This window comes from Rhizobacter terrae (genome assembly GCF_003852895.1).
GTDB lineage: Bacteria > Pseudomonadota > Gammaproteobacteria > Burkholderiales > Burkholderiaceae_C > Albitalea > Albitalea terrae.
Genome location: NZ_QUSW01000001.1, coordinates 1,295,288 through 1,405,244, shown reverse-complemented (window position 1 = coordinate 1,405,244; position 109,957 = coordinate 1,295,288). Strand labels below are relative to the sequence as shown.

The window sequence follows — 109,957 nt, the reverse complement described above, 5'->3', positions numbered from 1 at the left end:
CGCCTGCCGCCGCTGCTCAAGACGCTGCGCGACGGCATGCACAACGCCGGTCTGCCGCAGGTCAAGCAGGACGAGCACATCCAGAAGCTCAACAACTCGCTGGCGGCGGCCTTCACCGCCAAGGCGGCAGCGATTCCGCATGACCGGCTCGAAGACCTGATGGCGCGGCTGGAGACGCTGGAAGAGCTGCTGCCGGACGCGGAAGACGTGGAGATCGACGAGTCGCTGGTGCTGGACCTGTCCGGCCACGAGAGCTCTGAGCTCGAAGTGGTGGGCGAGGGCGGCTCCATGCCGACGCCGGCCATGCTGTCGTGGGCGCGCGAGCTTCAGGTGGGCAGCTGGTTCATGCTGGATTACCGCAACCGCAACGAGCAGGTGCAGCTCGCGTGGCAGGGCCTGCGCAAGCAACTGTCGCTGTTCGTGTCGCCGCAGGGACGCGGCATCCTGTTCCAGCAGCATCGCCTTGCGGCGTTCCTGCAAGCGGGCCTGCTGGTGCCGGCGCAGGACGAGGCGCTCACCGTGCGCGCCACCCGCAGCGCGCTGGCCAAGCTGGACGTGGACCCGGGCCGCCTGCTGAACTGAACCGGCTCCACTGGATCCGCCAAAACGAAAAGGCCGCTGAGAGCGGCCTTTTGCTTGGGAGATGAATCGTGGGTCAGTGGATCAACCGATCCGCTTCATCCACGAACAGCTCGTCAAGAATCAGTGCATCGGGCTCCTCGCCCAGGCTCCAGAACACCATCAGCACGATGATCTTCAGGTCTTCGAGCTCCAGCGAGCCGCCTGAGATGGCGTTCGCCCGGTCGATGACGATCTCGCGCATCGGCGGCGGCAGCACGCCGGCGGATTCGAGGAAGCTGATGAAGCCGATGGAGGCTTCGCCCAGGTGCTCCTGCTCGGCGCGCGAATAGACGCGCAGGCTGTTGGCACCCTGCTCGCCGACGTAGGACTCGGCAGCGCCGGCCAATCCGTCCAGCCAGTTGAGGGCTTCCTGGATCTCATCCGACTCGAAGCCCACGGCGGACAGCTTGCGGGTCAGCTGCGCGTGGTCGGGGCAGGCGTCGGGTCGCCAGTAGTTTTCGTACAGGTACACGAGCACGTCGAACATGAAACCACTATACCGCAGAGAGTTTGTCACGAGGTGTGTAAAGGCGGCCTTTCGTCACCCGAGACCGATCCTCTGGAACAGCTGGCCGGCCAGCCGGGCCACCTTGCCGTCCAGCTCCAGTTCGAGAAGCCGGCCGGTGATCTCCGTCGGACAGGTGCCGGTGCGGGCGACCAGGGCGTCCAGGCTCACGGGCTCATAGCCCAGCGCGGACAGCAGCGGATCATCGTTGGCGGCTTCGGGCAGGGCATTCGGCTCAGCGGGTGCGAGTTCCTCGAGGATGTCCTGTGCCGAATCGACCAGCTTGGCGCCTTGCTTGATGAGCCAGTGGCAACCTCTGGCCTGAGGCGAATGGATGGAGCCTGGTATGGCGAAGACCTCGCGGCCAGCCTCCGTTGCCAGCCGGGCGGTGATGAGCGAGCCGGACTGCATCGCGGCCTCCACGACCAGCGTGCCTCGGGTCAGGCCCGCGATGATCCTGTTGCGGGCAGGGAAGTTCTGGTTCAACGGTTCCATGCCAAGCGAGTACTCGCTGAGCAACAGGCCATCACGTGCAATGCGATGCGCCAGGTCGTGGTGCCGCTTGGGATAGACCCGATCCAGCCCGGTCCCGACCACGGCGATGGTGCTCCCGGGGCCGGTCAGGGCGCCCTCGTGTGCCCCCCCGTCAATGCCCAGCGCCAAGCCTGACACCACCGTGATGCCGCCGGCGCTCAGTGCACCAGCGAAGGCCCGGGCGTTCTCCACCCCTTGTGGCGTCGGATTGCGGCTGCCGACGATGGCGATTCCCGACGCAGCGAGCAATTCGGCCCGGCCTTGCGAGTACAGCAGGAGCGGCGGATCAGCCGTTTCCAGCAGCATGCGCGGGTAGAGCGGGTCACCCAGCGGAATCACCCGCCGGGGAATCTCTTCGTTGCCGGCTGCGAGCCAGGCCATCGTGGCATCCGTCAGGGCATCGAGGTGCTCCGGCGGCTTGTCCAGCGATGCCGCCTTGGGCGGGCCGACGATTTCCTGCCGCGCATCGATGCCGGCATCGAACACGCCCTGGGGCGATCCGAACGCGGAGAGAAGTTTTCGTGCATGAACCCGGCCGATGCCGGGTGTTTCGAGCAGGCGCAGCCACGCTGCGAGCTCATCGCGCTCGATCAAGATGGGAAACCTATGACAGAGAGGGATCAGGGCTGCGAGAAGCGGTCACCCGGCTTGACCGGGTCCTTCACCGACAGGATGAGTGCGTACGACACGCGGTCGAACACGCGGAAGACGAAGAGCATGCCGTGGCGCTCGTCGGGCAGCTTGATCGTTGGACGCGACGGGTCGGTCTTGTCGATCACCTTGACGCCGTCACGCCACAGCGCCAGCACGTGGCCGCGTTCGACGCCGTCGCGGGCACCCCGGTTGATGGCGACGATCTGGTTCTGGCCCGCGGTCAGGGCATCGCCGTACAGCGAGACGATGCGTCCGCCGATGGGAGATGCCGGCGCGTGCGGTGCGTAGTTGGCGAACTCGCGCTGCGGCACGGGGGCCAGTCGGTCCCCGACATTCGCTTCCTGGCGAATCATGGTCACGTTGAACGTGGCCGGGATGATCTCAGGCTTGCCGTCCGACCCGGTGCGGGTCTCGCCGGCACGCACGGCTTCGGTAGCGCCGACGTACACGGCTTCGAAGCCGAGCACTTCACCGGTTTCCGGGTCCTTCAGCGGCTTGGGCTCGCGGAAGATGCGGAAAGCCGTGTTGCCGCCCAGCTCGCCACGGACGTAGGCCGTGTCGCCGCGCGACAGCAGCACGCGGCCTTCTTGCGTGGCAACGATGCGCGGTGCACTGGCCAACTCGTTGGTGTTGAACACCACCGCCTCGTTGAGGAAGGGCTCGATCAGGTTGAACGGGATGGAGGGGATGGCATCGCCATCGAGCGCGGTGCCGCGCACGCGCGGCGACAGCTTGTTGGTGCCCGAGGGAACCGCATCGCCTTCACCCATGCGCAGGCGGGCGCGGCCGTCGATCTTCTCCAGGTGCAGGACCTGCCCCGGGTAGATCAGGTGCGGGTTGCGGATCTGGTCCATGTTCATGCCCCACAGCTCGGGCCAGCGCCAGGGCGAGGTCAGGTAGAGCTTGGAGATGTCCCAGAGCGTGTCGCCGCTCTTGACGGTGTAGACGTCGGGCGCGTTGGGCGAGAGTTCCGACAGCGGCACGCCGGCGGACGCCACGCGCTGTGCGGTGTCGCGTTGCTGCCCGGTGATCGGATAATTGCCGGCTGCGTTGGCGGCGCCGCACAGTGCGGTTCCCACGGCCAGTCCCAGTGCCAGGGTGGCGGCGGACCGGATCGATCGCAGGGCCGGGCGGTTCTGGGAGGCAAATCGGGTGCGACGCGTCATCAGCTTGAGTCTCCGGGGGCGCAAGAGGTGAGGCGCCTGCGCGAAAGTTGTCACATGGGGTTGTTCCACCGATTCCGCCCAACCCGGCTCAATTCGGCGAAAATTCCTCATTCAGTTTCGTAGATTCTGCCTCTAAACCCTTGATATCGCAACGAAAGTGACCCGAGGCATCCGGCAGCGTGAGACTCATCACGGCCGCCTGCGTTGCGTGGTATCCACATGTTCGCGTTCCCCCTGAGGGCGCGGAAACCTTCACTTACCAATGGCCAAACTCAACATCCTTCGCTACCCCGATCCCAAGCTGCACATCGTGGCCAAGCCGGTGGAGGTGGTGGACGACCGGATCAAGACCCTGGTCGACGACATGCTCGAGACCATGTATGCCGCCGACGGCGTGGGTCTGGCGGCCACGCAGGTGGACGTGCACGAGCGGGTGATCGTCATCGACACCTCCGAAGCGCGCGACGACCCGCGCGTGCTGATCAACCCCGAGCTCATCTACCGCAGCGAGGAGATGAGTTTCAGCGATGAAGGTTGCCTGTCCGTCCCGCAGATCTATGACAAGGTCAAGCGCCACGCGAAGGTGCGCGTGCGGGCACTGGGCCGGGACGGCGAGTCCTACGAATTCGATGCCGAGGGCTTGCTGTCGGTGTGCGTGCAGCATGAGATGGACCACCTCATGGGCAAGGTCTTCGTTGAATACCTGAGTTCGCTCAAGCGCGACCGCATCAAGACCAAGATGATCAAGCGCACGCGTGACGAGGAGCGGACCTGAGGCATGCGCGTCGCTTTCGCCGGAACGCCCGAATTCGCCCTGGTGGCATTGCGCTCGCTGCACGCGGCGCGCTTTGAGATCCCGCTCGTCCTGACCCAGCCCGACCGGCCCGCAGGCCGCGGCATGAAGCTGCAGGCCTCGCCGGTGAAGGCCTTCGCGCAGGAGCATGGCATTTCCGTGGTGCAGCCGCGCAGCCTCAGGCTGGACGGCAAATACCCCGACGACGCTGCGGCCGCGCGCGAAGCCCTGCAATCGGCCAAGCCGGATGTGCTGGTCGTCGCGGCCTACGGCCTCCTCCTGCCGTCCTGGGTGCTTGAACTGCCTCGCCTGGGCTGCCTGAACATCCACGGCTCGCTCTTGCCGCGCTGGCGCGGTGCGGCCCCCATCCACCGGGCCATCGAGGCGGGCGATGCACGCACCGGCGTCACCATCATGCAGATGGACGCCGGCCTGGACACCGGCGACATGCTGCTGGTGGAGTCGATTGCCATCGGTCCGCAAGACACGACGGCGACCGTGCACGACAAGCTCGCCGCGCTTGGCGGCCGGCTGATCGTCGAGGCCTTGGAAATCGCCGCTTGCGGCACGCTGAAGCGAACGCCGCAGTCCGAAGAGGGCGTGACCTATGCCCACAAGGTCGACAAGGCCGAAGGGCAGATCGACTGGAGCCAGCCTGCGCAGGTCATCGAGCGCCGCATCCGCGCCTTCGACCCCTTCCCCGGCGCCAGCACCAGCCTGGACGGTGAGCAGGTCAAGGTCTGGAAGGCACTAGCCGGTTCGACAAACGGCAGTCCGGGCGAGGTCGTCCATGCGTCCGGCGACCTCCTGGCCGTGACCTGCGGCACGGGTTCCGTGCAATTGCTGGAGCTGCAAAAGGCCGGCGGCAAGCGGGTGACTGCCCGGCAGTTCCTGCAGGCGCATCCGGATCTCCTGGGCCGCCGCCTCGGGACCTGAGCCGGCAAACCCACACGCTCAAGTCGGGCGCCGGGCGGCCGATATCCGCAGCAGAACTCCGTGTGACCCGACCATGCTGCGCCCTGCCATCCTCGCCGTGTCTCTTGCAACCGCCCTGCTGGCGGGATGCGACATGCTGGGCATCGAATCGCCCGAGAAGGTGGCTGCGGCACGCGATGCGGAGGGGCGCGCCATCGGCGGCGCCTGCCGCCATGCCGGCCGGGCCATCGAGGACTGCTATGCGTTGAACCGGCGTGCCGACAAGGCGGCCATCTTTGCCGGCTGGCGCGACATGAACGACTACATGCGCGAGAACAAGATCGAGCCGGTGACGCCGGTCATCGTCCAGCAGCAGCCGACGACCAAGGTTGTGGCCGATTCCAAATCCGACAAATCCGACAAGGATGCGAAGGACAAGGACGCCGATGCCGAAAAGCCGGCCAAGCCCAAGCTCAAGGAAGCGAAGGAAGCCAAGGAAAGCAAGGACGCCAAGCCCTCCCACGCGTCCTGAGCCGTTCCAGCCGGCGTTTTCTGCAGTTCATCGCAAGCCCCGCGACCGCTCGCGGGTGGCTGGGCACCATCGCGGCATTCCAACTGACGCCGACGGAGGTCCCATGCTTGCACTCGCCTACTTCACCCCGCGCCGCTACATCCTGGGTGCCTTCGCCGCGGCGATGGTGGCCTCCGGTGCCGCCGTGGCTGACGAGAAGGGCAGCTGGAGTGAACGGTCCTGGGGCCCGATGGTCAAGGGCTCGGGCCAGGTGGTGACCGAGGCCCGCCAGGTCAGCGGCTACCAGGGCGTGCACCTCAAGGGCTCGATGAAGATCGTGCTGCGCCAGTCCGGCCGTGAAGGCGTGCAGGTGGAGGCCGACGACAACCTCATCGGATTGATCGAAACGGCGGTCACCACCCGCGACGGCCTGCCCACGCTGGAGATCGGCACGAAGAAGGGCGCCAGCTACACCACCCGCAACCGCATGACGGTGACCGTGGACCTCATCGACCTCCAGTCCGTGGCCATCAGCGGCTCCGGCGATGTGTTGGGCAACGGCATCAAGTCGGGCGAGCTTCGGCTGTCCATCGTCGGCTCGGGCGATGTGCGCCTGACCCAGCTGGCCACCGGGACGATGGCCGTGAATGTCTCCGGCAGCGGCGACGTGGCGCTCGGCGGCAAGGCGGACAAGCTCAGCGTGTCCATCGCCGGCAGCGGCGACGTGGTGACGCGCGAGCTGCAGGCCGAGGAAGTGAGCGTGAGCATTGCCGGCAGTGGCGATGCCAAGGTGAATGCCCGCAAGACGCTGAACGTGTCCATCGCCGGCAGCGGGGATGTCGACTACACCGGCGATCCGGTTCTCAAGACTTCCATCGCCGGCCATGGAAACGTGAAAAAGCGCTGATTTACGCAATCACCCCGCCTCGCAGGGTTTTCCCGTAGCGAGGACAATCGCCGGATGCATTTCCTCCGCGCCGCCTGGCGGCACCCCCAGTACCAGGCCGGCGTCAAGGACATCGCCGGCGTCAGCCTGGGTGTGGCCGCCTGGGGCCTGGTGACCGGCGTGGCCATGGTGAAGTCGGGCCTGAGCGTGCCGCTGGCCCTGCTGATGAACCTGGTCGTCTATGCCGGCAGCGCGCAGCTCGCGACGGTGCCGCTCATCGTGATGAACGCGCCCATGTGGGTCGTCTGGGCCACCGCCCTGTGCGTGAACCTGCGCTTCGTCATCTTCAGCGCCCAGTGGCGGCCCTACTTCAAGCAGCGCCCGCGCGGCGAACGCGCCTTCCTCGGCTACATCAGCGGCGACCTGACCTACGTGCTGTTCATGAAGCGTTTCGCCGAGCCGCGCGAGGACGAGGGCCAGATCGAATACTTCCTCGGCGCCTCCAGCCTGAACTGGATGGCCTGGCAGGTGCCGTCCATCATCGGCATCGTGCTGGCCGACGTGGTGCCCACCCAATGGGGCCTGGGCTTCGCCGGCGTGCTGGCGCTGCTGGGGCTGACCTACTCCCTGGTTTCCGACCGGGCCACCCTCTTCGCCGCCGTGATCGCGGGATGCGCGGCCGTGGCGGCCTTTGCGCTGCCTTTCCGCCTGCACATCGTCGTGGCCATTGCCGCCGCGGTCTGCGTGGGGCTGATGATCGATGGCGGTGGCGATGCCGGCCGGCGCATCCGCAGCCTCCTGGCCGGCACAGGCCCGCGCCTCAAGCGCGATGGCGTCGCCAAGGAGATGCTGGCATGAACAGCCTCGACACCGTGCTGACCATCCTTGGCCTGACCGTCATCACGGTCATCACGAGGTCCTTCTTCCTGCTGTCCGACAGGGAGCTGGTGCTGCCGGCCTGGGTGCAGCGCGGGCTGCGCTACGCCCCGCTGGCGGCGCTTGCCGCGGTCATCGTGCCCGAGGTGGTGATGACGCAGGGCCACCTCATCGACACCTGGAAGGATGCGCGAATCTACGCGGTGGCTGCGTCCACGGCGTACTTCTTCTGGCGCCGCGGCATCCTGGGCACCATCCTCACGGGCATGGCCGTTTTGGTGCCGCTCAAGCTGTTGCTGGGCTGGTAAGTCCCTCGGCGAAACCGTTTCGTTCCGGCTGCGGAATCGGCGATCCCTAAAATCGCCGGGTTGAATCCACCAACCCCCGCACACCATGAACGTTCTCCGTTTTGAAGACCTGATTGCCCAGGGCAAGGTCGCAGGCCAGCGCGTGTTCATCCGCGCCGATCTCAACGTGCCGCTGGACGACGCCGGCCACATCACCGAGGACACCCGTGTGCGGGCCTCGGTGCCCTGCATCGAGATGGCCCTGAAGGCCGGTGCCGCGGTGATGGTCACCTCGCATCTGGGCCGTCCGACCGAAGGTGAGTTCAAGCCCGAGGATTCGCTCGCGCCCGTCGCCAAGCGCATGGGCGAGCTGCTGGGCCGCGAGGTGCCGGTGCTGCGCAACTGGGTCGATGGCGTTGACGTGAAGCCCGGCCAGGTGGTGCTGCTGGAGAACTGCCGCGTCAACAAGGGCGAGAAGAAGAACAGCGAGGAGCTGAGCAAGAAGATGGCCGCGCTGTGCGACATCTTCGTGCACGACGCCTTCGGCACGGCCCACCGCGCGGAAGCCTCCACCTACGGCATCGCGCAGTTCGCGAAGATCGCCTGTGCCGGCCCGCTGCTGGCCGCCGAGATCGATGCCATCAGCAAGGCGCTGGCCAATCCGAAGCGCCCGCTGGTGGCCATCGTGGCGGGCAGCAAGGTCAGCACCAAGCTCACCATCCTGCAGTCGCTGGCCAAGAACGTGGACCAGCTCATCGTGGGCGGTGGCATCGCCAACACCTTCATGCTGGCTGCCGGCCTGCCCATCGGCAAGTCGCTGGCCGAAGCCGACCTGGTGGGCGATGCCAAGGCGGTCATCGAAGCCATGAAGGCCCGCGGCGCCGCAGTGCCGATTCCGGTGGACGTGGTGACGGCCAAGACCTTCGCCGCCGACGCGCCGGCCACCGTCAAGGCGGCTGCGGACGTGGCGGCCGACGACATGATCCTGGACATCGGCCCCAAGACCGCTGCCCAGTTGGCCGACCAGCTCAAGGCAGCCGGCACCATCGTCTGGAACGGCCCGGTGGGTGTGTTCGAGTTCGATGCCTTCGCGCATGGCACCGAAACCATCGCGCGCGCCATTGCGGCATCGAGCGCCTTCAGCATCGCCGGCGGCGGCGACACGCTGGCGGCCATCGCCAAGTACGGCATCGAGAAGGACGTGGGCTACATCAGCACCGGTGGCGGCGCGTTCCTCGAAGTGCTGGAAGGAAAGACCTTGCCGGCGTTCGAGATCCTTCAAAAACGCGCCCAAGGCTGACGTTCAGGCAGAGAATCGGTGCGGCCGAGCGGGGCCGATGAGCCCCGCACGCCGTAACTGCATGAAACTTCCCGCGCCCATAATCGCGGGCTTTCGAACACAGGAGACTCCATGTCCCGCGCCACCAAGATCGTTGCGACCCTCGGCCCTGCCTCCAGTTCTCCCGAGGTCTTGACGCAGATGATCCTCGCGGGCGTGGACGTGGTGCGGCTGAACTTCTCGCACGGCAAGGCGCAGGACCACATCGACCGCGCCAACCTCGTGCGCGACGTGGCGCGCCAGGCCGGCAAGGAAGTGGCCATCATGGCCGACCTGCAGGGCCCGAAGATCCGCGTGGGCAAGTTCGAGAACGGCAAGATCATGCTGGAGGCCGGGCAGAAGTTCGTGCTCGACGCCGCCTCCACCACGCTGGGCACCAATGACCGCGTGGGCCTGGACTACAAGGAGCTGCCGCGCGACGTGAAGCCCGGCGACACGCTGCTGCTCAACGACGGCCTGCTCAAGCTGACGGTGGAAGCGGTGCGCGGCGAAGAGGTGCACACCGTCGTCGTGATCGGCGGCGAGCTGTCCAACAACAAGGGCATCAACAAGGCCGGTGGCGGCCTGACCGCGCCGGCGCTGACCTCCAAGGACATGGAGGACATCAAGACCGCGATGTCCTTCCAGTGCGAATACCTGGCGGTGAGCTTTCCCAAGAACTCCACCGACATGGAGATGGCACGCCAGCTGGCCAATGTGGCCGGCGAGCCGTGGCGCCACAAGCCCGGCATGATCGCCAAGATCGAGCGCAGCGAAGCGATTCCGGTGCTGGAGGCCATCCTGCGGGCGTCCGACGGCATCATGGTCGCGCGCGGCGACCTCGCGGTGGAAGTGGGCAACGCCGCCGTGCCGGCGCTGCAAAAACGCATGATCCGCATGGCGCGCGAGATGGACAAGGTCGTCATCACCGCCACGCAGATGATGGAGTCCATGATCGTCAACCCGGTGCCCACCCGTGCCGAGGTGAGCGACGTGGCCAACGCCGTGCTCGACGGCACCGACGCCGTGATGCTCAGCGCCGAGACCGCGGCCGGCAAGTACCCGGTGGAGACCATCGAGCAGATGGCCGCCATCGCCCTCGAAGCCGAGCGCGCCGAGGACGTCACGCTGGACTCGGACTTCACGAACAAGCACTTTGGCCGCATCGACCAGTCCATCGCCATGGGCGCGCTGTTCACCGCGCACCACCTGGGCTGCAAGGCCATCCTCGCGCTGACGGAGTCGGGTTCCACCGCGCTGTGGATGAGCCGCCACAAGATCAAGGTGCCCATCTACGGCCTGACGGCACAGCCCATCAGCCAGCGCAAGATGGCGCTGTACCGCAACGTCAGCCCGCTGCTCATGCCCACCTACACCGACCGCGACGAGGCCCTGCGCCGCGCCGAGGCCCTGCTGGTGGAGCGCGGCGTGCTCAAGCCGGGCGATACCTATGCCATCACCTGCGGCGAGCCCATGGGTTACCCGGGCGGCACGAACATGCTGAAGGTCTGCCGGGTCGGCTGAGATCCTTCACGGGTCGGGTGCCACCGATCCGGATTTCATGCGGACCGGCGCCCCACAAGCCTGAGGTTCATCGGCGGCAACCCGTTCACAATAGCCGCCCATGAGCCTCACTGCCGCCGACATCCACGCCGCCGCTCAACGCTTGCAGGGCCAGGTGCTCGACACGCCGTGCATGCCCTCGCGCACGCTGTCGTCCATCACAGGCTGCGAGGTCTTCCTCAAGTTCGAGAACCTGCAGTTCACCGCGTCCTTCAAGGAGCGCGGGGCGCTGAACAAGCTGCTGCAACTGACCGAAGACGAGCGCTCGCGCGGCGTGCTGGCGGTGTCGGCCGGCAACCACGCGCAGGGCGTGGCCTACCACTCGCAGCGGCTGGGCATTCCGGCCACCATCGTGATGCCGCGCTTCGCCCCGGCCGTGAAGGTGGAGAACACCCGGCGCTTCGGTGCCAACGTGGTGCTGCAGGGCGACACCTTCGACGACGCACGCGCCCACGGGCTGGCACTGGCGGCGGAACGGGGCCTGACGGTGGTGCATCCCTATGACGACCTGGCCGTCGCGGCCGGGCAGGGCACGATCGGGCTGGAGATGCTCAGGCAGCAGCCCGACATCGACACGCTGGTCGTGGCCATCGGCGGTGGCGGACTGATCAGCGGCATCGCCACGGCGGCAAGGTCCATCAATCCGGAGCTCGAGGTGATTGGCGTCCAGACCGAGCGCTTCCCCGCGGTGTGGAACGCGATGCACAGCGCCGCCAACGAAAGTGCGCAGGCGACCATCGCCGATGGCATTGCCGTCAAGCAGCCGGGCGCCCTCACCGTGCCCTTGATCCGCGAGCGCGTGGCCGATGTGCTGCTGGTCAGCGAAGACGACATCGAGCAGGCCATCCTCATGCTGCTGGAGATCGAGAAGACGGTGGTCGAAGGCGCCGGTGCGGTGGGCCTGGCTGCACTCATGAAGCACCGCGCACGCTTTGCCGGCCGCAAGGTCGGGCTGGTGCTGTCGGGCGGCAACATCGAGCCGCTGGTGCTGGCCGAGATCATCCAGCGCGGCATGGTGAAGTCCGGCCGCATGGCGCGGCTGCGCTTCGACGTGCGGGACGTGCCCGGTGCGCTGGCCGACCTGGCATCGTGGCTGGGCAAGCTGGGCGCGAACATCGACGAGGTTCAGCACCAGCGGGCCTTCACCTCGCTGTCGGTGGAGCGCGCGCAGATCGAGGTGGTGGTGCAGACGCGTGGCGTCGCCCACATCGAGGAAATCCTGACGAAGATGCGCGAGCAGGGCTACCACGCAGAACGCGTGGGCTAGAGGTGGGCCCCCCAGTCGCTACGCTCCTGCCCCAGGGGCCGCACAGAGGCCCCTTCGTGGCCCTTGGGCGCCACCCAGCGGACCGGCGAAGCCGGATCCGCGGGCGTGGCTTGAAGGGGGCACTCGCGGGGCTCGTGCCCTCTACGCTGCGCAGCGGATGCTCTGCACCATGGTCGCCACGTCCGGCGACATGTTTACCGGCACGAGCTCGAATTCCGGTTGCTGGCTCGCGAACACGCGGAACAGCTCGTCGGCGAAGCCGTGCCCGATGTTGGGCACGCCCGCGAAGTCGACCTCAGCACGGCGGAATTGATTCAGGCGGGCCGCGACGCGGCGCGCCTGTGCACGTGATTCCAGCCCGGCGAGCGTCGAGGTGATCAGCCGCAGCGGCACCACGGTGCGCTCGAAGGCCATGCCATGGCCGTCGGCGCTGTAGGCGCGCAACACGCCGTCCAGCGTGCGGGTGGTGTCCAGCGCGATGGCGGCGAAGATCGACGTGCCCTGGCGCTTGAGCGCCCGGCCAGGCGTCCAGCCCGCGGCATCCCACTCGCGGCGCTGGAAAGCGCGCTCATTGGCATGCAGGTCGAACACGTCGGCCAGCTTGGAAGTGAAGAACAGCCCGCGGCCGGTGTGGCGCTGGGGCTGGCTGGTGAGCTTGCCCTTGCTCAGTTCCAGCATGGCCAGCGTCGGGTCTTCGAGCGAGAAGGCCTCGTTGATCTTGTCGAACACGCCGCGCCCGTCGTCGGACACCAGCAGTTGCACATGGCTGGGCGTCTGGCGCAGCGAGACGGTCACCGCCGTGCCCTCGCTGTGGTCGATGGCGTTGTTCAGCAGCTCGCAGAAGGCGTGCTGGGCCATGCGATGCACTTCGCGCGGCAGGTTGAAGTAGGGCGCGAAATCGCGCACCCAAGGCAGATCTTCCTCCAGCCCGGCGAGCGGGTAGGTGCGGGCCACCTGGCGCAGCAGCCCGGGCCGGTAGCGCGGCTTGCTGCGGCTGCCTTCACGCACCAGCCACTGCAGCTCGACCAGCCGCGTGAGCGCCTTGTTGGCGGTGCGCCGCGTCACTTTCATCTTCGCCGCGACGTGGTCGGCCAGGTCGGTGGGGTGGTCGAGCGCTGCCGGCGTGATCCAGAGCGTGAGCGTGTTGATGTCCAGTCGTGCCATGGGAAATCCCTTCTCGCAGGGGTCCAGTGTCGGACGCCGGCCGTCCGGCTTGAGCCGGAAAAGCGGGGGGTTCCCGGCCCAGTTCTTTTCCGCGGCCCCGGAGTGGTCCCAGGTTGACGAAATCGCGCCCAGGGTGCACAACCCCCCTGCTTGGGCGTGGTTCATGTCCGGTGGCGCCCGAGTGCGCCCCGGTAAACTCATGGAGTTACGGCGCGGTTACGGCGGATTCGTCCGCCCCCGGACTCGCGACCTGAAGTTCTTTCTCAACTTCCTGGAACCACACCATGCCACTCGTTTCCATGCGTCAGCTGCTGGACCACGCCGCCGAAAACGGCTACGGAATCCCGGCCTTCAACGTCAACAACCTCGAGCAAGTGCAGGCCGTGATGTCGGCGGCCGATGAAGTGGGTGCGCCGGTCATCCTGCAGGCCAGCGCCGGTGCGCGCAAGTACGCGGGCGAAGCCTTCATCAAGCACCTCATCCAGGCGGCGGTCGAGGCCTTCCCGAAGGTGCCGCTGGTGATGCACCAGGACCACGGCCAGAACCCCGAGGTCTGCAAGGGCGCCATCGACCTGGGCTTCACCTCGGTGATGATGGACGGTTCGCTTCAGGCCGACGGCAAGACCATTGCCAGCTACGATTACAACGTGGACGTGACCCGCCGCGTGGTGGACATGGCCCACGCGCTGGGCGTGACGGTGGAAGGCGAACTCGGCTGCCTGGGATCGCTCGAGACCATGAAGGGCGACAAGGAAGACGGCCATGGCACCGAAGCGACCATGACCATGGACCAGTTGCTGACCGACCCCGAGCAGGCCGCCGACTTCGTCAAGCGCACGCAGCTCGACGCCCTGGCCATCGCCATCGGCACCAGCCATGGCGCCTACAAGTTCAGCCGCAAGCCCACGGGCGACATCCTCGCCATCGGCCGCATCAAGGAAATCCACAAGCGCATCCCCAACACGCACCTGGTGATGCACGGCTCGTCCAGCGTGCCGCAGGACCTGCTGGAAGAGATCCGCAAGTACGGCGGCAACATGAAGGAAACCTACGGCGTGCCGGTGAGCGAGATCCAGGAAGCCATCAAGCACGGCGTGCGCAAGATCAACATCGACACCGACATCCGCCTCGCGATGACCGGCGCCATCCGCAAGTTCTTCGCCGAGAACCCCGAAAAGTTCGACCCGCGCGAATACCTCAAGCCCGCGCGCGAAGCGGCCAAGAAGATCTGCCGCCAGCGCTACGTGGAGTTCAACTGCGAAGGCCAGGCCGGCAAGATCAAGGTCGAGACCCTCGCGGTCTATGCCGCGCGCTACAGCAAGGGCGAGCTCGCGCAGCAGGTCACGGCCTGATCCGGCGATGCTTCCAGACAGGGCGCCCGCGAGGCGCCCTTTTTGCTGGTGGGCTTACACGAAATCCATCGGGGGCAAGACTACAAAACACGCGGCTCCGAGCGGCATCCCGCTCACTACAATCAAGTTCCGTTGGATCGCGCACGCCCCTTTTCGTTTACAAGAACACCATGTCAGACGCACTGCTCTCCTCGTCCCTCACTTCGCTGCCGCTGCTGGCCCGCGGCAAGGTCCGCGACAACTATGCCGTCGGCAACGACCGCATCCTCATGATCGCCAGCGACCGGTTGAGCGCGTATGACGTCGTGATGGGCGAGCCGATCCCGGGCAAGGGTGAGCTGCTCACGCAGATGGCGCTGTTCTGGTTTGCCCACCTCGAAGGCATCATTGCCAACCACCTCACCGGCGACGACCCTGTCAGCGTCGTGAAGCCGGAAGAGCGCGCGCAGGTGCGTGGCCGCTCCATGCTGGTCAAGCGCCTGAAGGGCCTGCCCATCGAGGCCGTGGTGCGCGGCTACCTGGCCGGCAGTGGCTGGAGCGAATACCAGCAAAGCCAGTCGGTGTGCGGCGTGGCACTGCCGCCTGGACTGAAGAACGCGAGCAAGCTGCCCGCACCCATCTTCACGCCGGCCACCAAGGCTGAGATGGGCGACCATGACGAGAACATCAGCTTCGAGCGCATGAGCGAGATCATCGGCGCCGAGTTGGCCGCCAAGGTCCGCGACACCTCCATCGCGCTTTACTCCAAGGCCGCTGAGATCGCGCTGCGCAAGGGCATCATCATTGCCGACACCAAGTTCGAGTTCGGCCTGGACGACCACGGCCAGCTGGTCCTGATGGACGAGGTGCTCACGCCCGACTCGTCGCGCTTCTGGCCGGTGGAAGGTTACGAGGCGGCGTTCACCGAAGGCCGCAATCCGCCCAGCTACGACAAGCAGTTCGTGCGCGACTGGCTGGAGTCGGTGCGCATCGACGGCAGGCCGTGGCCCAAGAAGGCGCCTGCGCCCACCCTGCCGGCCGACGTCATCGAGAAGACGGCCGCCAAGTACCGTGAAGCGCTGCAACGACTGACGGCATGAACGCGCGCGCCCCCCATTCCCGGCTGCTGGCGCGGCTGGATGCGGACATTGCGCGGACGCGCAACCTGGTCGATGCGGCCTGCCTGCGCGCCGAACGTGCGGGCTTCCTCGCGCGGCGCGGGCAGTTCGCCGAGGCGAAGGCCGAGCTGGATGCCTTGCATGTGCATTTCGCCGATCGTCCGCACCCGGCGGTCAGTGCGTGGCTGTGCATGGTCGAAGGCTGGATGCTGCACTTCGGCAGCCTGAGCGCCGGCGCCCGTGACAAGCTCAAGCGCGCGCAAGCCCTGAGCGCCGCAGCGGGCCTCGCCCAGCTGCAGGCGCTGAGTTCGGCCTGGCTCGCCCACATGGACTACTCGCACAACGACCTCGACGGCCTGGTGCGCAACCTCACGCTGGCCCTGCAGCTGGCCGCGCCCGACAACCACGCGGCGCGGGCGCGGGCCTGCATGGTCGTGGCCCTGTCCTACGACTTCTGCGACCGCATGGACCTCGCACAACCCTGGTACGTGCGCTCGCGAGAGCACGCGCTGGCCGAGGGCGACGAGACCACGCAGAGCGCGCTGAACTACAACATCAGCGCGCACCGCGTGCACCATGCCATGCAGGCGGCGGTCTTCGGTGGCGACGTGCAGGGCCAGGCGCGCTACGCAGAGGCGGGCGCCGAGTGCGCGAGCAACTTCGACGACTGGGTGGGCACCGAATCGCTGGACGCACTGATGCCCATGCAGCGCGCCTGCATTGCCTCGGTGCAGGGGCAGTACGGCGATGCGTTGGCCTTGTACGAGAAGCACCTGGAAGACGCACGGCAGCAAGGCCTGGCGCGGCTGACGGGCAACTACCTCGCGGACATGGCGTGGTGCCGCTGGCACCTGGGCGACCGCACCGGCGCGCGTCGAGACGGCCATGCGGCGGCGCAGTCCATCGACTCGTCGATGCACGTGGACGACCAGGCCACCACTCATGCGCGACTGGGCCTGTTGTTCGGGCTACTGGGCGAAGAGGAATTGCGCACCGGGCACGGCGCACGGGCCCAGGAGTGCTGGGCGCGGCACCGCGCCTACCAGGACGAGATGGTGCGGGCCTTCGAGGCGGCCCAATTGGTCACCTACCGGCCGGGCCAGGAGCCGCAGGACCGGGTGCCGGTGAAGGGTTGATGACCCGGGCGAGGCAGAGCCGCTTGACGCGGCCCTGCTGCGACCATCAGAACAAGGCCATGCTCAGCTTGCGCCGGTACTGATCCACCACCGGATCGGCCGGCGCGGTGGTGACGCGGCTGGCCACTTCCAGCGTGCCTTGCGGTGTGGCCGCCTCGGCCTTCTTGGCCGGCGCGGGCTTGGTCATCAGCTCGAGGATGGCCACGTAGTTCTTGCGCGGCAGTTCCTCGTTCCAGGCCTTGTCGCGCATGATGATTTCCAGCAGTTCGTCCAGCGCCTGCGTGAAGCGCTGCGCGGCGAAGTGCAGCTGGGCCAGTTCCAGGCGCGCCGCGAAGTCGCGCTTGTTGGCGGCGATGGCCTGCTCCAGCGCCTGCGGCGATCGCGCCTGGCGCGCGACCTTGCAGGCGTCGATCCACAGGCCGCAGGCGGTCAGGCGCGCATCGGGAATGACCTTCCCGGCGACCGGCTCGTAGGCGCGGATGGCGTCGTCCACGCGGCCGGCCGTCAGCAGTGCGCGCAGGTAGTCGTAGCGCGCCGCGTCGTTGCCGGGGTTGATGGCCACGGCTTCCTGCAGCCGTTCCAGCGCGCTGTCGGTGTCGCCCTCGGCCAACAGCTCGGAGGCTTCGGCCAGCTCTTCTTCCGCCGCGGTTTCTTCCGCGCTTGGCACATGCTTGTCCAGGAACTTGCGCACCTCGCCTTCGGGCAGGGCGCCCACGAAGCCGTCCACCGGCTGGCCGTCCTTGAACAGCACGCAGAACGGGATGCTGCGCACGCCGAACATCTGCGACAGCTGGCCGGCGATTTCCTGCTGCTCGTCGGAATTGAGCTTGGCCAGCCTGAAGCGGCCGGCGTAGGCGACCTCCAGCTTTTCCAGCACCGGGCCGAGCGCCTTGCAGGGCCCGCACCAGGGGGCCCAGATGTCCAGCAGCACGGGTTGCTGCATCGACGATTGGATGAGCTCGGTCTGGAAGTTCTGCAGCGAGATGTCGATCATGGTTGAGGCAGGAGTCGGGCAGGCGCGGAAGGTGATGGCGCGCCGCCTACAATTCAAGGTTCATCAGTACCTGGAGCGGCCCTGTGAGCAGCGCCCCTGTGGTCGTGGGTGTGGTGATGGGTTCCAGCAGCGACTGGGAAACCCTGCGCACCGCGACCGAGATTCTCGCCGAGTTCAATGTCCCTTTCGAAGCACGTGTCGTGTCGGCACACCGCATGCCCGATGACATGTTTGCCTACGCCGAGAGCGCAGCCTCGCGCGGGCTGAAGGCCATCATCGCCGGCGCCGGCGGCGCCGCCCACCTGCCGGGCATGCTGGCGGCCAAGACCACGGTGCCCGTGCTGGGCGTGCCGGTGGCCAGCCGCCACCTGCAGGGCGTGGATTCATTGCATTCCATCGTGCAGATGCCCAAGGGCATCCCGGTGGCGACCTTCGCCATCGGCACGGCCGGGGCGGGCAACGCCGCGCTCTTCGCCGTGGCCATGCTGGCCAACGAGAATCCAGCCCTGCGCGCACAGCTCGATGCGTATCGTGCCCGCCAGACCGAGGTCGCGCGCGCCATGACCGCCGACCTGAAATGACCGCTGAATCCAAGGCTCCGGGAACGACAACCATGCAGTACATCGCTCCGGGTGCCACGCTGGGCGTGATGGGCGGCGGTCAGCTCGGCCGCATGTTCGCCCACGCCGCGCAGCAGATGGGCTACTTCACCGCGGTGCTTGATGCCGATGCGGACAGCCCGGCCGGGCTCATCGCGCACCACCACGTTCGCAGCGGCTACCTGGACGAAGCCGGCCTGGCGGAACTGGCCAGGCACAGCGCCGCCATCACCACTGAATTCGAGAATGTGCCGGCGCAGGCGCTGGCCGCGCTGGCGAAGACTCGCCCGGTCGCACCGGGCGCGGCCGCCGTCGCGGTCTGCCAGGACCGTGCCGCCGAGAAGGCGCATTTCGTTTCCTGCGGGGTGCCGTGCGCACCGCACGCGCTCATCGAGACGGCCGGGCACTTGGCGGGCATCGATGTCTCCCTGCTCCCGGGCATCTTGAAGACCGCCCGCCTGGGCTACGACGGCAAGGGCCAGGTGCGGGTGCGCACCCGCGAAGAGCTGGCCGCCGCCTGGGCCGAGCTGAAGCAAGCGCCCTGCGTGCTCGAGAAAATGCTGCCGCTGGCCTACGAGGTGAGCGTCATCGTCGCCCGCGGCCACGACGGACAGGTGGTGCACTTTCCGCTGCAGCAGAACCTGCACCGCGACGGCATCCTCGCCGTCACGCAGGTGCCGTCGCCCGACCTCACGCCGCCGGTGCAGCAGCGTGCCATCGAGGCCGCCGAGACCATCGCTTCGGCGCTCAAGTACGTGGGCGTCCTGTGCGTCGAATTCTTCGTCCTCGCCGATGGCAGCGTGGTGGCCAACGAGATGGCGCCGCGGCCCCACAACTCCGGCCACTACAGCATCGATGCCTGCGATGTCTCGCAGTTCGACCTGCAGGTGCGTGCGATGACCGGCACGCCGCTGGTGGCGCCGCGCCTGCATTCGCCGGCGGTGATGCTCAACCTGCTGGGCGACCTGTGGTTCCGCCATGGCGACACGGAAGTGGCGCCGCCCTGGGACCGCATCCTCGCGTTGCCGGGCACGCACCTGCACCTGTACGGCAAGGCCTCGGCGCGGCCTGGCCGCAAGATGGGCCACCTCACCATCACCGGCGCGATGGCGCAGCAGGCACGCGACACCGCGCTGGCCGCCTGCGACCTGCTCGGCCTGGAGCGGTTCTGAGCATCGGCGTGAAATTGGAGCAGCAGGCGTGATCCTCGATGGCCGCGATCCTTCGGTGATTGAACGCGCCGCCTTGGCGCTGGCGGCGGGCGAGTTGGTCGCCATGCCCACCGAGACGGTGTACGGCCTGGGCGCCCGGGCCGACGACGACGTGGCGGTGGGCAAGATCTTCAGCGCCAAGGGCCGGCCGGCGGACCATCCCCTCATCGTCCACGTGGCCGACGCCGACAGCGTGCGCGAGTTTGCGTCCCACGTGCCGCCGGTGGCGGTGCGCCTGGTGGCGCGATTCTGGCCGGGGCCGCTGACCATCATCGTGCCGCGCGCTGCCGGCGTGGCCACGGCGGCAGCCGGCGGGCAATACAGCATCGGGCTGCGCTGCCCGTCCCATCCGGTGGCGCATGCGCTGCTGGCGGAGGCGCGCTCGGCCGGCGTTCCGGGTGTCGCCGCGCCCAGTGCGAACCGCTTCGGGCGCATCAGTCCGACCACGGCGGCCCACGTGGCCGGCGAATTCGGCGATGAGCTGATGGTGCTCGATGGCGGCCCCTGCGACGTGGGCATCGAGTCCAGCATCGTCGACTGCACCCGCGACCATCCCGTGCTGCTGCGCCCAGGCGTCTTGACCCGGGCGGAGATCGAGGCGGCCGCTGGCGAACCGCTGCGCGACCGCGACGAGGCTGCGCCACGCGCCTCCGGCACACTGGAAGCCCACTACGCCCCCACCGCGCCGCTGCGCCTCATGCCTGCCGGGCAGCTTCAGCAAGCTTTGCAAATGCTGACCGGGTCTACCCTGAAGCTGGCGGTATATTCCAGGGTCGCGCCTTCGGGCGGGATCCAGGGCCTGCGCCACCGTGCGATGCCCGCGCGGGCTGCCGAGGCGGCCCATGAATTGTTTTCCGTGCTGCGCTCGTTCGACGACGAAGGCGCGCAGCTCATCTGGGTCGAGGAACCGCCTGCCACCCCCGAGTGGGAAGGCGTGCGGGACCGGCTTCGTCGCGCTGCGGCGTCCCGTTAATCGGCCCTCCCTTTCGGTTGCTGGAGAGTTCGTGATGTTCAAGGGTGTGGGTGTGCGTGCGGCGCTGACCGCGACGGGCGCGGTGGTGTCGGCGCTGATGCTGGCGTCATGCGGCGGCGGCCAGCAGGTGGAGCGCTTCGTGCCTACGCGGCTCATCTCGTTCGGCGATGAGAACAGCATGGTCGTGGACGTGAACAGCGACCACAACGGCGCGAAGTACACCATCAACCTGCTCAAGGACCCCACCACCACCGGTGGCGCGGCGGTGCTCGACTGCGCCAGCAACCCGGTGTGGAACCAGTACCTGGGACAGTACTACACCCTGCCGTTCCCCGAGTGCAACCCGGCCAGCGTGGCCACGAACAACCGCAACCTCTCGGCCGTCGGTGCCCTGGCATCCGGCGTGAGCGGCAGCGTGCGCGCCCAGATCGACACCTTCGTCGCGGCCGACCAGTTCACCGGCAAGACGCTGGTGACCGTGCTGGCGGGCCAGAACGACGTGCTGGCCCAGTATGCGGCCTACAAGGCGGGCACCATCGACATCACGCAGGCCCAGGCCAACGTGGAGCAGGCCGGGACCGACCTGGCGGCCCAGGTCAATCGCATCGCCGACCTGGGCGGCAAGGTGCTCGTGGCCACGATTCCCGACCAGGGCACCACGCCCTTCGGCATCGCGGAAGAGGCCGCGTTTGCCGGTCGCGCCGCCATCCTCACGATGCTGACGAGCCGCTTCAATTCCAAGATGCGCATCGGCCTCGTCAACGATGGCACCCGCATCGGCCTCGTGCTCGCTGACGAAAGCATCACCGGCACCATCAAGAGCACGACGACCACCATCACCAACGTGACCCAGGCCGCCTGCGACTCGACCAAGATCACCTCGGTGCTGCAGTGCACGGGCTCCACGCTGGTGACCGCCGCCGGCACGACCGGCGAGAACTACCTCTGGGCCGACGACCGGCACCTCAGCGGCGCCGGCCAGCGCATCGTCGGCAACCTTGCCACCACGCGCGCCACCGGCAATCCCTTCTGAACCTGACGGTTTCTTGACTTAGGCAGACCCGTCCAGGAACGAGGCGGGTTTCCCCGGCTGCGTCGGGTTTGGGACGCAACCTATAGTGAATGACCAAAAAGCGAACGACCGTTCGCTTTGTTGTTTTCACAAGGGGTATGCATGAAGAACGTGAGGTCATGGGGTGTCTCCGCGGTTGTCGCGGTATTGCTGGTCGCCTGCGGCGGCGGCGATCCCGACGTTCCAGGCACTGGCTCGCCCGCTGGTGCACCCACTACCAAGGGCACATTCACGGCTGTGGTGTCTTTCGGCGACAGCCTCAGCGACGTGGGGACGTACGCGCCCGCCACGTCCCTGGCCGGGAACGGAACTGCACCGTATTTCGGCGGCAAGTTCACGACCAACAGCGCCACCGGCACGGTGTGGGTGGAGAACCTCGCCACCTCGATGGGCATCGTCGTGACGCCGGCTGAAGTCGGCTTTGGCGCGTCGTCGGTGAAGTGCCCTGCGGCCGCCACGCCGGCGCTGGCAGGCACCTGCACGGCCTATGGCCAAGGCGGTGCGCGGGTGACCGATCCGAACGGCATCGGCCATGCCGGCGGAGCGTTGACCGTACCGGTGGTGACGCAGATCGCCAACCACCTGACGCGCTTCACGAGCTTCAAGGATTCCGACCTCATCCTGGTGTACGCCGGCAACAACGACGTCTTCACGCAGTTCGGCACCTTTGCCGCGACGGCTGCGCAAGTCCAGGCCGATGCAGCCGCGGGCAAGCTGACCGCCGACCAGGCCAACGCGGCGCTGTTCAACGCGCAGACGCTGGCCCAGGGCGAGATGAAGAAGGCGGCCCTCGAGCTGGCCGCGCTCGTGCGCACGCAGATCCTTGCCAAGGGCGGCAAGTACGTCGCGGTGATGACACTGAGCGACATCGCTGACACGCCGTTCGGCAACTCCCTTCCCGCCAGTGCGCGGCCGGTGCTGACCGACCTGTCGCGCATCTTCAACCTCTGGCTGCGTGACGCGCTGACCAACCAGCCCGTCCAGCTGATCGACACCTTCACCATCTTCAAGGACGGCTACGCCAACCCGGGCAAGTACGGCATCGTGAACAACACGGTCCCGGCCTGCGACGCGACGAAGATCAGCGCCATCACGAGCGGGGCCGTGACCGATGGCTCCTCGCTGTTCTGCAACAGCACCCCGGGAGCCCCCTACAACGGCCTGCGCACCGGCGCGGACGTCAACACCTGGCAGTTCGCCGACGGCGTGCATCCGACCACCGGTGGCCACAAGATCATCAGCGACGCCTTTGCGGCGCAGCTGCATGCCTTCGGCTGGATCTGACGCGGCGCAACAAGGAGCAATCGAATGAAAAGCAAACTCCAGACGCTGGCCGTGGCATTGGCAGCAACCTGCGGCACCGGCCTGGCCGTCGCCGACAACAACACCTTCAAGTTCGGCGTCACCGACTACACGACGCATTCGCGGACTAACGGCGTGACCGGTGTCGGCGTGCCCCCCGGCGCGGATGCCGAGACCGGCGATGCGACCACGGTCATCTTCGTGTACGAGCGGCTCATCACCCCGAACGTGGGCATCGAGCTGGTGCTGGGCATTCCGCCGAAGATCAAGGCGAAGGCCACCGGCAGCGTCGCCTTCCTGGGCGACGACGTCCTGTCGGCCCACAACCTCGCGCCAACCCTTCTGGCGAACTACCACTTTGGCCAACCCGGCGACAAGTTCCGCCCATATGTCGGCGCCGGCATCAACCACACGAAGTTCACCGGCATCGAGTCCAAGCTCGCCACCGATGTGAAGATGAGCGATTCCACCGGTTGGGTCGTGCAGGCCGGCGTGGACTACGCGCTGGACAAGCAGTGGGGCCTGTTCGCCAGCGTGGCCGCATTGAAGGTCAAGAGCAAGCTGGTCGCCTCGGGCACCACGGTGCTGCAGACCACGATCGACTTCCGGCCGATCGTGTACTCCTTCGGAGCGTCGTACAGCTTCTGACCCGCGACGAAAATCCCGGCAATGAAAAAGGCCCCGCATGCGGGGCCTTTTTCTTGGGTGCTGCGGATCAGCCGATCACAGCCCCAGCTTCGACACGAAGCGGTTCGTGAAGCCCCAGGTTCCCGCTTGGCCGTAGCTGTTGCAGGTGGCCGAGGCCGATCCCGCCGGGCAGTCCACGTCGCGGTCCAGTGACCAGAAGTGCACGCCGGCCAGTCCGTTGCCCTTCGCCCAGGCCGACAGCGTGTCGACGTCGGTGAGGGTGAACACCTCGTCTTGCGTGTCGTTGCCGCCGACCATCGGCGTCAGCTCGATCTGGCTGTACGGCACGCCATAGAAGTTGTGCAGGCTCTGGGCTGCGGCGATCGCCGACTTGCCCATGTCGCACTTGCCGTTGCTGCCGATCGTGCAGTTCGTCGCCGTCGTGCTGCCGTAGTCCATCACCATCAGGTTGATGATGTAGTTCTTCATGCCGAAGTTCTTGATCGCCGTCATCACGTTGGCACCGGCGCTGCCCAGGCTGTTGGCCGCGTTGCCGCCCAGCGTGGCGATGGTGAAGCTGAAGCGCAGCTTCGGATACTTCGACTGTGCCGCCATCGAGCGCTGCACCAGGTTGTTGATCACATCCTGCGACTGGCCACCCTCGATGTCGAAATCGACGCCGATCATGTTGGCCGAGTTGTAGGTGTTGATGAACTTGGTGAAGTTCGGGTCGCTGCCGCAGGTGAAGGTACCCGCCGCACCACCGGTGGAGATGATGTAGGTCTTGCCCGCATCAATGAAGCGCTGGACGTTGGCCGCGGCCAGCGCCGCAGGCTGCACGCCGGCCCACGTCTCGCTGCCGCACTCGCCGCTGGCGAAGGCCCAGGTCACGGTCTTGGCGCGTGCAGGCATCACGCTCACGGCCGGCTGGCGGGAACCCGTCACCATCGTGCTCATCACGTTGGTGTTCCAGTCCATGTTGATGGTGACGTCCTTGTACGGACCGAAGACGAAGCCGCTCGGCGCGGGGGCGGGCGCCGGTGCCGGAGCAGGCGCGGGAGCCGGTGCAGGCGCCGGGGCGGGAGCGGGGGCCGGCGCGCAGGTGTTGACCTGGGTCCACGGCTGGCCGCTGCCGCTGGGGCCATTGTTGGTCGCCGGGTTCTGGCCCTGCGTCCACCAGTTGGCCTTGTAGTTCACGCCGTTGACGCTGGCTTGCTGGCCTTGGGTGTAGGCGGTGGAGGCGTTCCAGGCCGGCTGGCAGCCCGGGGCGGGTGCCGGGGCAGGGGCGGGAGCCGGTGCGGGCGACGGGGCGGGTGCGGGGGCCGGGCTCGGAGCCGGCGCGGGGGCAGGTGACGGGGCCGAATCAGGTCCGAGGTCTTTCCACAGGCTGGTGGTGGTCGGGTTCCAGCCGGTGCTCGAGTAGTCGGTCTGGTCCACCAGGGCCTGGTAATCGCGGCCGTTGTAGTAGACCTTGGTGCCGGCAGCGTAGAAGGTGTCGGGCTTCCAGGCGGGGTAGTTGGCGGCGTAGATGGAGGTCGCGGCCAGCGCGGCGGTCAATGCGGACAGCACCCGCAGCGTCTGCAGGCGGGTCGAAGCGGTTGTCGTCATGTCGTTGCTCCAGTGGATATGAATGGCGGACAGCCTCTTCCGGGCCGCCCGTGACACAAGCGCCGACACAATTTCCCTGCCTCTCTGAGAGCGTTTTCACACCCTTCCCGCGCCTGCGCGACAAATCGTATTGGTATGCAATTTGTCCGCAATAAGTAAATACCAGTTGAGTACCATTCATTCGCGGGGGTATCCCGCGTAAGTGCGGTCTCGAAAGGTATCAATCGGCTGTCGGCGGTGCGGATTTGGCGTCCGCGGCGGTCCACTGGAGCAGGGCTTCGATGGCCGGCCGACCCCCTTGTGCATTGGGGTGATTGACCATCGCGACGAACACGTAGCGCCTGCCGCTGGCGGCGAGCACGTAGCCCGCCATGCCCACCACGTCGCGCAGCGAGCCGGTCTTCAGGTGTGCGCGGCCGGTCTGCGTCTGCACGCGGCGCAGGGTGCCATCCAGGCCCACCACGGGCAGCGAGCTTGCGAGCTCGGGCATGGACGGCCCCGACCAGGCGGATTGCAGCAGCCGTGCCAGCAAATCGGCGCTCACGCGCGTCTCGCGCGACAGGCCCGAGCCGTTGTCGATCACCAGTCCCTTGGTGGCCGTGCCGAAGCGGGTCTTCGCCCACTGGCCCAGCACGTCGCGCGCATTCTCGGGGGTGCCCAGGCCGCGCTGCGTCAGCGCCAGCGTGAGGAACAGCTGCTGCGCCATCGTGTTGTTGCTGTACTTGTTGATGTCGCGGATGACCTCCGCCAGCGCGGGCGACTGCACGGTGAAGGTCGGCAGCGTCGTGGGCGCGATGCCGTCCTTCACGCTGCCGGTGAGCACGCCGCCCATCTCGCGCCACATGCCGGCCAGCAGGCGCTCGTTGTAGCTCTTGGGGTCGGCATAGGCGATGGGCCAGTTCAGTTCGCCGCACACCACCGGGTAGTTGCCGGTGAAGTGGATGCGGGCCGGGTCCTGCAGCTCGGCCTTGAGCCCGGCGCGCCAGTCAGCGCAGGGGCCGCTGGTCAGCGGCACGGTGGTGTCGACGCGCACGCCATTCAGCGGTGCGTCGGCGCTCACGATGGCCACGCCGCGCGGGATGTCGGGCGTGAACGTGAGGATGACCGAGCGCTGGCTGAACAGCAGCGCATCGGGCTGCACGTTCTGCGGCTTGCTGGCCTCGCCGTCGAAGTCGCCGGGGTTTTGCTCGCCCGCCTTGAAGGCGCTGCGGTCCAGCACGATGTCGCCGCGGATCTCGTGCACGCCCAGTTGCTGCACGCGCCGCAGCAACAGCCAGGTGCGCTCCATCACCAGCTTCGGATCGCCCGACCCCTTGATGACGAGGTTGCCTTCCAGCACGCCCTGCGGCCCTGGGTTGTTCACTGTGCCCTGCAGCCAGACCGGCGTGAGCCAGAGGTAGGCCGGCCCCAGCGTTTCCAGTGCCGCTTCGGTGGTCAGCAGCTTCATGAGCGATGCAGGATTCATCGGCTTGTCGGGCTGCCACGACAGGCGCACCGCGGGCTTGCCGACCTCCTGCACCACCGCGACCATCGCATCGCGCGGCAGCTTGGCGCGATCCAGTGCGGCCTCCACTTCGGTGGGCAGGCCGCGGGCCTGGGCGCAGGCGCCGGCGAGCAGCAGTGCAAGGGCGGGAACGAGAGCGAATCGTTGTGTGATGGAAGGCATCTTTCGATGATCGCATGGCATGCCTGCGCGGCCCGAAGACCGGGTGCGGTGACCTAAACTCGACGGATGACGACGCTGTTGGCCTTCGATACCGCGACCGAGCGCATGAGCATCGCGCTGGCGCACCAGGGACGGACCTGGGTGCGCGAATCGGCCGGTGGTGCGCAGGCTTCGGCGCTGCTGATCCCTGGCATCATGGGCGTGCTCGATGAAGCCGGGGTGGAGCTCGCACAGGTCGATGCCATCGCCTTCGGCCGCGGGCCGGGCGCCTTCACCGGGCTGCGCACCGCCTGCTCGGTGGCGCAGGGCCTGGCCTTCGGTGCGAACAAGCCGGTGCTGCCGGTGGACACACTGCTGGCCGTGGCGGAAGACGCGCGGCAGGGCGAAGCGCCGCAACGCATCTGGGTGGCGATGGATGCGCGCATGAATGAGATCTACGCGGCGCACTACCTTTATGAAAATGGACACTGGAGCACACTGGTGGCGCCGTGTCTCATCGACGTGGCCATGCTGAACGAGCACTGGGCCGCGGAGGCACCGCAGGCCGTGGCCGGCTCGGCGCTCACGGCCTTCGCCGGCCTGCAGACCGGCCAGGCGCGGCTCGCGCCCGATGCATCGCCCCATGCCCGCGCCATGCTGCCGCTGGCCTTGACGATGTGGAACGATGGTGCCGCCGTCGATGCAGCACTCGCCATTCCGCTGTACGTGCGCGACAAGGTGGCGCAGACGACCGCTGAACGCGAGGCGGCGAGGCTGGCGAAGGAAAGCGCGGAGGTTTCCCGATGAGCGCCTTGGTGCGTGACGACTTCCTGCCGCAGCGCATGATGGTGAGCGACCTCGACGAAGTCGCCGCCATCGAGTGCGCCGCCTACGACTTTCCCTGGACCCGCGGCAACTTCATCGATTCGCTGGCCGCCGGCTACCACGCCCGGGTGCTGCGTGCGCCCGAGGGCGAACTCATCGCTTACTTCGTCGCCATGAAGGGCGTGGACGAGATGCACCTGCTGAACATCACCGTGGCGCCGCTCGAGCAGGGCAAGGGCTTCGGACGGCGCATGCTCGACGAGGTGGCCAGCCTATCGCGCCTGCACGGGGCCGACCGCCTGTGGCTGGAGGTCCGCCTGAGCAACCAGCGCGCGCGCGACCTCTACCTGCAATACGGATTCCGCCACATCGGCGTGCGCAAGGGCTACTACCCCGCATTGCACGGCAAGCGCGAGGATGCCAACGTCATGAGCCTGGAACTGGGGAGGCTGCATGCCGTGGAGTGAGCGACAGATCGCGATGTTGGGTGAAATGGGTCTGCGGCTTCCGCCGCAGACCCATTTCGTCGAACAGGATCGCTCCCCCCTGCCCCCCTCCGCGAGGGGGGAGGGCGAGGCCGTGGCCTCGCCAGACGCCGGCGGCGTGGCGCCGGTGCGTGCTGCACCCATCGCCGTTCGGGCTGAGCTGGTCGAAGCCTCGAACCCGATCGTCACACCCACCCCTGTCGTCGCCCGCGGCAACCGCCCCACTGGCATCGACACCATGGACTGGCCCGCGCTGCGCGAGGCGGTGGTCGCCTGCACCGCCTGCAAACTGTGCGAGACCCGCCGGCAGACGGTCTTCGGCGTCGGCAACCAGCAGTCGCATTGGATGGTGGTGGGCGAGGCGCCGGGCGAGCAGGAGGACATCCAGGGCGAGCCCTTCGTCGGCAAGTCCGGGCAGTTGCTGGACAACATGCTCAAGGCGCTGGGCCTGGGCCGCAAGGACGCGACCCCGCCCGATCCGTCGCGGCAGGTGTACATCGCCAACACGCTGAAGTGCCGGCCGCCGGGCAACCGCAATCCGCAGCCGGAGGAGCTCGCGCAGTGCGAGCACTTCCTCATCCGGCAGATCGAGCTGGTGAAGCCGCGCATCATCCTCGCGATGGGGCGCTTCGCGGTGCAGAGCCTGCTGCGCAGCACCGAACCCATCGGCCGGCTGCGCGGACGCGTCCACAGGTACCAAGGGGTACCACTGATCGTCACCTACCACCCGGCCTACCTGCTGCGCAACCTTGAAGACAAGGCGCGGGCCTGGGACGACCTGTGCCTCGCCGCTGAGACGGCCTCCGGCTGAACCGGCGAACACGATGAACGCCCCCGAGCCCGTCCCCGGCGATGCCTCGGCAAGCAATGCGCTGCTGCGGCTGATCTCCGACAACGTGCCGGCGGCCATCGCCTACTACGACGCCAGCACCTGGCAGTGCCTGTTCGCCAACAACCGCTACGCGCAGACCTTCGGCTGGACCACGGAGAACATCGTCGGCCACACCTTCGCCGACGTGATCGGCGAGGCGGCGGCACGACAGATCGACCCGCAGGTGCAGCAGGTGCTCAAGCAGCGTGCCAGCGTCACCTACGAGCGCCAGCTGGACGCGGCCGACGGCATGCACCGGCTGGAGGTGAACCTGTTGCCGCACCTGGGCGAGCAAGGCGAGGTCATCGGCTGCTTCGTGCTCATCTCGGACATCACCAAGTTCCGCCGCACCGAGGCCGCCCTGCGCGAGTCGGAGGAGCGGCTGGCCAAGTTCATGCAGGCCAGCTGCGAAGGCATCGTCTTCCACAAGGACGGATTCATCACCGACGCGAACCCGCCCGCGCTGTCTCTCGTGGGCTACGAATTGCACGAGCTGCTGGGCCGCAAGACGCTGGAGTTCATCGCGCCCGACCACGTGGCCAAGGTGGCCTCGGTCATCGCCTCGGGGCAGGAGACGGCCTACGAGAGCGTGCTCATCAACAAGCACGGGCAGCGGCTGCCGGTGGAATTCATCGTGCGCACGATGATGCACCACGGCGAACGCGTGCGCATGACCATCATCCGCGACCTGCGTGACCGGCATGCGGCGCAGGCGCGCATCCACCACCTCGCGCACCACGACACGCTCACCGGCCTGCCCAACCGCAGCGCCTTCATGGAGTACCTGGAGCACCTGCTCGTGGCCGCGCGCGACGGCGGGAGCCAGCTCGCAGTGCTGTTCATCGACCTGGACCACTTCAAGCGCGTCAACGACTCGCTGGGCCACCTGGTGGGCGACACGCTGCTGCGCACCGCCGCCTCGCGCATCACCGGCAACCTGCGCACCACCGACGTGGTGTCGCGTTTCGGTGGCGACGAATTCATGGTGCTGCTCACCCACGTGGCACACCGCAACGACGTGACCGAGGTGGCGCAGAAACTGCTGCTGGCGATCGAGGCGCCACTGCATGCAGAAGGGCGGCCGTTGTCGGTGACCGCGTCCGTGGGCATCGCGATGTTCCCGAACGACGGGCTCACGGCCGAGGAACTCATCAAGCACGCGGACACCGCGATGTACCTGGCCAAGGCGCGTGGCCGTGCGCAGTTCCGCTTCTTCGATCCGGCGATGGCGAGTTCCGCCTACGCCGCGATGGTGATGGAAGGCGAACTGGGCCAGGGCCTGGAGCGCGGCGAGTTCGAGTTGTATTTCCAGCCGCAGGTGAGCGCGCGGGACGGTTCGGTGGTGGGTGCGGAGGCGCTCATCCGTTGGCACCACCCGGCGCGCGGCCTGCTGCTGCCCGGCGAGTTCATTCCCGTGGCCGAGCAGCAGCGGCTCATGCTGGCCATCGGCCAGTGGGTGCTGCGCGAAGCGGCACGCTGCGCGGCGCGCTGGCATGCGATGGGCCTGAATGTCGCACCCATCGCGGTGAACCTGTCGAGCATGCAGTTCCAGGCACCGTTCTTCGCCGAGACGGTGGCGCAGGTGCTGCGCGAGGAGGGCGTGGACGGCCGGCTCATCGAGCTGGAACTCACCGAGCGCATGCTGATGGACGACCTGCCCGAGGTCAGCGGCAAGCTGAAGCAGTTGTCTGCGCTGGGCATCCGGGTGTCGGTGGACGACTTCGGCACGGGCTACTCGTCGCTGGGCCACCTGAAGGAGCTGCCCATCGACAAGATGAAGATCGATGCGTCCTTCGTGAAGGACCTGCCCGGCGACCGCGGATCCACCGCCATCACGCGGGCCATCATCCAGATGGCCAGCAGCCTGGGTATCACGGCGATCGCGGAAGGCGTGGAAACGGAGTCGCAGCGCTCGTTCCTGGCGCTGAATGGCTGCGATGAGCTGCAGGGCGACCTGATCAGCAAGCCGCTGAGTGTGAAGGACTTCGAGGTTTGGGTGCGCGACCGCCGGGCCGCGCCCCATCTGCTGAACGCCTGACGAACTACTTCTTCGCCTTGACCGGCCGCTTCCAATTGGCGAGCGAGACCTGCTTCGCTCGCGCCACCGTGAGCTGCCCGGGCGGCGTGTCCTTGGCGATGGTCGAGCCGCCGCCGATGGTGCCACCGTCGCCCAGCGTTACCGGCGCCACCAGCACGCAGTTGCTGCCCACGTGCACGTCGTTGCCGATGACGGTGCGGTGCTTGTTCGCGCCGTCGTAGTTGGCGGTGATGCTGCCCGCGCCGTAGTTGACGCGCTCGCCGACTGTCGCATCGCCCAGGTAGGCGAGGTGGTTGGCCTTGGCGCCCTTGGCGAGCGTCGAGTTCTTCACCTCGACGAAGTTGCCGATGTGCACCTCTTCGCCGAGTTCGGCACCCGGGCGCAGCCGCGCGAACGGGCCGATCAGCGAACCCGCGCCGACCTTCACGCCCAGCTTCTCGCCGTCGATGTGGGTGTACGGATGGATCACCGCATTCGCACCGATGACCGCATTGCGGATACAGCAGTTCGCGCCGATGCGCACGCCCTCGGCCAGCTCCACGTGGCCTTCGAAGATGCAGTTCACGTCGATCTCCACCTCCGCGCCGCACACCAGCGCGCCGCGCACATCGAAGCGTGCCGGGTCGGCCAGGCGCACACCGGCTTCCATCAGCGCCTCGGCCCGGCGGCGCTGGTAGCGGCGTTCCAGGTCGGCCAGTTGGGACGGGCTGTTCACGCCCAGGATCTCGGTGTCGCTGCCCGGCTGTGCCGTCACCACCGGCACGCCGTCGGCCACGGCCAGGGCGACCACGTCGGTGAGGTAGTACTCGCCTTGGGCGTTGTTGTTCTTCAGCTGGGACACCCAGCGCTTCATGAGCTTCGTGGGCCCGGCCATCACGCCGGTGTTGATCTCGCGGATCTGCCGCTGCTCGGGGGTTGCATCCTTCTGCTCGACGATACCGATGACCTGGCCGTTCTCGCGCACCATGCGGCCGTAGCCGGTGGGGTCGGCGAGGTCGATGGTCAGCACCGCCAGCTTGTCGCCGCCGCTGGCCGCCAGCAGCGTGCGCAGCGTCCTGGCCTCGATGAGCGGCACGTCGCCGTACAGCACGAGGGTGGTGCCTTCGTCATGCAGGTGCGGCACCGCCTGCTGCAGGGCGTGGCCCGTGCCCAGCTGGGGCATCTGCCGTGCGAAGTGCAGACCGGGCGCGCCGATTGCTGCTTCCACTTCGTCGGCGCCATGGCCGGTGATCGTCACAATGCGGTCGGCGCCCAGCGACGAGGCCGTGTCGATCACGTGCTGCACCAGGCTTCGCCCGGCGAGCGCGTGCAGCACTTTCGGCTTGGCCGACTTCATGCGGGTGCCCTTGCCCGCGGCCATGATCACGATGTCCAACGCCATGAAAAAGTCCTTAGTCAGAATCGCGATTATCGGCGCCCTGACCCTGGTCCTGGCCGCCTGCACCGCCGTGCGCTTCGGCTACAACCAGGGCCCGCAGCTGGCCTTCTGGTGGCTGGACCGGTACATCGACTTCGACGATGCGCAAGAGGTGAAGGCACGCGAGGCGATCGGCGAGTGGTTCCGCTGGCACCGCGCCACCCAGCTGCCGGACTACGCGGCCCTGCTGGCCAAGGCCCAGGCGGAGGTGGCCGAACCTCTCACCGGTGCGCAGATCTGCCAGTGGACCGAGGCCATCCAGCAGCGCATGGACACTGCCTTCGAACATGCGCTGCCCGCGCTGGCGGACTCGGTGCGCGCGCTCACGCCGCAGCAGCTGGAGCACCTGAAGCACAAGTACGAGAAGAACCTGAAGGAGTACCGCAGCGACTTCCTGCAGGATGACGCGGACGATCGCCGCAAGGCGCAGATCAAGCGGGTGGCCGAGCGGGTCGACATGGTCTATGGCCGTGTCACCGATGCACAGAAGGCGCGCATTGCGCAGCTCACGGACGAGTCACCGCTGGACCCGCAGGGCTGGTACGTGGAGCGCAAGAAGCGGCAGGACGAGGCGCTGGATGCGATGCGCAGGCTCAGCGCGCAGCAGGCGTCGCTGGATGACGCGAAGGGCGTGGTTCGTGGCCTGTACAAGGACATGCTCCAGTCCCCGCGCCCGGCCTACCGTGCGTACCAGCAGCGGCTCATCCAATACAACTGTGAGTTCGCGGCGCAGGTCCACAACCTCGCCACGCCCGAGCAGCGCGCGCACGCGGTCAAGCGCTTCAAGGGCTGGGAGGAGGACGCGAGGGTGCTGGCGAGCCAGCGCTGACTCGCCAGGTTCAGGTGCGGTTCAGGACGCGCCGATCTGCGTCACCACGCGGCGCGGATTCGGTCCACCGGCCGGGAAGTCCTTCAGCCCGGCCTGGAACATCGCGCCGAGCAGCGAGTTGATCGACGACGAATACCCGTCGTTCGTCACGCGCACTTCATACAGCGCCTGCCCCGACTTGCGGTCGCGGATCAGCATCGCCACCTCGCGCTCATAGCTGGCCGGCTCGTAGCCGAAGCCGCTGTAGAAGCCGGGCCGGTAGAAGCCCGGGCGGCCGTAGAAGCGGTGGGTGTAGAGACCGCCGTGCCACCAGAAGGGGTTGTCGAAAGGCGAGGGCTCGTTCGGGCTCACCCGTGCGCCCAGGTTCACGCTCACGTCGGCCGTCTTCGGGTCGGTGGCCAGCTGGAATCCGGCGCTTTCCATGGCGCGGTGGGCGGCGTCTTCGAGCAACTGCATCTGCTGCGGGTTCTGCTCCTGCGAGGGCAGCCGCTCGAAGGTGTAGGTGCTGGGCTTGCGGTCGGCCGGCCACTGGCTGAACGTGGACACGTCGCTGCTCAGATCGCGCAGGCCGCTGCAGGCGGTGAGCGCAGCGGCGGTGATCAGGATACTCAGGGCTCGTTGCATGATGTCTCTCCTGTCATTCGACGGCCGGGACGAAGGCTTTCAGTCGTCGCGGTGCAGCTTGATGGCCGTGCTGGACGGCGTGGGCCCGCAGTCGTCGTCATCGTCGAACGCGCGGTCTCCCTCGGGGTTGACCACCCCAGTGGTTTTGAGCGTGGTGAAGGGGTACAGGTTCCGGTCCATCATGTGGCTGGGAACGATGTTGCCCATGGCGGTGAACAGGTTGTCGATGCGCCCGGGGAACTGCTTGTCCCACTCGCGCAGCATCTTCTTGATCTGCACCCGCTGCAGGTTCGCCTGGCTGCCGCACAGCGTGCACGGAATGATCGGGAACTGCCGGTGCGCTGCCCAGCGCTCGATGTCGGTCTCGGCCACGTAGGCCAGCGGGCGGATGACGATGTTCTTGCCATCGTCACTCACGAGCTTGGGCGGCATGCCCTTCATGCGGCTGCCGAAGAACATGTTCATGAACAGCGTCTGGATCATGTCGTCGCGGTGGTGCCCCAGGGCCACCTTGGTCGCACCCAGCTCGCCTGCCACCCGGTACAGGATGCCCCGGCGCAGGCGCGAGCACAGGCTGCACATCGTCTTGCCCTCGGGAATGAGTCGCTTGACGATGGAGTAGGTGTCCTGGTTCTCGATATGGAAGGGTACGTGCAGGCTCTTCAAATATTCCGGCAGCACGTGCTCGGGGAATCCCGGCTGCTTCTGGTCCAGGTTGACCGCGACGATGTCGAAATTGATGGGTGCGCGCTGGCGCAGGTTGATGAGGATGTCCAGCAGCGTGTAGCTGTCCTTGCCGCCGGACACGCACACCATCACCTTGTCGCCGTCCTCGATCATGTTGAAGTCAGTGACCGCCTGCCCGACCAGGCGGTGCAGCCGCTTGGACAGCTTGTTGATCTCGTGCGCGGCGCGCTTGTCTTCCTGGTCGAGTACGGCACTCATGTCTTCAACTTTCTTTACTTCTTGGCTTCGGCCGAGGTTTGCGAAATACCGAAGACTTCGCAGCCAACTGCCTCGCAGTCGGGGTACACATCGGGCTTCTCGGTGGACACACGCGCTGCCCTGACCCGCGGGTGGGCCAGCATCAGTGCGAGGATGTCGTCACACAGCGTTTCCTGCAAGTGGATGTGCCCCTGCTTCACGCGCATCGCGATGGTGCGGCGGATGAAGTCATAGTCCACCACCTCGTCCAGGTCGTCTTCCTTGGGCGTGGACAGCGACAGCGGGATGTACAGGTCCACGTTGATCAGCACCCGTTGCTCGCCCTTCTTCTCGAAGTCGTGCACGCCGATGTTGATCCAGACCTCGTAGTCGCGCAGGAACAGCCGGCGGCAGTCCATCAGGCTCGGGTGGTGCAGCAGGCTGTGCATGTCAGTGTTCCTTGGCAGGGTTGGCGATGAACAGCACGTCGCGCGATTGCGCCTGCAGGTGCTGGCCGCCATCGACCATCAGCGTGGTGCCGGTGATGGCCGGGGATTCGATGAGAAAACGCACCGCGCGGGCGATGTCCGACGGCGTGGACGAGCGCTGCAGCGGGGTGAGCGTGCGGGCCTGGGCGAACTCGCCCTCGGTCATGGGACCGGAGACCAGGGTGATGCCTGGCGCCACGCCGCAGACGCGGACCTTGGGCGCCAGGGCCTGGGCCAGCATGACGGTCGCGGATTGCAGGGCCGCCTTGGAGAGCGTGTAGGAGAAGTAGTCCGGGTTGGGGTTCCAGAGCTTCTGGTCGATCAGGTTCACCACGCAGCCGGTCGTGCCCCCGGCGAGCTGGTCGTGCAGCGCCTGGGAGAGGATCACGGCTGGAGCGACGTTCGCGCGCCAGTGGCGGTCCATGGTTTCGAAGCCGAAGCTGGCCGGCTTGTCGTATTCGAAGATGGAGGCGTTGTTGACGACGCCGTCGAGGCGGCCGAAGCGCTGGACGACCGCGGGCACCAGGGCGCGGCAGGCGGATTCGTCGGAAAGATCGGCCTGGAAGGTCTCGGCGCGGGTCCCTTTGCGGCGCAGCTCATCGGCCGTGGCTTCCGCCTCCTCGCGCGAGCCGCGGTAGTGAACGCCAACGTCGAAGCCGCCCGCCAGCTCCAGCGCGATCTCGCGCCCCAGCCGCCTGGCGGCGCCGGTGACGAGGATGACGGGGCGGGAAGCCATGGTTTCTACAATCCGGCGATGCAATCCAAGGAACCCTCCAGTGTATCGGGCGCCCTCGCGTCGCTGATTCGCCGCGCGATCGTCCGGGACGGCGGATGGTTGCCCTTTGACCGCTTCATGGCCATGGCCTTGTACGCGCCGGGGCTGGGCTACTACTCGCGTGGCGACCGGCAGTTCGGCAGCCTGCCCTCGTCCGGCAGCGATTTCGTGACGGCGCCGCAGTTGTCGCCCTTCTTCGGCCGCGCGTTGGCGCAGCAGGTGGCGCAGGCGCTGGTAGGTTCCTCCAGCGACGAGGTGTTCGAGTTCGGCGCCGGCACGGGGGCCTTGGCCCTGCAACTGCTGCAGGCGCTGGGCGACCGCGTGCGGCAGTACAGCATCGTCGACTTGTCAGGGACCTTGCGTGAGAAGCAGCGCCAGACCCTGGGCGCGCTGGCGTCGAAGGTACGCTGGCTCGATGCGCTGCCCGAGCGCATGAGCGGCGTGGTCATCGGCAACGAGGTGCTGGACGCCATGCCGGTGCAGTTGCTTCACTTCGACGGCCGCACCTGGTTCGAGCGCGGTGTGTCGCTGGACGGCGAGCGTTTCGCGTGGGCCGACCAGATCACCGACCTGCGTCCGCCGGTGGACAGCCCGTTCGTGCCCGGCACCACCACCGAGATCCATCCGCAGGCCAAGGCGTACATCGCCACGCTGGCCGAGCGGCTGGAGCGCGGTGCAGCCTTCTTCATCGACTACGGATTCCCCGAGGCCGAGTACTACCTGGCCCAGCGCACGGGCGGCACCTTGATGTGCCACCGGGCCCACAAGGCAGACACCGATCCGCTGTCCGATGTCGGCGACAAGGACATCACCGCCCACGTCGACTTCACCGGCATCGCCATGGCCGCGCAGGATGCCGGCCTCGACGTGCTGGGCTACGCCACGCAGGCGCGCTTCCTGATGAACTGCGGCATCCTGCAGATGCTGCAAGGCGAGGGCGTGGCGGCCGTCGCCAACGCGCAGAAGCTGCTCAACGAGCACGAGATGGGCGAGCTGTTCAAGGTGATCGGCTTCGCAAGGAACTGCGACGCCGCGTTCACCACCAACCCCGTCGGCTTCACGAGCGGCGACCGGACGCACACGCTGTGATCCGCTGGCTCATCGTCATGTGCGTGGCCTTGCTGATCTTCAGCGGGCTGCGCACCTGGCTGGAGAAGATCGGGCTGGGCCGTCTGCCGCTGGACTTGCGCTTCCGGCTGTTCGGCCGCGAGGTGTTCCTGCCCATCGGCAGCTGCGTGCTGATGAGCTTCTTCGCGATGCTGCTGGCGAAGGTGTTGTAGGCCTCAGCCCAGCCCGTCCGCGATGGCCTTGGCCCGAGCCTGGTAGATCGCCTGTCCGATCGCGGGGCCGGCCAATCCCTTCTGGGTGGCTGCGGCGGAGATGGTCCGCGTGTCCACCGCGAGCGCGAGGTCCAGCGCCTTCTGCAGCCTCGGACGCTGTGGATACGGATCGTCCTCCATGCCCAGCCGTCCGCGCGCATCGCATTCGCAGGCCAGCAGCATCTGCGAAAAGCGCGCCGGCCGGCGGATTGCATCGCAGCGCTCGATGAGCCGCATGATGGCCGCGGCGTTCAGCTCGCCGCTGCGGTGCACGTTGCCGTGCTCGCGCGCCACCACCTCGGCCAGCTCGCGGCATTCCACCGGCACCTTCCAGCGCTCGCACACCTCGAGCACCAGGTCCACGCTGCGTTCCTCGTGCTTGATGTGCCGCGGTAGCACGTCCTCGGGGGTGGTGCCCTTGCCCAGGTCGTGGCCCAGGCAGGCGAAACGCACGGGCAGCGGCGCGTCCAGCTTCGCGCTCATGTCCAGCACCATCATCAGGTGCACGCCGGTGTCCACCTCGGGATGATGCTGCGGCGGCTGCGGCACGCCCCACAGGCGGTCCACCTCGGGCAGCAGCCGGGCGAGCGCGCCGCATTGGCGCAGCACCTCGAACATCTTCGAGGGATGCTTCTCCATCAGCCCGCGCGACACCTCCTGCCACACGCGCTCGGCCACCAGCGCATCGACTTCGCCGGCAGCCACCATCTGCTTCATCAGCTCGACCGTTTCGGGCGCGACGCTGAAGTCGCCATAGCGTGCCGCGAAGCGTGCCAGCCGCAGGATGCGCACCGGGTCTTCGGCGAAGGCGGGCGACACGTGGCGCAGCACGCGCGCTTCGAGGTCCTTCTGCCCGCCATGCGGGTCCACCAGCACGCCGTTCTCATCGCGCGCCATGGCATTGATGGTGAGGTCGCGCCGGGCGAGATCGTCTTCCAGCGTGACGCCGGGGTCCGCATGGAACGCGAAGCCGTGGTAGCCCGGCGCCGTCTTGCGCTCGGTGCGCGCCAGGGCGTATTCCTCCTTCGTCTGCGGATGCAGGAAGACCGGAAAGTCCTTGCCCACGGGCAGGAAGCCCTGGTCGATCATCTGCTGCGGCGTCGCGCCCACGACCACCCAGTCGTGGTCGTGCACGGGCCGCCCCAGCAGTTCATCGCGGACTGCGCCGCCGACGACGAAGCTCTTCATCTTGCGTGAAACGTGAAGGGTGAAACGTGCGAATGGTCGCACGTCACGCCTCAGCCCGCGCGGGAGGTGCGGTAGGGCTCGTCCTCGGCAATGAAGTCGTGCTCTGCCTTCGCGTCGCGGATCCAGGACTGCATCGCCGGCAGGGCGTGGATGCGGTCCACGTAGGCGGCGATGCGCTGTGGCACCGGCAGCGCATAGGTGGCAATGCGCGAGCACACCGGCGCGTAGTAGGCGTCGGCGATGGAGAAGCTGCCGAACAGGAAGGGTCCGCCGTGTTCGTCGAACTGCTTCTCCCACATCTGCACGATGCGCTTGAAGTCGCGAGCCGCGTCGGGCTGCTCGGCCAGCACGCGTTGGCCGATCTCCGGCAGGTGTGCTTCGATGTTCATGCCGAAGTGGTTGCGCAAGGCGCCGAAGCCCGCATGCATCTCCGCACACAGGCTGCGCGCACGGGCACGGGCCAGGGGCTGCACCGGCCACAGGTTCTTGCTCGGGTACTTCTCGGCCAGGTATTCGGCGATGGCCAGCGTGTCCCACACCGCGAAGCCTTCGTCGACCAGCACCGGCACGCGTCCGGACGGTGCGATCTTGGCCAGCGTCTTCTTGAAATCCGACTCATCGGTGAAGGACAGGCGCAGCTTGATCTCCTCGAACTGGATGCCCGACTGCGTCATCAGGAGCCAGGGGCGAAGCGACCAGGACGAATAATTCTTGTTGCCGATGTAGAGCTGCATGGTGGTTCCTCGGTGTCTTGTCGTGTTGTGGAAAGAGCCGCCATGCTAGGTCGCGCGAGGGGCTTGGCGGATGACGAATGTTCATCGGTTTCATGCCGATGGCGCATCCGCCCGCTCTGCGGAGATCAGCGCCGCCCGGCCTGCGTCCGCCATGGGTCGAGCCGTGCGGGCCCATCGGTGCCGGCCAGCAGGCCGGGCATCACGCTGTCCACCGACCGGGGACGGATGCCGAAATTCGTCAGGCCGGGCAGCGTTCCGCTGGCCACGTTGTCGATCTTCATCGCGTCGACGTTGTCACGCGACATGAGCGGCGCGCCGGGCAGCAGTTCCAGCAGGGCGGCCTGCAGCCGGCCGACGGCATGCGGCAGCCCGATGATGGGCCGCGGGTGCCCCGACCACAGGCCCGCCATGGCGACCAGCTGGCGCAGCGTGTAGACCTGCGGCCCGGTGCATTCGATGGTCTGGCCGATGGTGGTGCGGTTGTCCAGCGACTGGACGATCAGCTGCGCCACGTCCTCCACCCACACTGGTTGGAACTTCGCGTTCGCGCCGGCCAGCGGCATCACCGGGAAGATGCGCTGCAGCCGGGCGAACAGGTTCAGGAAGTGGTCGTGCTCGCCGAAGATGACCGAGGGGCGCGCGATGGTGAGGTCCAGCGGCGCCTGCTTCAGCGCCGCTTCGCCCGCGGCCTTGGTGCGTTGGTACAGGGCCGGCGAGTTCTCGCCCGCGCCCAGGGCGCTCACATGAATCATCCGCTTCACGCCACAAGCCGCGCAGGCATCCGCCAGGCGTTTCGGGAACTCGACGTGCGCCCGCTGGAATTCGGCCGGCCGGCCATGCAAGATGGCGATGAGCTGGATCACCGCATCCTTGCCGCGCAGCAGCCGGCGCAGCGTGGCGTCGTCGTGCACGTCGGCGCGCACGATCTCCACCGTCGGCAGCGCCTGCAGGCTGCCCACCCGTCCCGGGAAACGCGTGGGCACCACGATGCGCCCGCCCGCCCCGCCGGAGCGCGTCACGAGCTTGTCGCAGACGCTGTTGCCCACGAAACCGGTACCGCCCAGGACGAGGATGTTGTTCATGTGATCGAGGTCAGGTCAAGGCAGGTCTTTCTCGGGTTCCGGCGCGTTCGCGTCGCGCGGGCCCACCACCCGGCCCAGCCGCGTGCGCAGCACCGGGGCTTCGCCGTTGAGCAGCGCAGCGTAGATGGTGGCGTTGGACATCACCTTTTTCACGTAATCACGCGTCTCGGGAAAGGGGATGTTCTCCGCCCAGGCCGAGGTGTCGAGCACCGGGCCTTCGCGCCAGCGGCGCGGGCGGCCGGGCCCGGCGTTGTAGGCCGCGGCGGCCAGCGGCTGCGAGCCCTCGAAGGCATCGAGCACGTGGCGCAGGTAGCCGGTGCCCAGGCGCAGGTTGGTGCCGGGGTCGTTGATGAGTTCAGGCCGGTATTCGACGCCGTACTTGCGCGCCGTCCATTTCGCGGTCGCGGGCATGAGCTGCATCAGCCCCGAGGCACCGACGTGCGAGCGCAGCGTCGCCATGAAGCGCGTCTCCTGGCGGATCAGGCCCATCACGTAGGCCGGGTCCAGGCCCAGTTCCTTGGCGCGGGCCACGATGTCGTCGCGGTAGGGCGTCGGGTAGCGCTGCGCGACGTCGATTTCGGCCTTGGTGCGCTCGCTGGTGTTGATGCACAGCTGCCAGTCCTGCGCGTCGCAGGCCACTTGCGCAGCGGCCAGCAACTGGCGGTCGCTCATGCCGCGCAGGGTGTAGTTCCACTCGCGGCGGCCTTCGTCGCGCAGGCCCAGGGCCGCGAGCTGCAGGCCGCGGGCCAGGCCGGGCGTGGCGGTCGCGGCTGCACGCTCTTCCGCGGTCAGCGGCTGCGGCGCGGCGGGCAGGGCAAACGGCTGGCCGATGGCTTCGGAGGCCAGCGCGCCGTAGAAGCTCAGCTGTCCGGCGATGGAGGCGAACATCTGCCGCGACTGGTCGCGCATCGCGTCGCCGGACTGCGAGTTGCGGGCCAGCGACTGCAGGCCGCGCGCCTTCCAGTAGATCCACGACGGGTCGCGCTGCTCCTCGGGACTCATGGCATCGATGGCCTGCACCACCTGCTGCCAGCGGCCCTTGCCGTCGTTGGCACGCAAGGCGGCACGTGCCTTCCAGGCCATGGTGTCGTCGGGCCAGTCGAGTTCGCGGTTCTTGTCCTTGGCGAAGACGAGTTGGGCGTGCTGGTAGTGGTCGGCGGCTTCGGGCAGCAGCTTCATCGCCGACTGCTTGGCCACGCTCGCCCAGGCCCAGGAGGCGAGATCCGGAGGCAGGGTCCGCTCCCAGCGGTCGGTGAGGGCGCCGGCAGCGGCGTCGGGATCATTGGACGCCATGCGCATGAGCGCGAGCGTGGCGATCTCGGCATTCGCGCGGCCGCCCGCGGCGCTGGCCTTGCGGGTGATGAACTTGGCGGGGCTGTCCGACAGGTCCTGCACCAGGCTGGCGGTGGGAATGCTGATGAGCGCTGCGGCTTGCCTGGCCACGCGCACGCGGCCGGCTTCCATCGCCAGCCGTGTCTTGCGCCACACGTCGGCGGAGTCGAACAGCTTGGCATCGATGAGCGTGGCCGCCAGCAGGTTGCAGCCGTCGTCGGCCTCGCGCTGCGCGAACCAGGCGGCGCGGGCGGCATCGGCCACCTCCTTGCCGGCGAGGTGATTGGTCAGCAGCGCATAGCAGGTGACCTCACGGTCGTCGTTCATGCGGAACTTGGGGAAGTCCGCCGCGAAGTTGGTCCAGTCGCGGCGGTGGCCCAGCTCCAGCAGCCAGTCGTTGCGCAGCCGGTCCTCGACGTAGGTGTTCTTCCAGCGGGCGTAGAAGCCGTCGACCTCGGCCTGCGTGGCCTCGCTCAGCCGGTTGCTCAGCTCCCAGTAGTCGGCCCACATCGCCAGCGGATGCTGGCTGGAGATCGCCGCAGCGCGCGCCGCTGCCAGGCGGTTGCGGTCCTTCTTGCGGAAGGCCTCGCGCGCATCGGCGACAGGGTCGGGCGTGGATTGCGCATGGGCCGGCATGCAGGGCGCCATGGCCCCCACGCTCACGAGCACGCTGCTTGCCAAGGCCGCGAGCCTGCCGCGGGCACGCCCATATACTGAACTGCAGGTCTTCAACTGCTATGCCTTCCTGAGATTGTGGCCAGCCATCCCGACGAATCCGCCGCGCCGCCGCGCAAAGCCCTGCGCGACCGGCTGCATCAGACCCGCGACCGATTCGTCGCGGCATCCGGCACCGAGGCATCGCCCGCATTGGCCGCTCACCTGAGCGACGTGCTGGCCGAACTGATGCCCGAGTGCCTGGGGTTGTACTGGCCGCTTCGATCCGAATTTAACGCAGCGGTTGCATGCCTCGAAGACAGAAATCTCGATGACCTTGCGCTGGCTCTACCCTTCGCCACGAAATCGCCGGTGCGAATGCACTTTCGCGCATGGGATCGGCACACGCCTGAAGCGAAGGACGAGTGCGGGATTCCCTCGCCGCAGGGCAAGCCGGCCGAGCCGGATGTGGTGCTCGTGCCTTGCCTGGGTTTCACGCGAACGGGCTTCCGCCTCGGTTACGGCGGCGGCTACTACGACCGCTGGCTGGCCGAGCATCCGCACGTCACGGCGGTGGGCCTGGCGTGGGCTTGCTGCGAGATCGACGAAGCCGAACTCGGGCCGCAGGCGCATGACCATCCGCTGATGCTGGTGGTGACCGAGCAGGGCGTGATCGGCGGCTGAGCGCCGCTCAGTCCGATTCGGTGTTGAGGTCTTCCTCGCTGACCTCGCCGATGGCATGCCGGGTGTCGGCCGCCCGGTCGTTCACCCAGTCGGCGAACTGCTTCACTTCCTCGCGGCCCTGGCCGGCATTGGTGGTGATCAGCCAGTAGGCATAGGGGCTGCTGGTGCGGCCCTCCTGGCCGAAGGGCTCCACGAGATCGCCGCGGCCCAGTTGTTCGGCCACGAGCGCGAGCCGTGCCAGCCCCACGCCTTGCCCGGCGAGTGCCGCCTGCACCTGCTGGTAGGTGTAGTTCAGGTAGAGCCAGCGCCGCGGCTGCAGCTTGCGGTGGCCCATGGCGGTGAGCCAGGGTCGCCAGCTCAGCAGTTCGCCGCTCGGGCGGTGGTCGTCTTCCTCGATGAGGGTGAAGTCGGCAAGCTGCGAGGGGTTGTCCAGCTTCGGGGCCTTGCCCTGGCGGATGTCCTCGGCCAGGGCGCGGCTGATGACCGGCGTCATCACCTCGCCGAACATGCGCTGGGCGCCGGCCGGTGCCGCCTGCGGCGTGCAGTGGCGCAGGGCGATGTCGATCTCAGGGTCGTCCAGGTCCACCAGGCGGTCGTTCGCCGAGACGCGGATGTCCAGGTCGGGGTGGTCCCGCTGGAAGGCCTCGATCTGCGGCAGCAGCCACAGCGAGGCGAAGGACGGGAAAGTCGTGAGGTGCACCGCCCGCCGGCCGCGCGACTGGCGGATCTGCCGCACGCTGGCATCGAGCCGGTCCAGCCAGGGCGCCACCACCCGCAGCAGCATGGTCCCGCTGCTCGTGAGCTCCACATGCCGGGTGCCGCGGGTGAACAGCGGCGCGCCCAGCTCGTCTTCCAGGCCCTTGATCTGCCGGCTGATGGCCGACTGCGTGACGTGCAGTTCCTCGGCAGCCTCGCTGAAGTTCAGCCGCCGGGCGACGGCCTCGAACGCGCGCAGGTTGCCCAGCGACAGGGCGCGGTGCCTCAGCGTATTCATATCAATTCCGCATTAAACGGCCTGTTCGAATTCATTGGAGTAAACCCTGGGTCTTGCCGATGATACAGGGGCAGTCACAACAAAACAGCAGTTTCGGCCTACAGGAGATTGATGATGAGAACGCAAGTCTTCCCCCAAGCAGGTGCGGCGGCGGTGCAGTTTGACGCCCCGGTTCGTGTCGAGCGGCTGGCCGGCGAATTCGCCGTGCTGAGCGGACGTGTGTGGGTGACCCGGCAAGGCGACCTGGACGACTACGTGGTCGAGCCGGGCCAGCGCTTCTTCATCGAGCCGGCGGATCACGTGGTGGTCGAGCCGTGGACGGCCGGTGAATCCGTCGAGGTGGCCTGGACGGCCTATCCCCGGCTTCCGCGCGCCGAGGCCTTGCCCCGCGGTGCAGCCGCTTTCGCCTTGCGCGGCTTGGCGGCTGGCGCGGCCTCCGTGGCCTTCGGCTTGCGGCGGGTCGAGCTGGGCTTGGACGCCCTGGCACGCAGCGCAGCAGCGATGGCCAGGCGGGCCCAGGGTTGCATCAGGGCGGGCGACTCCATCGCTTCGGCCGGCACGGTCCAGTAAGCCGAGACGGTGACCGGCTTGCCGGACGCCTCGTAGACGAACGGCTCGCCACCCGCGCCTTCGAACTGGGCGCGGGTCTGGTCATCCGTCTTGAGGAAGAGCTGGTCGAAGGCGATCAGCGCGATGAACAGGTCATCGACGTAGATGCCGTGCCCGCCGAACATGCGGCGCAGTTTCACGGCGCCCAGGGGCGCCAGCAGTTCCGCGCTGTGCGCGGCGAGTTCTTCGTAGGCCATGCGCGGCATCTTGCACAATGGGCCCATTCGCGGCAACGGCCTTCACGAAACGAATGGAATCCGACAAGAGCGATGACGAACAGGCGGCAGCGCTTCGCAAGAAGCTGATCGCCGCGCGCCAGGCGCTGCCCGACCGGCTGGAGCGTGCGGTGGCGCTGCAAAGCGTGCTGCGCGTGTGGCTGGTGGGCCGCAAGGAGATGACCATCGGCGCCTACTGGCCCATCAAGGGCGAGTTCGACCCCCTGCCGGCGCTGTATCGGTGGTCAGAGACCGACGACAAGCGCCGCATCGGCCTGCCGGTGGTGGACCGCGAGGCCGGCTCCCTGAAGTTCCACGTCTGGTACCCCGGCTGCCCGACGGAGCTGGACGCCTACGACATTCCCAAGCCCAAGGGCACCGAGGTCTTCGAGCCGCAGCTGCTGCTCGTGCCGTGCGTGGGCTACGGCCCGGCCGGCGTGCGGCTGGGTTACGGCGGCGGCTTCTACGACCGCACGATGGCCACCATCACGCCGCGGCCGAAGATGGTGGGCCTGTGCTATTCCAATGGCTTCCTGCCGCTGCTGCGCTCCAAGCCGGGTGACCTGCCGCTGGACGCCCTCATCACCGATGACGGCGTCGTCTGGGAGGCCGAGGGCTGATCAGCCCAGGTTCAGCCGCTTGCACAGCTCGATGGTGAGCGCCGACTGGTTCATCGTGTAGAAGTGGATGCCCGGCGCGCCACCGGCGATGAGCCGCTCGCACAGCTCGGCGACCACATCCAGGCCGAAGGCGCGGATGGACGCGGAGTCGTCCATGAAGCCTTCCATCTTCAAGGCCACCCAGCGCGGGATCTCGATGCCATCGCGCTGCGCGAACTGCGCGATCTTGGCGTAGTTGTGGAAGGGCATGATGCCCGGCACCACCGGTGCGTCGGCGCCCATTTTCTTCGTCTCCTCGACGAAGTGGAAGTAGCAGTCCGGGTTGAAGAAGAACTGCGTGATCGATGAGCTGGCGCCTGCGCGCACCTTGTCGACGTAGTGCTGAAGGTCGCGCCGCGCATAGCGCTGCTCAGGGTGGTACTCGGGATAGGCGGCGACCTCGATGTGCCAGTCCTTGCCCTGCGTCTCGCGGATGAAGCGCACCAGCTCCGCGGCGTAGCGGAACTCGCCGGCCATGGCCGTGCCGCTGGGCATGTCGCCGCGCAAGGCGACGATGCGGTGGATGTCCTGTGCGCGGTAGGTGTCGAGGATCTCCTTCAGCCCCCCGCGCGTGGAGCCCACGCACGACAGGTGCGGCGCCGCCTCGAAGCCGGCCTTGGCGATCGCCATCACCGTGTTCAGCGTCTTCTCGCGGGTGGAACCGCCCGCGCCGTAGGTGACGCTGAAGAACTCCGGCTTCATCGCGCCGAGTTCCTGCACCACGGTCCTGAGCTTCTCGTCGCCCACCGGCGTGTTGGGCGGGAAGAACTCGAAGCTGATCGGCACTTGCTTGGTGTTGCTCATCGATGCCCCTTCATCGGGTCTGTCCACGCCGCGCGTGGACGAAGAATTCATGGTTGCCGTCGCCGCCGGCGATCGGGCTCGGGAAATAGTCCTGCACCTGCAGGCCTGCATCGGTGCAGGCACGGCGGATGCGTGCTTCGACCATCACGAACGACGATTCATCCTTCACCAGTCCGCCCTTGCCGATGAACTCCGGCTGCAGCTCGAACTGCGGCTTCACGAGCATCAGCAACTGGCCGGATGAAGCCATCAGCGGCGCCAGTGCCGGCAGCACCAGCGACAGCGAGATGAAGGACAGGTCGCCCACGACGAGGTCGAAGCCGGCCTCGGGCATGGCGTCGCCCAGGATGGCGCGGTCGAGGTGGCGTGCGTTGACGCTTTCGAACGCCCTGACGCGGGCATCTTGGCGCAGGCTGTCGTGCAGCTGCGAATGGCCCACGTCCACACCCACGACCTGCACCGCGCCCCGCTGGAGCAGGGCATCGGTGAAGCCGCCGGTGCTTTGGCCGACGTCCAGGCAGGTCATGCCGGTGACGTCGATGCCGGCGCGAACGAGTGCGCCTTCCAGTTTCAATCCGCCGCGGCCGACGAAACGCAGTTCCGCATCGTCGGTGAGCCGCAGCTCGCAGCCTTCAGGCAGGTCCTCGCCCGCCTTGCGTGGTGCCGCCCAGCCCTTGGGGCCGAGCCAGTGCACGGCACCGGCGGCGATCAGCCGTTGTGCGGCAGATCGCGTGGGGGCCATGCCTCGGTCGACGATGAGTTGGTCGGCTCGCACTGAAATGTCCAATCACGGCCCTCATCAAGCACGCACCGTGGAGCCGGCTGTGCCGGGCCACTGGTGCGGCCACCTCGAGGGGGCGGCCGAAGGCCGCAGGGGGTGGGCTTAGTAGCGATACGTGTCGGGCTTGTACGGACCGTTCTTGTTCACGCCGATGTAGGCGGCCTGCGCATCGGTCAGAACGGTCAGCTGCGCACCCAGCTTGGACAGCTGCAGGCGTGCCACCTTCTCATCGAGATGCTTGGGCAGCACATACACCTTGCCCGCCTTGTACGCGTCAGGCTTGGTGAACAGCTCGATCTGCGCGATCGTCTGGTTCGCGAAGCTGGAACTCATCACGTAGCTCGGGTGGCCCGTGCCGCAGCCCAGGTTCACCAGGCGGCCCTTGGCCAGCAGGATGATTCGCTTGCCGTCAGGGAAGATCACGTGGTCGACCTGCGGCTTGATCTCGTCCCACTGGTACTGCTCGAGCGACGCGACGTCGATCTCGTTGTCGAAGTGGCCGATGTTGCAGACGATGGCCTGGTCCTTCATGGCCTTCATGTGGTCGTGCGTGATGACGTCCTTGTTGCCGGTGGTCGTCACGAAGATGTCGGCCTTGTCGGCGGCGTACTCCATGGTCACCACGCGGTAGCCTTCCATCGCGGCCTGCAGGGCGTTGATGGGGTCGATCTCGGTGACCCACACCTGGGCGCTCAGCGCGCGCAGCGCCTGGGCCGAGCCCTTGCCCACGTCGCCGTAGCCGGCCACGACCGCGACCTTGCCGGCGATCATCACGTCGGTGGCGCGCTTGATGCCGTCCACCAGCGACTCGCGGCAGCCGTAGAGGTTGTCGAACTTGCTCTTGGTGACCGAGTCGTTCACGTTGATGGCGCGGAACAGCAGCGTGCCCTTGGCGCTCATCTCGTTGAGGCGGTGCACGCCCGTGGTGGTCTCTTCCGTCACGCCGATGATCTTGGCGGCCTTGCGGGTGTACCAGGTCGGGTCTTCGGCGAGCTTGGCCTTGATGGAGGCGAACAGGCAGCGCTCTTCCTCGCTCTTGGGATCGCTGATGAGCGACGCATCTTTCTCGGCCTTCTGGCCCAGGTGCATCAGCAGCGTCGCGTCGCCGCCGTCGTCCAGGATCATGTTCGGGCCTTCGTCATCGGCACCCTTGGGGCCGAAGTCGAAGATGCGGTGGGTGTAGTCCCAGTAGTCGGCCAGCGTCTCGCCCTTGACGGCGAAGACCGGTGTGCCGCCCTCGGCGATCGCGGCGGCGGCGTGGTCCTGCGTGGAGAAGATGTTGCACGAGGCCCAGCGCACCTTGGCGCCCAGCGCCTGCAGCGTCTCGATGAGCACGGCGGTCTGGATGGTCATGTGCAGCGACCCGGTGATGCGCGCGCCCTTGAGCGGCTGGGTCTTGGCGAATTCGTCGCGGATGGCCATGAGGCCGGGCATTTCGGTCTCGGCAATCCTGATTTCCTTGCGGCCCCAGGCGGCAAGGGTGATGTCCGCGATCGCGTGGTCGGCGGTGGTCTTGAGGACGGCAGCGTTCATGTGTGGCTCCTAGTTCGTTCAGGAACCCGCGGACGCGAAGGTGGGGGAGATCTTGGAACTCACCCACGCCGGACACGTCGTGCGGGTGAGCGCGGTTGCAGTTCGATGTTCCGAGCCTGGGGACCTGTGGCAGGTGCCTTGCAACGCTCCTCGGAAAGTGGGACGCATTGTAGCGGAGCAGTTACCCGCCGTTGCCAAAGCTGCGTGATTCATCCCACGAACGCAGGGGTGGCTCCGGTGGGACGGCTCCTAGAATTCCCCTTCGCCCGTGACGGGCAACCACGAGGGAGATTTGCGTGAAACAAGCCATTCGAACCGCGGCCGCCTGCGCCGTCCTCGCATTCGTGGCCGGCTTGGCCGGCTGCCAGAAAGCCTCCGAAGCCGTGACCGAAAAGGCGATGGAAAAGAGCATGGAGGCGCAGATGAAGAAGGATGGCGCCACCGAAGCCAAGGTCGACCTGTCGTCGGGCACGATCAAGAGCGTCACCGTCGACAAGGACGGCACGAAGAAGGAGTTCGAGATGGGCAATGCCTCTGCCGTCTCGGAGGCTGACCTCGGGCTGCCGTTCTACCCGGGCGCCAAGATCGACAACAGCCACGTCATGAAGGTGGTGAACAACAACGAGATGGGCATGATGGTGCCGCTGGAAACGACCGACTCGCCGGAGAAGGCGGCTGCGTTCTACCGCGAGCGCCTGAAGGCGATGTCGAGCGGCCGCCAGTTCATGGACATGGCCGAAGGCAGCAGCACGACGCTGATGCTCGTCAACGAGGCCAAGAGCGAAGTCATCCAGGTCATGGTGTCCGCCGGAAAGAACGGCGAGGCGGCGACGTCGATCCTGCTGAACGTCTCGCGCAAGAAGCCAGCCTGATCCCACGCCGGCTGTGCCAGACTGCGGCACATGAATGTGCTGCCCTCCAGGCCCTGGACGGCCCTGTCCGAGCATGAAGCCCGGGCGGTGGCCGGTGTCCTGACCGACATCGACGACACCCTCACGACCGCCGGTGCGATCACCGGCGATGCCATGCTGGCGCTGGAGGCCTTGCGGGCCGCAGGCTTGCCGGTGATTGCCATCACCGGCCGCCCGATGGGATGGAGCCTGCCGTTCGCGCAGTCCTGGCCCATCGATGCCATCGTGGCGGAGAACGGGGCCGTGGCCTTGTTCAAGCAGGATGGGTCGCTGCTGGTCGAGTATTCGCAGGACGAGGCCACGCGCGCAGCGAACGCGGTGCGCCTGAAGGCCGCGGCCGCTCGCGTGCTGGCCGAGGTGCCTGGCACCAGCCTGTCGCGCGACAGCGAAGGGCGCGTCACCGACATCGCCATCGACCATTCGGAATTCGCGCAGCTGTCGCAGTCGCAGATCGACGAGGTCGTTCGCGTGATGCGTGACGAAGGCATGCACGCCACGGTGAGCTCCATCCACATCAACGGCTGGTATGGCGGACACACCAAGCTCAGCGGCGCGCGCTGGATCGTTCAGAGGCTCCTCGGGCGCGACATCGAGGCCGAGCGATCGGCCTGGGTGTACGTGGGCGACTCCACCAACGACCAGCAGATGTTCGGGCACTTCCCGCTGAGCGTGGGTGTGGCGAACCTGCTGGCGTTCGCGGACCAGCTCGACGTGTGGCCGGCCTACGTCACCGCCTCCGAGCGTGGAGCGGGCTTCGCGGAGATCGCGCAGCGGCTGGTGGCCGTGCGGCGCACGATCTGAAGCTCAGAGATCGAGGAACAGCTTGAGCCGGTCGACCTCGTCGGCCAGGGCCGAGCGGAATGCGCGATCCCGCGGGGCGCGTCCCTCGACGTAGCCGAAGCTTGCTTTCAGGCGGCCGCTGTCCGTGTTGGCGTTGCACCAGCCGACGACCTGGTCGCACCACAGCAGGGGCAAGGCGTAGTAGCCGAGCTTGCGCTTGGCTGCAGGTGTGTACGCCTCGAACCGGTAGGCCCATCCCCAGAACAGCTCGAAGCGGCGGCGGTCCCAGACGATGGGATCGAAGGGCGCGAGCAGGCGGACTTCGTCTTTCAGTGCGTGCCGGGACGATGACGGTTTCTCGTCGGCCGGCCAGAACCAGTCGACGCCGTCGATGCGTGCATGCGACAGCCGTTGCCTCGCGCGCTGGATGGCCGCGGTGAGGTCGGCCTGCCACTGCGGCGTGCCGTGGCGCAGCCGGCGCACGAGGTTGCTCAGGCTGGCCGCCGGCAGCGGGGCGTACTTGCGAATGATCACGTCGACCAGCGCATCGAGCTGCTCCCTGCGCTGGGCCGCGTCCAGCGGCGCGTCGGCATGCTCGTGGGCTGCGTAGATGCGGATGCCGTTCTCGCGACGCGCGACGCGGATGAGGCCGCGGTAGTGCATGCCGTCCAGCAGGTGCGTGGTGGCGCTGGACGAACCGCCCCAGTAGTTCTCCACGCTGCCGTGCGCGAAGTGCGCATCGACCTCGCGGGGATGGACCTCGCCGCGTTCCCGGATGAAGTCAAGCAGTGCCTGCGACCGCTTGCGGGTCGCAGCCGGCCAGGCAGCGCGCGGCGTGCGCGGATGCATCAGGCGCTGCAGGTCGGCGCTGAGGAAACCGTAGTTGACGAAGAAGTCCTCTTCCACCTGCAGCCGTGGATACCGGCGTTCGAGGTCGCCGGCGCGATAGTCCTTCACGCGGTGGCGCAGCGTGAGGTCCTGCGCGCGGGCGGGCGCCCGGATCGGGTCGGCCTGGATGAAGCCGAGCCTGCGGATCGCTGAATGAAGCGTCGTCGGCTTGAAGAGGGACCGCGCCACCGCATGGCGGCGCAGGTCGTCGAGCTGGGGAGGGGGCAGGGCCATATGCCCGAGATGATGCCCCCTCGGACGCCAGGCCGCTGGCCTCAGGGCTTGAGCGAGCTCTTGCCGATGTTCTTGTCGAGGAAGTCCAGCACCTGGGTGTACAGGTCCACGTTGTTTTCAAGCTTGGCGAAGCCGTGGCCTTCCTCTTCCTTGGCGATCCACACCACGCTCTTGCCTTCCTTTTCCAGTGCGGAGCGCATGTTCTTCATCTGCTCCAGCGGCACGCGGATGTCGTCGATGCCGGCATAGATGAGGATGTTGGCCTTCATGCGCTTGGCCAGGTTGACCGGGGACACTTCCTTCAGCATCGCGGCGTCCTTGTCCGGATCGCCGGCCATCGCCTTCCAGATCTTCAGGCCGATCTCGCTGCGGGGGATGTCGCCGTAGGTGGAGGTCATGATCAGCTCGAGATCGGTGACCGCGAGGCCGGACACGCCGCACTTGTACTTGGCCGGCGTCTTGGCCAGGCCCATGAGGGTCGAGTAGCCGCCATAGCTTGCGCCCGACAGGCACACCCGACCGGCATCGGCATAGCCTTCCTTGATGGCCCAGTCGGTGGCGTCCTCGATGTCGTTCTGCATGTTCTTGCCCATCTGGTGCACCGAGCTCGTGTACAGCTTGGTGCCCAGGCCCGTGGTGCCGCGGAACTGCGGCACGAGCACGGCGTAGCCACGCGAGGCGAAGAGCTGGCCTTCGCGCTCGCCGAAGCCCATGGTGCCCCACATGTCGGCACGCGCCCACGGGCCGCCGTGGATGTGCACGACCATCGGCAGGCGCTCACCGGCCTTGCGGTCTGCCGGCACGAACAGGTAGGCCATCTGTTCCTGGCCATCGCGCGTCTTGTAGAACACCGTCTGCATCGGCACGAGCTTGTCCGGCGTCAACCAGGGGCGGCTGGTGAACAGATCCTCGAGCGACTTCTTGTCCTGGTCGAGGATGTACCAGCGCGCCGGCTTGCGGTCGGAGTAGGAGGTGATCAGCAGGCGGTTGCCGTTGGGAATGCGCCGGAAGGTGTTGATCGTGTCAGGCAGCGCGGCGTCGATCGACTTCTGCAAGGACGCGTAGGTCGGATCGATCCAGACTGTCTCGTACTTCGCGCCGGCCACCGCGAAACCTGCGACCTGGCGGGTCTTCGGGTCCACGATGATGCCGGGCAGCCGTTCGCCGTTGGCGGCGGCGCCCATGTCGAAGCGCGGATGCTGCGCCAGCAGTTCGCCCAGCTGCTTCTTCTTCGGGTCGTACTTGAAGATGCCGGTCGTGGCGCGGCCGACGTTCGAGGCGACGATCAGCGTCTGGTTGTCGTCGTCGAAGTACATCGGGATCATGCCTTCGCTTCCGATGTTGAAGCGGGTCAGCTCCTGCCACGGCGACTTCGCGTCCTCCCGGTAGTTCACGATGACCACCGGTTCATCCTTGAGGAAGGCGGTCGCGACGCGCGGAACGTCGTTGCGATCGAGGACGTAGCTTTCGGTGAGGTCGGGCCTGCCTTGCGTGAGGAGTTCGCGCTTGCCCGTCTTCACGTTGACCTTGTAGAGGTCGTTCGACCGCACGCTGGGCTCGTTGGCCGTGGCGAAGATTTCTTCCTCGCTGCCCTGAACGCGTCCGGCATATTCCCAGGACCGCAGGGTCATCTGTCCTGAACCGATCTGCTGCTTGATGCTGGGCGAGATCACCCGGAATTCCTTGCCCTCGCGCGTGATGGTGAACAACCCGCCCTGGCTGAGTTGCGCCGCGTCACCCACCGGCTTGTTCAACTGGCCGATGGAGAACACCAGGCGCTCGTTGCCCACCCAGCTGACGTCCACCACATCGTCGCCGTCGAAGTTGGTGATGATGGAGGCCTTGCGCGTGGCGAGGTCCACGATGGCGAGGTTCATGCGCTCCTTCACCGCCATCGTGACCGCCATGTACTGGCCGTTGGGCGACAGCGTGGGACTGCGGAACTGCGGCGCCTTCCAGATGTCCTCGATGCTCAGGGGGGCGGCCGCTGCCGGCATGGACGCGAGCGTCCACGTGGCCATCGCAGCGACGAGCCATGTTTTCAGGAATCTCATTCGACGAACTCCGTTGATGTGGGGGCGCAGGCAGCCGTGGAAAAGCAAATGGCGCCGCGAGGGCGCCATTTTTATCAGACTCCGGGGTGTGAAAAGCGCGGGTTTCGCCTCTAACTTCCCCGAGTTCCTCAGAGACCTGCCGCTGCGCGCAGGGTCTTGGCCTTGTCCGTGCGTTCCCAGCTGAACTCCGGCTCTTCCCGGCCGAAGTGGCCGTAGGCGGCCGTCTTGCCGTAGATCGGACGCAGCAGGTCCAGCATCTGGATGATGCCCTTCGGACGCAGGTCGAAGTACTCGTTGACCAGCGCGGCGATCTTGTCATCGGAGATCACGCCCGTGCCTTCGGTATAGACCGTCACGTTCATCGGCTTGGCCACGCCAATGGCATAGGCCACTTGGATCTGGCACTGGCGGGCCAGGCCCGCCGCCACGATGTTCTTGGCCACGTAGCGCGCGGCGTAGGCGGCCGAACGGTCGACCTTCGTCGGATCCTTGCCGGAGAACGCACCACCGCCGTGCGGGCAGGCGCCGCCGTAGGTGTCGACGATGATCTTGCGGCCGGTCAGGCCACAGTCACCTTGCGGGCCGCCGACGACGAAGCGGCCGGTCGGGTTGATCAGGAACTTGGTGTCCTTGAGCCACTCCTTGGGCAGCACCGGCTTGATGATCTCCTCGATCACCGCTTCGGTGAACTCGGGCTTCATCTTCTTGCCGTCGCTCATCTCGGGCGCGTGCTGGCTGGACAGCACGACCGTGTCGATGCTGTGGGGCTTGCCGTTGACATAGCGCATCGTCACCTGGCTCTTGGCGTCCGGGCGCAGGAAGGGCAGGCGGCCGTCCTTGCGCAGCTGGGCCTGGCGCTCCACGAGGCGGTGGGCGTAGTAGATCGGCGCGGGCATCAGCTCGGGCGTCTCGTCGCAGGCGTAGCCGAACATCAGGCCCTGGTCACCGGCGCCGGTGTTCAGGTGATCGTCGGACGCGTGGTCCACGCCCTGGGCGATGTCGTTGGACTGCTTGTCATAGGCCACGAGCACGGCACAGCCCTTGTAGTCGATGCCGTATTCGGTGTTGTCATAGCCGATGCGCTTGATGGTGTCGCGTGCGACCTGGATGTAGTCGACATGCGCGTTGGTGGTGATCTCGCCGGCCAGCACCACCAGGCCGGTGTTGCACAGCGTTTCAGCGGCCACGCGTGAACGCGGATCCTGCGCGAAGATCGCGTCGAGGATGGCGTCAGAGATCTGGTCGGCGACCTTGTCGGGATGCCCCTCGGACACCGACTCGGACGTGAAAAGGAAATCGTTCGACGACACTCGTAAACTCCCGTCAGGTTGCACACAGATGCGTTGCCGCCCTGATTGGGTGAGATTCGGCGAACGCTTTAGCGGTATGTGGGCCGGATGCCCTCGCCCCGCAAGTAGTTCAATAACTCGGCGATACGCGCATTATAAGAAACATGCAGACCCTGTTTCGCTGGCTCTCGCGATGCCCTTTGTGGTTTCTGCACGTTCTAGGGGGGACGCTCGGCTGGGCCAGCTACCTGCTGTCGGGCAGCTACCGCCGCCGTTTTGACGCCAATGTCCGGCAGGCCGGCGTGCCGCCTTCGCGGGCGCGCCGTGCCATCGGCCATTCCGGGCGGCTCCTGATGGAGTTGCCGTACCTGTGGATGCGCCCGGCCACCGTTGCGCTCGGCCGCCGGCTGAGCTGGGAGGGCGACGAACTGATCCGCGCCGCGCATGCGCAGGGCAAAGGCATCCTGTTCCTCACGCCCCACATGGGGTCGTTCGAGGTCACGGCGCAAGGCTACGCCGAGCGCTTCTCCGCGGCGCAAGGCCCCATCACCGTGCTCTACCGTCCGGCGCGCAAGGCCTGGCTGCGCGAACTCGTCGACACCTCGCGCGGGCGGCCGGGCCTGGCGACGGCGCCAGCCACCCTGGCGGGCGTTCGCCAGATGATCCGCGCCCTGCGGCGCGGCGAAGCGGTGGGCCTGCTGCCCGACCAGGTGCCGCCGGCGGACATGGGCGTGTGGGCGCCCTTCTTCGGCCGTCCGGCCTACACCATGACCCTCGCCGCCCGGCTGGCGCAGCAGACCGGCGCGGTGCTCCTGCTGGCCTGGGGCGAGCGGCTGCCGCTTGGCCGGGGCTGGGTCATCCACCTTGCGCCCTTCACCGAACCGCTGCCAGAGGGCGCGGCCGCTCAGGCAGAATCGGCCGCCGCCGTGAACCGGGCCATGGAAGCCGTCATCCGCCAAGACCCCGGGCAATACCTGTGGGGCTACGACCGCTACAAGGCACCGCGACCGGAGATGGCGCTGGACGGCACGGCCGCCGCTGCTGAAAACCACAAGGATTGACGTTGGGCTCTCGCATCCTCCTCGGGCTGTTCTGGGTGCTGCACTGGCTGCCGCTGCCGCTGCTGGCGGCCGCCGGGCGCGGGCTCGGCCGGCTGCTGCATGCGCTGGCTGGGTCGCGCCGGCGCATCGCATTGCGCAACATCGAACTGTGCTTCCCGGAGATGTCCGAGCCGCAGCGCCGGGCACTCGTGAAGGAGCACTTCCTCTGGCTGGGCCGCAGCATCGTCGAACGCGGCGTGCTGTGGTTCGCGCCGGTCAGCCGGCTCAAGCGCCTCATCCACGTCGAAGGCGACGTGACGCTCGCCGAGCGCAGCGACCGCCCGGTGATGTGGCTGGTGCCGCACTTCATGGCCCTGGACGTGGCCGGCGCCGCCACGCAGATCTTCCAGCGCCAGCAGGTGGCGTCCATCTACCAGGAGCAAAGCGATCCGGTCATGGACGCCGCCATCCGCCGCGGCCGCCTGCGCTTCAACCAGGGCGACGTGTTCCCGCGCAGCGATTCGGCCAAGCCGCTGATCCGCGCGATCCGCAAGGGCTGGGCCTTCTTCAACCTGCCCGACATGGATTTCGGCGAGCGAGATGCTGCCTTCGTGCCCTTCTTCGGCGTGAGCGCGGCCACACTGCTGGCGCCGTCGCGCATGGCGCGGGCCCTGGACATGGTCGTGCAGCCCGTGGTGGCCGAGATGCTGCCGGGCGGGCAGGGCTACCGGGTCCGGTTCCTCGATCCCTGGACGGACTTTCCCACCGAAGATGCATTGGCAGACACCACGGCAATGAACCGCTGGATCGAGCGGGAGATCCGCCGCAACCCGGCGCAATACCTTTGGGTCCACAAGCGCTTCAAGACGCGGCCCGCGGGCGAACCCGGCCTGTACTGAGCCCGCGATACCGAGGGTTCGGCCGCAACCCTGCCGGGGGCGGGCCTTTGTAGAGTGCTCGCAGCCGGGCGTGGCATGCTCAAGTTCCCCTGTCCCGGGCCGAAACCGAGCATGACCCGCCCCAACCGTTCAAGGCGGCCCTTCCGGAGGCGTGTCACATGAGACTGCGCGTGTTGTCTGCTGTCGCTGCGGGTTTTGTGCTGGCGCCTGTCCTGGCGTTGGCTGCGCCGCTCACCGTCGCCGTGGCGCTCAATCCCATGGCCCTGCCGCTGCTGGTCGCCCAGCACGAAGGACTGTTCGCGGCCGAAGGCCTGGACGTGAAGGTCATCGAATGCGTGAGCGGGGCCCGCTGCATGAAGACCATGCTCGACGGCGATGCCGACGTGGCCACGGTGGCCGACACCCCCATCGTCTTTCGCAGCTTCGAGCGCAACGACTTCTGCGTCATCGGCACCTTTGCTTCGACGACCAACGATTCCAAGCTCGTCGTGCGCAAGGACTCGGGCATCGACCGGCCTTCGCAGCTGGCCGGCCGCCGCATCGGGGTGGCGGCGGGGACGTCCGGGCAGTTCTTCCTGGACAGCATGCTGATGATGCACGGCGTGGAGCCCCGCCAGCTGCAGATGGTGAATGTTCAGCCCGAGGACATGCCGCAGGCGCTGGCCTCGGGGCGCGTGGAGGCGCTGTCGGTCTGGGAGCCGTATGCCTGGCGCACGGTCAAGGCGATGAAGGGCGGCGTGCAGGTGCTCAATGCCACCGGCATCTACACGGTGACCTTCAACCTGGTGACGAGCCGCAAGCTGGCCGGGCCGCGCGACGCCGACCTGGCGGCGCTGCTGCGTGCGGTGGAGCGCGCCGAGCGCTTCATCCAGCAACAGCCGCAGCGCGCGCAACGCATCATGATGGACCGGCTTTCCGGTGACCAGGCCTTCATCGACTGGGTCTGGCCCGGCCTTCAGTTCCGGCTGGCGCTGGACCAGTCCCTCATCAAGACGCTGGAGAGCGAGGCGCGCTGGGCGATGCGCGAAGGCCACGTCAGCGGCAAGCAGATTCCCAACTACCTCGGCTTCGTGCATGCTGTGCCGCTGAAGTCGGTGCTGCCCGACGCCTCGAACATCGCCCGCTGATGAAGATCCGCACCCTCTTGCTCACCTCGGCCGTGGCGGCGCTGCTGGCCACGCTGGGCGGCGGCATCATCGTGTGGCTGGCGGTGGCCGCGGCCGCCGACGCGAGCGCCGAAGAGGAACATGCGCAGGAGGCCTCGCGCGAGACCGCCAACCTGCTGGTGCTCACACAGGAGTACGTGCTGCACTTCGAACCACGGGCGGCGCAGCAATGGCAGCAGCGCCAGGCGGCGCTCGCGCTCATCCTGGCCGGCGGGCATGAATCGCCCGCCTTGCAAAGCCTGCGCCGCACCAACGGTGACCTGCCGCAGGTGTTCGACCGGCTGCTGGAACTGCCGGGGTCGCCGGATTCGCCGCTGAAGACGCGCCGCCAGGAATTCCTGGTCGACGAATTGCTCACGGCCACGCAGATCCTTGCCGACGGCGCCTACCGCTGGGCGCGCGAGGCGTCGGCCACGCAGATGGAGGCCGAGCGGCGCTCGCAGCACTACGGCATGGCCGCATTCGCCCTCGTCGTCGCGCTGCTGCTGGCGCAAGCCCTGCTGGTCATGCGGCGCGTGCTGGGGCCGGTGGCCCGGCTGGGGCGCGCCACCGCGGCTGTGGAACGCGGCGACCTGAACATGCGGCTGAAGGGGCATACCGAGGACGAACTCGGTGAACTCAATCGCAGCTTCAACGCGATGACCGAGTCGCTGGCCCAGCGCACGGCCCAGCTCGACCGCGAAATCGCCTTGCGTGCCGAATCCGAGGCGCGCGTGCGCAGCATCATCACCAACGCGCCGGATGCCTTCATCAGCATCGACGAAGAGGGCCGCATCGACGAGTGGAACCGGCAGGCCGAGCTCACTTTCGGATGGCAGCGCGACGAGGTCCTGGGCCAGTTGCTGTCGGACCTGCTGATTCCTCCAGGCATGCGCGCGGGCCACAACGCCGGCATGAAGCACTTCGTGCGCACGGGCGTGGGGCCGGTGATCAACAACCGCCTCGAAGTGAATGCGCTGCACCGGGACGGCCACGAGATCCCGGTGCAACTGTCCATCGCGGCGATGAAGAACGGCGACACCTATACCGCCAACGCCTTCTTGCACGACATCTCCGGGCGGCGGGCGGCGCAGGAGCGGTTGTCGGCCAGCGAGAAGCGTCTGCGCGACATCACCAACAACGTGCCGGTGATCATCTCGTACATCGATGCCGACCACCGCCTGCAGTTCGTCAACGAGACCTTCCACGAATGGATGGGCGTGGCGCCCGGCGATGCCGTCGGCCGCAAGCTCATCGAGGTCGTCGGCCCGGTGCTGCACAGCCAGCGCCGCCACAACATCGACCGCGCCCTGAAAGGCGAGCGGGTGGTGTTCGAGGTCGAATCGGAGATGCGCGGCCAGCTGCGCTGCCTGCAGAACGTCTACATCCCCGACGTGCGCCCGGACGGCACCGTGGCAGGCCTGTACGCCGTGGCCAGCGACGTGACGGCCCTGAAGCAGGTGGAGCGGCGCCTGAACGAACTGGCCCGAATCGACACGCTCACCAGCCTGCCCAACCGCCGCCAGCTGGAGGAAAAGCTCGACCAGGCCGTCAAGCGCAGCCGCCGCTCGGGCCGTCCGTTGGCGGTGCTCTTCCTGGACATCGACCACTTCAAGCAGATCAACGACAAGCACGGCCATGGCGTGGGCGACGAAGTGCTCAAGGAATTCGCCGTGCGGCTGGTGCATTGCGTGCGCAGCACCGACACGGTGGCACGCCTGGCCGGCGATGAATTCGTGATCGTGCTCGAAGGCCTGAACGACAGCGCCGAGGCGCAAATCGTGGCGCGCAAGATCGGCCAGGCGCTGGGCCCGGCTTTCGGCGAAGCGGCGGGCGGGCTCGCGCTCAGCTCCAGCATCGGCGTGGCCTTCGTCGATGCTGGCACGAAGGTGACGCCCGAGCAGATCATCGCCAAGGCCGACGAGGCCCTGTACCGCGCCAAGCGGGCCGGGCGCGCGACCTTCGCCGTGACCGAGTGGTCGTCGGACGATCTCGCGCCCTGAGCCGCAGCGCCTACGAGCGGTTGAGCACCTTGGGCACCGCAGGCGCGCGCAGCCGGTGCGCTTGCGGCATGTCGCTGCCCAGGAGCGGTTGAAGGTAGCTTCGGAAGGCGTCGGTCACGTCGGTGCCGCTGGGCGCGATCAGCTCATCTTCCATCACACGCGTTTTCGCGGCGACGCTGTCCAGCGGCACCAGCTCGAAGCCACTGGCGTAAGAACCCGTGCGCTTGATGGCGACCGACCCGTTGCGCCCGCCGCGCATGGCGAACTGCACCGCCCGCTCTCCGGCCTCGCGCGCCTCGCGCTGGTCCACGTCCGACACGCAGCCGAGGAAGCTGCGCTGCAGGTAGCCGAAGGTGTCGCCGCGCACGCGCTTGATCTTGAGCTTGTCCTTGATCTCGTCGCACAGAAGGTCCGCCAGCGCGCCGGTGCCCGACAGCTGCACGTTGCCGTGGGCGTCGCGCTCCACCGATTGCGCCAGCTGGGTGATGATGGCCTCGCCCGAGGCGTCGTGGATGCCCTCGGACACGGCGATGATGCAGCGCCCCAGCTTGTCGTAGGTGCGCTTCACGTCGGCCAGGAAACTCTCGATCGAGAAATTGCGCTCGGGCACGTAGATGAGGTGCGGGCCATCGTCGTGGTACTTGCGCGCCAGCGCCGACGCGGCCGTCAGGAAGCCGGCGTGCCGGCCCATCACCACGCCCACGTAGACGCCGGGCAGCGCCGCGTTGTCGAGGTTGGCGCCGGCGAAGGCTTGCGCCACGAAGCGCGCCGCCGAGGGGAAGCCCGGCGTGTGGTCGTTGCCCACCAGGTCGTTGTCGATGGTCTTCGGAATGTGGATGCAGCGCAGCGGGTAGCCCGACTTGCTCGCCTCCTCGCTCACGATGCGCACCGTGTCCGACGAGTCGTTGCCGCCGATGTAGAAGAACTGCCCGATCTCGTGGGCCTGCAGCACCTTGAAGATCTCCTGGCAGTACTTCAGGTCGGGCTTGTCGCGGGTGGAGCCCAGCGCCGACGCCGGCGTGGCCGCCACGCGCTCCAGGTTGTCGTTCGTTTCCTGGCCCAGGTCCACCAGGTCTTCGTTGACGATGCCACGCACGCCATGCCGCGCGCCCACCACGAGGTCGATCTCCCGGTATCGCCGGGCCTCCAGCACCGCACCCACCAGCGACTGGTTGATCACGGCCGTGGGGCCGCCGCCTTGCGCAATCAGGATCCTGTTCGATGCCACGAAGCCTCTCCTAGAAAGTCGATCGTCGGGATGAATCCCTGTCCTCCAGGGACTCGCCAGTGCGTTGATATAGCGCCGTAACCGCGTTGTTCCTGCCGGGTCGATCCCTAGTGTGACGGCAAATGCCGGGGTCCTTCGATCTAGGGGCTCAACGCGTTTTTCCCCCAGTTGGAGGATGGCGGCACCCGGGTCGGCGACCTACTGTCTGTTCATGAACAGGGAAGTTCGACGAGCCGTCTCCAACGTGTTGTCGGGCACGCAGCTTGCCGAAAGAAAGTCAGAGAGAACGCCATGAGCCTCGCACTTTATCGACTCCGCTTGTACTGGGACGGCCGGCATGGGGCGGTACGCAACGGCGACGACACCCGCATCCTGGTTGAACGTCCGCTGCTTCGCGGTGCAGCCAACGCCGACCAGCTCGAGGAAATCGACTATGCGCCGGAGGTGAACGTCATGCAGGTGCGCGAGCGCACCGGTGACTGGCGGCAGATGACCGCCGACGAGATTGCGGCCTGTGACGCCTTGCTGGCCGGGTTGACCCAGCCCGACTGGCTCACGGCCGAGGCGGCCTGAGCGGGCCGCCCGCGCTCAGGCACGCAAATCGAGCAGGGCGCCCAGCATCTGGTCGTGTGTCTTCACGACCTGCAGGTTGGCCTTGAAGAGATAGACCGACGACATTTGCTCCACCATGTCCGCCGCCAGCTGGTCCAGGCCGTCGCCTTCGGGCAGTGCGGCCACCGTCGCGGACACCCCACCCCCCGCATCTTCCACCGGCACCACCGTCTCGCGGCGGTAGCCAGGCGTCTGCGCGTTGGCGATGTTGTTGCCCGACGCGTCCGCGCGCTTCAGCGCGACGTTCAGGCCCGACATGGCAATGGCGTTGAGTGAATTCATGGCGTCTCGTCCGGTTTTCGGCGGCCTGTTGCCGGACTTGAGCGCTTTTTGCCGACAGGCTCACGCGACAATGCGGCCATGAAGACTTCCGAGCGGATCAACCTCGTCGCCGACCGCATCCAGGCGGTGCTGGATGCCCACCCCCAGCCGGGCAGCAACGTGCAGGCCATGGCCGAATTGCGTGCCGCAGCTGCGCAGCTTGGCGCCAAGGACCCGTTTTCGTCGGGCAAGCTGGTGGAGCTGATGGAAAGGGCGCAGGTGTTCTACGGCCGGCAAAGCCTCTTTCGGTTGCCTGGAAGCGCCCAGCGCCTGTACGCCGTCATGCACGGCGAGCTGCTGGACATGCTGCGCATGCGCGCCCGGGTCATCGCGTCGCAGGATGATTGACGGCACGAGCACACGTACCCATCAAAAATCATTGCGCCTGGCCATTGGCCCCGCAAGCTGTAAAGGCTTGCAGTTTGCAAGTGGGGGCGTCGCTGCTTCAATAGCGCTGAACGACGCTGTCATTACAACAAGCTCAAAGGCGGCGCCATCCTCACGGGTGGCGCCGCCTGCGGCATTCTGGAGGGGCCGAGCGCCGCTCAGCGGGCGTGCATGCGTTCCCAGTAGGACACGGCCTTGCCCACCCAGTCGTTGAAATGCGGGTCGTGAAGGGCGTAGTAGGGAATGCCGCGGGCGGTGAACCGGGCTGCTTCCTGAGTCAGGCCGCGCCGCGGGCAGCGCTCGGCTTCCAGCTCGATGGCATGCAAGGCGATGGCGCGCTGCATCGGGTCGGGGGCCAGCAGGTGCTCGCGCAGGCTGCGGGAATCGGTGATGGGGGCATCCTGGTGGTGCTGCATGTCTCGGAATCTCCGGCGAATCTCTGTCTCCCTGGTGTCGGCAGGGGCAGGGCGCACCTTGAGTCGGAGTTGCACGCCCGACAGAGGCCTTTTTCACGGGATCAGGCCGGCAGGGTCTCTTTCCGCTCCGGTTCGATGGCCGCCGGCAGTGAAGCCACCCGGGACTTGCCCAGCCGCTTGGCCAGGTACATCGCCTGATCGGCGCGGGCGAGCAGGGTGGAGCTGTCCGGTGCATCCTCCGGGAAGAGCGCGATGCCGATGCTCGCGCTGACCAGCACGTCCGCATGCCCATCGATGAGCGGCCCGCGGATGGCCTCGATCAAGCGCTCGCCCAGAGCTGCCGCGCTGATGCGGCTGTCCGCATCCAGCACCACCGCAAATTCGTCGCCGCCCAGGCGGGCGAGCAGGTCGCTTTGCCTTACGGTGCGGGCGAAGCGTTCGCTGACGCGCTGCAGCAAGGCGTCGCCGGCCTCGTGTCCGAGGGAGTCGTTCACGCGCTTGAAGCCGTCCAGGTCGATGAACAGCAGCGCCGCCAAGCGATGCTGGCGGCGCGCCCGCATGACGGCGCGTTCCAGCTCCTCCAGCAGGTAGCGCCGGTTGGGCAGCAGGGTCAGCGCGTCGTGGAAAGCGTCGTGGGCCATGCGTTCGTGCAGGGCCTGGCGCGCGGCAGCTTCGCGCCGCAGCAGCCGCCAGACCAGCACGCTGGCCACCGAGGCGACCAGGAACAGCACCAGCGCCGCGCCATAGGTGGCGGCCCGGCGCCGTGCCACGAGCTTTTGCAGGGCGGCGTTGCTGTCGGCCTCCAGGGCTTCGAGCTGGCCGATGATCTTGTTGATCTGCACCATGTAGTGCCGGCCGTTGTCGGCATGGGCCAGCGTCTCGGCCACGTCGCGGCCGACGTCGCGCTGGGCCTGGATCGAGTCCTCCAGGTCCTCCAGCTTCAGGCGCTCCCAGCGTCCGAAGCTTTCCAGCAGCTTGGCGGCGGTGGGGTCGCCGGCGTACATCGCCACCAGCGTGGCGTGGTATTGCCGCGCTTCCTGGGTGGACTTTTCCCAGCCTTCGAGGTGGCGCGCATTGGCCGTGATCAGGTAGCCGCGCTGGGCCGTCTCGGCCTTGTGAAGGCTGTTGAGGGTCTTTTCGAGCACCAGCAGCCGCTGCGTGGAGACGTGCCGCTGCTCCTGCGCCGCATCGGTCATGCGCTGCAGCGACCAGGCCGCGGCCATGGTCAGGAGAAGCAAGCTGGCCATGCTCACCAGCAGCCAAGCCAGCTTGCGGGGAGCATGTTCGGGTACTGCCGGGAACATCCGGTGGTTTTCGGATTCCGGCGGCAGGGTCTGAAGCCCGGGCGGCCATCCATGCCCGCCGAGCGGAAAGACTTGGCAATCCGCCGGTGCCGCCCTACATTGCCCGCCACCCGAAGCCACCGGGATCAGCGGCTTCGAAGGCCCAAGAACGACCCACGAACCATCGGGAGCGCCCATGGGAAGCGACGACAAGAGCGGTTCTTCGACCATGCCGGCGCCGCGCCGGGGCATTGCGGTCATCGCCGTGCACGGCGTGGCCGACCAGGTGGCCGGCGCCACGGCCCGCACCCTGGCCGAACTGCTCGTGTCCTCCGTGCCCGGGGACATCCGCTACCGCATCGACGGCGACGACGAAGTCGCCCTGCGGGTGCCGCCGCTGGAACCCACGCCGCAGGCCCAGGCGGGCGAGCAGCTCAAGGCCGACACAGCCGAGCCTGCCACGCCGCGGGGCAACCGCCCCATCGCCAAGGCGGTGGCGCAGTCGCTGCGCTCGGACCTGCACCGGCCCGACTGGGTGGTCGACAAGCGCGTGCCCATGAGCGAGGCGCCGTCGCCCACGGATGCGCCCAACCCGGGCGTCGAACTCACCGACTTCCTGCTCTTCAAGGCCTGCCGCAACCACATTCCCACGGTGGCGTACGACACCACCCGCCTGCGCCTGAAGCGCCAGGGGGTGGGCACGCCCGAGCAGGACGTGGATGTCTACGAGATGTACTGGGCCGACCTCTCTCGCCTGGCCGGCAGCGTGCCGCGCATCATCAGCGAGCTGTTCACGCTGCTGTTCCGTTTGTCGCAGCTCGGGCGCGATTCGGTGGCCGCGGCGGCGCGCCAATTCGAACAGGGCGGACACCATGCGCGCCGCTGGCGCTGGCTGAGCGCGCTGCAGGCGGGGCTGGACTGGGCCTTCTCGCGCGTGCTGGCCATCCTCACGCTGCAGCTGGGCATGCTGGCGCTGATGTTCCTGGCCGTGGGCATCGTCGCGGGCAGGCCGCACTTCGCGGACAGCGCCAGGCTGGCGCTGTCCTGGGTGTTGCCGGTGGCGCTGCTGCTGTGGTGGCTGTACCGCGCGGACAAGAGCCTGCGTTGGTGGGTGTCCTGCCTGGGGAGCCTCGCCGTGCTGTGCCTGGCGCTGGCCTGGACACCCGCGCACTGGGTGGTCGGCGTCGCCTGGCTGGGCGTGTTGAGCCTGGGCTGCGACTGGATCCTGCGCATCTGCGACGAGCGCTTCCCGATGACGCGCTTCATCGGCTGGGTGATGTGGGCCACCATGCTCTTCATCGTGTTGTGGTCGGCGCTGGAGCTGCCGGGCCTGCGCATCGCCGGCATGGAGGCGGAGACGGGCCTGCGCATCTTCACGTTCGGTGCCCTGCGCGCGGTGGAGTGGGTGCTGGTGGGCAACATCCTGTGGTGGGGCGTGGCCGGGCTGATGCTCTTCGCCTGGATGTTCGTCGGCCAGGCATGCACGACGACGCATGGCTTCGAGGGCCGCGCCAGCGTGGCCACGGGCCGGCTGGGCCTGTTCGCGTCCATGAGCCTGTTCGTGGTGCTGGTGATGGCCGCGTGGGCCGCGCTCACCACGGCGCTGGACCTGAGCGTGGCCGGCATGAACTACGTGCCGCTCTTCTTCACCGAGCCCGGTTTGCCGGTGGTCAGCGCGGTGCACTTCCTCGACGAGCGCTACCGCAACAGCACCGAGACCTTCTCCATCATTGCCATCCTGCTGGTGCTGCTGGGGGCGTACCTGGTGATCGGCTTCTTCCCGAGCGTGCTGGCCGAGTTGAAGCTGCTTCACACCGGTTCCGCACGGCTGGGCCGATGGCTCACCTTCACCTGGCGCTGGCTGTCGGTGGCGGTGGCCGTGCTGATGATCCTCGCCGTGCTCGCCGCCACGGTGGTGGGCGTGTCGCTGAACTCGCGCTGGCTGGGCCCGCCACTGCTGGAGACCATCAACGCGACCTTCGCCTTCGTGCCGCGCTGGTCGCAACACATCCTCAAGCCGCTGATCTGGACCGCGGCCAGCACCACCGTCGCGCTCTCTGCACTCGGCGGCGTGCTGTCGCGCTACGTGCCGTGGATGCGCGCCCCACTGGATGCAGCGCTGGACGTCGACAGCCACTTCCGCGAATTCCCGCGGCACGGCATTCCACGGGCACGCATCTTCTCGCGCTTCGCGGCGCTGTTGCGCCATGTCGCGGACCAGGGCTACGAGCGGGTCGTCATCGTCGCGCACAGCCAGGGCACGGTCATCTCCGCCGAGCTGCTGCGCTACCTGCAGTACCGCGCGGGGCAGGGCGAGCAGCAGGGCGGCGAGGCGGGCCGGCTGTGGCGCGACCTCGGGCCCGAGCTGCGACTGCTCACCGCCGGGTCGCCGCTGCGGCAGCTGTACGCGAGCTTCTTCCCGGTGCTGTACCGCTGGGTGGGTGACAGGAAAGAGGACCAGCAAGAACAGGCCTTGCGCATGGGGCCGACCGCCGGCGACGTGGGCGTGCGCCGCTGGGTCAACGTCTTCGCCACCGGCGACTACGTGGGCCGCTGGCTGTGGAGCCGGCCCGCGCGCGCAGGCGACCCGAGCGACACCATGGTCGACGAGGTGAAGCAGCCACAGGACGTGTACGTGGCCGAGTCCGTCGCACCCGACCTGCATGACGTGATGGGAACCCGCGCCGAGCTGGACGTGTGCCTGGGCCCCGGCGCCCACACCCACTACTTCGACAGCGACCAGCCCATCGTCGCCTCGCTGGTGGACCAGCTCGTCACCACCCCGTTCAGCGTCGGTGGCCACCCTGCCGGTGTGTAGGAATTGTTCGTTTTCGTGACCGATGGACCCTGCGTCGCATCGCGCCGGTCTATGCTGGACTCACTTTCGATTCGCGAGCTTCGCGAAAGGAGGCCTCATGAACACCGCGCGCTCCAATCCGCCGTGGCGAGTCGGCATGTCTGCAGCCATCGCGGCCTTGTCCCTGGCCGGTTGCGCATCCACCCAGCTCGATGCGCAATGGTCCGACCCGCAGATGGGCGCGAGCCCCTTGCGCGGCGCGAAGGTCATGATTGCCTGCGAGGCCTACGAGATGGTCATCAAGCGCATCTGCCTGGACCAGCTCTCCGCCGAAGTGGTGGCCCGCGGCGGCACGCCGGTGATCGCACCCGACACCACCAACCCGGCGCCGGGCCGCCCGCTTGGTGACGACCAGTACCTGGGCGCGGCCCGCAGCGCTGGCGCACGCGCGGTGCTCGCAAGCTACATCACACCTTCGGCCACCGCCGTCAGTCCGGGCATCACGCTGGGCATCGGCGGATTCGGCTTCGGCAGCGGTGGCGTGAGCGGCGGCGTGGGCGTGTCCGCACCCATCGGCGGGGGCGGCGTCAGCACCGGCTATGCATCGAACATCCGCGTCACCGAAGTGGCCAGCGGCAAGTTGCTGTGGACGGCACGCGCCACCTCGCCGCCGTCGAAAGACATCCAGACGCAGCTTGGCGAGTTGACGCGCACGGTGTTCGAGGCCGCGGACAAGGCGCACCTGTTCTGAGCTGAGGCGCGACGGGGCCGCACATCGCACGCTGGCTGGAATCAAGTCCCCACCCTCAACGTAGACCCTGGCACGGCGCCTGCACCGGCCGGCTTAAGCTCGCCCGCGGCGCGCGGCTTGCTGCCTTTCCAACACCCATTCCCGCGAGGTTGCACGAAATGACACGACCCACTGCCCAGGATTTCCACCCCGAAGTGCTCAAGCTGTTCGACAAGTACGTGCACGGCGCCATCAGCCGCCGCGGCTTTCTCGATTCGGCGCAGCAGTACGCCGTGGGCGGCGTGACGGCGGCCAGCCTGCTGGGCGCGCTCAGCCCCAGCTTCGCGGCGCCGGTGGTCTCGCCCACCGACACGCGCATCAAGACGCGCACGGCCGAGTTCCCTTCGCCACAGGGCAATGGCACCGTGCGCGGCTACCTCGCCTGGCCGGCCAACGCCACGGGCAAGCTGCCTGCGGTGTTGGTGGTGCACGAGAACCGCGGGCTCAATCCGCACATCGAGGACATTGCCCGGCGCCTGGCCACGGCGGGCTTCATCGCCTACGCGCCGGATGGCCTGGCGCCGCAGGGCGGATACCCCGGCGACGAGGACAAGGCCCGCGATCTCTTCGCCAAGGCCGACCAGCCCAAGATGCGCGCCGACTTCGTCGCGGCCGTCGCCGCGCTGAAGGCCCTGCCCGAAGGCAACGGCAAGGTCGGCGTGGTGGGCTTCTGCTTTGGCGGCGGCATCGCCAACTACCTCGCCACGCGCGTGTCCGACCTCAATGCCGCGGTGCCGTTCTACGGCGCGCAGCCGCCGGCCGAGGAGACTGCGAAGATCAAGGCGCCGCTGCTCATCCACTACGCGGGCGACGACGAGCGCATCAACGCCGGCTGGCCGGCCTACGAGGCCGCGCTCAAGGCCGCGGGAGTGAAGTACGAGGCCTTCGTCTACCCCAAGGTGCAGCACGGCTTCAACAACGACACCACCCCGCGCTACGACGCGGCGGCCGCCGACCTCGCGTGGAAGCGCACGGTGGAGTTCTTCGACAAGACCCTGCGCAGCTGAACCGCCGCCAGTTGCCCCGAGCCGCCGTTCAGGTCGACACGACGAAACGGTTGCGGCCCTTGTGCTTGGCCTCGTACAGGGCCGCATCGGCGCGCGCCAGCAGCTCCTCGATGCTCTCGTTGGAGCGGTAGGTCGCCACGCCGGCCGACATCGTCACGATGTGGCCATGCAGGATATGGCCCCAGTCCTTGCGCTCCGCCGCCGCGCGGATGCGTTCCACCGCCACGCCGGCGCTGTCGGCCTGCGTGGTGGCGGGCATGAGCATCACGAACTCCTCGCCGCCGTAGCGGGCGAAGCGGTCGGTGCTGCGCATGCCGTCGTGCACCAGCTCGCAGAACTCCTTGAGCACCGCATCGCCGGCCTGGTGTCCGAATCGGTCGTTCACGCTCTTGAAGTGGTCCAGGTCGAAGATGGCCACCGAGAAGGTCTGGTGCGTTCGGTTGGCCCGGTCGCGCTCCTCGCTCAGCAGCTGCATGAACTGCCGGCGGTTGAACGCGCCGGTGAGGTCGTCGTGCGTGGCCAGCTCGTTGATGCGCTCCAGCGATTCGGTGAGCTGCCGGTTCTTCTCCGACAGCTGCTCGCGCAGGTGGCTGAACTGCGCGCCGATGACGGCGAAGCGCCTCACCGCCAGGAAGAAGAACAGCCACAGCACGAAGATGTTGAAGTCCGTGGCGGGGATGTCGGCGAAGTGCGGCCGGCCCAGCACCAGCGCGAGCGCGGTGAGGGCGCCGAAGCCCAGCCATGCGTACAGGAACTGGCGCGGCGTGAAGCCCAGCATCGCGAAGTTGAAGGTGACCAGCAGCGACACCAGGAACACCGTGGCCAGCTGCGGCGCGATGGCCAGGAACGTGAGCTGGATGACGAAGTTGATGCCGATCTGCGCGTAGAGCAGCCAGCCGTCGGGAAAGCGCAGGTTCCAGTGCAGCGCGACCGCCGTGGTGAAGCACAGGGTGCTGGCCAGGCTCAGCGCGGTGAAGCTGGCCATCACCGTCCACGAGACCGCACCCGACCACGCATACAGGCCGATGATGACGCCCTGGAGCAGCGTGTTGACCACCGTGAGGGCGGTCATTCGCAAACGATGTTTCTGGAGCCGGGCTTGTCTCGCGTCCATGGTCCCTGGGAAGGACTTCGTTGTCGCACGAGCATACGCGAGCCGAACCGCATGGCGGGATTCCAGCGGCGGCGTTGGGGTCAGGGCGAGAAGAAGTTCTCGCTTCACGCTCGACTAGGATTCGTCCCATGAACGTTCATCCGCTGGGTGGTGGGGTCTTCACCATCACCGACTTTCTTTCCGACGACGAATGCAGCCGCTACATCGCGCTGAGCGAGGCCATGGGGTACGAGGAAGCCAGCATGGGGCCAGCCGGTCGAGAGGTGATCTTCAAGGAGCATCGCAACAACGACCGCATCGTCTTCGACCGGGCGGACATCGCGCAGGAATTGTTCGAGAAGGCACGCGCCAGCCTGCCCGCGGAACTCGATGGCTGGCGGCTCAGCGGCTTCAACGAACGAATGCGCTTCTACCGCTATGACCAGCAGCAGTACTTCAAATGGCACCGCGACGGCACCTTCCGCCGGTCGGACCAGGAGGAGAGTTTCCTCACCTTCATGATGTACCTGAACGATGGCTTCGAAGGCGGCGACACGCAGTTCCAGTGGGATTCAGTGAAGCCACAACGCGGCATGGCCCTGGTGTTTCCGCACCGGCTGAGCCATCAGGGTTCGCCGGTGATCTCGGGTGTGAAGTACGTGCTGCGCACCGATGTCATGTATTCGTCGCCAGCGCCGGTGCAGCCTGCCGGCGGCTGAGCAGCACGAGCAGCGCGACCGCGGTGGCTGCGGCAAAGGCAGCGCACACCATGGGCACCGGCCGGGCATCCTCGCCGGTGACGATGAAGGACGCGACCAGCGGGCCGAAGGCGCTGCCCAGCAGTTGCATGGCCGGCACCAGCACCGCGACGCGGCCGGTGGCATCGGCGCGGAAGGCCAGGCGGATGTGGAAGGGCATCAGGAACAGCCACGCGAAGCCGAAGAGGGCGCACATCGCGGCGAAGCCGGTGGTGGCGCCGGAAGGCGCGAAGTGGATGCCCGCGGCCACAGCCGCCAGCGCCACGGTGCCTGCGAGCAAGGTGGACCCGGCGCCCAGCCGGCGGATGACCACCGCCGCCACCGCACCGCCGATCACCTGCATCAGCAGCACGCCGGAAATCATCGTCTGCGATGACTGCGCGTCGAAGCCGGCCTGCTTGCCCAGCGGCTCGAGGTAGGCCCACAGCGATCCGATCGCCGCCATCTGCATGAACACGACGACCAGCGTGAGCACGGTGGCGAGCGACCACGGCAGGCGCGAAGCACCCACGCTCGGCAGCGGCGCCACCGCGGCCGGCAGGCCACGCGACAGCGCGCATGCCAGCAGCGACACCGCCGCCAGCACGGCGAAGCCGCCCGCCCAGCCCCAGCGCGGAATGACCGCGATGGCGAGCACTGCGGCCAGCGTGGCCTGCGCGAGCGTCTGCACCACGAGGAAGATGCTCGCCAGCCGGTCCGGCGTGGCCGAGCGCACGATGACGCAGGTGGTGACCCACACCAGCACGCCTTCGCTCAGGCCCGCCAGCGCTCGCACGATGGCGAAGCTGGTGTCGCCGCTGGCTTGCCCCGTGACTATGTCCAGCACGGCGGTGAAGAGCGCCGCCAGCACGGTGATGAGCCGCAGCTGCGACAGCGACAGCAGCGCATCGCCCAGGATCACGCCCAGCCCGACGGTGACGATCTCGCCCATCGCGACGATGCCCACGCCTTCGAGCGTGATGCGCTTTTGCTCCACCAGCTCGCCCAGCAAGATGGGCTGCAGCCCGATCATCAGCAGCGCGAGCGTGCCCACGGCCAGCGCCGAGGCGATCTGGCCGGGACCCAGCGGACGGGATTCGGTCGAACTCATGGACACCTCGCTCCTCATGCGTCAATACCCGCGGCTTTCCTCGGGCATCAGGCCTTGCGAGAAGCGCAGCGCGGCGCGCTTCTCGTCCTTCATCAGGCGCCGGTTGGCGACCAGCCTCACCCACCACGGCAGCGGCTGGATGCCCCCGCCCGTGGCCAGGGCGAGCACGCAGGCCTTGGCGCATTTCTCGAACAGTTCCGCATTCAACACCATGCGCTCGCAGGTGATGCCCAGACACGCCGGCCGGCCGCCGATGATGAGTGCATTGCCGCCCGTGCGCAGCGTGCGCGACAGCGAGGCGGTGCCATCCACCGGCGCGCCCATCGGGCCGATGTGCCGGGCCTGTTCGTCGAAGAGCTGCGGCATGGTGCCGCCGAAGTCCGCCAGTGCGCGGCCGTAGCCGCCGCCGCCCAGCAGCACCGCGCCCACGTCGGGGCGGGCGAGGTAGATGGCCGCATGCAGCGGTGCATCGTCGGTGGAGGCCACGGCACCGGCGAAGTCCAGGCGCGCGGGCAGGCTGCCGTGCGCATCGCCGAACCACAGCGTCGCGCCTTGCGGGCAGCGCAACGACAGGCTCGCGCCGTCGGGGAACAGGCCCTTGCCGCGCAGGCGGTGGCGCGCTTCGATCCAGGCGTCTCGCAATGCGTCGGCCGTGGCGGCACGCATTGGCGGACGGCTCGTGGCGGTGGAAGAGGGCGTGTCGATCGTCGCGTTCATGTCGTCACACCAGCTTGAAGACATCGTCGAAGCGGTTGAGCGCATCGTCGATCACCTCGTCGGTGTCCGCCAGGCTCGTGTAGATGCGGCTGCCCGCCAGCGTCACCAGTCCGTGCGCGGTGTAGGCCGCGCCCATCTCCTCCATCATGTGCTTGCGCGCCTTGGCCTCGTGGCGCGCCTTGAAGAGCTTGAGCGGATTGCCGGTGTCCAGCAGCAGCACGCCAGAGGTCTGCAGGTGCACGATGGAGCCGAGGTTGTAGACCACGTAGGGCAGGCCCAGGCGCTGGATGATCGCGTCGAGCCCGCGCCGCAGTCGGTCGCCGGCACGGCCTGCCACAGCCGCCGCGTTGCTGCGATGGGCTTCCGTGAGCGCGTGGTAGCCCGCCACGCACGACAACGGATTCGCCGACAGCGTGCCACCCACGAAGGCGCGCCGCGAGGTGGTGCCGATGCCGCCCACCAGCAGCATCATCACCTCGCGCCGCCCGCCGATGGCGCCGGCCATCGGGTAGCCACCGGCCAGGCACTTTCCCAGCACGGTGAGGTCGGGCTTGACGCCAAAGTAGCCCTGGGCGCCGCCCATGCCCACGCGAAAACCGGTCACCACCTCGTCGAAGATCAGCAGCGCGCCGAACTCGTCGCACAGCCTGCGAACCTGGGCGTTGTAGTCGCGGTGCACGGGGCGTGTTCCGCTCTCGGGGCCGAGCGGTTCCACCAGCACGGCCGCGGTGCCGCCGCGCAGGCGGTTGATCAGCAGCTTGCGGCGCAGCGCGTCCAGGTCGTTCGGGTGGCACTCCTGCGTGAACGCCGTCGATCCCCGCGGGATGCCGGTGGCCTCCATGCGCCCCGTGCCTGGCAGCCGCATGCCGTAGACGAGCTGGTCGCTCCAGCCATGGTAGGCGCCGCCGACCTTGATGATCCACTTGCGCTTCGTGTAGGCCCGCGCCAGACGCACCGCGCCCATCACCGCTTCGGTGCCCGAGCCCAGCAGGCGAAGCATTTCCACCGCGGGCATGTGCTGGCACACCAGCTCGGCGAGCTTGACCTCGTACTCGTGCAGCAGGCCGGTGACGGGGCCGCACTCGTCGAGCAGCTCATGCACTTTGGCGCGCACCGCCGGGTGGTTGGACCCGAGCAGCGTGGGCCCGCCGGCTTGCAGGAAGTCGATGTAGCGGTTGCCGTCCACGTCCGTGAGGTGCGCCCCCTCGGCCCGCGACATCGCGATGGGAAACGGATGGTTGAAGGCGAGGTTGTGCTGCACGCCGCCGGGAATCACCCGCTTCGCGGCCTCGGCCATGCGTTTGGAGCCGGTGCAGCGCTCGTCGAAGTAGCGCATGACGCGCTCCATCGCGTCGCGGCGTAGGGGTCGCATGGGCTGCTTCACCAATGCATCGAAGCGCTGGTAGAGCGCGCCGGTGTCCGGCCATTCTGAGATGCCGTGAGAGTCGTTCATGTCTTGTGTTGTGGTTCATGGGCCAGCAGCGAGAGCACGCGCTGCAAGGGCTCTCGCCGGGCAGGATCGGTGGTGGCGCGCGCGGCGATGCGCTCGCCCAGATGGCGCTGGCACACGCGCTCCAGGTCCTCGACGGTGCGTTGGGCGGCGTCCACGTCGGGTCCGCAGCACAGCACGCCGTGGTTGAGCATGAGGTAGGCGTTGCGATCGGGCCGGATCGCGGCGGCGAGCTTGGAGGCCAGCCACCCGGTGCCCGACGGTGCGTAGCCGACCACCGGCACGATGGCGCCCACCGAGGCCCACAGCATCGGGTCGTAGACGGTGATGGACTGGCCCAGCAGCGCGCAGGCACTGGCCACCGGCTGGTGGGTGTGGATGCTGACGCGGCAGTCGGGCCGCGCCTTCAGCACGCGCGCATGCAGGCTGCTCTCGACCGACGGCGTCTGTTCGCCGTCCACCTTCTGCAGGTCCGACAGCCTCAGCACGCAGACGTCGGCGGCCTGCATGCGGTGGTAGTCCATGGCCGACGCGGTGACAGCCATGTGATCGTCATCGGTGCGAATGGCCACGTTGCCGCCGGTGCCGGCGAGGAAGCCCTGGCGCGACAGGTCCAGGCACAACTGGACGACGCGCTCCCGAATGGCTTGATCCCTCATGCCATCACCTCCCGCGGCGGATTGAGCTTGCGATAGATCGGCGCCAGCCGCTGCCGCACTTCCTTGAAGGTGGCGAAGCGGTCGTCATACAGGCGCCGGTGCGCGGCCGCGGGTTCGTAGACGCGGCGCGTGCGCACGAGCCGGGGCACGTCGTCGAAGGACATCTCGCCCAGCCCCACGCCCGCGATGAAGGCCGCGCCCATCGCATTGGCCTGGATCGGCGACTCCGGCTGGCGGATGGCATGCCCCGTCACGTCGGCCATGATCTGGCACCACAGGTCCGACTGCGCGCCGCCGCCCACCGCGGCGATGCTTTGCAACGGCCGCCCGGTGAAGCGCGCGAAGGGTTCCAGCATCCATCGCGTGTTCAGCGCCACGCCTTCGAGGAAGGCGCGGATCATGTCCTCGCGCGAATGCTCCAGCGAGAGGTTGAACAGGCCCGCGCGCAGGCTGGCGTCATCCACCGGCGTGCGTTCGCCGAAGAGCCAGGGCGTGTAGATGAGGCCGCGCGCACCGGCCGGCACGCGCGCGGCGATGCGGTCCAGCACCTGGTACACGTCGGGGCGCTGCTCGTCGCGCATCAGTTCATCGGGGTGGAAGAGGATGCGGTCGCGCAGGAAGGAGAGGTTGGCGCCTGCGGCCGACTGCATGGCGATCGCCAGGTAGCGCCCATCGATGGCGCAGGGCACCGAGGCGATCTTGCTGAACACGTCGGTCTTCTTGAAGGGCACGTGGGCGCCCAGCCATGACGAGGTGCCCAGGTTCAGGTGCGCCTCGAAGTCGCGCACCGCACCGCCGCCCACGGCCACTGCGGAGGTGTCGATGGCGCCCGCCACCACGCGCGTGTTCGACGGCAGGCCGAGCGCCGAGGCCACCTCGGGCCGCAAGGGTCCCAGCACTTCGGTGGACTTGACGATCTCGGGCAGCTTGCCAGCCTCCACGCGCAGGGCTGACAGCAACCCGTTGTCATAGCGCACGTGGTGTGCGTCGCGGTTGTCGGTGGCCCAGGTGGTGAGGATGGAATCGCGCGTGGCGCAGAACCGGCCGGTGAGACGCAGGTTCATGTAGTCCAGCACGTTGAGGAATTGGTGCGTCGCCTCGTAACGCTGCGGCTCCTGGTCGCGGATGTAGGCGATGTGCCCGGCCGAGTCCTTGCCCGACAGTGCCGGCACGCCGCCGGACTTGCGCAGCCAGGCCAGCAGCTTCAGCGGGCTGTAGCCGGCGACGTTCACGACGCCCCGTGCGCGCCGTGCGATGGCGGCCGCGCCGCGCATGTCCAGCCAGGTCATGGCGCGGCCGATGGCCTGGCCGGATGAATCCACGCACACCGTGCCCTCGCCCTGGGTGGAGCAGCACACCGCCACCACGCTGTCGTGCCAGGCGGTGTCGCGGGCCAGCACCTCGGCCGCGGCCTCCATGAACGCGCGCCACCAGTCTTCCGGCTCCTGTTCCGCACTCACGCCGTCGACGTGCAAGGCCACCGGCCGGAAGGCCCAGGCCTTCACCTGGCCGGCCAGCGACACCAGCGCGCATTTGCAGCCGGAGGTGCCGAGGTCGACGGCGAGGATCAGGCGTTCGGTCGGCACAGGCACTTCCCGCAGACGATGGATCAGAAGTGCTTCGCGACCGACAGCACCAGCTTGGCGTTGTCGGTGGCGCGCAGGTCGGTGCCGTCCTGCGCCAGGTACAGCTCGCGCACGCGGGTGTTGGTCCCCACGGCATCCACATTCCACTCGAAGCCCCAGTGCTTGTGCGTGATGCCGATGCGCCAGTCGCTGAAGTTGGCTTCGGAGAAATTCGCCACCTTCTGGTAGCCCGCATGCAGGTTCAGCGTGGTCGACGGCGTGATCGGCTGCTTGAAGTCGATGTCGAACAGCCAGCTGCCGCGCGAGCCGTGGTCGCCCCGTGCGTAGCACGCCAGGCCTTGCGTGGGGTCGGCCATCAGCGCGAGCATGGTGCCGCACACGCCGCCGGTGTCCGCGCCGCGGTAGCTCTTGGAGATGACGTTGAGCACGCGTCCTTCGATCGCGCCATAGCCGATCTCCAGCACCGCGAAGCTGCTGTCGTACTTCGAGGTCTGGACGTCGGTGGGCGTGAAGGTGCCGAAGTCGAAGCCGTGCGGTGCGTCGAACTTCGCGCCGGGGAAGAACTCGGTGGCCAGGCCCACGCCGAAGTGCCAGCGCTCGGGGTCGCCAAAGCGGTAGCCGCCGGCCAGGGTCACGCCCAGGCTGTCGCCTTCGAGGAACTGCTTCTTGCTGACCGTGGCCAGTTCGGCCAGCGCCACCAGCCCGCTCTCGTGCGCGGCCAGCATGCTCAGGCGCAGGCCGGGCTTGTTCAGCGAGTCGGAGATGCCGCGGGTGCGCACGTCGGTCATCAGGGTGGCCGAGGCGTCGACGGTGTAGCTGGCGATGCCTGGGTCGGCGGCATGGGCCACGGTGGCGCAGGCGACGAGCGCAGCGGCGGCGAGATGGTGCGGGTGCATGGGAGGCCTCCTCGGTCGTGGGTTCAGGATTTGCACTGGGGCGACGCAGGCAGTGCCTGCACGCGGCTGAGCTGTTCGGTCTGGCCGAGGATCTCGGCGCCGATGAAGGCGCGGATGTTCAGCACGCCCTCCTTCACGCGGATCGCGCCCTTGTATTTCTTCTTGTCGCGTGGGTCGTAGATCCAGCCGTCGCGCCAGGCCTCGTTCTCGTATTTGTCGAGCTGGGCGATGCGCACGCCGCAGGTGTCCAGCGGCGTGTTGGCGTCCTTGTCCCAGACGATGGTGCCGCACAGCGCGGTGCCGCGGTCGGCGCAGGGCTTGAACTCGATGACCGCATCCTTCTCGGCGGTGAGCCACAAGCCTTTGGCGTCGTCGGGTCCGGCCGCCTGGCTGTTCGCGGCAAAGAGTGCAAGGCAAAGCAATGCGAATCGGTTCATGCGTGAGGTCCTCATGCGGAAGCTGCGAACACCGGCGCCATCTCCACCACACGGCCTTGCTCGACCAGGGCGATGTCGCCGAACTGCAGCAGCACGGCTTCGCTGTGCTGCGGACGGAAGAACACGAAGTCGTCGGGCACGAGCCCGGTGTGGGCCGAGGCCACCATGACCTGCTGGTTCGACGAGTTGCCGAACAGGCCGCTGGGCGCGATGCCTGCAGGCGACACGGGCACCGCATGCCAGTGGCCGCCGTGGATGGCGTAGGCCTGGGTTTCGTTGGGGTCCCACAGCCGGGCGAGCGAGGAGACCAGGCCCACGCCTTCGGGCAGGCGGAAGCGGCCCAGGTCCTTGAGCACCGGCGTGGCGATGAAGACGGCCGGCTCCAGCTCGGCGAGCGAGGGGATGTCGAAGTCCGAGGGCTTGAGCGCGGCCGAGCCCACGGCCACTTCGTTGGGCAAGCCGGTCTTGTCGTGCAGGTGGAAGGTGGGCGAGCCGCCGGTGTTGAGCGTGAGCGCCTCGCGCAGTGCCTGCGTGGGCAGCACCTGGCGGGCTGTCGTCCACATGGTGTCGTAGCGCGCGCGTGCATCGGCCTGCGCCTTGGCGCGGGAGCCCGCGATGTCGGGGATGCCGGTGACGTGCGCGTCGTAGCCCATGAAGCCCGACCAGGCCAGCAGCGGCTCGTCGCGGATGATGGCGAGCATCTGGGCGAGCATGTCGGTGGACTCGACGCCGCCGCGGTGCAGGCCCACGTCGATCTCGATGTTCAGCCTGAGCCTGGTGCGCGCGGCGCGTGCCAGGTCGCGGTATTGCGCCAGGCGCTGCGGTGTGTCGACGAGCCATTCGACACGGTCCAGCGAGGAGGCCATGCGGCTCATCGCCTGCTGCGCCGCCGCGGCTGGCAACGGCTTGCCGAGCAGGATCTTCGCGTTCGACCGCTCGTTCGCGATCTGCACGAGTTGCGCTGCGTTGAAGAGCATGGTGCGGTCGCTGCCCCAGGCGCCCAGCGCGGCATCCACCAGCGCCAGCGAGGGCAGCGACTTCACCACCACCCGCACGGGCAGGCCCTGCTGCCTCGCCCGCTCGCCGATGCGCGCGAGGTTGCGCTTCATGCGCTCGCGGTCGACGACGATGGTCGGCTGCGCGATGCCCGCGGCGCGCAGGCCTTGCTGCAGCGACGCAAAGTAGCCGTCGTGCGGCTGTCCTGCATCGCGCGGACGCGACACGGCCAGCGCGCCGAGCGCGGCCACGCCGATGCCCGACCAGATCAGGCGCCGCCGGCTAGGCATGGTCGGCCTCCCCGAACAGCTTGCGCAGGTAGGGGTTCAGCAACTTGCCCTGCGGGTCGAGTTCGCGGCGCACGGCGTGGAAGTCCTGCCAGTGCGGGTAGGCCGCGGCCAGCTCGGCCGCGGACATGTCGTTGAGCTTGCCCCAGTGCGGGCGCCCACCGTGCTTGCGGAAGATGGGGCCCAGCTGCTTGACGAGGTAGGCGTGCTCCTCGCCCGCCGCCGCATGCACGGCGATGGAGCAGGAGTCGCGCCCGTGGAAGGGGCTGAGCCACGCGTCGTCGGCGGCGATGAAGCGGAACTCGATGGGGTAGTAGGTGTCGGGGCGCGACTCGATGGCCGCGATGACGTCCTTCAGGCACGCCACGCCGTTCTGGGCCGGCACGTGGTATTCCGATTCGTTGAAGCGCGCTGCGCGGCTGTTGCTCAGCAGCCGCCAGCTCACATCCACCGACACCTCCTCGCGGTCGCCCATGGCCTTGCCGGCCACCCAGCGGCGCATCGACGGGAAGCGCGCGAGCAGGTCGCGCAGGCGGCGCAGGTCGTTGAGTGCATCTTCGTCGTCGGACGCGGCGTGGAAGGGCGCCGTGGTCACCGGCACGTCGTCGTGCGTGATGCCTGCGCCCCAGCCGGTGTGCGGCAGCACGAAGAGCTCGAAGTGGCGGTGCTTCTTCGCATGGTCGGGAGCGTTGGCGAGCAGCTCGTCGGTCGTCTGCGTCCACACGCGGCGGCGCAGGAAGAAGCGCGGCTGCAGTTGCAGCTCGACCTCGGTGAGCGCACCCAGCGCGCCCAGGCTCACGCGGGCGGCATGGAAGAGCTCGGGCGATTGATCGCGGCTCGCGGTCATCACTCGCCCGTTGGCCGTGACCAACCGCAGCGAGCGGATCTGCGCATGCATCGCCGGCAGCGTCGCGCCGGTGCCGTGGGTGGCGGTGGCGAAGCTGCCGGCCATCGACTGCACGCTGATGTCCGGCTGGTTGGGCAGGGCCAGGCCGCGCGTGTCCAGCTCCGGCGCCACGATGGCGATGCGCGTGCCGCCGCGCACCACGGCGGTTTTCGCAGCGGCATCGTGGCTCACCACGCCGCTCAGGCCATCCATCATCACCAGCGTCATCGGCGTGGGCACGAGGGCGGTGAACGAATGGCCGGCGCCCACGAAGCGCACCGGCCCGGTGGCGCTGCGCAGCGTCTCGGCCAGCTGCTCTTCGCTGGTGGGCGACACGATGCGCTGGGGCTTGCAACGCTCCAGCCCCGACCAGTTGCTCCACTCGCCCGGCGCCAGCGCGGCGGGCGGCGGTGCCTCGCTCGAACAGCCCGAGAGCGCCCCCACCACGCCGGCACCGGCCAGGGCAGTGAATTCACGTCGTCGGATGTGGAGGTGATCGGGCTGCACGAAAAACCTGATTAAGTAGTCATAACTATCGTATAGTGATTACTATCGTTTTTCAATCGGCCAGCCCCTAGGGATAATCCCGGTCGCCCTCATGCCTTTGCAGATGCCGTCCACCCGCACCACGCGCACGCCCCGCAAGCCGCAGCCGTCCCTTGAGACCAAGAAGCAGCCGGCGCAGCAGCGTGCCACCGAGACCTTCGAGCGCATCCTCGAAGTGACTGCGCAGACGCTGGCCGACGTGGGCATCGAGCGGCTGTCCACCAACCTCGTGTGCGAGCGCGCCGGGCTGACGCCGCCGGCGCTGTACCGCTACTTCCCGAACAAGTACGCGCTGCTGTATGAACTCGGCCAGCGGCTGATGCAAAAGCAGAACGAGCTGATCCCGCGCTGGATCACGCCCGAGGTGCTGACCGGTTCCGTCGAAGACCTGGAAGGCGCGATCCAGGGCCTGCTGCTGGACACGCACCGCGTGACGCAGGAGACCGTGGGCGGCATGTGGATCACCCGCGCCCTGCGTGCCGTGCCGGCACTGCAGAAGGTGAGGCTGGAGTCGCACGAGCAGGTCACCCACGCGCAGGCCGAGATGCTGGGCGCCGTGTTTCCCGGCGCGGACATCGACGAGCTGCGGCTGGCCGGCCGCGTGGCGGTGGAAATGGTCTATGCCGCGGTCGAGCTGCTGTTCGACGAGCCGCTGAACGCGCAGGCCGTGGCGCAGATCGTGTCGTCGATGGTGGCCAGCCATCTCGGGCGCATCCAGCAGGCTGCGGCGGCGCCGAAGAAGAAGCGCACGAAGCGCGCACGCTGAGCTGCCCGCGCGGGCGTTGCGCGCGACAATCCGCGCATGACCAAGACCACCATCCACCGCGTCACCGTGCACTTCGGTGACTGCGACCCGGCCGGCATCGTCTTCTTTCCCAACTTCTCCCGCTGGATGGACCAGTCCTCGCTGGCCTTCTTCATGGCCTGCGGCGTGCCGCCCTGGCGCGAGCTCCTGAAGCAGCGCGGCATCGTGGGCACGCCGCTCCTGGAAATCCACACGAAGTTCATGAAGCCGGCCACCTATGGCGAGACCATCGAGGTGCACACCAGCATCGAGCACTGGGCGGCCAAGACCTTCCGACACCGGCATGTGATCCGCCGCGGCGACGACATCCTGTGCGAGGGCACGGAGACGCGCGCCTTCGTCATCAAGGACCCGGCCGATCCGGACCGCATCAAGGCCATTCCGATCCCCGAGGACATCAAGGCCCTGTGCCTGTAGCACCAGCCTTCACAATCGCGACATGCCGCAGAAGAAGCCCACCCGTCCCGACGCCACGCCCGCCGGCCGCCTGGTCGAAGCCCGGCTGCACCATGTCATGGGCTACCAGCTCGCGCAGGCCACCATCGCCACGACGCTGGTCTACATGCGCGAGGTGGGCGACCCCTTCGAGCTCCGGCCGGTGGAGTACACCATCCTCTCGCTCATCAACGAGAACCCGGACGGCTCCGCCGCCCAGCTGGCGCAGGCGCTGTCGGTCACGGCGCCCAACATCACGATGTGGATCGACAAGCTCGAGGGCCGCGGCCTGGTGCAGCGCACGCGCAGCGAGACCGACAAGCGGGCGCAGCACCTGCGGCTGACGGACAAGGGTGCCACGCTCGTGACGCAGGCCACGGAGAAGCTGCTGCTCGGCGAGCGCGAGGCATTCGCTCACCTCAGCGAAGGCGAACGCACGATCCTGATCGAGCTGCTGCACAAGGTCGCGTTGACGCGGCCGGCGCGCAAGGGGTAGATCAAGCCAGTTGACCTGCGTCGCGCAGCGTCTTCAGCCATCGGCGGATGGTTGCGCGCAGCCTGCGTCGCTCTTCGTCGTCAAGCGGCATGGCATTCACCAGGTCCAGCACCTGATCCGGTTTGACATAGGCATGCTTGAGAAGCGCCAGGCAGAACTCGCGGTCCTTGTCGCGGCCTGCCGCGGCCTTGGACATGAAGAGGTCCGCGACATCGATGCAATAGCCCACGCGGTGGTTCGTCGATGCGTTCTGGACGCGGTGCACGCGATGAAGCCAGCCCTCGGGCAGAACGGCCGTCTCGGGTCCGACGCCCTGGGCGTAGTAGCCATAGGTCTGGTGAAACTGCGAACCTTCGCCGATGGCGCCGTCGATCTCTTCCGCCAGCTCCGGTGCTTGCAGCGGATAGATGTCCGCCTCGGCAGACATCGTGAAGACTTCGTTCGGATGTGGGATGGGACCCAGGATCGACTGGCTGCCAACGATCACGAACTCGTACTGGTCCGTGATGTCACCGCTTGCGCGGATGATGTGCTCGAGTTCCTTGCGATTCATGGTGCACCGTCGCCAAGCACGACGCCCTTCTTGAGCTGGCTCACCTGGGCCAGAACGTCTTGGCGAACCCCTTCCGGAAGCACCGCAGTCAACGGAGATGCCTGGCGCAGCTCCTGCGCTCGTCGGCTCCGGCCCAGGACCTTGCGCCAAGTGCGGTGTTGCAAGATGCCTTGCCACTCCTTCCAAAGGCTTGTCGAGCGTGAGTTGCCGGATCGAAGCCAGCGTTCCAGGGTGTCTTCTGCTTGCAGCAGCAAAGCCGGATCGTTGCGGACGAGGCGAACCGCTTCTTCATGCAGGGCCAGGCTTTGCAGGTCCTGGACCTGATGGCGGGACTCGTCGGCCGACACGATGACTTGCACCATGGGCTTCGCGCGGCGGGATTGGGCCGCGGCCGATCCCGCTGGTGCTGGCTGCAGGGTGTCGCCTGCCAGCAGCGCCAGTTCGCCACTGATGCCCAGGACCGACATGACCTGCAGATAGGTCCCGATGGAGGGGCCCGGGTCGCCCGCTTCGATGGCGCTGAGTGTCGTGCGCGAGATGCCCACGCGTTTGGCCATCTCGACCGTGCCCAGTCCCTGCGCCTTGCGAAGGCGCTTGAGCCTGTCGCCGAGCTGAAGGAGGAGCTGACGCTCCAGGACAGCACTGGTGGGTGTGTTCATTTGTCCAGAATTATAGACATCTCAACTATAGAGGTGACTATTTTTCTGGACAAAATCTCAGGGAGACATCAAGCCTCCGGCGTGAACCCCACCGTCTTCACCACCGGCCCCCAGGCGGCGTTCTCCGTTGCCACCGCCTTCTTCAACTGTTCCGGTGTGTTGGCCGACGCCTCCAACCCGAGCGTGGCCAGGCCCTCGATCACATCCGGCGAGGTCACCGCCGCCTTCACCGCCGCCGCCGCCCGCTGCACCACCTCGGGCGACGCCTTGCCCGGCAGGAACACGCCGTACCACTCCACGAACTCGATGTTCTTGAAGCCTTGCTCCGAATAGGTCGGCACGTCGGGTGCGAAGGGGGTGCGCTGGTGGCCGGAGGTGGCCAGCATGCGCAGCTTGCCGGTCTTCAGATGCGGCAGGAAGTCGCCGATGGGGCCGGAGAACCCACCCACCTGGCCGCCGATCAGGTCCTGGATGCCGGGCGCCGAGCCGCGATAGGGCACGTGCTGCAATTCGACGCCGCTGCCCTTGGCCAGCAGCGCGCCGAGGAAGTGCGGTGGCGTGCCGGCGCCCGGCGAGCCGAAGCTGGCCTTGCCCGGATTGGCCTTGGCCCAGGCGAGGTAGTCCTGCAGGGTCTTCACCGAGTCCGGCACCATCGGGCCCACGCCGAATCCGAACACGGCGATGCAGGCGGTGGACACCGGCGTGAAGTCCTCGATCTTGTAGGTGAGCTTGGTGAAGATGTGCGGGTACAGCGTGATGATGGACGCCGGCGTGAGCAGCAGCGTGGAGCCGTCGTTGGGCGAGGACTTCACCATCTCGGCCGCGAGCCGGCCGCCGGCGCCGGCCTTGTTCTCCACCAGCGCGACCTTCGCATAGCCGCTGCGCATCTTGTCTGCCAGGCGGCGCGACACCGCATCGGTGGTGCCGCCCGCCGGGAAGCCCACGACCACGCGGGCCGTTTCCAGCGACTGCGACCAGGCCAGCGTCGGCCACGTGCCCGCCAGTGCGGTGGCGCCGCCGGCGGCGAGGAACTGTCTGCGATTGAACATGACGCTGTCTCCGTGTGTTGTCTGTTGGATGATGGAACGAAAGGCCGCCGCTGTCAGCGCGGTGCCATGCGAAGCGCGCCGTCCAGGCGGATCACCTCGCCGTTGAGGTGGCCATTGGCGACGATGTGCGCGGCCAGCGCCGCGAACTCCTCGGGCTGGCCCAGGCGCTTGGGAAAGGGAATGGATGCCGCCAGGCTTTGCTGCACTTCTTCGGGCAGCTTGTGCAAGAGCGGCGTGAGGAACAGGCCCGGCGCGATCGTGACGACACGCACGCCCCATTGCGCAAGGTCGCGCGCCAGCGGCAGCGTGAGCGACACCAGGCCGCCCTTGGACGCGGCGTAGGCCTCCTGGCCGACCTGCCCGTCGTAGGCAGCCACGGAAGCGGTGTTGACGATCACGCCGCGCTCGCCATCGGCCAGCGGATCGAGCCTCGCCACCTCGGCCGCGAACAGCCGCAGCACGTTGAAGGTGCCCACCAGGTTCACGTCGATCACGCGCTTGAAGTCCTCCAGCGGCATGGGCGACCCATCCTTGCCGATGATGCGTTTCGCGCCGCCGATCCCGGCCACGTTCATCAGCACGCGCGCCGGGCCGTGGCGCTCGGCGGCCATGGCGATGGCGGTCTGCACGCTGTCGGCGCTGGTGATGTCGCAGGGGCAGGCGAGGCCGCCGATCTCCTCGGCCACCTGTTGTGCGCCCTGTGCGTTCACGTCCAGCACGGCCACCTTCGCGCCCTGTCGCGCCAGCTCGCGTGCGGTCGCGGCACCCAGTCCCGAGCCGCCGCCGGTGACCAGCGCGGACAGTCCTTCGATCTTCATGCGGAGTCCTTGTGTGATGGAGTCAGTCGCGCCGCGGCAGCAGCACGCCGTCGGCCTGGTCATAGAGCGCATCGACCAGCGCGGCGCGATGCGTCAGCACCGCGCGCTGGTTGATGGAGCCCTTGTCGGTGATCTCGCCCTTGTCGATGGACGGCGGCTCGACCAGCAGCAGGGCACGGGCGACGCGGTTGGCGCTGCCGGTGCCGGCATGCCAGGCGTGGTCCACCAGCGACTGGAAGAAGTCGACCACCTTGGGATGCTTCAGCACCACGGCGGGCGGCACGTCGGCCGCGAGGCCGGCCAGCTTGCGGCACTCGTCGATGCGCGGGAACACGAGGATGCCCACGTCGTCGCGGTTGAGCCCGGCCACCACCACGTCCTGCACGCAGGGCGAGCCGTCGAGGATGAGCCTGGCGCGCAGCGGCCCCACGCTCACGAAGGTGCCGGTGGACAGCTTGAAGTCCTCGGCGATGCGGCCGTCGAACATCAGGCCGCGCAAGGGTTGCGCGGGGTCGATGAACTTCACCGCGTCGCCCGTCTTGTAGAAGCCGTCCTCGTCGAAGGCCTCGGCTGTCTGCTCGGGCGCACGCCAGTAGTGCGGCATCACGTTCGGCCCCTTGAAGCGGATCTCGGTCTTGCCCTCGGCCGGCACGAGCTTCACCTCGACGCCGGGGCAGGGCAGGCCGATGTGGCCCGATCGCACGTCGGTGCCCACCGCGAAGGTGCACGACGGCGCCGTCTCCGTCATGCCCAGCCCGGTGAGGATGCGGATGCGCTCGCCCACCGTGCGTTCGGCGTGGGCATCGAGCTTGTCCCACACCGCCTGCGACAGGCCGGCGCCGGAGAACATGAAGGCGCGGACCTTGCTGAACAGCGTCTCGCGCAGCTGGGCGTCGTGGTCCATGGCCGAGGCGATCTCCTCGAAGCCCTTGGGCACGTTGAAGTAGATGGTGGGTGCGATCTCGCGCAGGTTGCGCAGCGTCTGGCCGATGCCCGAGGCGGTGGGCTTGCCTTCGTCGATGTACAGCGTGCCGCCGTTGTACAGCGTGATGCCCACGTTGTGGTTGCCGCCGAAGGTGTGGTTCCAGGGCAGCCAGTCCACCAGCACCGGCGGCTCGTCCTGCAGGAAGGCGAAGGCCTGGGCGATCATCTGCAGGTTGGCGCACATCATGCGGTGCGTGTTCACCACGCCCTTGGGCTGCTTGGTGGAGCCCGAGGTGAAGAGGAACTTGACAATGGTGTCGGGGCCGACCTGGGCGTGGGCTGCCTCGGCCTGCGGGCCGTGGGCGGTGTCGAGCAGGCGGCTGAAGGGCAGGGTGTCCTGGTCCTGCAAGGTACCGTTGGCCAGCACCACGTCCATGTCCGGCGTGGCCATGGCCCGGATGGCCCGCTCGTACTGCGGCCCGCTCGCGAAGACGAGGCCCGGCGTGACCGTGGCGGCGATGTGCCGGAGCTTGCCGAAGTCCTGCGACATCAGCGAGTAGGCCGGCGAGATCGGCGTGTACGGCACGCCCACCCACATCGCGCCCAGTGCCAGCGTGAGGTGTTCGAGGTCGTTGTCCGAGAGGATGGCGATGGGCCGTTCAGCGCTGAGCGGACGCGTCGCGAGGAACTGCCCCACCGACTTCGCGCGAGCCAGCATCTGCGCATAGGTGATGCGCTGCCACTGACCGCTCGCATCGCGCTTGGCGGCGAACGTGCGTTCGGGGGCCACCTGCGCCCAGTGCGCCAGCCTGTCGCTCAGCCGCTCGGGAAAGGCATCCAGCGCCTCGGAGGACCGCAGCACCTTCACGCCGCCCGCGCGCTCCTCCAGCGTCGCGCTGACACAGCCGCCCACACGCGCCTCGCGGTAGCGGGCCTTGCTCATTTGGTCACCTTGCCCGCGCGCTTGTCCAGGAAGGCACGCAGGCGCTCCTTGGCCTCGGGCGTGCTCTCGGCCACCGCCGCCATCAGCGACTCGGTGAACAGGCCTTCGGACTGCGACTGGTCGGCGATGCGCGGCAAGGCATGCATCACTGCGAAGTTGGACAGCGGCGCGTTGTTGGCGATGCGGTGCGCGAGCTCGATGGCGCGCGTGAGGCCTTCGCCGTCCCCCACCAGGTACTGCGCCAGGCCGACACGCTCGCCTTCGTCGGCGCTGTAGACCCGGCCGGTGAGCATCATGTCGCTCATGCGGGCCACGCCCACCAGGCGCGGGATGCGCGCCGAGCCGCCGCCGCCCACGAACAGGCCGCGCTGGCCCTCGGGCAGCCCGAAGTAGGCCGATGACTCCGCCACGCGGATGTGGCAGGCCGCCGCCAGCTCCAGCCCGCCGCCCACCACCGCGCCATGCAGCACCGCGATGACCGGCACTCGGCCGAACTGGATGGCATCGAAGGCCGCATGCCACATGCGCGAGTGCAGCACGCCCTCGGCCACGTCGCGCTCCACGAGCTCGGCCAGGTCAAGTCCCGCGCAGAAGTGGTCGCCCTCGCCGCTGAGCACCGCCGCACGGATGTCGGTGGGCAGGTTGATGAAGGCGGTCTGCAGCTGGAGGATCAGCTCGTCGCTGATGGCGTTGCGCTTGCTGGGCCGGTTCAGCCGCACCTGCACCACCGCGCCGGCCGTGGTGATCTTCAAGAGCGGCAACTGCGACAGGATGCCGGATGCCGGCTTGAACAGGGGGTCCATGGGTGGTGTAATTAGTTTAGTAGATGAAGTATCATAGTCCCCAGCCGCTGGCGACCGCAACTAAGTAGAACCCCTTGGTCCGGGCGTCGCCGTTTCATCACGTGAACTAGTCAGGAAGTCGTCCGACCATGAACATCGACCAACTCGTGGCCATCGACGTGCACACCCACGCCGAAGTGTCCTGCTGGAACCCCTTCGACAACTACGGCGAGGAATACGACCGCGCGGCCGACAAGTACTTCCGCTCCGCGCGGCGGCCCACCATCGAGGAGACGGTGGCCTACTACCGCGAGAAGAAGATCGGCCTGGTGATGTTCACCGTGGACTCGGAGTCCAACCTCGGCCGGCGCCGCATCCCGAACGAGGAGATCGCCGAAGCCGCGCAGAAGAACAGCGACATGATGATGTGCTTTGCCAGCATCGACCCGCACAAGGGCAAGATGGGCGCGCGCGAAGCCCGCCGGCTCATCGAGGAACATGGCGTGAAGGGCTTCAAGTTCCACCCGACCGTGCAGGGCTTCTACCCGCACGACAAGATGGCCTGGCCGCTGTACGAGGTGATCGCCGAACACAACATGCCGGCCATCTTCCACAGCGGGCATTCGGGCATCGGCTCGGGCATGCGCTGCGGCGGCGGGTTGCGGCTGGAGTATTCCAACCCCATCCACCTCGACGACGTGGCGATCGCCTTCCCCGACATGCAGATCGTCATCGCCCACCCGTCCTGGCCCTGGCAGGACGAGGCCTTGTCGGTGGCCATGCACAAGCCCAACGTCTTCATCGACTTGTCGGGCTGGAGCCCCAAGTACTTCCCGCCCCAGCTCGTGCAGTACGCCAACACCCTGCTGCGCGACCGCGTGCTCTTCGGCTCGGACTTCCCGCTCATCACGCCCGAGCGCTGGATGAAGGACTTCGAAGAGGCCGGATTTCGTGACGAAGTGAAACCGCTGATCCTCAAGGACAATGCGGCCCGGCTGCTCAAGCTTTCGAGGACTCCATGACCGCAAGTTCGACCGCACGTTCCGCCGTTGCCGCACTGCTTCTTCTTTCCGCCGCCACCGTTGCCTTCGCCAAGCCCCTGGACGCCGCCGGGCTGGCGCGCTTCGATGCCGGCTATGCCCGCTGCGAACAGAAGTACGAGCACATGCGTGGCCACGCGGACGAGGCCTACCTCGGCGTCTACCGCATCAAGGACGACGACAAGATGCGCGCCAGGCTGGCCGAGCTGCGCAAGAAGGCGGCCTACCAGACCGAGCGGGCGAAGGCCGACAAGCGCCTGAGCAAGCAATCGCCGGAGCTGGACAAGAAATTCGCCTCCCAGTGCGCCGCGACCTGGGGGCAGGTGGCGGCACAGGCGGCACCGGCAGCAGCGTCCGCGCCGGCCAGCGGGCCGGCGAAGAAATAAAGGTTCCTCCGCCCGTCAACGCGGATGCAGCAGGGCATGCGCCGCCCCAAGCCCGGTGCCGCCCAGGGCGCTCAGGGCATCGAAGGCCTGGGCGAACGGCGGCAGGCGCAACTGCTCGCCCAACACCCACACCAGCGCCACGCCTGAGGCCAGCACGGCCGCCGGCATGAAGTGCCCGGACAGGGCCTGGCCGATCACCACGCTGCCCAGGGCCACCGCGACCAGGTAGCCCGAGAACCAGCGCAGCAGCTTGTGCGATACATATTTGTAGAGCGTGAGCGCATCCAGCCGCGCCAGCATGGACCACATGAGCCGGTGCACGCACAGCGCGTTGTAGGCCATGTCGCGGCGCAGGCGGAAGGTCGCGCCGCGGCCTGCCGGCACCGGCTGCACGCGCAGATCGCCGGCGCAGACCACGCGGTGCCCGCCGCACAGCACCATCAGCGACACATACATGTCGTGCAGTGCATGGTCCGGTGCGGGGTGGTAGAGCGCCGCGCGCACCGCGAAGAGGGACCCGTTGGCGCCGACGGTCGATCCGGTGTCGCTTTCGAGGGCGCGGATCCAGGCGTCGATGCGGCGGTAGCCCAGCAGCGCCCCATCGCCGGGCGCAGCCTCCAGCGTGGCGCACACGCAGCCGATCTCGCGGTCGGCGAAGTGCGCCTCCAGCTTGTCGATGAGCTGCGCATCGAGCGCGACGCCGGCATTGGCGAAGACCAGCACGTCGGCCGGCGTGCGCCGCGCCAGCAGGTTCATCGCATGCGACTTGCCCCGCACCATGGGCGTGGCGCAGACCTCGACCCTGCAGGCCGCCAGCGCCTCGCCGGCCTCGGCCAGCGCAGGCAGCTCGCCGTCCGCGCACAGCAGCATCTGAAGGCGCGGGTATCGCTGCCGCAGCGTGCGCAGCTGGTCCAGCATGGGTCGCGGCAGCCCGGTCGCCTCGGTGGCGTACAGGCACAGCGCATGGCGCGTGGCCGGAACTGGCCTAAGCCACTTCACCGGCACCTGCGCGGCACGTTGCCAGCGCCTGAGCAAGTACAGCGACAGGGGGTAGGTCACAAAGGCATGCAGCGCCAGGGCAAGCGATGTGCCCGCGAGCGCGAAAAGTGCGATGGACGACATCGTCAAGCCACTCCACAACTGCGTGATTTCCGCCAGCAGCACCCAAGCAATTCGCATGCATCGGTGCGTGCTGGAACCGTTCTCATCACTGTGGTGCGGCACGCACTCGCAGCGCATGGGCAACGCATGCATTCAGGGGGCAGGGTCTTGCACCGCGCTTGCGCAAACTGTGTCGAAGGATGTGCATCAGGCACCTGCACATCTCAAGTGGAATCGGTTTGGGGCAAACGGAAACCAACTGCGAACTATTCACGGATCTGGCCCGGATGTTGCGTTGCAACACGCGACGTACTCACAAGGGAGTTGCCATGAATGCAGCTAGTTTCGTGGCGGGCGCACGCATGACGGTGCCCGCATCGGTGAAGCAAGACCCTGTCCGGGATTTGCTGGTGTTGCGCCTTAACCAGGCGGTGGCTTTCGTGCTGCTGATGCTGCTGAGCCCGGTGATGCTCATCATCACTTTCTTCATCTGGCAGCGCGACGGCGCGCCGATGCTCTTCGCCCACTACCGCGTGGGCCACGAGGGCAAGCTCTTTCGTTGCATGAAGTTCCGCACGATGCTGAGGAACTCCGAACAGGTGCTGGCGGATTTGCTCCGCGATGACCCTGCTGCGCGTGAGGAATGGGCGCGCGACCAGAAGCTCACCAACGATCCGCGCATCACCCCCATCGGCCACTTCCTGCGCAAGACCAGCCTCGATGAACTGCCCCAGCTGCTCAACGTGCTGCGCGGCGAGATGAGCCTGGTCGGGCCGCGTCCGATCACCGTGGGCGAGCTCACGCGCTACGGCAAGGTGCGCTGGCACTACCTGAGCGTGCGCCCGGGCATCACCGGCCTGTGGCAGGTGAGCGGACGCAACAACACCACCTACGACGAGCGGGTCGCGCTGGACCGCCGCTACGTGGAACAGAAGACCCTGTGGATGGACGTGGCCATTCTCTTCAAGACCGTGAAGGTGGTGGTGGCGCGCGAAGGGGCACGCTGATGTCCCCCGCCGGTCCTTTGCGGCGCGAAGTGCGCTGGTCAGACTCCGATGCCGGCCGCGTGGTGCACGTGGTCGGTTGCGTCACCGACGAGGTCTACAGTTTCCTCGGCCCCGCCACGCATGCGCTGGCGCGCTCGGGCCTGGACCAGTCAGTGGTGATGATCGACGACGTGCAGTACCGGCACCACCTGGTGAGCCTGCACGAACGGGCCGAGCTCGTCCTCGCGCCCAGCCTGCGCAACCCGATGCGCCAATGGCGCGAGGTGCTCAAGGCGCTGCGCCAGACCCTGGCCGATTCGCCGCCGCGCGCGGTGCACCTGCATGGCATCGTGCCCTGCCTGGTGGGCGCGTGGGCGGTGCGCACCTCGGGCATCCGCGCGGCCATCTTCTATTCGCCGCACGGCTCGCGCGCCATGGGGCGTTTCAAGTGGATCGGCGCCACGCTGCTGTGGCTCTTCAGGCCGCTGCTCCAGCCGGGCAGCAACACCGCCATCGTCAACGTGCCGCAGGAGCGGCGCGCCTTCGACAAATGGAAGTCGGTGGACGTGATCGAGAGTCCGGCCAGCGACGTGTTTCTCACCGTCGCGCGCAACGAGGCGCGGCATCCCCTGGTGGTCACCGGCGGGCGCGAGCACAACCCGCGCAACGCCGAACTGCTGGCGCAACTGGCGGTGCTGCTGACGGACGACGCCCTGCGCATCGGCTTCAACTGGATCGGCAGCGTGGACCCTGTCTCTCGCCAGCGCCTGAACGCGGCCGGGGTGAGCGTGTTCGACGTGGCCAACGACGCCGAGCGTGCACAGCGCCTGGCGGCGGGCTGGATCTACGTCGCACCCGGCGGAACGCGCGGCTTCCCGGTGTTCCTCGTGGAGGCGATGGCCGCGGGTCTGCCGTGCGTGGCGATGGACACGCCCCAGCACCGCGAGGTCATCCGCGACGGCGAGACGGGCTTCCTGTGTGAATCCGAGCGCGACCTGATCGGCTGCATCGCCACGCTGGTCGACAGCCCCACGCTGCGCACGCGCATCGGCGAAGCGGCCCGCAAGGAGGCGCGCGAGCGCTTCGGCGAAGGGCGCTTCAGCTCCCGCCTGCTGGCGGCGTACTCCTTCGATTCGCCCACTGCTTCCGATCCCGATTCACCCGCTCCGCTGGAAGGCGCCCCTGCATGAAAGTCACCGTCATCGGAAGCGGCTACGTCGGCCTGGTCACCGGCGCCTGCCTGTCGGACATGGGCAATGACGTGGTCTGCCTGGACGTGGATGCGCGCAAGATCGGCCTGCTGCAGGACGGCAAGATTCCCATCTACGAACCGGGCCTGCAGGAGGTCGTGCGGCGCAATGTGGAGGCCGGCCGCCTGCACTTCACCACCGACGTGCCCGCGGCCGTGCAGCACGGCACGCTGCAGTTCATCGGCGTGGGCACCCCACCGGACGAGGATGGTTCGGCCGACCTGCAGTACGTGATCGCCGCGGCCCGCAGCATCGGCCGCCACATGACCGACTACAAGGTGGTCATCGACAAGAGCACCGTGCCGGTGGGCACGGCCGCGAAGGTCAAGGCGGCCGTGGCCGAGGAACTGGCCGCGCGTGGCCAGTCTGTGGACTTTGCCGTCGTCTCCAACCCCGAGTTCCTGAAGGAAGGCGCGGCGGTGGAGGACTTCATGCGCCCCGACCGCGTGGTGGTGGGCGCCGACGACGAGCGTGCCGTGCTGCTCATGCGCGCCCTGTACGCACCGTTCACCCGCAACCGCGATCGCCTGCTGGTGATGGACCTGGCCAGCGCCGAGTTCACCAAGTACGCCGCCAATGCCATGCTGGCCACGCGCATCAGCTTCATGAACGAGCTGGCGCTGCTGGCCGAGCGCGTGGGCGCGGACATCGAGCTGGTGCGCCGAGGCATCGGCAGCGACCCGCGCATCGGCACGCAGTTCCTGTATGCCGGCGCGGGCTACGGCGGCTCGTGCTTTCCCAAGGACGTGAAGGCCCTGGTGCGTGCCGCGCAGGACAACGGCATCACGCTGCAGGTGCTGACCGCGGTGGAAGAGGCCAACGAGCGCCAGAAGAAAGTGCTGGTCGACAAGGTGGTGCGGCGTTTCGGCGAAGACCTCACCGGCCGCCAGTTCGCGCTGTGGGGCCTGGCGTTCAAGCCCGACACCGACGACATGCGCGAGGCGCCCAGCCGCGTGATCGTGGAAGAACTGATCCGCCGTGGTGCGGACGTGGCCGCCTTCGACCCGGTGGCGATGCATGAAGCCAGGCGTTCCTTCGGTGACCTGCCCGGCCTGCGCTTCGTGGCCGACCAGGCGGCGGCCCTGCAAGGCAGTGACGCGCTGCTCATCGTCACCGAGTGGCGGCAGTTCAAGAGCCCGGACTTCGAGCAGATCAAGGCCACGCTGCGCCAGCCGGTGATCATCGATGGCCGCAACCTCTACGACCCGGGGCTGATGGCATCGCTGGGCATCGAGTACGTCGGCATCGGCCGCGGCGCGCGATGAGCCAGCCGTCCTCGCGCCTGCTGACGCTGGATGCGATGCGCGGCATCGCCGCCATCCTCGTCATGCTGTACCACCTGAACGCCGCGGGCGCGCATGTGTTCGCCAGTGGCTACCTGGCGGTGGACTTCTTCTTCGTGCTCAGCGGCTTCGTGCTCGCGCGCACCTATGACGCACGCCTGGCCGGCGGCATGCCCTTCCTCGAATACGCGGCGCTGCGGCTGATCCGCCTGTATCCGCTGATCTTCCTGGGCCTGCTGATCGGCATCGTGCGGGCCGCCGGGCAGATCTTCATCCACCACCCCGACCGCATGACGGGGACCGAACTGGCCGTGAACATCGTGTTCGAGGCGCTGCTGCTGCCCTCGCCGGTGGACAGCTTCATCGCGCCGCTGAACACGCCGTCGTGGTCGCTCTCGTTCGAGGTGGCGGCAAGCCTCGTCTACGCCGCGCTGCTGGTGAAGGCCAGCCGCAAGGGCCTGGCCGCCGTGTGCGCGCTGTGTGGCGTGGGCGTGCTGTGGGCAGCCCTGGCCCACAACTCCACAGGTTTCGGCTTCAAGTGGCAGGACCTGCACTGGGGCGTCGCGCGCGTGGGCTTCTCGTTCACGCTGGGCATGCTCATCGCACGGTCGCATCGGCGCGCGGTGGTGCAAAGCGCGTGGTCCTTCGCGCCCATGCTGGTGCTGGCCGCGCTGCTCGCGGTGGACGTGAAGGGCCAGTCCCGCCTCGTCTTCGACCTCATCGTGGTGATGCTCGCCGCGCCGCTGCTGGTGTGGTGGGGCGCCGGCCTGAACCCGCCGCGCGCGGCCTCGGGCGTCGCGGCCTGGCTGGGTGACGTGTCGTACCCGCTCTATGCCGTGCACTACCCGCTGATGTTCATGGCCGGTTTCGCGGCCAAGAAGGTCGGCTTGCCGCCGGCTGCGTGGATGCCGGCGTATGCCACCTGCGTGGTCGCGCTCGCATGGATCCTCGACCGCCTGTACGACCGCCCGGTGCGGCGGCTGCTCACCGACAGCCTGCACCGGGTGCGCCTGCCCCGGCCTTCGCTCGCGTGAACGGAGCGCGCATGTCGTCGCCCGGGTTCTCGCGCAACGTCAATGGCTTTCGCGGGCTGTGCGTGTCGCTGGTGTTCCTGCACCACGTGGCGCACTCCGGGCTGCCACCCGCCGCGGACCCCGAGTCGCTGTGGCAGCTCGCGCTGCAGGACCTCTTCATGAGCTTCGGCTACGGCGTGGAACTGTTCTTCATGATCAGCGGCTACGTCATCGTGCAAAGCCTGCGCCGGCATGCGAGCGTGGGCGGCTTCCTGGCCGACCGTGCGCTGCGCATCTTCCCGGTGTGGCTGCCGCTGGGGCTGGTGCTGGGCATCGCCTGCGTCGTCGTGGGCAAGCTCGGCTTCGTCGCTTCCGAACCCGCATGGTGGTTGCCGGTGGTGCTGGCCAACCTGGCCTTGCTGCCGCCGCTGGTGCCGCTGCCGCTGGTGCATCCGGCGTCGTGGTCGCTGAGCTATGAGTGGCTGTTCTATCTGGCCTGTGCCGCGCTGGCGCTGTGGTCCCGCTCGGCGACGAGGTCGCGCATCGTGCTGGTGCTGTGGATCGTGGCAGCGGCGTGGCTCATAGCCGCCATTCCGCGCTCGCTGTTCTTCCTGCCGGGTGTCGCGCTGGCACTGGCGCCTTCGGTGTTCGCGCCCTTGCAGCGCGCCACGTGGCTGGGCGCTTTCAGCCTGCCGCTGATGCTGGCCTGCTGGTACAGCACGGGCATCTTCGCCGCGCAGTTCGGCACGCCGCTGTGGTCGGTGGTCGCTGCGGGACAGGGAATCGCCGTGCTGGTTGCGCTGCTGGCCGGCACGCATGTGTTTGCCTGCGTTGGCGCACCGGACGATGCCGGATGGCCGCTGCTGCGCAGCCGCGCGGCGCAGCACCTCGGGCGCATCAGCTACAGCTTCTACCTGATGCATCCGGTGGCGATGGCAGTGGTCAAGCCGATCGTGGTGCGCACGGTGCCCGAGGGTTGGCCGGCAACGCTCGTGTTCCTCGCGGCGTCGGCCCTCGTGTCGTGGGCCCTGGCCTATGCCTCATGGGCGCTGCTGGAGCAACGCTTCGCGCGCTGGCTCAAGTCGCGCGGCACGGCGCCTGCGTCCGGCACGGCCGCGCTGCCCCAAGGACAATCCGCATGAGCCTCGACAACTCCCCCCGCGTGGCGGTCTACCGCTCGCCCATCCTGCCCCTGTCGGAAACCTTCATCCGCGACCAGGTGCGGGCCATGCACCGCTGGAACGCGACCCTGTTCGGCGAGACCTTGTACGACCCGCGGCCCGTGCTCGACGGCATCACCCACCAGGCCCTGTGGCGCGACACGCGCATCGGCCGCACGCTGCGCCGCGCCGACCGGCTGCTGGAGCAGGTGATGGGCTACTCGCCTGCCAAGCATCGCGCGTTGCGCACGCTGCGGCCCGATCTCGTCCACGTGCACTTCGCCACCGATGCGGTGCAGGCGTGGCCGACGCTGCGGCGCCTGGGCGTGCCGGTGGTGGTGACGCTGCACGGCTACGACATCAACACCCATGCCGACTGGTGGCATGCGGGGCATGGCGGCCCGCGCATGCGCGACTACCCCGAGCGGCTTCGCGAGATGGCGGCCGATCCGTCGGTGCATTTCATCGCCGTGTCCCAGGCCATCCGCCGCGCCGCGCTGGCGCAGGGCGTGGGAGACGAGCGCATGAGCATCCGGCACATCGGCATTCCCACCCAGAACTTCCCGGTGGAGGGTCCGCCGCCGTCGCAGCGGCGGCCGGACGTGCTCTTCGTGGGGCGGCTGGTGGAGAAGAAGGGCGGACGTTTCCTCGTCGAGGCGGCGGCTGCCTTGCGCGAGCGCGTGCCCGGTGTGCGCCTCGTGTTCATCGGCGACGGGCCGTGCCGCGACGACCTGGCTGCGCAGGCCAGGCGGCTGGATGTCGACGCACGTTTCCTCGGCGCACAGCCGCAGGCCGAAGTGCGCCGCCAGCTCGTCTCGGCGCGAGCGCTGTGCCTGCCCAGCGTCACCGCCGCCAACGGCGATGCCGAGGGCCTGGGCATGGTGCTGCTGGAAGCGCAGTGCGCCGGCGTGCCGGTGGTGACCTCGGCCAAGGGAGGCAGCGAGGAGGCCATCGTCGACGGCGTGACCGGCTTCGCGTTCGGCGAGGGCGACGTGCCGCGGCTCGCGCAGTCGCTGGAAGTGCTGCTGCGCGATGGTGCGCGCGTCGACCTCATGGCCCGCGAAGCCGCGCAGTTCGTGCGCCGGCAGTTCGACATCGGCCATTGCACCCGCGCGCTGGAGACGCACTACGACCACATCCTCGCCGATGCCGTGCTCGAACAGACGGTGCCCTCATGGAACGCACGCTGAGCGGCGGCCGCTGGCTGTGGCTGGATGCCTTGAAGGGCGTGGGCATCATCGCGGTGGTGGCGGGGCACGTCATCGACCGCGACGCGGCGCGCACCCTCTACCTGTGGCACATGCCGCTGTTCTTCTTCCTCGCGGGCCTGGTGTTCAAGCCGGACACGGATTGGCGCCGATTCGCGCGTGACAAGGCGGCGCGGCTGCTGGTGCCGTATGCGGTGTTCCTGCTGCTCCTGTCGGGCCCGGACCTGATGGCCGCGGTGGCGAGCGCATCACCGCGCGACTGGATGGCCTTCGCCGTCTCGCGTGTGGCCGGCGGCAAGACCCTGTACGGCTGGCTCGCGGTGTTCTGGTTCGTGACCTGCCTGTTCCTGTCGCAGCAGGTGGTGAATGCGTTGGTGACGCGATGCCGACCGGCCGTGGTGGTGGCGTGGATGCTGGCCATGCTCGCGCTCGCCTTCACCAACGCGATGTGGCTGCCGCGCGCATGGCTGCCGTGGGCGGCGAACGTGGTGCTGTTCGCCGCACCGGTGCTCTACCTCGGGCATCGGCTGCGGCCGCACCTGGCGTCCCATGCGATCTGGTGGTCGCTTCCTCTGGCGCTGGTGGGCCTGGTGCTCGTCGACCAGCACCTCATCGGCGACCTGGATCTCAAGAACACGCGCTATGGCACGCCGCTCGCGACCCTCGTCTTCGGACTGTGCGTGGTGCTGGGTCTCGTCGCCGTGTGTCGAACCTTCCTTCAACGCGGTGTGTTCGCGCAAGGCCTGGCCGTCCTTGGCGAAGCGTCGTTGTTCATCATGTTCACGCACATGGCCATCCAGCAGACGCTGAACGAACGGCTGGGCGTGCACGACGTGGTCCTGCGAATCGCCATTGCGATCGCGTTGCCCACGCTGCTGGTCCCGCTGCTCTCGCGCCACGACCTGTCGCGGCGCCTGCTGCTGGGTCTGCCCGTCAGGCGCGCACCACCCGCGCCCGCACCAGCCACCCTTTCAATGCCTGAGGCCGCGTCCCCGGTGCGAAGCGCCAGAGGATGAGCCGCGAGGCCACGGGCAAAGGCATGAGCAGCGCGCCCCAGGCCCACACCAGCATGGCGACTCGTGCCTTCAGCGTGAGGCCCTGAGGCGCGAAGAAGGCGCGGCACACATCGCGCAGGCAGCGCCAACGCGAATCAGGCACGGGATGCGTTGCAGGCGACAGGCGCAGCGAGCCGATGCGGTAGCCGAGGTAGTTGAGGCTGAGGTCGATCGCACCGTCCGGGATGTTCTGCCCGTCCTGTTGCGCGATGCCCTGTGCATACACCAGCCGTTGCCGCGCACGCGTCATCTGCCGCTCGAACTGGTGCACGTCCAGCTTGGCCATCGCGCCCTGGTTCTTGCCATGCACGCGGTAGCCCACCAGCGGTTTGGCGATGGTGACGACGTCACCCAGCAGCGGCGCTGCCGCGAGGCAGTAGGAATCGTTCGCCGTCCCGCAGGTGTTGTGCAGCGGGAAGATGCGGTCGAGGAACCAGCGCGAGTACGCATTGCCCGAGCCGGGCGGCGTCGGATAGGCCGTGGTGGTGCGCGCCCAGTCGCTCACCTGCCGGGCGGTGGGCACCACGTGGTACTGCGGAAAGAACGCGCCGGTCGGTTCGCCGCGCGCATCGATCACCTGCATCTGCACCTGCACCTTGCTGACCGTGGGCGACCACACCGCCACGATCTCGCGCGCCAGCGAGGGCCGCAGCACGTCATCGGAGTCGAGGAAGATGACGATCTGTCCGCGCGACAGCGCATAGCCCTTGTTGCAGGCCACGAGCTGGCCGGCGTTTTCCTGGTAGATCGCCTGGATGCGGTTGCCGTACGACTCGATGATGCGGCGCGAGCCGTCGGTGGAGCCGTCGTCGATGACGATGACCTCCACGCCCGGCCATTCCAGTGCCAGCGCGCTGTCGATGGCCGCGGCCACGTAGGCCTCGTAGTTGTAGTTGGGAATGATGACCGAGATGAGCGGCGTGTCGCTTCGCATGGCGTGAATCACCCGTTCGAGGCGGTGGAAGGCGCACGCCGGCGGGCCACGGCGGACTTGGCGAAGTCCAGCAGTTCGGTGAGCAACCGGCGGTCGAAGAGGAAGAGGCCGGCGACATACACCGCCGTGCCCAGCGGCGCCAGCACGGCCACGCGCGCGATCGCCGGCCAGCCCGGCATCGCCAGCCGTGCGGCCCATACCGCACCCAGCATGGCTGCGGCGCACAGCAGCGGCAGCCAGGACGCGCGGATCTGCTCCATCCAGCCGATGCCGCTGGCGCGACGGAACAAGGTGGTCTGCAGCACGGCCCCCAGCAGCTCGCGCGTCACCCAGATGCCGATCGCCCAGCCAATCGTCGGCACGCCGGTGACGAGGATGGCGCCCAGCACGAAGACCAGCTCCGCCGACTGCGTGATGAGCAGGTCGCGCGGACGGCCCAGCGCGGTGAGCATGGGCGTCATCAGGAGCCGCCGCGCCTGCACCAGCACCTGCAGCGACAACAGCGTGACGTAGGGCGCGATGGCCGACCAGCGCGGGCCGAAGAGGATCTCCACCACTTCGGTCGACGTCGCGCCGATGAGCACGAACGAGAAATACAGCACCACGCACGCGAAGGACGACGCCGTGCGGAAGGCTCGCTTGAAGCGTTCGTCATCGGCCCGCAGCGACGAGAGGATGGGCAGCGCCACCTGCGAGATGGCGGTGGAGGCGAGCGACCAGAAGGTGTCCACCGCGCGGAAGCTCAGGTTCATCAGGCCAGCCGCATGCGTGCCCAGCGACATGCCACACAGGATGACGAACAGCCGCTTGATGGAGAAGTTGACGAACAGCACCGACACGGCCACCACGCCGAAGCCGATGAGCTCGCGGAAGGCCACCCACTGGAAACGCAGCCGCGGCCGTTCGCGGCAGGTGATCCACAGGATGGCCGAGCCGAACAGCACCACGAACACCTGCTGGGCCACCAGCCCCCAGAAGCTGAAGCCCATCACCACCAGCGCGATGCCGGTGAGGGCGCCCAGCGTGCGCCCGACCAGCGAGCGCACGGCCAGGGTGCGGAAGTCCAGGTTGCGCCGCTGCCTCGCGACGATGGTGGCGCTCAGCGCCGTGAGCGGCAGGCACAGCGAGGTCCAGGCCAGCGCCATCGCGGCCTGCGGGTTGCCGGTGCGCGCGGCGAAGGTGGGCGCACCCAGCCAGCAGGCGGCCATCAGCACCGCGCTCAGGGCCATGGTGGCGGTGAAGGCACTGTCGTAATGGGCCTCGCCCACGTCGGTGCGCTGCACCAGCGCGTCATGGAACAGCATGCTCACCAGCACCGTCATCAGCTCGATGACCGCGAGCACGATGGAGAACAGCCCGAAGTCCGACACCGACAGGAAGCGCGAATAGATGATGAGCGAGGAGAACGAGATGAGCGCGAGCCCGCCGTTCTCGGCGACGCTCCACAGGGCCGATCGGGCGGCCTTGGCGCGGTTCGCGGTGGCGGGCAGTGGTGCGGTGGCGGACATGCGTTCAGGTGGTCGGGCTCGAGGGACTGGGGTGAGGCGTCTTGCCGGTGCCGAACCAGGCGGCGAACTTGCGGCGCACCGGCTGTACCAGCGCGGCGCGGCTGAAGCGAAGAAGAATCAAGGGCCGTGCCAGCCAGCGCGGACTGCACAACAAGGCGGTGAGCCAGGCCGCGTGCATGAGCTTGAGCGCCGCGGGCAGCGGGCGCTTTCGCAGCAGCGACATGCCGGCGCGCCACAGGCCGGCGGCGGTGTCGGCCTCGTCGCCTTCGTAGCGCTCGCCCAGCTTGCGGTTCATCAGCCGGTAGTTGACCGAAGGCAGGTCGTAGTCCAGCAGGTTGCCTTTGGGCAGCGCGACACCATGCGAGGCGGCATGCTCGCGCAGCGCCTGCAACTCCACCACGCGGATCGCCACCTGCTTGGCGAAGCGCTCGCCGATGGAGGCCGAGGCCGCGCCGTGGTAGCTCTGGTTGGCATCGTGCAGGCGGTAGTAGCCCAGTGCGCGAGGCACCACCATCACGTCGCCGTACAGCGGCGCGACGGTGTTCAGCAGGCCGTCGGGGGCCTTCTTCACGGTGAGCGGCATCACCAGGTCCAGGAAGCTGCGCGAGTAGGCATTGCCCGTGAGCACCGGCCACACGTAGGTGCCGAAGCGGTCGAACTCGCGGCGGATCTCTTCCGGCCCATACGGCTGCACGTAGTTGCAAAAGCGCCGCCCCAGCATCTCGCCCTGGCCGTTGATGACCTCCAGTTCGAACTGCACCTTGGTGCAGCCGGGGCGCCAGGCGCGGTGCACCGCTTCAAGCGCTTCTCGATGAAGCAGGTCGTCCGCATCGAGGAAGAGCACGATGTCTCCCCTTGCGTGCGCATAGCCGTTGTTCAGTGCCGCGATCTGCCCGGCGTTGGCCTGGCTCACCACGCGGATGCGGTCGCCGAAGGCAGCCAGCACGCCCGCCGAGCCGTCGGTGGAGCCGTCGTTCACCACCACGATCTCGTCGGGCGGCACGGTCTGCGTCAGCGCGCTGAGGATGGCGTCACCCACGTAGCGCTCGTAGTTGAAGCAGGTGATGACCACGCTCAGTGTGGGATGGTCGTTGCCCATGCGGTACTGCCTTTCGTGGTGGAAGGGTCCGGCGCGGTGAGCCGGGGCCACATCGCGCAGGTGATGAAGATGAGCAGAAGCGATTCCGGTGCCAGCAGGTTGCCGCCCAGCAGCAGCCACTGCAGCATGAGCGCCACGCGCAGGCGGATGGGCACTTGCGAGCGATGGATGGCCGCGACGATGAGCGCGCCGAAGGCCAGCATGCCCAGCAGGCCGTATTCGAAGACCAGCTTGCCGTAGGTGGTCTCGCACACGTCGAACATCTTCTGGGTGGTGCCCGGCCCGTGGCCCAGCAGCGTGCTCCACAGGTTGGAGTCGATCTGCTCCAGCACCAGCTTGCCCGGCGCGATGAATCGGCAGTAGGCGCTGCTGCGGTCGGAGCCGAATTCGCCGATGCGGTCCAGCGTGTACTGGATGTTCAGCGCCTCGCCGAACACCAGCACCACCGCACAGCCCACGACCGCGGCGGCGGTGACGCGCCACAGCGTGCGCTGCCCGAGCGGGAACAGCATTGCCACCGCCAGCGCGAGCAGGCCCGAGCCGGAATACGACAGCACCAGCGCGAGCGCCAGCGTGGCCATCACCCACTTGCGCTTGGCCAGCGTGGTCTCCACCATCAGCGCGAAGGCCATGTAGAACGAGAAGCCCGAGGCTTCGCGCAGGAAGAAGCCGTTGGACTTGATGTGCTCGCCGACCACGTTGGTGGTGTTGTAGGTGCCCGAGCTGCGGATGGACGCCGGGATGTAGGGCGTGAAGTCGAAGAGCCAGGGCGCGTGGATGGCGTATTGCCCGAAGTACTGCGCGATGCCGGCGACGGCGATGGCCAGCATGAACGCCACGAACAGCCGCATCGCGCGCTGCCAGGCTTCGGTGCTGTCGGCCTTGGCGTCCTGCACCATGATGAATGGCAGGTACATCACCGCCAGCAGCAGCCAGGACCCGACCGAGGCCACCTGCCGGTAGTCGAAGGACGCGTTGGTCACGAGGCTCATGCCGCTGACCGTCACGACCCCCACGTACAACAGGCCCATGCCGGGGTGGATGCGTCCGGCGTTGCCGATCGTCATCGCGGCGACGAGGCCGTACATCGCGATCAGCGTGGGGTGCACGGAGAAGGTCGCGCTGACCGCCAGGCCGAAACGGTCCAGCAGCGTCAGTGCCAGCAGCGCGAAGACGAACGCCACCGCGATGGCATTGAAGCGCGGCGTGAATTGCGCTTCGCTCGACGGCAGGGCGACAGCCAGGCTCACCGCTGCCTCACCGTTGCCACACCCGCACGTACTTCACCATCAGCTTGGCCGGGAATGCCGCCGGGTCAGGCCGGCCCGGCCAGGCGCCGCCCACCGCGAGGTTCAGCAGCACGTGTGCTGCGCCGCCATCGGAGCCGTCGCGGTGCACCCACTTGAACTCGCGGTCCACCACCAGCACGTCGTCCACGTAGTGCCGCACGCGGTCGGGCAGCCATTCGGCGGAGTAGGTGTGGTAGTCGTCCTTGAAGTCGGTGCCGGGCTTGTAGGTCTTGTTGTTGTTCAGCAGCGAGGAGGCCACCGGCAGCACGTCCTTCACGCCGCTGTGCACGAAGTGGAAGGTGTTGCGCGTCGTGTCGCGGCCGTTGTTCACGACCTCCAGGATGTCGATCTCCGGCGGCCACTTGCCGTCCTGCGGGTTCAGCCAGAACGCGGGCCACATGCCGCGGCCGTCGGGCACCTTGATGCGCGCCTCGAAGTAGCCGTACTGGCCGGACCATTTGGAGCGGATCATGCCGCTCTCGATCTTGCCGCGAATGGCGCCTTCGGGCGTGCGTGCCACCAGCGCCAGCGCGCCGTCCTCGAACACGTGGTTGTCGTTGTCGCGGTAGCGTTCCCACTCGTCGTTGAGCGCGTCCTGCTGGCCGTTGTTGTAGATGTAGCGCGTGAAGAACTCTTCGCGCATGGCCTCCACGCTGGTGACGCTGCGACCGAAGTCCCAGTCCTTCACGAGCTTGTAGCCCTTGCCGCGAATGGGCGCGGGTTCGTCCACGCTGTCCGGCTTGGGCAGGCGGCCATGGCGCGAGGCCGAGTCCGCGCAGCCCACCGTCGCGGCCAGGCCGGTGGCGGCGAGCAGGCGTTGCAGGGCCTGGCGGCGGGTGGTCAATGGTCGGGGCGGCTCATGCATCGGCACTCCTTTCGTCGCCGACCCGTTGCCCGCCGCGGTGTTCCGCGATCGCCTGCAGATAGAGTTGTCGTGTGGACCGGCCGATGGCCGTCCATGAATCGGCCACCGGCACCGGCGCGCGTTGCGGCCGGCGGGTGATGCCATCCTGGAGTTCTCGTGCCAGCTCGGCGATGTCTTCGCTCGCGATCAGCGCGCCGTCGACACCTTCGTGCATGTCTTCCGCGAAGATGCCCACGCGGCTGGCGATCAACCACTTGCCCAGCCCCTTCACGAGGAAGTACACGCCGCTCGCGTCGATCTGCCGGTACGGGAACACGAAGCTGTCGGCCTCGGCGAACACCGCGGCCATCTCCTCCTCGCTCAGGCGGCGGGGGCGGATGTCGAACTGCTCCTGCAGCCCGAGTTCGGCGATGCGCTCGACCAGCGGCGCCATGTCCATGCGCGGGCGCCCGGCCACGATCACGCGCAGCTCGTGGCGCACCTCCACAGGCAGCGAGCCGACGGCCTCGATCAGCAGGTCCAGCCCCTTGTAGGGCTTGATCTCGCCGAAGAGCAGCACCGTCCAGCGCGGGTCGCGTGTGGCACGCGCCGGTGGCGCGGGAACGCTCAGCTGCAGCGGCCCATGCGGGATCACGGTGATCTTGTGCTCGGGCACGCCGCGGTCCAGCAGGGCCTGCCGGCCTGAGCGGGTGTGCACGATGAGCTGATGCGCGCACTTCATCGGCGTGTCGTGCCCGAAGCGCTGAAGCCACGACATCTTCTGGCCGTTGTAGGGCACGGTGTCGTGCACCGTGAGCACCAGCGGGCACCAGCGCCGGATGAGCGCCATCGCGATCACGTCCAGCGGCGGCACCACGATCCACTGGAAGTGCACCACGTCCGGCTTGTGCCGGCGCACCTTGGCCAGCAGCTTCACCAGGCCCGCGAAGTGGGCGATGCCCTTGGCGACCGGCTTGAGCTTGTCGGGAATCCAGGAGGCCTCGTCGGTGCGGCGGTAGAAGAACGGGTCGGTGAGGGGCAGCGGCAGCTCCTGCCGGTCGGCGCGGCGCGTGGGCCGGGTCATCCACATCGGCGCGATGCCGTTGGCGACCAGGCCTTGCGTGAGCGCGGCGTCGTAGGGCGGGGTGAACAGCGAGGGGTCCACCAGCATCACATCGAGCTTGGCGGATTCGCTCATTGGGTAACCTCCGTGCTGCGCACTGCGGTGCGAGCGCCTTCGGGCGGCCGGGCGTTGCTCATGACGCGGCCCCCGGTGCATCCAGCCCGCGCGCCATGCTCGCGTGCCAGGGTTGTTCGCGCAGCGTGGCCAGTCCGAGCAGGAAGCCCAGCGCCCAGGCCGCGTGCATGGTGGCCGCGGCCGGGCCGGCCAGCAGCCCGCAGGGCGATTGGTGCTTGAAGGCCAGGCCCAGTGACGTGGCGCCGAGCACGGCCACATACAGCGCCGGCCACAGCAGCAGCCAGGGCAGCCAGGCGGCGAGCAGCAGGCATGCGGCCGACAGCGCGAAGTGCACCGGCAGCGCCAGTTGCCGCGCGCGCATCGAGCCGGGATGCCGCCTCACGGTGCGCGAGCGTCCGCGTCCGTAGGCGAAGTACTGCCGCGCCAGGCCCCGGAAGGAATCGCGCGGGTGGTAGCCCAGGCGGATGTCCGCATCGAGGTACAGCCGGCTGCCCAGGCGTCGCTGGCGGCAGTCCAGTTCCGCGTCCTCGTTGTGCGTGAAGCTCTCGTCGTAGCCGCCGGCACGTCGGAAGCTCGCCATGCGGAAGGCGGCATGGTGGCCATGGTCGATGAAGCCGCTGCGCCTGCCGCCGCGGTGTGCGGAACCGCCCGAGCCGACCGGCGTGTCCGACACCCAGGCCACCGCGCGCTGCAGGCAGCTGTGGCCGGTGGAATCCATCGGTACCACGACCGCATCGGCCTGCGTGCGGTCCAGCGTCTCGACCAGCTGGCGCACGTAGCCGCGAGGGTAGACCGCGTGCGCGTCGCAGCGCACGAGCACGTCGGCATCGTGGCCGGCAGTGCGCGCCGCCAGGTTCACCGCGGCGCTCTGGATGCGCTTGTCGTTGTGCATCACCGACAGCAGCGGCCGCTTGTGCGACAGCCGCTGCACGATGCCCACCGTGCCGTCGGTGCTGCCGCCGTCCACCACCACCATCGACACGCGGGCGTCGGCGGGCAGGTCCTCATGCAAGGCATTCACCACGGCTTCGATGCCGCGGGCTTCATTGAGGGTGGGGATGACGACCAGGATGTTGCGCACGGCCTCAGTGCTCATTGATCAGCACCCCGGCCAGCTTGGCTTCGCTCTTGGACACTTGCGAGATGAGCGTCTGCATCGCGTCCATGCGGGTCGTGTTGCGCCGGCCGATGACCATGCCCGCGCCGCACTTGGCGGCCAGCACGCGCGCATCGGCCCCATGGCAGGCGGCGGGCGTGTCCACCACGATGTGGTCGAACTTGCCCAGCAGCTCGCGCATCAGCAGGCCGAAGGCCGAGCGCTGCACCAGCTCCAGCGGGTTGGGCGGCAGCGTTCCCACCGGCAGCACGTACAGGCTGGGCAGGGCGCTGGACTGGTGGATCACGTCCGCCTCCGCCCGGCCTGCGAGGATGTTGCTCAGGCCCGCGCGGCCGGCCACGCTGAAGATGTCGTGCTGGCGCGGCGTGCGCATGTCCGCATCCACCAGCAGCGTGCGCGCGCCCAGCTGGCTGAAGGCCACCGCGAGGTTGGCCGCGAAGTAGGTCTTGCCGTCGCCCACGTTGGGGCTGAGCACGGCGAGTGCACGCCGCGGCTGGTCGGGCGACAGCACGCCCATGATGAGCTGGCTGCGGATGTCGCGAAAGGTCTCGGCCTGGTCGCTGAAGGGGTCGCGCGCCATCACCAGCTCTTCGCTCAGTGCGACGGCGTCGTCTTCGGTGGCGCAGGGGTAGTGGAACTGCTGCGACAGCGCCCACAGCACGTCGCCGCTGCTGGCCAGCTTCAGGGAGATGGCCGCTTCGCCGAAGCGCACGCGGTGGTCGCGCGAGAAGCGCAGGATCTGCTCCACCTGCGCGTCGTCGATCTCGCGCACCTCGCGCAGCAGGTCACCGATGGAGCGGTCGACGATGCGGGCCATCGGCTCGTCGGTCAGTCGCGGCGGGGCGCCCGGGGTGCCCGTGTAGGTCTGAGTCTTCATTGCATCACCCGTTCGTGGCGGGAGGGGGGAGCACGCGCGCCAGGTGCGACATCCATCGCAGGCGGTACGGGCTCACGGCTTTGGCCTTCCGGTGCGAACTCAGCACGCCCAGCATGGGCTGCTTGAGCAGCTCCACCACGTCGCGCTCGGTGCGCAGGCGCTGGTCGCGCTTCTCGCGCAGCACGGCGGCGGCCACCGCCAGCAGCAGGCCCACCAGCACCGCCACGGTGAGGTTCAGCACCAGCTTGGGCGCCGAGGGCAGGGCGGGCGTGGTGGCGTGCTTGAGCACCGACACGTTGGTCTGCGTGGTCTGGCTTTCGACGCTGGACTGGTTGGCGCGCGTCTGCACGGCCTCGTAGGAGCGCTGCGCGTTCTCCACGTCGCGTTGAAGCACCGCGGCCTCGTCGCGTTGTGTCTTGAGCTGCAGCAGCTTGGCGCGCTGCTCCGACACGGCCTGCCGGGCCTGGGCCAGGCGCGTCTGGTTCACGTCGTTGGTCACCGTCAGGCTGCCGGCCACGCGCTTGGTCTCTTCGTCGATGCGCTTGCGGAGCTGGACGATGTTGGAGCGCAGCTCCAGCACGTCGGGGTGGTTGTCGCCCAGGCGTTCGGTGAGCTCGTGCAGCCGCGACTCCTGCTTGGACATCTCGGTGCTCAGGCCGATGAGCAGCGGATTGGTCAGGACTTCGGGCAGTTTCTCAGGCCGCGTCACCGACTGGCCCTGTCGGCTGCCCGATTCGGTGGCCACGCCTTGCATCAGCACCAGCTGCGAGGTGAGTTCCTGCAGGCGCTGGTTCTCCACATCCAGCCGCTCCTCGCTGGCGACGATCACACCGTTCTTCTGTTGGTATTCCGACAGCTTCTGTTGGGCGCGCTCCAGCTCGTCGCGCAGTTGCTTGCCGCGGGTGTCGAAGATCGAGGTGTACTGCTTGGCCGGTTCGACACGCAGTTCCAGCGTGGTCTCGATGTAGGACTCGACGAAGGCATTGGCCACGGCGGCAGCGAAGGCCGGGTCGGGCGCGGTGTAGCCCACCATGATCACGTTCGAATCGCGTCCCGGCGAGGCGTCGAGCTTGCGCAGCAGCCGCTCCGACAGCCAGGACTTGAAGTCCCCGCGTCCGTCCGTGGCCTCACGCCATTTCTGCTGGTAATCGGGGTCCTGCTCGAGCTTGAGCCGGCGGATCGCGCCCAGCGCGACGCGTTCGCTTTGCAGCACGCCCATCTGCGTGGCCATGTAGCCCACGGTGGTGAGGCCCGGCAGCACCACGCCGGCGATGGGGTCGGGCGATTTCACGTCCAGCACCACCGAGGCCGTCGCGGTGTATTGGGGTGTGCGCAGCAGGCTGATGGCGGCCGTGAGGGACACCACCGCCAGCAGCACGAGCACTGCAAAGCGCCAGCGGGCGCGCAAGAGAATGAAGATCTGGGCAGCCGTCATGGGGACTGCTCTTGCAAATTCCGGGCTAACCCTGAGTCGAGGCCCGAATGGCCGGCCAGTGTGCGGATGCCGTGCAATCGGCACCCCGGCTGTGCACCTTCGTCTCCAAAGGCAATCTTGCGCAACCGGCGGTAATGACCTCGGCACCAACGTGGAGGCGAATCGCACAGGCCTGGCGGATTCGCTTCAGAAAAGGGAATGAATTCCCAAACGACGCCCGGGCGACGGGTCAGGCGTGCTCCACCTGCAAAAATGTCCCGTCAGGACATCGTCAGGCGTGCGGAATGCACGCGCGTTTTGCGGGAGATGCCGGCAGACTCCACGGCGCATCCAGTCCATTTGCACAAACATGGCCACTCTGCACAACATCAACTCCAAACGGCTGATCTCGCTCGCTGAACGGCTGCAGTTGACCACGCAGGAGGAGGCCGCCGGCCATTGCCTGTCGGTCTCGCTGGACTTTGCGCTGGCGGCCAGGCAGTTCTACGGCGTGGAGTCGCGCCTGATCAAGTGGTCGGTGACGGACGACCGCAACTACGTCGACCACTGGGCCGTGCTGCTCGACGACGAGCGCGTGCTGGACATGACCCACGTGCAGGTGGACGGCCGAGCCACGCTGGTGGCTCGAATCGCCGGCTACCCCGCCAACTTCCGCGACGCGCGCGTCTATCCCGCCGAGCTGCTGACGGATGCCTATCTGGAGTCCCAGCAGCAGGAGACAGGGCGCCTCACCAACCGCTTCCTGTGGACCTGCGGCTCTCGCCTGTTCCGCCACGACGCGAAGGCCGCGATCGCCGCGCGCGACCTGGCCGGGCTGCGCGTGGCCCTGCGCCAGGGTGGGCAGTTCCTGGGCCTGTTCCTGATGGGCTGCATGACCCGCTGGCTGGAAGCCCGCGCCCGCCACCTGATGGGCCGCCTGCGTGCGCAGCCCGATCTGTCCGACCGCATGAAGCCGGCCGAGCGCCGCGCCGACTACGCCGCCACCACGACTGCGGATTTCCGAATCACCGCAGTCGGCTGAACCCCACGGTGGCACACTGCCGCCACCATGAAGTCATTCGGCAAGCGACCCGAGGGTGAGCGCCTGGAGCGCATGAAGGCCTCGCCACGGTGGGCGGGCGAGGGTTTCCGCAACGTGCATCCCGTGCTGCCCGGCCTGCGCGATCCGTCGCAGAAGGTGGCCATCAGCGAATTCCTGTGCGGTGGCGTGCGGCGCGTGCCCAAGGGTCCCTTGCCCTCGCTGAACCCGCTGGACACCTGGCTCCGCGCCCCATCCACCGGCCTGCGTGCCACGTGGCTCGGCCACTCCACCGTGCTCGTCGAGATCGACGGCCTGCGCGTGTTGACCGACCCGGTGTGGGGACTGCGTGCCTCGCCTTCCACCCTCGCAGGCCCCAAGCGCTTCCAACCCGTGCCTGTGGCGCTGCGCGAGTTGCCGCCGCTGGATGCAGTGATCGTCTCGCACGACCACTACGACCACCTCGACTACCCCACCATCCGCGAGATGGCACGCATGGACGTGCCCTTCGTCACTTCGCTGGGCGTCGGCGCGCACCTGGAGGCCTTCGGTGTGCGGCCTTCGCTCATCACCGAGCTGGACTGGTGGGAGAGCTGGCGTTCGCCCAAGGCGGAGCTGAGCATCACGGCCGCGCCGTCGCAGCACTTCTCGGGGCGGGGGCTGAAGG

The 109,957-nt window shown here is 67.9% G+C and carries 108 protein-coding genes, 1 pseudogene and 1 riboswitch (2 of these 110 cut by a window edge); of the genes and pseudogenes, 55 read left to right on the top strand and 54 right to left on the bottom strand.

Annotation, left to right across the window (positions count from 1 at the left end):
- Positions 1-582, top strand: the final stretch of a protein-coding gene (locus tag DZC73_RS06515; protein WP_124539336.1) for a DUF1631 family protein. It extends 1,743 nt beyond the left edge of the window; 582 of the gene's 2,325 nt are visible here — the last part of the coding sequence; its start codon lies beyond the left edge, outside the window; it ends in the stop codon at positions 580-582.
- 73 nt (positions 583-655) lie between these two features.
- Here the strand turns inward: DZC73_RS06515 and DZC73_RS06510 are convergent, their stop codons facing one another.
- The 3 genes from DZC73_RS06510 to DZC73_RS06500 are packed head-to-tail and all read right to left on the bottom strand — an operon-like array spanning position 656 to position 3,480.
- Positions 656-1,108 (bottom strand): DUF494 family protein, encoded by a 453-nt coding sequence (locus tag DZC73_RS06510; protein ID WP_124539335.1) that lies wholly within the window; start codon positions 1,106-1,108, stop codon positions 656-658.
- 54 nt (positions 1,109-1,162) lie between these two features.
- Positions 1,163-2,251 (bottom strand): DNA-processing protein DprA, encoded by a 1,089-nt coding sequence (gene dprA, locus DZC73_RS06505; protein ID WP_124539542.1) that lies wholly within the window; start codon positions 2,249-2,251, stop codon positions 1,163-1,165.
- Positions 2,252-2,280: 29 nt separating this feature from the next.
- Complete coding sequence (locus DZC73_RS06500; protein WP_124539334.1) at positions 2,281-3,480, bottom strand: LysM peptidoglycan-binding domain-containing protein; 1,200 nt, start codon at positions 3,478-3,480, stop codon at positions 2,281-2,283.
- 262 nt (positions 3,481-3,742) lie between these two features.
- Between DZC73_RS06500 and def the strand changes: the two genes are divergently transcribed.
- The 9 genes from def to DZC73_RS06455 all read left to right on the top strand — a co-directional run bounded on the left by def (position 3,743) and on the right by DZC73_RS06455 (position 11,896).
- A complete protein-coding gene (gene def, locus DZC73_RS06495; protein WP_124539333.1) occupies positions 3,743-4,255 on the top strand; it encodes a peptide deformylase in 513 nt (170 codons plus the stop codon).
- A gap of 3 nt (positions 4,256-4,258) precedes the next feature.
- The gene (fmt, locus tag DZC73_RS06490; protein ID WP_124539332.1) at positions 4,259-5,209 is read left to right on the top strand and encodes a methionyl-tRNA formyltransferase; all 951 of its coding nucleotides are present in this window, start codon (positions 4,259-4,261) and stop codon (positions 5,207-5,209) included.
- 73 nt (positions 5,210-5,282) lie between these two features.
- Positions 5,283-5,720 carry a hypothetical protein gene (locus DZC73_RS30140; RefSeq protein WP_235835009.1) on the top strand — a complete coding sequence of 146 codons (438 nt, stop codon included), beginning with the start codon at positions 5,283-5,285 and terminating at the stop codon, positions 5,718-5,720.
- Positions 5,721-5,823: 103 nt separating this feature from the next.
- Entirely contained in the window at positions 5,824-6,606 is a 783-nt protein-coding gene (locus tag DZC73_RS06480) for a head GIN domain-containing protein (protein WP_161974481.1), read from the top strand.
- A gap of 54 nt (positions 6,607-6,660) precedes the next feature.
- Positions 6,661-7,443: an AzlC family ABC transporter permease gene (locus DZC73_RS06475; protein WP_124539330.1), complete on the top strand. Its 783-nt coding sequence runs from the start codon at positions 6,661-6,663 to the stop codon at positions 7,441-7,443.
- Positions 7,440-7,769: an AzlD domain-containing protein gene (locus DZC73_RS06470; protein ID WP_124539329.1), complete on the top strand. Its 330-nt coding sequence runs from the start codon at positions 7,440-7,442 to the stop codon at positions 7,767-7,769. Before DZC73_RS06475 ends, DZC73_RS06470 begins: the two co-directional genes overlap by 4 nt.
- Positions 7,770-7,854: 85 nt before the next feature.
- Positions 7,855-9,048 (top strand): phosphoglycerate kinase, encoded by a 1,194-nt coding sequence (locus DZC73_RS06465; RefSeq protein ID WP_124539328.1) that lies wholly within the window; start codon positions 7,855-7,857, stop codon positions 9,046-9,048.
- A gap of 111 nt (positions 9,049-9,159) precedes the next feature.
- On the top strand, positions 9,160-10,590 hold the full coding sequence (pyk, locus tag DZC73_RS06460) for a pyruvate kinase (protein ID WP_124539327.1): 1,431 nt from the start codon (positions 9,160-9,162) through the stop codon (positions 10,588-10,590).
- Positions 10,591-10,690: 100 nt separating this feature from the next.
- A complete protein-coding gene (locus tag DZC73_RS06455) occupies positions 10,691-11,896 on the top strand; it encodes a threonine ammonia-lyase (RefSeq protein ID WP_124539326.1) in 1,206 nt (401 codons plus the stop codon).
- A 141-nt stretch (positions 11,897-12,037) separates the two neighbouring features.
- On the opposite strand, the gene DZC73_RS06450 is transcribed toward DZC73_RS06455, so the two are convergent.
- Positions 12,038-13,060, bottom strand: a complete 1,023-nt coding sequence (locus tag DZC73_RS06450; RefSeq protein ID WP_161974480.1) for an ATP-binding protein — start codon at positions 13,058-13,060, stop codon at positions 12,038-12,040.
- A gap of 284 nt (positions 13,061-13,344) precedes the next feature.
- Between DZC73_RS06450 and fba the strand changes: the two genes are divergently transcribed.
- The 3 genes from fba (at position 13,345) to DZC73_RS06435 (ending at position 16,645) form a co-directional block, all read left to right on the top strand.
- Positions 13,345-14,412: a class II fructose-bisphosphate aldolase gene (fba, locus tag DZC73_RS06445; RefSeq protein WP_124539324.1), complete on the top strand. Its 1,068-nt coding sequence runs from the start codon at positions 13,345-13,347 to the stop codon at positions 14,410-14,412.
- Between the two features lie 170 nt (positions 14,413-14,582).
- Positions 14,583-15,491 carry a phosphoribosylaminoimidazolesuccinocarboxamide synthase gene (locus DZC73_RS06440; RefSeq protein WP_124539323.1) on the top strand — a complete coding sequence of 303 codons (909 nt, stop codon included), beginning with the start codon at positions 14,583-14,585 and terminating at the stop codon, positions 15,489-15,491.
- Positions 15,488-16,645: a hypothetical protein gene (locus DZC73_RS06435; RefSeq protein ID WP_124539322.1), complete on the top strand. Its 1,158-nt coding sequence runs from the start codon at positions 15,488-15,490 to the stop codon at positions 16,643-16,645. Before DZC73_RS06440 ends, DZC73_RS06435 begins: the two co-directional genes overlap by 4 nt.
- Before the next feature lie 46 nt (positions 16,646-16,691).
- Here DZC73_RS06435 and DZC73_RS06430 read toward each other — a convergent pair whose 3' ends face one another.
- The gene (locus DZC73_RS06430) at positions 16,692-17,639 is read right to left on the bottom strand and encodes a tetratricopeptide repeat protein (protein ID WP_124539321.1); all 948 of its coding nucleotides are present in this window, start codon (positions 17,637-17,639) and stop codon (positions 16,692-16,694) included.
- Positions 17,640-17,755: 116 nt separating this feature from the next.
- Between DZC73_RS06430 and purE the strand changes: the two genes are divergently transcribed.
- The 6 genes from purE to DZC73_RS06400 all read left to right on the top strand — a co-directional run bounded on the left by purE (position 17,756) and on the right by DZC73_RS06400 (position 23,444).
- Positions 17,756-18,220, top strand: coding sequence for a 5-(carboxyamino)imidazole ribonucleotide mutase (gene purE / locus DZC73_RS06425; protein ID WP_124539541.1), 465 nt, complete (start codon positions 17,756-17,758; stop codon positions 18,218-18,220).
- A gap of 32 nt (positions 18,221-18,252) precedes the next feature.
- Positions 18,253-19,410, top strand: coding sequence for a 5-(carboxyamino)imidazole ribonucleotide synthase (locus tag DZC73_RS06420; protein WP_124539320.1), 1,158 nt, complete (start codon positions 18,253-18,255; stop codon positions 19,408-19,410).
- Positions 19,411-19,438: 28 nt separating this feature from the next.
- Positions 19,439-20,422, top strand: coding sequence for an L-threonylcarbamoyladenylate synthase (locus DZC73_RS06415; RefSeq protein WP_124539319.1), 984 nt, complete (start codon positions 19,439-19,441; stop codon positions 20,420-20,422).
- 34 nt (positions 20,423-20,456) lie between these two features.
- On the top strand, positions 20,457-21,455 hold the full coding sequence (locus tag DZC73_RS06410; protein WP_235835028.1) for an SGNH/GDSL hydrolase family protein: 999 nt from the start codon (positions 20,457-20,459) through the stop codon (positions 21,453-21,455).
- A gap of 141 nt (positions 21,456-21,596) precedes the next feature.
- Positions 21,597-22,778, top strand: a complete 1,182-nt coding sequence (locus DZC73_RS06405) for an SGNH/GDSL hydrolase family protein (RefSeq protein ID WP_124539317.1) — start codon at positions 21,597-21,599, stop codon at positions 22,776-22,778.
- Positions 22,779-22,802: 24 nt separating this feature from the next.
- Entirely contained in the window at positions 22,803-23,444 is a 642-nt protein-coding gene (locus tag DZC73_RS06400; protein WP_124539316.1) for an OmpW/AlkL family protein, read from the top strand.
- A 75-nt stretch (positions 23,445-23,519) separates the two neighbouring features.
- Here the strand turns inward: DZC73_RS06400 and DZC73_RS06395 are convergent, their stop codons facing one another.
- Both DZC73_RS06395 and dacB read right to left on the bottom strand, forming a co-directional pair.
- Positions 23,520-25,031, bottom strand: a complete 1,512-nt coding sequence (locus DZC73_RS06395; protein WP_124539315.1) for a carbohydrate-binding protein — start codon at positions 25,029-25,031, stop codon at positions 23,520-23,522.
- Between the two features lie 220 nt (positions 25,032-25,251).
- The gene (dacB, locus tag DZC73_RS06390; protein WP_235835008.1) at positions 25,252-26,697 is read right to left on the bottom strand and encodes a D-alanyl-D-alanine carboxypeptidase/D-alanyl-D-alanine endopeptidase; all 1,446 of its coding nucleotides are present in this window, start codon (positions 26,695-26,697) and stop codon (positions 25,252-25,254) included.
- A gap of 66 nt (positions 26,698-26,763) precedes the next feature.
- Between dacB and tsaB the strand changes: the two genes are divergently transcribed.
- From tsaB to DZC73_RS06370, 4 genes are read left to right on the top strand one after another with little or no spacing between them, the layout of a single operon-like run.
- Positions 26,764-27,483 carry a tRNA (adenosine(37)-N6)-threonylcarbamoyltransferase complex dimerization subunit type 1 TsaB gene (tsaB, locus tag DZC73_RS06385; RefSeq protein WP_124539313.1) on the top strand — a complete coding sequence of 240 codons (720 nt, stop codon included), beginning with the start codon at positions 26,764-26,766 and terminating at the stop codon, positions 27,481-27,483.
- Positions 27,480-27,968: a ribosomal protein S18-alanine N-acetyltransferase gene (gene rimI / locus DZC73_RS06380; protein WP_124539312.1), complete on the top strand. Its 489-nt coding sequence runs from the start codon at positions 27,480-27,482 to the stop codon at positions 27,966-27,968. Before tsaB ends, rimI begins: the two co-directional genes overlap by 4 nt.
- Entirely contained in the window at positions 27,955-28,797 is an 843-nt protein-coding gene (locus DZC73_RS06375; RefSeq protein ID WP_124539311.1) for a uracil-DNA glycosylase, read from the top strand. The genes rimI and DZC73_RS06375 overlap by 14 nt, the downstream gene beginning before the upstream one ends.
- A gap of 13 nt (positions 28,798-28,810) precedes the next feature.
- Positions 28,811-30,895 (top strand): putative bifunctional diguanylate cyclase/phosphodiesterase, encoded by a 2,085-nt coding sequence (locus DZC73_RS06370; protein ID WP_124539310.1) that lies wholly within the window; start codon positions 28,811-28,813, stop codon positions 30,893-30,895.
- 4 nt (positions 30,896-30,899) lie between these two features.
- Here the strand turns inward: DZC73_RS06370 and glmU are convergent, their stop codons facing one another.
- On the bottom strand, positions 30,900-32,276 hold the full coding sequence (gene glmU / locus DZC73_RS06365) for a bifunctional UDP-N-acetylglucosamine diphosphorylase/glucosamine-1-phosphate N-acetyltransferase GlmU (protein ID WP_124539309.1): 1,377 nt from the start codon (positions 32,274-32,276) through the stop codon (positions 30,900-30,902).
- On the opposite strand from glmU, the gene DZC73_RS06360 reads away from it, so the two are divergent.
- Complete coding sequence (locus tag DZC73_RS06360; RefSeq protein WP_124539308.1) at positions 32,275-33,141, top strand: DUF6279 family lipoprotein; 867 nt, start codon at positions 32,275-32,277, stop codon at positions 33,139-33,141. The genes glmU and DZC73_RS06360 overlap by 2 nt on opposite strands.
- Positions 33,142-33,162: 21 nt before the next feature.
- Here DZC73_RS06360 and DZC73_RS06355 read toward each other — a convergent pair whose 3' ends face one another.
- The 4 genes from DZC73_RS06355 to DZC73_RS06340 are packed head-to-tail and all read right to left on the bottom strand — an operon-like array spanning position 33,163 to position 35,913.
- Positions 33,163-33,765 (bottom strand): DUF4136 domain-containing protein, encoded by a 603-nt coding sequence (locus tag DZC73_RS06355; RefSeq protein ID WP_124539307.1) that lies wholly within the window; start codon positions 33,763-33,765, stop codon positions 33,163-33,165.
- A 39-nt stretch (positions 33,766-33,804) separates the two neighbouring features.
- Positions 33,805-34,710, bottom strand: a complete 906-nt coding sequence (gene ttcA / locus DZC73_RS06350; protein ID WP_124539306.1) for a tRNA 2-thiocytidine(32) synthetase TtcA — start codon at positions 34,708-34,710, stop codon at positions 33,805-33,807.
- A 14-nt stretch (positions 34,711-34,724) separates the two neighbouring features.
- Positions 34,725-35,138: a dihydroneopterin aldolase gene (locus DZC73_RS06345; RefSeq protein WP_124539305.1), complete on the bottom strand. Its 414-nt coding sequence runs from the start codon at positions 35,136-35,138 to the stop codon at positions 34,725-34,727.
- 1 nt (position 35,139) lies between these two features.
- Entirely contained in the window at positions 35,140-35,913 is a 774-nt protein-coding gene (locus DZC73_RS06340; RefSeq protein ID WP_124539304.1) for an SDR family oxidoreductase, read from the bottom strand.
- 18 nt (positions 35,914-35,931) lie between these two features.
- Here DZC73_RS06340 and DZC73_RS06335 point away from each other — a divergent pair, with 18 nt between their 5' ends.
- Both DZC73_RS06335 and DZC73_RS06330 read left to right on the top strand, forming a co-directional pair.
- Positions 35,932-37,041, top strand: a complete 1,110-nt coding sequence (locus tag DZC73_RS06335) for a class I SAM-dependent methyltransferase (protein ID WP_124539303.1) — start codon at positions 35,932-35,934, stop codon at positions 37,039-37,041.
- Entirely contained in the window at positions 37,038-37,232 is a 195-nt protein-coding gene (locus tag DZC73_RS06330) for a DUF2905 domain-containing protein (protein WP_124539302.1), read from the top strand. Before DZC73_RS06335 ends, DZC73_RS06330 begins: the two co-directional genes overlap by 4 nt.
- A gap of 3 nt (positions 37,233-37,235) precedes the next feature.
- Here the strand turns inward: DZC73_RS06330 and DZC73_RS06325 are convergent, their stop codons facing one another.
- The 4 genes from DZC73_RS06325 to DZC73_RS06310 form a co-directional block, all read right to left on the bottom strand.
- Positions 37,236-38,459, bottom strand: a complete 1,224-nt coding sequence (locus DZC73_RS06325; protein ID WP_124539301.1) for a multifunctional CCA addition/repair protein — start codon at positions 38,457-38,459, stop codon at positions 37,236-37,238.
- A 50-nt stretch (positions 38,460-38,509) separates the two neighbouring features.
- Complete coding sequence (locus tag DZC73_RS06320) at positions 38,510-39,193, bottom strand: glutathione S-transferase family protein (RefSeq protein ID WP_124539300.1); 684 nt, start codon at positions 39,191-39,193, stop codon at positions 38,510-38,512.
- Between the two features lie 125 nt (positions 39,194-39,318).
- Positions 39,319-40,275, bottom strand: coding sequence for a complex I NDUFA9 subunit family protein (locus tag DZC73_RS06315; protein WP_124539299.1), 957 nt, complete (start codon positions 40,273-40,275; stop codon positions 39,319-39,321).
- Positions 40,276-40,290: 15 nt separating this feature from the next.
- Positions 40,291-42,288 carry a lytic transglycosylase domain-containing protein gene (locus tag DZC73_RS06310; protein ID WP_235835007.1) on the bottom strand — a complete coding sequence of 666 codons (1,998 nt, stop codon included), beginning with the start codon at positions 42,286-42,288 and terminating at the stop codon, positions 40,291-40,293.
- A 72-nt stretch (positions 42,289-42,360) separates the two neighbouring features.
- Between DZC73_RS06310 and DZC73_RS06305 the strand changes: the two genes are divergently transcribed.
- Positions 42,361-42,945, top strand: a complete 585-nt coding sequence (locus DZC73_RS06305; RefSeq protein ID WP_161974479.1) for a 5-formyltetrahydrofolate cyclo-ligase — start codon at positions 42,361-42,363, stop codon at positions 42,943-42,945.
- Between the two features lie 7 nt (positions 42,946-42,952).
- On the opposite strand, the gene DZC73_RS06300 is transcribed toward DZC73_RS06305, so the two are convergent.
- Positions 42,953-43,939: a LysR substrate-binding domain-containing protein gene (locus DZC73_RS06300; RefSeq protein ID WP_124539297.1), complete on the bottom strand. Its 987-nt coding sequence runs from the start codon at positions 43,937-43,939 to the stop codon at positions 42,953-42,955.
- Positions 43,940-44,050: 111 nt separating this feature from the next.
- Here DZC73_RS06300 and DZC73_RS30660 point away from each other — a divergent pair.
- Positions 44,051-44,245 (top strand): annotated as a pseudogene (locus DZC73_RS30660) (DUF2917 domain-containing protein); the annotation flags it as partial.
- A gap of 47 nt (positions 44,246-44,292) precedes the next feature.
- Here the strand turns inward: DZC73_RS30660 and DZC73_RS06290 are convergent.
- Positions 44,293-44,745: a TfoX/Sxy family protein gene (locus tag DZC73_RS06290; protein WP_124539295.1), complete on the bottom strand. Its 453-nt coding sequence runs from the start codon at positions 44,743-44,745 to the stop codon at positions 44,293-44,295.
- Positions 44,746-44,798: 53 nt separating this feature from the next.
- Here DZC73_RS06290 and DZC73_RS06285 point away from each other — a divergent pair, with 53 nt between their 5' ends.
- Entirely contained in the window at positions 44,799-45,383 is a 585-nt protein-coding gene (locus tag DZC73_RS06285) for a 5-formyltetrahydrofolate cyclo-ligase (RefSeq protein WP_124539294.1), read from the top strand.
- Here the strand turns inward: DZC73_RS06285 and metF are convergent, their stop codons facing one another.
- The 3 genes from metF to ahcY form a co-directional block, all read right to left on the bottom strand.
- Entirely contained in the window at positions 45,384-46,226 is an 843-nt protein-coding gene (gene metF, locus DZC73_RS06280; RefSeq protein ID WP_124539293.1) for a methylenetetrahydrofolate reductase [NAD(P)H], read from the bottom strand.
- A gap of 10 nt (positions 46,227-46,236) precedes the next feature.
- Positions 46,237-47,001 (bottom strand): TlyA family RNA methyltransferase, encoded by a 765-nt coding sequence (locus DZC73_RS06275; protein ID WP_124539292.1) that lies wholly within the window; start codon positions 46,999-47,001, stop codon positions 46,237-46,239.
- A gap of 108 nt (positions 47,002-47,109) precedes the next feature.
- The gene (gene ahcY / locus DZC73_RS06270; RefSeq protein ID WP_124539291.1) at positions 47,110-48,540 is read right to left on the bottom strand and encodes an adenosylhomocysteinase; all 1,431 of its coding nucleotides are present in this window, start codon (positions 48,538-48,540) and stop codon (positions 47,110-47,112) included.
- Between the two features lie 80 nt (positions 48,541-48,620).
- Positions 48,621-48,698: riboswitch (S-adenosyl-L-homocysteine riboswitch) on the bottom strand.
- 138 nt (positions 48,699-48,836) lie between these two features.
- Here ahcY and DZC73_RS06265 point away from each other — a divergent pair.
- Entirely contained in the window at positions 48,837-49,412 is a 576-nt protein-coding gene (locus tag DZC73_RS06265; RefSeq protein ID WP_124539290.1) for a hypothetical protein, read from the top strand.
- A gap of 30 nt (positions 49,413-49,442) precedes the next feature.
- Positions 49,443-50,252 carry an HAD-IIB family hydrolase gene (locus tag DZC73_RS06260; protein WP_124539289.1) on the top strand — a complete coding sequence of 270 codons (810 nt, stop codon included), beginning with the start codon at positions 49,443-49,445 and terminating at the stop codon, positions 50,250-50,252.
- A gap of 3 nt (positions 50,253-50,255) precedes the next feature.
- Here DZC73_RS06260 and DZC73_RS06255 read toward each other — a convergent pair whose 3' ends face one another.
- From DZC73_RS06255 to metK, 3 genes are all read right to left on the bottom strand, one after another.
- On the bottom strand, positions 50,256-51,353 hold the full coding sequence (locus DZC73_RS06255) for a DNA glycosylase AlkZ-like family protein (RefSeq protein ID WP_407924088.1): 1,098 nt from the start codon (positions 51,351-51,353) through the stop codon (positions 50,256-50,258).
- A gap of 41 nt (positions 51,354-51,394) precedes the next feature.
- Positions 51,395-53,407, bottom strand: a complete 2,013-nt coding sequence (locus tag DZC73_RS06250; protein ID WP_161974477.1) for an alpha/beta hydrolase family protein — start codon at positions 53,405-53,407, stop codon at positions 51,395-51,397.
- Positions 53,408-53,535: 128 nt separating this feature from the next.
- Positions 53,536-54,717, bottom strand: a complete 1,182-nt coding sequence (metK, locus tag DZC73_RS06245; protein WP_124539287.1) for a methionine adenosyltransferase — start codon at positions 54,715-54,717, stop codon at positions 53,536-53,538.
- A gap of 143 nt (positions 54,718-54,860) precedes the next feature.
- On the opposite strand from metK, the gene DZC73_RS06240 reads away from it, so the two are divergent.
- From DZC73_RS06240 to DZC73_RS06225, 4 genes are all read left to right on the top strand, one after another.
- The gene (locus tag DZC73_RS06240; RefSeq protein ID WP_124539286.1) at positions 54,861-55,757 is read left to right on the top strand and encodes a lysophospholipid acyltransferase family protein; all 897 of its coding nucleotides are present in this window, start codon (positions 54,861-54,863) and stop codon (positions 55,755-55,757) included.
- On the top strand, positions 55,754-56,635 hold the full coding sequence (locus DZC73_RS06235; protein ID WP_124539285.1) for a lysophospholipid acyltransferase family protein: 882 nt from the start codon (positions 55,754-55,756) through the stop codon (positions 56,633-56,635). Before DZC73_RS06240 ends, DZC73_RS06235 begins: the two co-directional genes overlap by 4 nt.
- A gap of 158 nt (positions 56,636-56,793) precedes the next feature.
- On the top strand, positions 56,794-57,762 hold the full coding sequence (locus tag DZC73_RS06230) for an ABC transporter substrate-binding protein (protein WP_124539284.1): 969 nt from the start codon (positions 56,794-56,796) through the stop codon (positions 57,760-57,762).
- Complete coding sequence (locus DZC73_RS06225; protein WP_124539283.1) at positions 57,762-59,783, top strand: diguanylate cyclase domain-containing protein; 2,022 nt, start codon at positions 57,762-57,764, stop codon at positions 59,781-59,783. The genes DZC73_RS06230 and DZC73_RS06225 overlap by 1 nt, the downstream gene beginning before the upstream one ends.
- Before the next feature lie 10 nt (positions 59,784-59,793).
- On the opposite strand, the gene DZC73_RS06220 is transcribed toward DZC73_RS06225, so the two are convergent.
- The gene (locus DZC73_RS06220) at positions 59,794-61,011 is read right to left on the bottom strand and encodes a 6-phosphofructokinase (protein ID WP_124539282.1); all 1,218 of its coding nucleotides are present in this window, start codon (positions 61,009-61,011) and stop codon (positions 59,794-59,796) included.
- Between the two features lie 291 nt (positions 61,012-61,302).
- On the opposite strand from DZC73_RS06220, the gene DZC73_RS06215 reads away from it, so the two are divergent.
- Positions 61,303-61,584, top strand: coding sequence for a hypothetical protein (locus DZC73_RS06215; RefSeq protein ID WP_124539281.1), 282 nt, complete (start codon positions 61,303-61,305; stop codon positions 61,582-61,584).
- Positions 61,585-61,599: 15 nt separating this feature from the next.
- Here the strand turns inward: DZC73_RS06215 and DZC73_RS06210 are convergent, their stop codons facing one another.
- Positions 61,600-61,905, bottom strand: a complete 306-nt coding sequence (locus DZC73_RS06210) for a flagellar basal body protein (RefSeq protein ID WP_124539280.1) — start codon at positions 61,903-61,905, stop codon at positions 61,600-61,602.
- Positions 61,906-61,983: 78 nt separating this feature from the next.
- Between DZC73_RS06210 and DZC73_RS06205 the strand changes: the two genes are divergently transcribed.
- Positions 61,984-62,292, top strand: coding sequence for a hypothetical protein (locus DZC73_RS06205; RefSeq protein ID WP_124539279.1), 309 nt, complete (start codon positions 61,984-61,986; stop codon positions 62,290-62,292).
- A gap of 197 nt (positions 62,293-62,489) precedes the next feature.
- Here DZC73_RS06205 and DZC73_RS06200 read toward each other — a convergent pair whose 3' ends face one another.
- The gene (locus tag DZC73_RS06200; protein ID WP_124539278.1) at positions 62,490-62,747 is read right to left on the bottom strand and encodes a hypothetical protein; all 258 of its coding nucleotides are present in this window, start codon (positions 62,745-62,747) and stop codon (positions 62,490-62,492) included.
- A 101-nt stretch (positions 62,748-62,848) separates the two neighbouring features.
- Positions 62,849-63,994 carry a diguanylate cyclase domain-containing protein gene (locus DZC73_RS06195; RefSeq protein WP_161974476.1) on the bottom strand — a complete coding sequence of 382 codons (1,146 nt, stop codon included), beginning with the start codon at positions 63,992-63,994 and terminating at the stop codon, positions 62,849-62,851.
- 232 nt (positions 63,995-64,226) lie between these two features.
- Here DZC73_RS06195 and DZC73_RS06190 point away from each other — a divergent pair, with 232 nt between their 5' ends.
- The 3 genes from DZC73_RS06190 to DZC73_RS06180 all read left to right on the top strand — a co-directional run bounded on the left by DZC73_RS06190 (position 64,227) and on the right by DZC73_RS06180 (position 68,624).
- Positions 64,227-66,848, top strand: coding sequence for a hypothetical protein (locus tag DZC73_RS06190; protein WP_161974475.1), 2,622 nt, complete (start codon positions 64,227-64,229; stop codon positions 66,846-66,848).
- Between the two features lie 97 nt (positions 66,849-66,945).
- Complete coding sequence (locus tag DZC73_RS06185; protein WP_124539275.1) at positions 66,946-67,578, top strand: hypothetical protein; 633 nt, start codon at positions 66,946-66,948, stop codon at positions 67,576-67,578.
- A 158-nt stretch (positions 67,579-67,736) separates the two neighbouring features.
- Positions 67,737-68,624 carry a dienelactone hydrolase family protein gene (locus tag DZC73_RS06180; protein WP_124539274.1) on the top strand — a complete coding sequence of 296 codons (888 nt, stop codon included), beginning with the start codon at positions 67,737-67,739 and terminating at the stop codon, positions 68,622-68,624.
- A gap of 28 nt (positions 68,625-68,652) precedes the next feature.
- Here DZC73_RS06180 and DZC73_RS06175 read toward each other — a convergent pair whose 3' ends face one another.
- Positions 68,653-69,696, bottom strand: a complete 1,044-nt coding sequence (locus DZC73_RS06175; RefSeq protein ID WP_161974474.1) for a GGDEF domain-containing protein — start codon at positions 69,694-69,696, stop codon at positions 68,653-68,655.
- A 170-nt stretch (positions 69,697-69,866) separates the two neighbouring features.
- Here DZC73_RS06175 and DZC73_RS06170 point away from each other — a divergent pair, with 170 nt between their 5' ends.
- Positions 69,867-70,436, top strand: a complete 570-nt coding sequence (locus DZC73_RS06170; RefSeq protein ID WP_124539272.1) for a 2OG-Fe(II) oxygenase — start codon at positions 69,867-69,869, stop codon at positions 70,434-70,436.
- On the opposite strand, the gene DZC73_RS06165 is transcribed toward DZC73_RS06170, so the two are convergent.
- From DZC73_RS06165 to DZC73_RS06125, 9 genes are read right to left on the bottom strand one after another with little or no spacing between them, the layout of a single operon-like run.
- On the bottom strand, positions 70,393-71,565 hold the full coding sequence (locus DZC73_RS06165) for an MFS transporter (protein ID WP_124539271.1): 1,173 nt from the start codon (positions 71,563-71,565) through the stop codon (positions 70,393-70,395). The two genes, DZC73_RS06170 and DZC73_RS06165, sit on opposite strands and share 44 nt — an antisense overlap.
- Positions 71,566-71,586: 21 nt before the next feature.
- Complete coding sequence (locus tag DZC73_RS06160) at positions 71,587-72,282, bottom strand: hypothetical protein (protein ID WP_235835006.1); 696 nt, start codon at positions 72,280-72,282, stop codon at positions 71,587-71,589.
- A 4-nt stretch (positions 72,283-72,286) separates the two neighbouring features.
- Complete coding sequence (locus DZC73_RS06155; protein WP_124539270.1) at positions 72,287-73,735, bottom strand: aspartate aminotransferase family protein; 1,449 nt, start codon at positions 73,733-73,735, stop codon at positions 72,287-72,289.
- Positions 73,732-74,391, bottom strand: coding sequence for a class II aldolase/adducin family protein (locus DZC73_RS06150; RefSeq protein ID WP_124539269.1), 660 nt, complete (start codon positions 74,389-74,391; stop codon positions 73,732-73,734). The genes DZC73_RS06155 and DZC73_RS06150 overlap by 4 nt, the downstream gene beginning before the upstream one ends.
- The gene (locus DZC73_RS06145) at positions 74,388-75,977 is read right to left on the bottom strand and encodes a xylulokinase (protein WP_235835005.1); all 1,590 of its coding nucleotides are present in this window, start codon (positions 75,975-75,977) and stop codon (positions 74,388-74,390) included. Before DZC73_RS06145 ends, DZC73_RS06150 begins: the two co-directional genes overlap by 4 nt.
- A gap of 23 nt (positions 75,978-76,000) precedes the next feature.
- Entirely contained in the window at positions 76,001-76,873 is an 873-nt protein-coding gene (locus DZC73_RS06140; RefSeq protein ID WP_124539268.1) for a TorF family putative porin, read from the bottom strand.
- 23 nt (positions 76,874-76,896) lie between these two features.
- The gene (locus tag DZC73_RS06135) at positions 76,897-77,310 is read right to left on the bottom strand and encodes a DUF2147 domain-containing protein (protein WP_235835004.1); all 414 of its coding nucleotides are present in this window, start codon (positions 77,308-77,310) and stop codon (positions 76,897-76,899) included.
- An 11-nt stretch (positions 77,311-77,321) separates the two neighbouring features.
- On the bottom strand, positions 77,322-78,596 hold the full coding sequence (locus DZC73_RS06130; RefSeq protein ID WP_124539266.1) for an alanine racemase: 1,275 nt from the start codon (positions 78,594-78,596) through the stop codon (positions 77,322-77,324).
- Positions 78,589-79,986 (bottom strand): D-arabinono-1,4-lactone oxidase, encoded by a 1,398-nt coding sequence (locus tag DZC73_RS06125; protein WP_235835003.1) that lies wholly within the window; start codon positions 79,984-79,986, stop codon positions 78,589-78,591. The genes DZC73_RS06130 and DZC73_RS06125 overlap by 8 nt, the downstream gene beginning before the upstream one ends.
- 91 nt (positions 79,987-80,077) lie before the next feature.
- Here DZC73_RS06125 and DZC73_RS06120 point away from each other — a divergent pair, with 91 nt between their 5' ends.
- Genes DZC73_RS06120 through DZC73_RS06110 form a run of 3 tightly spaced genes read left to right on the top strand, consistent with a single transcriptional unit; the run spans position 80,078 to position 81,761 of the window.
- Positions 80,078-80,791, top strand: a complete 714-nt coding sequence (locus tag DZC73_RS06120; RefSeq protein ID WP_235835002.1) for a TetR/AcrR family transcriptional regulator — start codon at positions 80,078-80,080, stop codon at positions 80,789-80,791.
- Positions 80,792-80,827: 36 nt separating this feature from the next.
- A complete protein-coding gene (locus DZC73_RS06115; RefSeq protein WP_124539265.1) occupies positions 80,828-81,247 on the top strand; it encodes an acyl-CoA thioesterase in 420 nt (139 codons plus the stop codon).
- Between the two features lie 22 nt (positions 81,248-81,269).
- Positions 81,270-81,761 (top strand): MarR family winged helix-turn-helix transcriptional regulator, encoded by a 492-nt coding sequence (locus DZC73_RS06110; RefSeq protein ID WP_124539264.1) that lies wholly within the window; start codon positions 81,270-81,272, stop codon positions 81,759-81,761.
- Between the two features lies 1 nt (position 81,762).
- On the opposite strand, the gene DZC73_RS06105 is transcribed toward DZC73_RS06110, so the two are convergent.
- The 6 genes from DZC73_RS06105 to DZC73_RS06080 all read right to left on the bottom strand — a co-directional run bounded on the left by DZC73_RS06105 (position 81,763) and on the right by DZC73_RS06080 (position 87,510).
- Positions 81,763-82,314: a DUF6036 family nucleotidyltransferase gene (locus tag DZC73_RS06105; protein ID WP_124539263.1), complete on the bottom strand. Its 552-nt coding sequence runs from the start codon at positions 82,312-82,314 to the stop codon at positions 81,763-81,765.
- Complete coding sequence (locus tag DZC73_RS06100; protein ID WP_124539262.1) at positions 82,311-82,973, bottom strand: helix-turn-helix transcriptional regulator; 663 nt, start codon at positions 82,971-82,973, stop codon at positions 82,311-82,313. The genes DZC73_RS06105 and DZC73_RS06100 overlap by 4 nt, the downstream gene beginning before the upstream one ends.
- A gap of 68 nt (positions 82,974-83,041) precedes the next feature.
- Positions 83,042-84,022 carry a Bug family tripartite tricarboxylate transporter substrate binding protein gene (locus DZC73_RS06095; protein ID WP_124539261.1) on the bottom strand — a complete coding sequence of 327 codons (981 nt, stop codon included), beginning with the start codon at positions 84,020-84,022 and terminating at the stop codon, positions 83,042-83,044.
- 53 nt (positions 84,023-84,075) lie between these two features.
- Positions 84,076-84,840 (bottom strand): SDR family NAD(P)-dependent oxidoreductase, encoded by a 765-nt coding sequence (locus tag DZC73_RS06090; protein ID WP_124539260.1) that lies wholly within the window; start codon positions 84,838-84,840, stop codon positions 84,076-84,078.
- A gap of 22 nt (positions 84,841-84,862) precedes the next feature.
- Positions 84,863-86,707 carry a feruloyl-CoA synthase gene (locus DZC73_RS06085; RefSeq protein ID WP_124539259.1) on the bottom strand — a complete coding sequence of 615 codons (1,845 nt, stop codon included), beginning with the start codon at positions 86,705-86,707 and terminating at the stop codon, positions 84,863-84,865.
- Positions 86,704-87,510 (bottom strand): crotonase/enoyl-CoA hydratase family protein, encoded by an 807-nt coding sequence (locus DZC73_RS06080; RefSeq protein ID WP_124539258.1) that lies wholly within the window; start codon positions 87,508-87,510, stop codon positions 86,704-86,706. Before DZC73_RS06080 ends, DZC73_RS06085 begins: the two co-directional genes overlap by 4 nt.
- A gap of 128 nt (positions 87,511-87,638) precedes the next feature.
- Between DZC73_RS06080 and DZC73_RS06075 the strand changes: the two genes are divergently transcribed.
- Positions 87,639-88,511: an amidohydrolase family protein gene (locus DZC73_RS06075; RefSeq protein ID WP_124539257.1), complete on the top strand. Its 873-nt coding sequence runs from the start codon at positions 87,639-87,641 to the stop codon at positions 88,509-88,511.
- Positions 88,508-88,915, top strand: coding sequence for a hypothetical protein (locus DZC73_RS06070; RefSeq protein WP_124539256.1), 408 nt, complete (start codon positions 88,508-88,510; stop codon positions 88,913-88,915). Before DZC73_RS06075 ends, DZC73_RS06070 begins: the two co-directional genes overlap by 4 nt.
- 15 nt (positions 88,916-88,930) lie before the next feature.
- Here DZC73_RS06070 and DZC73_RS06065 read toward each other — a convergent pair whose 3' ends face one another.
- Entirely contained in the window at positions 88,931-90,094 is a 1,164-nt protein-coding gene (locus DZC73_RS06065; RefSeq protein WP_124539255.1) for a glycosyltransferase family protein, read from the bottom strand.
- Positions 90,095-90,345: 251 nt separating this feature from the next.
- Between DZC73_RS06065 and DZC73_RS06060 the strand changes: the two genes are divergently transcribed.
- The 7 genes from DZC73_RS06060 to DZC73_RS06030 are packed head-to-tail and all read left to right on the top strand — an operon-like array spanning position 90,346 to position 97,932.
- Positions 90,346-91,023, top strand: a complete 678-nt coding sequence (locus DZC73_RS06060; RefSeq protein ID WP_198414785.1) for a sugar transferase — start codon at positions 90,346-90,348, stop codon at positions 91,021-91,023.
- Positions 91,023-92,192 carry a glycosyltransferase gene (locus tag DZC73_RS06055; protein ID WP_124539253.1) on the top strand — a complete coding sequence of 390 codons (1,170 nt, stop codon included), beginning with the start codon at positions 91,023-91,025 and terminating at the stop codon, positions 92,190-92,192. Before DZC73_RS06060 ends, DZC73_RS06055 begins: the two co-directional genes overlap by 1 nt.
- Positions 92,189-93,517 carry a UDP-glucose dehydrogenase family protein gene (locus DZC73_RS06050; RefSeq protein ID WP_124539252.1) on the top strand — a complete coding sequence of 443 codons (1,329 nt, stop codon included), beginning with the start codon at positions 92,189-92,191 and terminating at the stop codon, positions 93,515-93,517. Before DZC73_RS06055 ends, DZC73_RS06050 begins: the two co-directional genes overlap by 4 nt.
- Positions 93,514-94,569 (top strand): acyltransferase family protein, encoded by a 1,056-nt coding sequence (locus tag DZC73_RS06045; RefSeq protein WP_124539251.1) that lies wholly within the window; start codon positions 93,514-93,516, stop codon positions 94,567-94,569. The genes DZC73_RS06050 and DZC73_RS06045 overlap by 4 nt, the downstream gene beginning before the upstream one ends.
- A gap of 11 nt (positions 94,570-94,580) precedes the next feature.
- Complete coding sequence (locus DZC73_RS06040; protein ID WP_161974473.1) at positions 94,581-95,690, top strand: acyltransferase family protein; 1,110 nt, start codon at positions 94,581-94,583, stop codon at positions 95,688-95,690.
- Positions 95,687-96,898: a glycosyltransferase gene (locus DZC73_RS06035; protein WP_124539249.1), complete on the top strand. Its 1,212-nt coding sequence runs from the start codon at positions 95,687-95,689 to the stop codon at positions 96,896-96,898. The genes DZC73_RS06040 and DZC73_RS06035 overlap by 4 nt, the downstream gene beginning before the upstream one ends.
- Complete coding sequence (locus DZC73_RS06030; RefSeq protein WP_124539248.1) at positions 96,883-97,932, top strand: acyltransferase family protein; 1,050 nt, start codon at positions 96,883-96,885, stop codon at positions 97,930-97,932. The genes DZC73_RS06035 and DZC73_RS06030 overlap by 16 nt, the downstream gene beginning before the upstream one ends.
- Here the strand turns inward: DZC73_RS06030 and DZC73_RS06025 are convergent.
- From DZC73_RS06025 to epsF, 9 genes are read right to left on the bottom strand one after another with little or no spacing between them, the layout of a single operon-like run.
- On the bottom strand, positions 97,850-98,905 hold the full coding sequence (locus tag DZC73_RS06025; RefSeq protein WP_161974472.1) for a glycosyltransferase family 2 protein: 1,056 nt from the start codon (positions 98,903-98,905) through the stop codon (positions 97,850-97,852). The two genes, DZC73_RS06030 and DZC73_RS06025, sit on opposite strands and share 83 nt — an antisense overlap.
- An 8-nt stretch (positions 98,906-98,913) precedes the next feature.
- Positions 98,914-100,413: an oligosaccharide flippase family protein gene (locus tag DZC73_RS06020; protein WP_124539246.1), complete on the bottom strand. Its 1,500-nt coding sequence runs from the start codon at positions 100,411-100,413 to the stop codon at positions 98,914-98,916.
- A 4-nt stretch (positions 100,414-100,417) separates the two neighbouring features.
- On the bottom strand, positions 100,418-101,512 hold the full coding sequence (locus DZC73_RS06015) for a glycosyltransferase family 2 protein (RefSeq protein WP_124539245.1): 1,095 nt from the start codon (positions 101,510-101,512) through the stop codon (positions 100,418-100,420).
- Positions 101,488-102,762 carry a hypothetical protein gene (locus DZC73_RS06010; RefSeq protein ID WP_124539244.1) on the bottom strand — a complete coding sequence of 425 codons (1,275 nt, stop codon included), beginning with the start codon at positions 102,760-102,762 and terminating at the stop codon, positions 101,488-101,490. Before DZC73_RS06010 ends, DZC73_RS06015 begins: the two co-directional genes overlap by 25 nt.
- Before the next feature lie 7 nt (positions 102,763-102,769).
- The gene (locus DZC73_RS06005) at positions 102,770-103,666 is read right to left on the bottom strand and encodes a glycoside hydrolase family 16 protein (protein ID WP_161974471.1); all 897 of its coding nucleotides are present in this window, start codon (positions 103,664-103,666) and stop codon (positions 102,770-102,772) included.
- Complete coding sequence (locus DZC73_RS06000) at positions 103,659-104,843, bottom strand: glycosyltransferase (RefSeq protein WP_161974470.1); 1,185 nt, start codon at positions 104,841-104,843, stop codon at positions 103,659-103,661. The genes DZC73_RS06005 and DZC73_RS06000 overlap by 8 nt, the downstream gene beginning before the upstream one ends.
- 58 nt (positions 104,844-104,901) lie before the next feature.
- A complete protein-coding gene (locus DZC73_RS05995; protein WP_124539241.1) occupies positions 104,902-105,939 on the bottom strand; it encodes a glycosyltransferase family 2 protein in 1,038 nt (345 codons plus the stop codon).
- Positions 105,929-106,837: a polysaccharide biosynthesis tyrosine autokinase gene (locus DZC73_RS05990; protein ID WP_124539240.1), complete on the bottom strand. Its 909-nt coding sequence runs from the start codon at positions 106,835-106,837 to the stop codon at positions 105,929-105,931. Before DZC73_RS05990 ends, DZC73_RS05995 begins: the two co-directional genes overlap by 11 nt.
- Positions 106,838-106,841: 4 nt before the next feature.
- Complete coding sequence (gene epsF / locus DZC73_RS05985; protein WP_124539239.1) at positions 106,842-108,272, bottom strand: chain length determinant protein EpsF; 1,431 nt, start codon at positions 108,270-108,272, stop codon at positions 106,842-106,844.
- Between the two features lie 349 nt (positions 108,273-108,621).
- Between epsF and DZC73_RS05980 the strand changes: the two genes are divergently transcribed.
- Both DZC73_RS05980 and DZC73_RS05975 read left to right on the top strand, forming a co-directional pair.
- Entirely contained in the window at positions 108,622-109,293 is a 672-nt protein-coding gene (locus tag DZC73_RS05980; protein WP_124539238.1) for a hypothetical protein, read from the top strand.
- Positions 109,294-109,320: 27 nt separating this feature from the next.
- Positions 109,321-109,957 carry the 5' portion of an MBL fold metallo-hydrolase gene (locus DZC73_RS05975; RefSeq protein ID WP_124539237.1) on the top strand. It continues 482 nt past the right edge of the window, so 637 of the gene's 1,119 nt are visible here — the first part of the coding sequence; the start codon lies at positions 109,321-109,323; its stop codon lies beyond the right edge, outside the window.

What these genes read in the sequence shown, in the direction of transcription:
- DZC73_RS06035 (WP_124539249.1), top strand. Translation starts at nt 95,687, where the DNA reads ATGAGCCTCGACAACTCCCCCCGCGTGGCGGTCTACCGCTCGCCCATC.
- DZC73_RS06070 (WP_124539256.1), top strand. Translation starts at nt 88,508, where the DNA reads ATGACCGCAAGTTCGACCGCACGTTCCGCCGTTGCCGCACTGCTTCTT.
- DZC73_RS06185 (WP_124539275.1), top strand. Translation starts at nt 66,946, where the DNA reads ATGAACACCGCGCGCTCCAATCCGCCGTGGCGAGTCGGCATGTCTGCA.
- DZC73_RS06090 (WP_124539260.1), bottom strand. Translation starts at nt 84,840, where the DNA reads ATGAAGATCGAAGGACTGTCCGCGCTGGTCACCGGCGGCGGCTCGGGA.
- DZC73_RS06510 (WP_124539335.1), bottom strand. Translation starts at nt 1,108, where the DNA reads ATGTTCGACGTGCTCGTGTACCTGTACGAAAACTACTGGCGACCCGAC.
- DZC73_RS06015 (WP_124539245.1), bottom strand. Translation starts at nt 101,512, where the DNA reads ATGGGCAACGACCATCCCACACTGAGCGTGGTCATCACCTGCTTCAAC.
- DZC73_RS06215 (WP_124539281.1), top strand. Translation starts at nt 61,303, where the DNA reads ATGAGCCTCGCACTTTATCGACTCCGCTTGTACTGGGACGGCCGGCAT.
- DZC73_RS06150 (WP_124539269.1), bottom strand. Translation starts at nt 74,391, where the DNA reads ATGAGGGATCAAGCCATTCGGGAGCGCGTCGTCCAGTTGTGCCTGGAC.
- fba (WP_124539324.1), top strand. Translation starts at nt 13,345, where the DNA reads ATGCCACTCGTTTCCATGCGTCAGCTGCTGGACCACGCCGCCGAAAAC.
- ttcA (WP_124539306.1), bottom strand. Translation starts at nt 34,710, where the DNA reads ATGAGTGCCGTACTCGACCAGGAAGACAAGCGCGCCGCGCACGAGATC.
- DZC73_RS06050 (WP_124539252.1), top strand. Translation starts at nt 92,189, where the DNA reads ATGAAAGTCACCGTCATCGGAAGCGGCTACGTCGGCCTGGTCACCGGC.
- DZC73_RS06200 (WP_124539278.1), bottom strand. Translation starts at nt 62,747, where the DNA reads ATGCAGCACCACCAGGATGCCCCCATCACCGATTCCCGCAGCCTGCGC.
- DZC73_RS06465 (WP_124539328.1), top strand. Translation starts at nt 7,855, where the DNA reads ATGAACGTTCTCCGTTTTGAAGACCTGATTGCCCAGGGCAAGGTCGCA.
- DZC73_RS06240 (WP_124539286.1), top strand. Translation starts at nt 54,861, where the DNA reads ATGCAGACCCTGTTTCGCTGGCTCTCGCGATGCCCTTTGTGGTTTCTG.
- DZC73_RS06120 (WP_235835002.1), top strand. Translation starts at nt 80,078, where the DNA reads ATGCCTTTGCAGATGCCGTCCACCCGCACCACGCGCACGCCCCGCAAG.
- DZC73_RS06405 (WP_124539317.1), top strand. Translation starts at nt 21,597, where the DNA reads ATGAAGAACGTGAGGTCATGGGGTGTCTCCGCGGTTGTCGCGGTATTG.
- DZC73_RS06475 (WP_124539330.1), top strand. Translation starts at nt 6,661, where the DNA reads ATGCATTTCCTCCGCGCCGCCTGGCGGCACCCCCAGTACCAGGCCGGC.
- DZC73_RS06210 (WP_124539280.1), bottom strand. Translation starts at nt 61,905, where the DNA reads ATGAATTCACTCAACGCCATTGCCATGTCGGGCCTGAACGTCGCGCTG.
- DZC73_RS06085 (WP_124539259.1), bottom strand. Translation starts at nt 86,707, where the DNA reads ATGAGCAAGGCCCGCTACCGCGAGGCGCGTGTGGGCGGCTGTGTCAGC.
- DZC73_RS06400 (WP_124539316.1), top strand. Translation starts at nt 22,803, where the DNA reads ATGAAAAGCAAACTCCAGACGCTGGCCGTGGCATTGGCAGCAACCTGC.
- DZC73_RS06065 (WP_124539255.1), bottom strand. Translation starts at nt 90,094, where the DNA reads ATGCGAATTGCTTGGGTGCTGCTGGCGGAAATCACGCAGTTGTGGAGT.
- DZC73_RS06095 (WP_124539261.1), bottom strand. Translation starts at nt 84,022, where the DNA reads ATGTTCAATCGCAGACAGTTCCTCGCCGCCGGCGGCGCCACCGCACTG.
- DZC73_RS06290 (WP_124539295.1), bottom strand. Translation starts at nt 44,745, where the DNA reads ATGGCCTACGAAGAACTCGCCGCGCACAGCGCGGAACTGCTGGCGCCC.
- DZC73_RS06225 (WP_124539283.1), top strand. Translation starts at nt 57,762, where the DNA reads ATGAAGATCCGCACCCTCTTGCTCACCTCGGCCGTGGCGGCGCTGCTG.
- DZC73_RS06440 (WP_124539323.1), top strand. Translation starts at nt 14,583, where the DNA reads ATGTCAGACGCACTGCTCTCCTCGTCCCTCACTTCGCTGCCGCTGCTG.
- DZC73_RS06080 (WP_124539258.1), bottom strand. Translation starts at nt 87,510, where the DNA reads ATGGACCCCCTGTTCAAGCCGGCATCCGGCATCCTGTCGCAGTTGCCG.
- DZC73_RS06000 (WP_161974470.1), bottom strand. Translation starts at nt 104,843, where the DNA reads ATGAGCGAATCCGCCAAGCTCGATGTGATGCTGGTGGACCCCTCGCTG.
- DZC73_RS06370 (WP_124539310.1), top strand. Translation starts at nt 28,811, where the DNA reads ATGAACGCCCCCGAGCCCGTCCCCGGCGATGCCTCGGCAAGCAATGCG.
- DZC73_RS06005 (WP_161974471.1), bottom strand. Translation starts at nt 103,666, where the DNA reads ATGCATGAGCCGCCCCGACCATTGACCACCCGCCGCCAGGCCCTGCAA.
- DZC73_RS06115 (WP_124539265.1), top strand. Translation starts at nt 80,828, where the DNA reads ATGACCAAGACCACCATCCACCGCGTCACCGTGCACTTCGGTGACTGC.
- purE (WP_124539541.1), top strand. Translation starts at nt 17,756, where the DNA reads ATGGGTTCCAGCAGCGACTGGGAAACCCTGCGCACCGCGACCGAGATT.
- DZC73_RS06285 (WP_124539294.1), top strand. Translation starts at nt 44,799, where the DNA reads ATGGAATCCGACAAGAGCGATGACGAACAGGCGGCAGCGCTTCGCAAG.
- DZC73_RS06155 (WP_124539270.1), bottom strand. Translation starts at nt 73,735, where the DNA reads ATGAACGACTCTCACGGCATCTCAGAATGGCCGGACACCGGCGCGCTC.
- DZC73_RS06315 (WP_124539299.1), bottom strand. Translation starts at nt 40,275, where the DNA reads ATGAACAACATCCTCGTCCTGGGCGGTACCGGTTTCGTGGGCAACAGC.
- DZC73_RS06180 (WP_124539274.1), top strand. Translation starts at nt 67,737, where the DNA reads ATGACACGACCCACTGCCCAGGATTTCCACCCCGAAGTGCTCAAGCTG.
- DZC73_RS06020 (WP_124539246.1), bottom strand. Translation starts at nt 100,413, where the DNA reads ATGTCCGCCACCGCACCACTGCCCGCCACCGCGAACCGCGCCAAGGCC.
- DZC73_RS06190 (WP_161974475.1), top strand. Translation starts at nt 64,227, where the DNA reads ATGGGAAGCGACGACAAGAGCGGTTCTTCGACCATGCCGGCGCCGCGC.
- fmt (WP_124539332.1), top strand. Translation starts at nt 4,259, where the DNA reads ATGCGCGTCGCTTTCGCCGGAACGCCCGAATTCGCCCTGGTGGCATTG.
- DZC73_RS06250 (WP_161974477.1), bottom strand. Translation starts at nt 53,407, where the DNA reads ATGAGATTCCTGAAAACATGGCTCGTCGCTGCGATGGCCACGTGGACG.
- DZC73_RS06170 (WP_124539272.1), top strand. Translation starts at nt 69,867, where the DNA reads ATGAACGTTCATCCGCTGGGTGGTGGGGTCTTCACCATCACCGACTTT.
- def (WP_124539333.1), top strand. Translation starts at nt 3,743, where the DNA reads ATGGCCAAACTCAACATCCTTCGCTACCCCGATCCCAAGCTGCACATC.
- DZC73_RS06450 (WP_161974480.1), bottom strand. Translation starts at nt 13,060, where the DNA reads ATGGCACGACTGGACATCAACACGCTCACGCTCTGGATCACGCCGGCA.
- DZC73_RS06360 (WP_124539308.1), top strand. Translation starts at nt 32,275, where the DNA reads ATGAAAAAGTCCTTAGTCAGAATCGCGATTATCGGCGCCCTGACCCTG.
- DZC73_RS06320 (WP_124539300.1), bottom strand. Translation starts at nt 39,193, where the DNA reads ATGCAGCTCTACATCGGCAACAAGAATTATTCGTCCTGGTCGCTTCGC.
- epsF (WP_124539239.1), bottom strand. Translation starts at nt 108,272, where the DNA reads ATGACGGCTGCCCAGATCTTCATTCTCTTGCGCGCCCGCTGGCGCTTT.
- DZC73_RS06335 (WP_124539303.1), top strand. Translation starts at nt 35,932, where the DNA reads ATGCAATCCAAGGAACCCTCCAGTGTATCGGGCGCCCTCGCGTCGCTG.
- DZC73_RS06160 (WP_235835006.1), bottom strand. Translation starts at nt 72,282, where the DNA reads ATGAACGCGACGATCGACACGCCCTCTTCCACCGCCACGAGCCGTCCG.
- glmU (WP_124539309.1), bottom strand. Translation starts at nt 32,276, where the DNA reads ATGGCGTTGGACATCGTGATCATGGCCGCGGGCAAGGGCACCCGCATG.
- DZC73_RS06140 (WP_124539268.1), bottom strand. Translation starts at nt 76,873, where the DNA reads ATGCACCCGCACCATCTCGCCGCCGCTGCGCTCGTCGCCTGCGCCACC.
- tsaB (WP_124539313.1), top strand. Translation starts at nt 26,764, where the DNA reads ATGACGACGCTGTTGGCCTTCGATACCGCGACCGAGCGCATGAGCATC.
- DZC73_RS06375 (WP_124539311.1), top strand. Translation starts at nt 27,955, where the DNA reads ATGCCGTGGAGTGAGCGACAGATCGCGATGTTGGGTGAAATGGGTCTG.
- DZC73_RS06435 (WP_124539322.1), top strand. Translation starts at nt 15,488, where the DNA reads ATGAACGCGCGCGCCCCCCATTCCCGGCTGCTGGCGCGGCTGGATGCG.
- dacB (WP_235835008.1), bottom strand. Translation starts at nt 26,697, where the DNA reads ATGCCTTCCATCACACAACGATTCGCTCTCGTTCCCGCCCTTGCACTG.
- DZC73_RS06500 (WP_124539334.1), bottom strand. Translation starts at nt 3,480, where the DNA reads ATGACGCGTCGCACCCGATTTGCCTCCCAGAACCGCCCGGCCCTGCGA.
- DZC73_RS05980 (WP_124539238.1), top strand. Translation starts at nt 108,622, where the DNA reads ATGGCCACTCTGCACAACATCAACTCCAAACGGCTGATCTCGCTCGCT.
- DZC73_RS05990 (WP_124539240.1), bottom strand. Translation starts at nt 106,837, where the DNA reads ATGAAGACTCAGACCTACACGGGCACCCCGGGCGCCCCGCCGCGACTG.
- DZC73_RS06135 (WP_235835004.1), bottom strand. Translation starts at nt 77,310, where the DNA reads ATGAACCGATTCGCATTGCTTTGCCTTGCACTCTTTGCCGCGAACAGC.
- DZC73_RS06325 (WP_124539301.1), bottom strand. Translation starts at nt 38,459, where the DNA reads ATGAAGAGCTTCGTCGTCGGCGGCGCAGTCCGCGATGAACTGCTGGGG.
- DZC73_RS06345 (WP_124539305.1), bottom strand. Translation starts at nt 35,138, where the DNA reads ATGCACAGCCTGCTGCACCACCCGAGCCTGATGGACTGCCGCCGGCTG.
- DZC73_RS06455 (WP_124539326.1), top strand. Translation starts at nt 10,691, where the DNA reads ATGAGCCTCACTGCCGCCGACATCCACGCCGCCGCTCAACGCTTGCAG.
- DZC73_RS06430 (WP_124539321.1), bottom strand. Translation starts at nt 17,639, where the DNA reads ATGATCGACATCTCGCTGCAGAACTTCCAGACCGAGCTCATCCAATCG.
- DZC73_RS06105 (WP_124539263.1), bottom strand. Translation starts at nt 82,314, where the DNA reads ATGAATCGCAAGGAACTCGAGCACATCATCCGCGCAAGCGGTGACATC.
- DZC73_RS06045 (WP_124539251.1), top strand. Translation starts at nt 93,514, where the DNA reads ATGAGCCAGCCGTCCTCGCGCCTGCTGACGCTGGATGCGATGCGCGGC.
- DZC73_RS06175 (WP_161974474.1), bottom strand. Translation starts at nt 69,696, where the DNA reads ATGACCGCCCTCACGGTGGTCAACACGCTGCTCCAGGGCGTCATCATC.
- DZC73_RS06205 (WP_124539279.1), top strand. Translation starts at nt 61,984, where the DNA reads ATGAAGACTTCCGAGCGGATCAACCTCGTCGCCGACCGCATCCAGGCG.
- ahcY (WP_124539291.1), bottom strand. Translation starts at nt 48,540, where the DNA reads ATGAACGCTGCCGTCCTCAAGACCACCGCCGACCACGCGATCGCGGAC.
- pyk (WP_124539327.1), top strand. Translation starts at nt 9,160, where the DNA reads ATGTCCCGCGCCACCAAGATCGTTGCGACCCTCGGCCCTGCCTCCAGT.
- DZC73_RS06040 (WP_161974473.1), top strand. Translation starts at nt 94,581, where the DNA reads ATGTCGTCGCCCGGGTTCTCGCGCAACGTCAATGGCTTTCGCGGGCTG.
- DZC73_RS06355 (WP_124539307.1), bottom strand. Translation starts at nt 33,765, where the DNA reads ATGCAACGAGCCCTGAGTATCCTGATCACCGCCGCTGCGCTCACCGCC.
- DZC73_RS06055 (WP_124539253.1), top strand. Translation starts at nt 91,023, where the DNA reads ATGTCCCCCGCCGGTCCTTTGCGGCGCGAAGTGCGCTGGTCAGACTCC.
- DZC73_RS06075 (WP_124539257.1), top strand. Translation starts at nt 87,639, where the DNA reads ATGAACATCGACCAACTCGTGGCCATCGACGTGCACACCCACGCCGAA.
- DZC73_RS06410 (WP_235835028.1), top strand. Translation starts at nt 20,457, where the DNA reads ATGTTCAAGGGTGTGGGTGTGCGTGCGGCGCTGACCGCGACGGGCGCG.
- rimI (WP_124539312.1), top strand. Translation starts at nt 27,480, where the DNA reads ATGAGCGCCTTGGTGCGTGACGACTTCCTGCCGCAGCGCATGATGGTG.
- DZC73_RS06420 (WP_124539320.1), top strand. Translation starts at nt 18,253, where the DNA reads ATGCAGTACATCGCTCCGGGTGCCACGCTGGGCGTGATGGGCGGCGGT.
- DZC73_RS06470 (WP_124539329.1), top strand. Translation starts at nt 7,440, where the DNA reads ATGAACAGCCTCGACACCGTGCTGACCATCCTTGGCCTGACCGTCATC.
- DZC73_RS06230 (WP_124539284.1), top strand. Translation starts at nt 56,794, where the DNA reads ATGAGACTGCGCGTGTTGTCTGCTGTCGCTGCGGGTTTTGTGCTGGCG.
- DZC73_RS06130 (WP_124539266.1), bottom strand. Translation starts at nt 78,596, where the DNA reads ATGCCTAGCCGGCGGCGCCTGATCTGGTCGGGCATCGGCGTGGCCGCG.
- DZC73_RS30140 (WP_235835009.1), top strand. Translation starts at nt 5,283, where the DNA reads ATGCTGCGCCCTGCCATCCTCGCCGTGTCTCTTGCAACCGCCCTGCTG.
- DZC73_RS06255 (WP_407924088.1), bottom strand. Translation starts at nt 51,353, where the DNA reads ATGGCCCTGCCCCCTCCCCAGCTCGACGACCTGCGCCGCCATGCGGTG.
- DZC73_RS06030 (WP_124539248.1), top strand. Translation starts at nt 96,883, where the DNA reads ATGGAACGCACGCTGAGCGGCGGCCGCTGGCTGTGGCTGGATGCCTTG.
- DZC73_RS06025 (WP_161974472.1), bottom strand. Translation starts at nt 98,905, where the DNA reads ATGCGAAGCGACACGCCGCTCATCTCGGTCATCATTCCCAACTACAAC.
- DZC73_RS06165 (WP_124539271.1), bottom strand. Translation starts at nt 71,565, where the DNA reads ATGAGTTCGACCGAATCCCGTCCGCTGGGTCCCGGCCAGATCGCCTCG.
- DZC73_RS06100 (WP_124539262.1), bottom strand. Translation starts at nt 82,973, where the DNA reads ATGAACACACCCACCAGTGCTGTCCTGGAGCGTCAGCTCCTCCTTCAG.
- DZC73_RS06260 (WP_124539289.1), top strand. Translation starts at nt 49,443, where the DNA reads ATGAATGTGCTGCCCTCCAGGCCCTGGACGGCCCTGTCCGAGCATGAA.
- DZC73_RS06340 (WP_124539304.1), bottom strand. Translation starts at nt 35,913, where the DNA reads ATGGCTTCCCGCCCCGTCATCCTCGTCACCGGCGCCGCCAGGCGGCTG.
- DZC73_RS06480 (WP_161974481.1), top strand. Translation starts at nt 5,824, where the DNA reads ATGCTTGCACTCGCCTACTTCACCCCGCGCCGCTACATCCTGGGTGCC.
- DZC73_RS06060 (WP_198414785.1), top strand. Translation starts at nt 90,346, where the DNA reads ATGAATGCAGCTAGTTTCGTGGCGGGCGCACGCATGACGGTGCCCGCA.
- DZC73_RS06300 (WP_124539297.1), bottom strand. Translation starts at nt 43,939, where the DNA reads ATGAATACGCTGAGGCACCGCGCCCTGTCGCTGGGCAACCTGCGCGCG.
- DZC73_RS05995 (WP_124539241.1), bottom strand. Translation starts at nt 105,939, where the DNA reads ATGAGCACTGAGGCCGTGCGCAACATCCTGGTCGTCATCCCCACCCTC.
- DZC73_RS06110 (WP_124539264.1), top strand. Translation starts at nt 81,270, where the DNA reads ATGCCGCAGAAGAAGCCCACCCGTCCCGACGCCACGCCCGCCGGCCGC.
- DZC73_RS06195 (WP_161974476.1), bottom strand. Translation starts at nt 63,994, where the DNA reads ATGGCCAGCTTGCTTCTCCTGACCATGGCCGCGGCCTGGTCGCTGCAG.
- metF (WP_124539293.1), bottom strand. Translation starts at nt 46,226, where the DNA reads ATGAGCAACACCAAGCAAGTGCCGATCAGCTTCGAGTTCTTCCCGCCC.
- DZC73_RS06395 (WP_124539315.1), bottom strand. Translation starts at nt 25,031, where the DNA reads ATGACGACAACCGCTTCGACCCGCCTGCAGACGCTGCGGGTGCTGTCC.